The organism is Chryseobacterium sp. MDT2-18 (genome assembly GCF_030815285.1).
Classification (GTDB): domain Bacteria; phylum Bacteroidota; class Bacteroidia; order Flavobacteriales; family Weeksellaceae; genus Kaistella; species Kaistella salivictor.
Genome location: NZ_JAUSWQ010000002.1, coordinates 1 through 115,343, shown reverse-complemented (window position 1 = coordinate 115,343; position 115,343 = coordinate 1). Strand labels below are relative to the sequence as shown.

General features: G+C 37.6%; 109 protein-coding genes and 3 tRNA genes (1 of these 112 running past the window's edge). 51 read left to right on the top strand and 61 right to left on the bottom strand.

Going from position 1 to position 115,343, the window contains the following annotated elements; all coding sequences use genetic code 11:
- The 4 genes in view from hemA to hemE are tightly spaced (at most 48 nt apart) and all read left to right on the top strand, a layout consistent with a single transcriptional unit that may run on beyond the window.
- Window positions 1-564: the 3' portion of a glutamyl-tRNA reductase gene (hemA, locus tag QF004_RS02475; RefSeq protein WP_133439167.1), read on the top strand. The gene continues 711 nt to the left of window position 1, outside the view; 564 of the gene's 1,275 nt are visible here — the last part of the coding sequence; the start codon falls outside the window, past its left edge; its stop codon occupies window positions 562-564.
- Window positions 551-1,465 carry a hydroxymethylbilane synthase gene (gene hemC / locus QF004_RS02470; protein ID WP_307422334.1) on the top strand — a complete coding sequence of 305 codons (915 nt, stop codon included), beginning with the start codon at window positions 551-553 and terminating at the stop codon, window positions 1,463-1,465. Before hemA ends, hemC begins: the two co-directional genes overlap by 14 nt.
- A 48-nt stretch (window positions 1,466-1,513) precedes the next feature.
- Window positions 1,514-2,203 carry a uroporphyrinogen-III synthase gene (locus QF004_RS02465; protein WP_133439169.1) on the top strand — a complete coding sequence of 230 codons (690 nt, stop codon included), beginning with the start codon at window positions 1,514-1,516 and terminating at the stop codon, window positions 2,201-2,203.
- A 32-nt stretch (window positions 2,204-2,235) separates the two neighbouring features.
- The gene (gene hemE / locus QF004_RS02460; protein ID WP_307422331.1) at window positions 2,236-3,264 is read left to right on the top strand and encodes a uroporphyrinogen decarboxylase; all 1,029 of its coding nucleotides are present in this window, start codon (window positions 2,236-2,238) and stop codon (window positions 3,262-3,264) included.
- A gap of 64 nt (window positions 3,265-3,328) precedes the next feature.
- Here the strand turns inward: hemE and QF004_RS02455 are convergent, their stop codons facing one another.
- Window positions 3,329-3,832, bottom strand: coding sequence for a GNAT family N-acetyltransferase (locus tag QF004_RS02455; RefSeq protein WP_307422329.1), 504 nt, complete (start codon window positions 3,830-3,832; stop codon window positions 3,329-3,331).
- 11 nt (window positions 3,833-3,843) lie between these two features.
- Window positions 3,844-4,317, bottom strand: a complete 474-nt coding sequence (locus tag QF004_RS02450) for a YdeI/OmpD-associated family protein (protein WP_307422328.1) — start codon at window positions 4,315-4,317, stop codon at window positions 3,844-3,846.
- Between the two features lie 71 nt (window positions 4,318-4,388).
- Here QF004_RS02450 and QF004_RS02445 point away from each other — a divergent pair, with 71 nt between their 5' ends.
- From QF004_RS02445 to QF004_RS02420, 6 genes are all read left to right on the top strand, one after another.
- Complete coding sequence (locus tag QF004_RS02445) at window positions 4,389-4,820, top strand: META domain-containing protein (protein ID WP_307422326.1); 432 nt, start codon at window positions 4,389-4,391, stop codon at window positions 4,818-4,820.
- Window positions 4,821-4,921: 101 nt separating this feature from the next.
- Entirely contained in the window at window positions 4,922-6,142 is a 1,221-nt protein-coding gene (hflX, locus tag QF004_RS02440) for a GTPase HflX (protein ID WP_133439174.1), read from the top strand.
- Between the two features lie 98 nt (window positions 6,143-6,240).
- Window positions 6,241-7,161: a glutaminase gene (locus QF004_RS02435; protein ID WP_307422323.1), complete on the top strand. Its 921-nt coding sequence runs from the start codon at window positions 6,241-6,243 to the stop codon at window positions 7,159-7,161.
- A gap of 1 nt (window position 7,162) precedes the next feature.
- Window positions 7,163-7,873 (top strand): DNA alkylation repair protein, encoded by a 711-nt coding sequence (locus QF004_RS02430; protein WP_307422321.1) that lies wholly within the window; start codon window positions 7,163-7,165, stop codon window positions 7,871-7,873.
- Window positions 7,873-8,208: a DUF6122 family protein gene (locus tag QF004_RS02425; protein ID WP_307422319.1), complete on the top strand. Its 336-nt coding sequence runs from the start codon at window positions 7,873-7,875 to the stop codon at window positions 8,206-8,208. Before QF004_RS02430 ends, QF004_RS02425 begins: the two co-directional genes overlap by 1 nt.
- Window positions 8,209-8,348: 140 nt before the next feature.
- The gene (locus tag QF004_RS02420; RefSeq protein ID WP_133439178.1) at window positions 8,349-9,425 is read left to right on the top strand and encodes a calcium:proton antiporter; all 1,077 of its coding nucleotides are present in this window, start codon (window positions 8,349-8,351) and stop codon (window positions 9,423-9,425) included.
- Here QF004_RS02420 and QF004_RS02415 read toward each other — a convergent pair whose 3' ends face one another.
- Window positions 9,426-9,809 (bottom strand): group III truncated hemoglobin, encoded by a 384-nt coding sequence (locus QF004_RS02415; RefSeq protein WP_307422316.1) that lies wholly within the window; start codon window positions 9,807-9,809, stop codon window positions 9,426-9,428.
- Between the two features lie 212 nt (window positions 9,810-10,021).
- On the opposite strand from QF004_RS02415, the gene QF004_RS02410 reads away from it, so the two are divergent.
- Both QF004_RS02410 and QF004_RS02405 read left to right on the top strand, forming a co-directional pair.
- Complete coding sequence (locus QF004_RS02410; RefSeq protein WP_133439180.1) at window positions 10,022-10,990, top strand: ion channel; 969 nt, start codon at window positions 10,022-10,024, stop codon at window positions 10,988-10,990.
- 5 nt (window positions 10,991-10,995) lie between these two features.
- Window positions 10,996-11,487 (top strand): YkgJ family cysteine cluster protein, encoded by a 492-nt coding sequence (locus QF004_RS02405; RefSeq protein WP_133439181.1) that lies wholly within the window; start codon window positions 10,996-10,998, stop codon window positions 11,485-11,487.
- Window positions 11,488-11,713: 226 nt separating this feature from the next.
- Here the strand turns inward: QF004_RS02405 and gdhA are convergent, their stop codons facing one another.
- From gdhA to QF004_RS02390, 3 genes are all read right to left on the bottom strand, one after another.
- Window positions 11,714-13,072 carry an NADP-specific glutamate dehydrogenase gene (gene gdhA / locus QF004_RS02400; protein WP_133439182.1) on the bottom strand — a complete coding sequence of 453 codons (1,359 nt, stop codon included), beginning with the start codon at window positions 13,070-13,072 and terminating at the stop codon, window positions 11,714-11,716.
- Window positions 13,073-13,258: 186 nt separating this feature from the next.
- Window positions 13,259-14,368, bottom strand: a complete 1,110-nt coding sequence (gene dprA / locus QF004_RS02395) for a DNA-processing protein DprA (protein WP_307422312.1) — start codon at window positions 14,366-14,368, stop codon at window positions 13,259-13,261.
- Between the two features lie 28 nt (window positions 14,369-14,396).
- Entirely contained in the window at window positions 14,397-15,167 is a 771-nt protein-coding gene (locus tag QF004_RS02390) for a rhomboid family intramembrane serine protease (RefSeq protein ID WP_307422310.1), read from the bottom strand.
- A 150-nt stretch (window positions 15,168-15,317) separates the two neighbouring features.
- Here QF004_RS02390 and QF004_RS02385 point away from each other — a divergent pair, with 150 nt between their 5' ends.
- Window positions 15,318-16,427 carry a DUF3078 domain-containing protein gene (locus tag QF004_RS02385; protein ID WP_307422308.1) on the top strand — a complete coding sequence of 370 codons (1,110 nt, stop codon included), beginning with the start codon at window positions 15,318-15,320 and terminating at the stop codon, window positions 16,425-16,427.
- A gap of 64 nt (window positions 16,428-16,491) precedes the next feature.
- On the opposite strand, the gene QF004_RS02380 is transcribed toward QF004_RS02385, so the two are convergent.
- The 9 genes from QF004_RS02380 to QF004_RS02340 all read right to left on the bottom strand — a co-directional run bounded on the left by QF004_RS02380 (window position 16,492) and on the right by QF004_RS02340 (window position 22,966).
- On the bottom strand, window positions 16,492-18,027 hold the full coding sequence (locus tag QF004_RS02380; RefSeq protein WP_307422306.1) for a YifB family Mg chelatase-like AAA ATPase: 1,536 nt from the start codon (window positions 18,025-18,027) through the stop codon (window positions 16,492-16,494).
- 133 nt (window positions 18,028-18,160) lie between these two features.
- Window positions 18,161-18,235: transfer RNA gene (locus QF004_RS02375), tRNA-Val, on the bottom strand.
- 42 nt (window positions 18,236-18,277) lie between these two features.
- Window positions 18,278-18,352 (bottom strand) — tRNA-Val (locus QF004_RS02370).
- 520 nt (window positions 18,353-18,872) lie between these two features.
- Window positions 18,873-18,947 (bottom strand) — tRNA-Val (locus QF004_RS02365).
- 52 nt (window positions 18,948-18,999) lie between these two features.
- A complete protein-coding gene (locus QF004_RS02360) occupies window positions 19,000-20,238 on the bottom strand; it encodes a folylpolyglutamate synthase/dihydrofolate synthase family protein (RefSeq protein ID WP_307422304.1) in 1,239 nt (412 codons plus the stop codon).
- A 205-nt stretch (window positions 20,239-20,443) separates the two neighbouring features.
- Window positions 20,444-21,298, bottom strand: a complete 855-nt coding sequence (locus QF004_RS02355) for a ferric siderophore ABC transporter substrate-binding protein (protein ID WP_307422302.1) — start codon at window positions 21,296-21,298, stop codon at window positions 20,444-20,446.
- Between the two features lie 34 nt (window positions 21,299-21,332).
- Window positions 21,333-21,731, bottom strand: coding sequence for a biopolymer transporter ExbD (locus QF004_RS02350; protein WP_307422300.1), 399 nt, complete (start codon window positions 21,729-21,731; stop codon window positions 21,333-21,335).
- Window positions 21,731-22,411 carry a MotA/TolQ/ExbB proton channel family protein gene (locus tag QF004_RS02345; protein WP_307422299.1) on the bottom strand — a complete coding sequence of 227 codons (681 nt, stop codon included), beginning with the start codon at window positions 22,409-22,411 and terminating at the stop codon, window positions 21,731-21,733. The genes QF004_RS02350 and QF004_RS02345 overlap by 1 nt, the downstream gene beginning before the upstream one ends.
- 93 nt (window positions 22,412-22,504) lie before the next feature.
- Window positions 22,505-22,966, bottom strand: a complete 462-nt coding sequence (locus tag QF004_RS02340) for a hypothetical protein (protein ID WP_133439190.1) — start codon at window positions 22,964-22,966, stop codon at window positions 22,505-22,507.
- Between the two features lie 349 nt (window positions 22,967-23,315).
- Between QF004_RS02340 and QF004_RS02335 the strand changes: the two genes are divergently transcribed.
- The 3 genes from QF004_RS02335 (at window position 23,316) to QF004_RS02325 (ending at window position 27,913) form a co-directional block, all read left to right on the top strand.
- Window positions 23,316-25,109, top strand: a complete 1,794-nt coding sequence (locus tag QF004_RS02335) for a DUF885 family protein (protein ID WP_307422297.1) — start codon at window positions 23,316-23,318, stop codon at window positions 25,107-25,109.
- Window positions 25,110-25,311: 202 nt separating this feature from the next.
- Window positions 25,312-27,552 carry a PAS domain-containing sensor histidine kinase gene (locus QF004_RS02330; RefSeq protein WP_307422295.1) on the top strand — a complete coding sequence of 747 codons (2,241 nt, stop codon included), beginning with the start codon at window positions 25,312-25,314 and terminating at the stop codon, window positions 27,550-27,552.
- A gap of 7 nt (window positions 27,553-27,559) precedes the next feature.
- A complete protein-coding gene (locus QF004_RS02325; protein WP_307422293.1) occupies window positions 27,560-27,913 on the top strand; it encodes a PleD family two-component system response regulator in 354 nt (117 codons plus the stop codon).
- Between the two features lie 39 nt (window positions 27,914-27,952).
- Here QF004_RS02325 and nth read toward each other — a convergent pair whose 3' ends face one another.
- Complete coding sequence (nth, locus tag QF004_RS02320; RefSeq protein ID WP_307422291.1) at window positions 27,953-28,570, bottom strand: endonuclease III; 618 nt, start codon at window positions 28,568-28,570, stop codon at window positions 27,953-27,955.
- Between the two features lie 32 nt (window positions 28,571-28,602).
- Between nth and bcp the strand changes: the two genes are divergently transcribed.
- Window positions 28,603-29,055 (top strand): thioredoxin-dependent thiol peroxidase, encoded by a 453-nt coding sequence (gene bcp / locus QF004_RS02315; RefSeq protein WP_307422289.1) that lies wholly within the window; start codon window positions 28,603-28,605, stop codon window positions 29,053-29,055.
- 64 nt (window positions 29,056-29,119) lie between these two features.
- On the opposite strand, the gene QF004_RS02310 is transcribed toward bcp, so the two are convergent.
- The 4 genes from QF004_RS02310 to QF004_RS02295 all read right to left on the bottom strand — a co-directional run bounded on the left by QF004_RS02310 (window position 29,120) and on the right by QF004_RS02295 (window position 34,036).
- Window positions 29,120-30,340, bottom strand: coding sequence for an aminotransferase class V-fold PLP-dependent enzyme (locus QF004_RS02310; RefSeq protein ID WP_307422287.1), 1,221 nt, complete (start codon window positions 30,338-30,340; stop codon window positions 29,120-29,122).
- Window positions 30,341-30,658: 318 nt separating this feature from the next.
- Window positions 30,659-31,798 (bottom strand): serine hydrolase, encoded by a 1,140-nt coding sequence (locus QF004_RS02305; protein ID WP_307422285.1) that lies wholly within the window; start codon window positions 31,796-31,798, stop codon window positions 30,659-30,661.
- Between the two features lie 96 nt (window positions 31,799-31,894).
- On the bottom strand, window positions 31,895-33,436 hold the full coding sequence (locus tag QF004_RS02300) for a glycine--tRNA ligase (RefSeq protein WP_133439198.1): 1,542 nt from the start codon (window positions 33,434-33,436) through the stop codon (window positions 31,895-31,897).
- A gap of 105 nt (window positions 33,437-33,541) precedes the next feature.
- Window positions 33,542-34,036 (bottom strand): hypothetical protein, encoded by a 495-nt coding sequence (locus tag QF004_RS02295; RefSeq protein ID WP_133439199.1) that lies wholly within the window; start codon window positions 34,034-34,036, stop codon window positions 33,542-33,544.
- A gap of 91 nt (window positions 34,037-34,127) precedes the next feature.
- Here QF004_RS02295 and QF004_RS02290 point away from each other — a divergent pair, with 91 nt between their 5' ends.
- Window positions 34,128-35,135, top strand: coding sequence for a quinone-dependent dihydroorotate dehydrogenase (locus QF004_RS02290; RefSeq protein ID WP_307422283.1), 1,008 nt, complete (start codon window positions 34,128-34,130; stop codon window positions 35,133-35,135).
- A 37-nt stretch (window positions 35,136-35,172) separates the two neighbouring features.
- Here QF004_RS02290 and QF004_RS02285 read toward each other — a convergent pair whose 3' ends face one another.
- Window positions 35,173-36,417, bottom strand: a complete 1,245-nt coding sequence (locus QF004_RS02285; protein ID WP_307422281.1) for a DUF445 domain-containing protein — start codon at window positions 36,415-36,417, stop codon at window positions 35,173-35,175.
- A gap of 116 nt (window positions 36,418-36,533) precedes the next feature.
- Between QF004_RS02285 and msrB the strand changes: the two genes are divergently transcribed.
- Window positions 36,534-37,028, top strand: a complete 495-nt coding sequence (gene msrB, locus QF004_RS02280; protein ID WP_373456875.1) for a peptide-methionine (R)-S-oxide reductase MsrB — start codon at window positions 36,534-36,536, stop codon at window positions 37,026-37,028.
- Window positions 37,029-37,052: 24 nt separating this feature from the next.
- Entirely contained in the window at window positions 37,053-37,235 is a 183-nt protein-coding gene (locus QF004_RS02275) for a CPXCG motif-containing cysteine-rich protein (RefSeq protein ID WP_307422277.1), read from the top strand.
- Window positions 37,236-37,345: 110 nt separating this feature from the next.
- On the opposite strand, the gene QF004_RS02270 is transcribed toward QF004_RS02275, so the two are convergent.
- From QF004_RS02270 to QF004_RS02260, 3 genes are all read right to left on the bottom strand, one after another.
- On the bottom strand, window positions 37,346-38,722 hold the full coding sequence (locus tag QF004_RS02270) for a tryptophanase (protein ID WP_307422275.1): 1,377 nt from the start codon (window positions 38,720-38,722) through the stop codon (window positions 37,346-37,348).
- Between the two features lie 88 nt (window positions 38,723-38,810).
- On the bottom strand, window positions 38,811-39,434 hold the full coding sequence (locus tag QF004_RS02265; RefSeq protein ID WP_133439204.1) for a DUF502 domain-containing protein: 624 nt from the start codon (window positions 39,432-39,434) through the stop codon (window positions 38,811-38,813).
- Between the two features lie 73 nt (window positions 39,435-39,507).
- Window positions 39,508-40,086 carry a tRNA-(ms[2]io[6]A)-hydroxylase gene (locus QF004_RS02260; RefSeq protein ID WP_307422272.1) on the bottom strand — a complete coding sequence of 193 codons (579 nt, stop codon included), beginning with the start codon at window positions 40,084-40,086 and terminating at the stop codon, window positions 39,508-39,510.
- A gap of 157 nt (window positions 40,087-40,243) precedes the next feature.
- On the opposite strand from QF004_RS02260, the gene QF004_RS02255 reads away from it, so the two are divergent.
- On the top strand, window positions 40,244-40,489 hold the full coding sequence (locus tag QF004_RS02255) for a hypothetical protein (RefSeq protein WP_133439206.1): 246 nt from the start codon (window positions 40,244-40,246) through the stop codon (window positions 40,487-40,489).
- Between the two features lie 37 nt (window positions 40,490-40,526).
- Here the strand turns inward: QF004_RS02255 and QF004_RS02250 are convergent, their stop codons facing one another.
- Window positions 40,527-41,618: an acyltransferase family protein gene (locus QF004_RS02250; protein ID WP_307422269.1), complete on the bottom strand. Its 1,092-nt coding sequence runs from the start codon at window positions 41,616-41,618 to the stop codon at window positions 40,527-40,529.
- A 202-nt stretch (window positions 41,619-41,820) separates the two neighbouring features.
- On the opposite strand from QF004_RS02250, the gene rplU reads away from it, so the two are divergent.
- The gene (gene rplU / locus QF004_RS02245; RefSeq protein WP_133439209.1) at window positions 41,821-42,249 is read left to right on the top strand and encodes a 50S ribosomal protein L21; all 429 of its coding nucleotides are present in this window, start codon (window positions 41,821-41,823) and stop codon (window positions 42,247-42,249) included.
- Between the two features lie 26 nt (window positions 42,250-42,275).
- A complete protein-coding gene (gene rpmA, locus QF004_RS02240) occupies window positions 42,276-42,533 on the top strand; it encodes a 50S ribosomal protein L27 (protein WP_133439210.1) in 258 nt (85 codons plus the stop codon).
- A gap of 246 nt (window positions 42,534-42,779) precedes the next feature.
- Here the strand turns inward: rpmA and thiL are convergent, their stop codons facing one another.
- Both thiL and QF004_RS02230 read right to left on the bottom strand, forming a co-directional pair.
- Window positions 42,780-43,838 (bottom strand): thiamine-phosphate kinase, encoded by a 1,059-nt coding sequence (gene thiL, locus QF004_RS02235; protein ID WP_307422265.1) that lies wholly within the window; start codon window positions 43,836-43,838, stop codon window positions 42,780-42,782.
- Between the two features lie 31 nt (window positions 43,839-43,869).
- Entirely contained in the window at window positions 43,870-44,409 is a 540-nt protein-coding gene (locus tag QF004_RS02230) for a thioesterase family protein (protein WP_307422263.1), read from the bottom strand.
- Window positions 44,410-44,611: 202 nt separating this feature from the next.
- On the opposite strand from QF004_RS02230, the gene QF004_RS02225 reads away from it, so the two are divergent.
- Both QF004_RS02225 and QF004_RS02220 read left to right on the top strand, forming a co-directional pair.
- Window positions 44,612-45,826 carry an aminoacetone oxidase family FAD-binding enzyme gene (locus tag QF004_RS02225; RefSeq protein WP_307422262.1) on the top strand — a complete coding sequence of 405 codons (1,215 nt, stop codon included), beginning with the start codon at window positions 44,612-44,614 and terminating at the stop codon, window positions 45,824-45,826.
- A 65-nt stretch (window positions 45,827-45,891) separates the two neighbouring features.
- A complete protein-coding gene (locus QF004_RS02220; protein ID WP_133439213.1) occupies window positions 45,892-46,209 on the top strand; it encodes a bacteriophage spanin2 family protein in 318 nt (105 codons plus the stop codon).
- Between the two features lie 59 nt (window positions 46,210-46,268).
- Here the strand turns inward: QF004_RS02220 and uvrB are convergent, their stop codons facing one another.
- From uvrB to QF004_RS02195, 5 genes are all read right to left on the bottom strand, one after another.
- The gene (gene uvrB, locus QF004_RS02215) at window positions 46,269-48,260 is read right to left on the bottom strand and encodes an excinuclease ABC subunit UvrB (RefSeq protein WP_307422260.1); all 1,992 of its coding nucleotides are present in this window, start codon (window positions 48,258-48,260) and stop codon (window positions 46,269-46,271) included.
- A gap of 118 nt (window positions 48,261-48,378) precedes the next feature.
- The gene (locus QF004_RS02210; RefSeq protein WP_307422258.1) at window positions 48,379-48,516 is read right to left on the bottom strand and encodes a type II toxin-antitoxin system YafQ family toxin; all 138 of its coding nucleotides are present in this window, start codon (window positions 48,514-48,516) and stop codon (window positions 48,379-48,381) included.
- A gap of 89 nt (window positions 48,517-48,605) precedes the next feature.
- Window positions 48,606-48,836, bottom strand: a complete 231-nt coding sequence (locus tag QF004_RS02205) for a hypothetical protein (protein ID WP_307422256.1) — start codon at window positions 48,834-48,836, stop codon at window positions 48,606-48,608.
- Between the two features lie 100 nt (window positions 48,837-48,936).
- Window positions 48,937-50,310 carry a M56 family metallopeptidase gene (locus QF004_RS02200; protein WP_307422255.1) on the bottom strand — a complete coding sequence of 458 codons (1,374 nt, stop codon included), beginning with the start codon at window positions 50,308-50,310 and terminating at the stop codon, window positions 48,937-48,939.
- Between the two features lie 3 nt (window positions 50,311-50,313).
- Window positions 50,314-50,682, bottom strand: a complete 369-nt coding sequence (locus QF004_RS02195) for a BlaI/MecI/CopY family transcriptional regulator (protein ID WP_307422253.1) — start codon at window positions 50,680-50,682, stop codon at window positions 50,314-50,316.
- Window positions 50,683-50,815: 133 nt separating this feature from the next.
- Between QF004_RS02195 and QF004_RS02190 the strand changes: the two genes are divergently transcribed.
- Entirely contained in the window at window positions 50,816-52,057 is a 1,242-nt protein-coding gene (locus QF004_RS02190; RefSeq protein WP_307422251.1) for a PQQ-dependent sugar dehydrogenase, read from the top strand.
- 53 nt (window positions 52,058-52,110) lie between these two features.
- A complete protein-coding gene (locus QF004_RS02185) occupies window positions 52,111-52,623 on the top strand; it encodes a DUF6646 family protein (RefSeq protein ID WP_307422249.1) in 513 nt (170 codons plus the stop codon).
- Window positions 52,624-52,735: 112 nt separating this feature from the next.
- On the opposite strand, the gene QF004_RS02180 is transcribed toward QF004_RS02185, so the two are convergent.
- From QF004_RS02180 to QF004_RS02160, 5 genes are all read right to left on the bottom strand, one after another.
- The gene (locus tag QF004_RS02180) at window positions 52,736-54,859 is read right to left on the bottom strand and encodes a translation factor GTPase family protein (RefSeq protein WP_307422247.1); all 2,124 of its coding nucleotides are present in this window, start codon (window positions 54,857-54,859) and stop codon (window positions 52,736-52,738) included.
- Between the two features lie 400 nt (window positions 54,860-55,259).
- Window positions 55,260-55,412, bottom strand: coding sequence for a hypothetical protein (locus QF004_RS02175; protein ID WP_307422245.1), 153 nt, complete (start codon window positions 55,410-55,412; stop codon window positions 55,260-55,262).
- Complete coding sequence (gene feoB / locus QF004_RS02170) at window positions 55,412-57,445, bottom strand: ferrous iron transport protein B (RefSeq protein WP_307422243.1); 2,034 nt, start codon at window positions 57,443-57,445, stop codon at window positions 55,412-55,414. The genes QF004_RS02175 and feoB overlap by 1 nt, the downstream gene beginning before the upstream one ends.
- A gap of 37 nt (window positions 57,446-57,482) precedes the next feature.
- A complete protein-coding gene (locus tag QF004_RS02165) occupies window positions 57,483-57,737 on the bottom strand; it encodes a FeoA family protein (RefSeq protein WP_133441057.1) in 255 nt (84 codons plus the stop codon).
- Between the two features lie 141 nt (window positions 57,738-57,878).
- Entirely contained in the window at window positions 57,879-58,769 is an 891-nt protein-coding gene (locus tag QF004_RS02160) for a GLPGLI family protein (RefSeq protein ID WP_307422240.1), read from the bottom strand.
- 130 nt (window positions 58,770-58,899) lie between these two features.
- Between QF004_RS02160 and QF004_RS02155 the strand changes: the two genes are divergently transcribed.
- On the top strand, window positions 58,900-59,397 hold the full coding sequence (locus QF004_RS02155) for a DinB family protein (protein WP_282904199.1): 498 nt from the start codon (window positions 58,900-58,902) through the stop codon (window positions 59,395-59,397).
- Window positions 59,398-59,455: 58 nt separating this feature from the next.
- Here QF004_RS02155 and QF004_RS02150 read toward each other — a convergent pair whose 3' ends face one another.
- The gene (locus QF004_RS02150; protein ID WP_133439223.1) at window positions 59,456-60,328 is read right to left on the bottom strand and encodes a GLPGLI family protein; all 873 of its coding nucleotides are present in this window, start codon (window positions 60,326-60,328) and stop codon (window positions 59,456-59,458) included.
- 8 nt (window positions 60,329-60,336) lie between these two features.
- Window positions 60,337-63,063 carry a TonB-dependent receptor gene (locus QF004_RS02145; RefSeq protein ID WP_307422237.1) on the bottom strand — a complete coding sequence of 909 codons (2,727 nt, stop codon included), beginning with the start codon at window positions 63,061-63,063 and terminating at the stop codon, window positions 60,337-60,339.
- 163 nt (window positions 63,064-63,226) lie between these two features.
- Between QF004_RS02145 and QF004_RS02140 the strand changes: the two genes are divergently transcribed.
- Window positions 63,227-64,108, top strand: a complete 882-nt coding sequence (locus QF004_RS02140) for a cupin-like domain-containing protein (RefSeq protein ID WP_133439225.1) — start codon at window positions 63,227-63,229, stop codon at window positions 64,106-64,108.
- Window positions 64,109-64,283: 175 nt separating this feature from the next.
- Here the strand turns inward: QF004_RS02140 and QF004_RS02135 are convergent, their stop codons facing one another.
- The 5 genes from QF004_RS02135 to QF004_RS02115 all read right to left on the bottom strand — a co-directional run bounded on the left by QF004_RS02135 (window position 64,284) and on the right by QF004_RS02115 (window position 69,846).
- Window positions 64,284-65,981, bottom strand: coding sequence for a M14 family zinc carboxypeptidase (locus QF004_RS02135; protein WP_307422234.1), 1,698 nt, complete (start codon window positions 65,979-65,981; stop codon window positions 64,284-64,286).
- 191 nt (window positions 65,982-66,172) lie between these two features.
- Window positions 66,173-67,969, bottom strand: a complete 1,797-nt coding sequence (gene lepA / locus QF004_RS02130; protein ID WP_307422233.1) for a translation elongation factor 4 — start codon at window positions 67,967-67,969, stop codon at window positions 66,173-66,175.
- A gap of 248 nt (window positions 67,970-68,217) precedes the next feature.
- Complete coding sequence (locus tag QF004_RS02125) at window positions 68,218-68,727, bottom strand: hypothetical protein (protein WP_307422231.1); 510 nt, start codon at window positions 68,725-68,727, stop codon at window positions 68,218-68,220.
- A gap of 9 nt (window positions 68,728-68,736) precedes the next feature.
- Window positions 68,737-69,282 (bottom strand): hypothetical protein, encoded by a 546-nt coding sequence (locus tag QF004_RS02120; RefSeq protein ID WP_307422229.1) that lies wholly within the window; start codon window positions 69,280-69,282, stop codon window positions 68,737-68,739.
- A 12-nt stretch (window positions 69,283-69,294) separates the two neighbouring features.
- Window positions 69,295-69,846: an RNA polymerase sigma factor gene (locus QF004_RS02115; protein WP_307422889.1), complete on the bottom strand. Its 552-nt coding sequence runs from the start codon at window positions 69,844-69,846 to the stop codon at window positions 69,295-69,297.
- 103 nt (window positions 69,847-69,949) lie between these two features.
- Between QF004_RS02115 and QF004_RS02110 the strand changes: the two genes are divergently transcribed.
- The 4 genes from QF004_RS02110 to QF004_RS02095 all read left to right on the top strand — a co-directional run bounded on the left by QF004_RS02110 (window position 69,950) and on the right by QF004_RS02095 (window position 74,439).
- Window positions 69,950-70,702, top strand: a complete 753-nt coding sequence (locus QF004_RS02110; protein ID WP_307422227.1) for a Rossmann-like and DUF2520 domain-containing protein — start codon at window positions 69,950-69,952, stop codon at window positions 70,700-70,702.
- Window positions 70,692-71,210: an HAD family hydrolase gene (locus tag QF004_RS02105; RefSeq protein WP_307422225.1), complete on the top strand. Its 519-nt coding sequence runs from the start codon at window positions 70,692-70,694 to the stop codon at window positions 71,208-71,210. The genes QF004_RS02110 and QF004_RS02105 overlap by 11 nt, the downstream gene beginning before the upstream one ends.
- 21 nt (window positions 71,211-71,231) lie before the next feature.
- A complete protein-coding gene (locus tag QF004_RS02100; protein WP_307422223.1) occupies window positions 71,232-71,801 on the top strand; it encodes a nucleoside triphosphate pyrophosphatase in 570 nt (189 codons plus the stop codon).
- Window positions 71,802-71,877: 76 nt separating this feature from the next.
- Window positions 71,878-74,439 carry a lipopolysaccharide assembly protein LapB gene (locus tag QF004_RS02095; protein ID WP_307422221.1) on the top strand — a complete coding sequence of 854 codons (2,562 nt, stop codon included), beginning with the start codon at window positions 71,878-71,880 and terminating at the stop codon, window positions 74,437-74,439.
- Between the two features lie 14 nt (window positions 74,440-74,453).
- Here QF004_RS02095 and tsaB read toward each other — a convergent pair whose 3' ends face one another.
- The 7 genes from tsaB to rpiB all read right to left on the bottom strand — a co-directional run bounded on the left by tsaB (window position 74,454) and on the right by rpiB (window position 80,744).
- Entirely contained in the window at window positions 74,454-75,149 is a 696-nt protein-coding gene (gene tsaB / locus QF004_RS02090) for a tRNA (adenosine(37)-N6)-threonylcarbamoyltransferase complex dimerization subunit type 1 TsaB (RefSeq protein WP_307422220.1), read from the bottom strand.
- Between the two features lie 48 nt (window positions 75,150-75,197).
- Window positions 75,198-75,947 (bottom strand): SDR family NAD(P)-dependent oxidoreductase, encoded by a 750-nt coding sequence (locus QF004_RS02085; RefSeq protein ID WP_307422218.1) that lies wholly within the window; start codon window positions 75,945-75,947, stop codon window positions 75,198-75,200.
- 111 nt (window positions 75,948-76,058) lie between these two features.
- Window positions 76,059-76,430 carry a YraN family protein gene (locus tag QF004_RS02080; RefSeq protein WP_282904187.1) on the bottom strand — a complete coding sequence of 124 codons (372 nt, stop codon included), beginning with the start codon at window positions 76,428-76,430 and terminating at the stop codon, window positions 76,059-76,061.
- 14 nt (window positions 76,431-76,444) lie between these two features.
- The gene (locus tag QF004_RS02075) at window positions 76,445-77,377 is read right to left on the bottom strand and encodes an LD-carboxypeptidase (protein ID WP_307422216.1); all 933 of its coding nucleotides are present in this window, start codon (window positions 77,375-77,377) and stop codon (window positions 76,445-76,447) included.
- Complete coding sequence (locus tag QF004_RS02070) at window positions 77,365-78,057, bottom strand: LysE family translocator (protein WP_133439237.1); 693 nt, start codon at window positions 78,055-78,057, stop codon at window positions 77,365-77,367. The genes QF004_RS02075 and QF004_RS02070 overlap by 13 nt, the downstream gene beginning before the upstream one ends.
- A 68-nt stretch (window positions 78,058-78,125) precedes the next feature.
- Window positions 78,126-80,279 carry a ribonuclease R gene (gene rnr, locus QF004_RS02065; protein ID WP_307422214.1) on the bottom strand — a complete coding sequence of 718 codons (2,154 nt, stop codon included), beginning with the start codon at window positions 80,277-80,279 and terminating at the stop codon, window positions 78,126-78,128.
- A gap of 33 nt (window positions 80,280-80,312) precedes the next feature.
- The gene (rpiB, locus tag QF004_RS02060) at window positions 80,313-80,744 is read right to left on the bottom strand and encodes a ribose 5-phosphate isomerase B (protein WP_133439239.1); all 432 of its coding nucleotides are present in this window, start codon (window positions 80,742-80,744) and stop codon (window positions 80,313-80,315) included.
- A gap of 618 nt (window positions 80,745-81,362) precedes the next feature.
- Here rpiB and pgk point away from each other — a divergent pair.
- On the top strand, window positions 81,363-82,553 hold the full coding sequence (gene pgk, locus QF004_RS02055) for a phosphoglycerate kinase (protein ID WP_307422212.1): 1,191 nt from the start codon (window positions 81,363-81,365) through the stop codon (window positions 82,551-82,553).
- A 267-nt stretch (window positions 82,554-82,820) separates the two neighbouring features.
- Here pgk and QF004_RS02050 read toward each other — a convergent pair whose 3' ends face one another.
- The 6 genes from QF004_RS02050 to QF004_RS02025 all read right to left on the bottom strand — a co-directional run bounded on the left by QF004_RS02050 (window position 82,821) and on the right by QF004_RS02025 (window position 91,307).
- Window positions 82,821-83,639: a class I SAM-dependent methyltransferase gene (locus QF004_RS02050; protein ID WP_307422210.1), complete on the bottom strand. Its 819-nt coding sequence runs from the start codon at window positions 83,637-83,639 to the stop codon at window positions 82,821-82,823.
- A 45-nt stretch (window positions 83,640-83,684) separates the two neighbouring features.
- Window positions 83,685-85,544 (bottom strand): tRNA uridine-5-carboxymethylaminomethyl(34) synthesis enzyme MnmG, encoded by a 1,860-nt coding sequence (gene mnmG / locus QF004_RS02045; RefSeq protein ID WP_307422209.1) that lies wholly within the window; start codon window positions 85,542-85,544, stop codon window positions 83,685-83,687.
- Window positions 85,545-85,692: 148 nt separating this feature from the next.
- Complete coding sequence (gene ybeY, locus QF004_RS02040; RefSeq protein WP_307422207.1) at window positions 85,693-86,106, bottom strand: rRNA maturation RNase YbeY; 414 nt, start codon at window positions 86,104-86,106, stop codon at window positions 85,693-85,695.
- Window positions 86,107-86,109: 3 nt separating this feature from the next.
- The gene (locus QF004_RS02035; protein ID WP_133439244.1) at window positions 86,110-88,275 is read right to left on the bottom strand and encodes a patatin-like phospholipase family protein; all 2,166 of its coding nucleotides are present in this window, start codon (window positions 88,273-88,275) and stop codon (window positions 86,110-86,112) included.
- The gene (locus QF004_RS02030) at window positions 88,276-90,720 is read right to left on the bottom strand and encodes a bifunctional UDP-N-acetylmuramoyl-tripeptide:D-alanyl-D-alanine ligase/alanine racemase (RefSeq protein WP_307422206.1); all 2,445 of its coding nucleotides are present in this window, start codon (window positions 90,718-90,720) and stop codon (window positions 88,276-88,278) included.
- Window positions 90,717-91,307, bottom strand: coding sequence for a thymidine kinase (locus QF004_RS02025; protein ID WP_133439246.1), 591 nt, complete (start codon window positions 91,305-91,307; stop codon window positions 90,717-90,719). The genes QF004_RS02030 and QF004_RS02025 overlap by 4 nt, the downstream gene beginning before the upstream one ends.
- A gap of 61 nt (window positions 91,308-91,368) precedes the next feature.
- Here QF004_RS02025 and QF004_RS02020 point away from each other — a divergent pair, with 61 nt between their 5' ends.
- The 7 genes from QF004_RS02020 (at window position 91,369) to QF004_RS01990 (ending at window position 98,415) form a co-directional block, all read left to right on the top strand.
- Window positions 91,369-92,394, top strand: coding sequence for a hypothetical protein (locus QF004_RS02020; protein WP_307422203.1), 1,026 nt, complete (start codon window positions 91,369-91,371; stop codon window positions 92,392-92,394).
- Window positions 92,395-92,411: 17 nt separating this feature from the next.
- Window positions 92,412-93,788, top strand: a complete 1,377-nt coding sequence (murC, locus tag QF004_RS02015; protein ID WP_307422202.1) for a UDP-N-acetylmuramate--L-alanine ligase — start codon at window positions 92,412-92,414, stop codon at window positions 93,786-93,788.
- 99 nt (window positions 93,789-93,887) lie between these two features.
- Window positions 93,888-94,622 carry a 16S rRNA (cytidine(1402)-2'-O)-methyltransferase gene (rsmI, locus tag QF004_RS02010; RefSeq protein ID WP_307422200.1) on the top strand — a complete coding sequence of 245 codons (735 nt, stop codon included), beginning with the start codon at window positions 93,888-93,890 and terminating at the stop codon, window positions 94,620-94,622.
- 10 nt (window positions 94,623-94,632) lie between these two features.
- Complete coding sequence (gene fabG, locus QF004_RS02005; protein ID WP_133439250.1) at window positions 94,633-95,376, top strand: 3-oxoacyl-[acyl-carrier-protein] reductase; 744 nt, start codon at window positions 94,633-94,635, stop codon at window positions 95,374-95,376.
- Between the two features lie 278 nt (window positions 95,377-95,654).
- Window positions 95,655-96,806 (top strand): ergothioneine biosynthesis protein EgtB, encoded by a 1,152-nt coding sequence (gene egtB, locus QF004_RS02000; RefSeq protein WP_307422198.1) that lies wholly within the window; start codon window positions 95,655-95,657, stop codon window positions 96,804-96,806.
- On the top strand, window positions 96,803-97,756 hold the full coding sequence (gene egtD, locus QF004_RS01995) for an L-histidine N(alpha)-methyltransferase (RefSeq protein WP_307422197.1): 954 nt from the start codon (window positions 96,803-96,805) through the stop codon (window positions 97,754-97,756). The genes egtB and egtD overlap by 4 nt, the downstream gene beginning before the upstream one ends.
- Window positions 97,753-98,415: an aspartate/glutamate racemase family protein gene (locus QF004_RS01990; protein ID WP_307422195.1), complete on the top strand. Its 663-nt coding sequence runs from the start codon at window positions 97,753-97,755 to the stop codon at window positions 98,413-98,415. Before egtD ends, QF004_RS01990 begins: the two co-directional genes overlap by 4 nt.
- A 76-nt stretch (window positions 98,416-98,491) precedes the next feature.
- On the opposite strand, the gene QF004_RS01985 is transcribed toward QF004_RS01990, so the two are convergent.
- Both QF004_RS01985 and surE read right to left on the bottom strand, forming a co-directional pair.
- A complete protein-coding gene (locus QF004_RS01985; protein ID WP_133439254.1) occupies window positions 98,492-99,532 on the bottom strand; it encodes a GMP reductase in 1,041 nt (346 codons plus the stop codon).
- A gap of 58 nt (window positions 99,533-99,590) precedes the next feature.
- Window positions 99,591-100,355, bottom strand: a complete 765-nt coding sequence (gene surE / locus QF004_RS01980) for a 5'/3'-nucleotidase SurE (RefSeq protein ID WP_307422193.1) — start codon at window positions 100,353-100,355, stop codon at window positions 99,591-99,593.
- A 218-nt stretch (window positions 100,356-100,573) separates the two neighbouring features.
- Between surE and QF004_RS01975 the strand changes: the two genes are divergently transcribed.
- From QF004_RS01975 to QF004_RS01940, 8 genes are all read left to right on the top strand, one after another.
- The gene (locus QF004_RS01975) at window positions 100,574-102,856 is read left to right on the top strand and encodes a DUF5686 family protein (RefSeq protein WP_307422192.1); all 2,283 of its coding nucleotides are present in this window, start codon (window positions 100,574-100,576) and stop codon (window positions 102,854-102,856) included.
- Window positions 102,857-103,012: 156 nt separating this feature from the next.
- Entirely contained in the window at window positions 103,013-105,133 is a 2,121-nt protein-coding gene (locus QF004_RS01970) for a carboxy terminal-processing peptidase (protein ID WP_133439257.1), read from the top strand.
- Window positions 105,134-105,275: 142 nt separating this feature from the next.
- Entirely contained in the window at window positions 105,276-106,589 is a 1,314-nt protein-coding gene (locus QF004_RS01965) for a 2TM domain-containing protein (protein WP_307422189.1), read from the top strand.
- Complete coding sequence (locus QF004_RS01960) at window positions 106,589-106,870, top strand: 2TM domain-containing protein (protein ID WP_133439259.1); 282 nt, start codon at window positions 106,589-106,591, stop codon at window positions 106,868-106,870. Before QF004_RS01965 ends, QF004_RS01960 begins: the two co-directional genes overlap by 1 nt.
- Window positions 106,871-106,874: 4 nt before the next feature.
- Window positions 106,875-107,165, top strand: coding sequence for a 2TM domain-containing protein (locus tag QF004_RS01955; protein WP_307422187.1), 291 nt, complete (start codon window positions 106,875-106,877; stop codon window positions 107,163-107,165).
- 1 nt (window position 107,166) lies between these two features.
- Window positions 107,167-107,727 (top strand): isoprenylcysteine carboxylmethyltransferase family protein, encoded by a 561-nt coding sequence (locus QF004_RS01950; RefSeq protein ID WP_307422186.1) that lies wholly within the window; start codon window positions 107,167-107,169, stop codon window positions 107,725-107,727.
- Window positions 107,728-107,736: 9 nt separating this feature from the next.
- A complete protein-coding gene (locus tag QF004_RS01945) occupies window positions 107,737-108,480 on the top strand; it encodes a LytTR family DNA-binding domain-containing protein (protein WP_307422184.1) in 744 nt (247 codons plus the stop codon).
- Window positions 108,481-108,604: 124 nt separating this feature from the next.
- Window positions 108,605-109,900, top strand: a complete 1,296-nt coding sequence (locus tag QF004_RS01940) for a DEAD/DEAH box helicase (protein WP_307422182.1) — start codon at window positions 108,605-108,607, stop codon at window positions 109,898-109,900.
- 124 nt (window positions 109,901-110,024) lie between these two features.
- Here the strand turns inward: QF004_RS01940 and mnmA are convergent, their stop codons facing one another.
- Window positions 110,025-111,212: a tRNA 2-thiouridine(34) synthase MnmA gene (gene mnmA / locus QF004_RS01935; protein WP_307422180.1), complete on the bottom strand. Its 1,188-nt coding sequence runs from the start codon at window positions 111,210-111,212 to the stop codon at window positions 110,025-110,027.
- A gap of 305 nt (window positions 111,213-111,517) precedes the next feature.
- Here mnmA and QF004_RS01930 point away from each other — a divergent pair, with 305 nt between their 5' ends.
- A complete protein-coding gene (locus QF004_RS01930) occupies window positions 111,518-112,057 on the top strand; it encodes a hypothetical protein (RefSeq protein WP_307422178.1) in 540 nt (179 codons plus the stop codon).
- Between the two features lie 360 nt (window positions 112,058-112,417).
- On the opposite strand, the gene QF004_RS01925 is transcribed toward QF004_RS01930, so the two are convergent.
- A complete protein-coding gene (locus tag QF004_RS01925) occupies window positions 112,418-114,532 on the bottom strand; it encodes a prolyl oligopeptidase family protein (protein WP_307422176.1) in 2,115 nt (704 codons plus the stop codon).
- 322 nt (window positions 114,533-114,854) lie between these two features.
- Between QF004_RS01925 and QF004_RS01920 the strand changes: the two genes are divergently transcribed.
- Window positions 114,855-115,049 (top strand): hypothetical protein, encoded by a 195-nt coding sequence (locus tag QF004_RS01920; RefSeq protein ID WP_133439268.1) that lies wholly within the window; start codon window positions 114,855-114,857, stop codon window positions 115,047-115,049.
- Window positions 115,050-115,343 lie beyond the last annotated feature (294 nt).

Genomic DNA, 115,343 nt, shown 5'->3' with positions numbered 1-115,343 from the left:
ATCGAATTCGACCAGCTACAGGACGAGTTGACCAAAACAGACATTTTGATTGTCGCCACCGGAGCACAGCATCCGATTATTAATAAATCGCATTTCCCCAATGGTAAAGAAACTTTGATTATCGACCTTTCGATCCCAAACAATGTGGAGAAAAATGTTACAGAGAACGAAAATGTAAGTTTAGTCGATATCGATCAGCTGTCCCTTCATATTAATGAAACCATGGTTCAGCGTCAAAAAGAAATTCCAAAAGCGGAAGAAATCATCAAAGAAATGTCTAAGGATTTTCTGGAGTGGGAAAAGAAAAGAAAACTGGCGCCCAACATCCATCATTTCAAAGCCATGTTGAAGAATATGGAGCGGAATGAAATGCATAAAATTCACAAAAAACATCATTATGTGGAGGTAGATGATATGCAGCTTTCAGAAAAAATGATTCAGAAAATCACCAACCGTTTCGCAAAATACATCATCGATAATCCCTGGAAGGCCGATGAAATCAGTAAATTAATGCACGAGATTTTAGTAGAACAACCAAATAAAGAGTTCAATGAGAAGCATTAAAATAGGCACAAGAAACTCGCCGCTCGCATTGTGGCAAGCAAGAGAAGTTGCCAGAAATCTGCAAAATAACAATTACAAAACCGATATCACTCCGATTGTTTCGACCGGAGATAAAAACCTTACCGAACCTCTTTATGCAATGGGGATCACCGGAGTTTTTACTAAAGATTTGGATATTGCTTTATTAAATAATGAAGTGGACATTGCCGTGCACTCTCTGAAAGATATTCCGACTCAGCTTCCTCATAATATAGAGATTGTCGCTGTATTGAAACGCGATTTTCCACAAGACGTTCTGGTAAGAAAATCGACTTCCAAAAATAAAGAACTGCATGAGTTGAAAATTGCCACCAGCAGTTTAAGACGCCGCGCGTTCTGGGCAAAATATTTTCCGGAAACCGAGTTTTGTGATATCCGCGGAAATGTACAGACCCGTCTCCAGAAATTAGAAGATCAGGATTTCGATGCGACTTTGTTTTCATTAGCAGCAATTGAAAGAATGAATTTAGCAGTAGATTATGAGTTTCTTCCAATGATGATTTCTGCGCCGGCACAAGGTGTGGTTGCTGTAACCGCAAGAGCTGATGATCATGAAATAAAAGAATTATTCGAAAAAGTAAACCATCGGGAAACTCAGATTTGCATCGACATTGAAAGGAATTTCTTACGAACTCTGGAAGGAGGTTGTACCGCACCTATTGGCGCTTTTGCAGAAATCAATGACAAAAATGAAGTGAGATTTATCGGCAGACTGTGTTCATTAGACGGTAAAAAATGCATGGAAATCGATGAAATTTTCACCTGGAATGATCAGGAAAATTTTGGAGAAAAATTAGCTCATATCATTTTAAAAGACGGCGGAAGAGAATTGATGCAGGAGATTAAACTGCACCTTCAATAAAATCTGCAACAGTATTATATAATAGGAATTATTGATAATTTATTTGTAATGAATATTCTGTTTACAAAAATGCTCGATGAAAAAGAAGTTTCCGATATCCTTGGAAACCATTTTTCAAGTCATTTTTTAGAGGTGATTAAAATCAAACTTCTTCACCTTGCGCCATTCCCTCTCGGGAATAATTCGCTGATTTTCACCAGTGTAAATGGAGTAGAATCATTTTTTAAAAATGGTTTTAAACCTCATGAAAATTTCGCCGCAAAAAATTATAACAAGATTTACTGCGTCGGCAGGAAAACCAAAATGCACTTGCGGAAATATGGTTTTGGCGTATTTAAAACGAAAAAAAACGCAAAAGAACTTTCAGACTTTATTATTGAAAATTGCTCCAAAGAAAAATTCATTCATTTCTGCGGAAATTTAGCCTTGGATATTCTTCAGGAAAAATTACCCCTGCAAAATATCGCCTATAAAAAAGTAGTCGTGTACGAAACAGAATTGTTGTATCCTAAATATGAAGGAAGTCATGATGCCATTGCTTTTTTCTCGCCAAGTGGCGTGCGGAGTTTCATTAAAAACAACAGTTTAGACTTTCAGCAAATCTATGCAATTGGTGAAACTACTGGTGCAGAGGTTAAAAAATATACCACCCAAAAAATATTTACAGGCAAAGACAATGACCTGAATGCTTTGCTTAAATTAATTAAAAAAGAAGGAGAAAAGATAAGCTCCTGTTAAGAAACGTCGGTTTCTGATTTTATTTAAAGATTATGATTAAAAACGATTTATATTTAAAGGCATTAAGAGGAGAAACCGTTGAGCGGCCTCCGGTTTGGATGATGAGACAGGCGGGAAGGTTTTTACCCGAATTCCGTGCAATGCGTGATGAATATGATTTCTTCACCAGATGTCGCACGCCGGAACTGGCTTCAGAAATTACCATGATGCCGATTCGCAGATATCCATTGGATGCGGCGATTTTGTTCTCAGATATCTTGGTTGTTCCCCAGGCAATGGGAATGAATTTCGAGATGCGGGACGGAATTGGACCTTGGCTCGAAAAGCCGATCCGTACTTTAGAAGATGTGCAGAATGTTATTGTTCCTGATGTTGATGAAACTCTGGGATATGTTTTTGATGCCATCGAACTGACTTTGCATAAATTGGATAATAATATTCCATTAATCGGTTTTGCCGGTTCGCCATGGACGATTTTATGCTATTGTATCGAAGGAAAAGGCTCCAAAGCATGGGATGTTGCAAAGAGTTTCTGTTTCAGAAATCCTGAAGCCGCCCATTTATTATTACAGAAAATTACAGATACTACGATTGCTTATCTGAAAAGAAAAGTAGAGAAAGGTGTTTCGGCTGTTCAGGTTTTTGATTCCTGGGGCGGTGCCTTGTCCCCGGAAGATTATCAGATTTTCTCCTGGCCTTATATCAACCAGATTGTAGAAGCGTTAAGTCCGTTAACTCACGTGGTTGTTTTTGGCAAAGGATGCTGGTTTGCTTTAGAAGAAATGACTTTATCTAAAGTTTCTGCGTTGGGCGTTGACTGGACAATTACTCCGGAACTGGCACGAACGCTGACCAATCACACCATGACTTTGCAGGGAAATTTCGATCCTACAAGATTGCATTCGTCACCGGAAACGGTCACAAAAATGGTCACCGAAATGATTAACCGTTTCGGAAAAGACCGTTATATCGCGAATCTCGGTCACGGGATTTTACCGAATATTCCTCTGGAAAATGCAGAAGCATTCATCAGAGCAGTTGTGGACTGGAAACCAAACTAGAAATTTAGTTTAAAAATATTTGCCACGAATGCACGAATTTTTTATTTGTGAATTCGTGGCTTTATTATTTATCAAGTTCGTAATACAGCAATTCTACCTCATCATCAGGAAGGCGAACAGTAGATTGGTATTGAAGTCCCAGCTTTTCAATGAGTTTTTGAGAGGCTATATTTTCTTTTGAAGTAATGGCAGAAATCTTTTTTAAACCAAATTCTGAAAAGGCAGTTTCCAGTAACTGACGCGCAGCTTCAAAACCGTATCCTTTTCCTTCAAATTCGGGTAAAAATGAAAAACCGATATCGTGAACTTCCAATCCTTCTCTTTCAAAAATCCCGACGCTACCGATCTTCTGACCTGTAGCTTTCAACATGATGAGATAATTCCCATAGCCTAATCTTTCGGCCTGAGGAAGAAATTTAGCAATTATGTAATTTTCAGCATCTTTAACGGATTTAATATTCCGGTCCCCAATAAATTTTATAAAGTTCGGTGAGTTATACAGTTCGAAAATAAATTCGGAATCGTCTGTTGACATTGGCTTTAGCAACAATCTTTCTGTTTCTGTCATTTCTGTTTTTTTTAAATTCCTTTTTTTCCGTCAAGAATCATTTCTATCATTTTAATTTTTCTTTTTTCGCGGGTTTCCGGTTTTTTCGCTTCTACGATCCAGCGGATATATTCTTTTCGGTGCGTATAACTCATAGCGTCAAACAATTCTTTAGCCTTTACATTTTCATTAAAAACCATTTGAACATCTTCCGGAACAATCACGATTCTTTCCTCTTTGTCTTCCCAAATTCTGACCGAAACTTCATCACCGAAAGATTTCCCAAGTTGTTTCCGGACTTCCTGAGTTAAGCCCAAAATATGACCCTCGCTTTGCATCTTTACTAAACTGCCGCGATATTCAACTTTCTCATCAAACAGCGCTTTTATTTTCACTAACCCTTTTTTGCCAAAGCATTCTTCGGTCGGGAAAGGGAATTCAACATACGCCGCATTGATTTCTCCGCTTTGTAAAACAGGACCTTTAAACGAAATAAAATCTGTCATTTTTAAAAAATTAGATTCAAATTTATAAAAATTGATGGCACAGATATGGATTAAATAAAGAAAATTTTAAAATGAAAAAAACAGTATCAGGATTCATCGCCATTTTCGTCCTTTTATTCCTCGCAAATTGTACCGCTCAAACCAACTTTTCCGAAAATATAAAAAGAAACTGGATGTTGGTGGAATTTCAGGACTTCAGCAAAGATTTCATGGTGAGCAGCAAAGCGCATCTTAATTTAACTGATCAAAAAGAGCCGGGACGTTTCTCCGCAAATATGGGTTGCAACAATATGTTTGGTTCCGCAAATTTCAATGCAAACGGGACGGTGAAATTTTCAGAAATTGGGAGTACGATGATGTTTTGTGATAAAGCGATGGAGTTGGAATCTGCCTTTGGAAGAGAACTTCCGAGAATGACGAACTATAAAGTTAACGGGCATTACCTTACTTTAACCAATGCTGCGGGAAAGAAAATGAAATTTGTCGCTGCTGACTGGGATTAAGAATTATAAAATATTTCTAAAAAATCTCTGCTAATTTGAGCTGAGATTTTTTAATGGTTAACTCAAAGTATTATCTTTGTACAAATGCCGAAAGGAAATTTATGCTAGAAAAAAAAGAACATTTATACGAAAAAGCCGTTTTAGTCGGCTTAGTTACACAAAATCAAAGTGAAGAAAAGCTCGTAGAATATATGGATGAGCTGGAGTTTCTGGCTTTGACAGCAGGAGCGACTATTGACAAAAGATTCGTTCAGAAATTAACGCAAGCGGATTCCAAAACTTTTATTGGAAGCGGAAAAGCGCAGGAAATAAAAGAATACGTAAAAGAACACGGAATCGGAACGGTGATTTTCGATGACGAACTTTCGCCTTCACAACTGAAAAATCTCGAAAGAGAAATGGAAGTGAAAATTCTCGACCGAACCAATTTGATTCTCGATATTTTTGCTCAGAGAGCGCAAACTTCTTATGCAAGAACTCAGGTGGAACTTGCTCAGTATCAGTATTTACTCCCGCGACTGACCAGAATGTGGACTCACCTTGAAAGACAGAAAGGGGGAATCGGAATGCGCGGTCCCGGTGAAACAGAAATTGAAACCGACAGAAGGATTATCCGCGACAGAATATCATTATTAAAGGAGAAATTAAAAACCATTGATAAGCAAATGGCCACCCAAAGACAAAACCGTGGCAAAATGGTTCGTGTAGCGCTGGTTGGCTATACCAATGTCGGGAAATCTACACTGATGAACGCGATTTCTAAATCTGATGTTTTTGCGGAAAATAAGCTGTTTGCAACTTTAGATACAACTGTACGAAAAGTGGTCATTGGGAATTTACCTTTCTTATTAACGGATACTGTAGGGTTTATAAGAAAACTTCCAACCCAATTGGTAGAGAGTTTTAAATCAACTTTGGATGAAGTCCGTGAAGCCGATTTATTGATTCATGTGGTTGATATTTCCCACGAAAGTTTTGAAGATCACATCAATTCCGTCAACCAAACTTTAATGGAAATCAATGCGCATCAAAAGCCGATGATCATGGTTTTCAATAAAATAGATGCTTTTGCTTACGAGAAAAAAGACGAAGACGATCTGACTCCGGAAACCCGAAAAAATATTTCTCTTGATGAGTGGATGAAAACCTGGATGTCGAAATCTCAGTATCCAACCGTATTTATTTCTGCGCTGAACAAAGAAAACTTCCCGGAAATGAAAAAGTTAATTTACGACGAGGTTCTGAAAATTCATACCGCCAGATTCCCTTATAATGATTTCCTGTTTGAATATCATGATGATGACATGGAATTGGAAGACTAAAATCTAAAAGAGCGTGAGAGTTCGTTTCTTTAAAAATGCTTAATTTGTTTTAAGCATTTTTTTTAAACTTAAAATGTAAATAGTCCTATTTTTATTGAATGAAATTAGATTATCAGAAAATTACTTCAAAAGTGTATGCGGATATTATTGCCAAAGAAAATCATGGTAAAGTCCCAGACTATATTCCTGAACTCGCATGCATCGATGAAAATAAATTTGGCGTCAACTTTACCGATTTAAAACACAACAGTTTTGGCTGCGGTGATTTTGAAGAAAAATTTTCCATACAGAGTATTTCCAAAGTTTTTGCATTGTCTTTTGTTTATGAAAAACTGGAAGAAAAACTTTGGGAAAGAGTAGATGTAGAACCTTCAGGAAGTGCATTTAATTCTTTGATTCAGTTGGAAGCAGATAACGGAATCCCCCGAAATCCTTTTATCAATGCGGGCGCTTTGGTTATTTGCGATATATTATTGGAAATTTGCAACAATCCAAAAGAAGAATTACTTTCTTTTATTCGAAATCTCACAGAAGATGAAGAAATTTTCTTTAATGAAAAAGTAGCTTCGAGCGAGATGCAGAACAGTTTCAGAAATGCAGCGATGTGTAATTTCATGAAATCTTTTGGAAATATTAAAAATAAACCGGATTCGGTTATTGAACTTTATTGCCATCTTTGTTCGATAGAAATGACTTGCAAACAACTGAGCAAAAGCTTTTTATATTTGGCAAATGAAGGTAAGAAACCTTCCGGCGGAATGCAGATTTTATCTTCGAGTAAAGCCAAAAGAATTAATGCAATTTTGCTCACTTGTGGATTTTATGATGAGTCAGGCGAGTTTTCTTTTCTCGTAGGATTGCCAGGGAAAAGTGGCGTTGGAGGAGGAATTATAGCAATTTATCCTCAGCATTATTGCATCACCGTCTGGAGTCCGAAACTCAATGAAAAAGGGAATTCGTACCGCGGCATGAAATTCCTGGAAGAATTTACAACCCTAACCGGCGAAAGTATTTTTTAAAATGATTGAAGAAATTAAATCCGCGCTACAAGATCTTTCCATTCCCGAAAAGAAAGCGTTTTTACCCAGATTTTTCAAAGCCGGAAAAGGCGGATATGCAGAAGGAGACCAATTTATCGGCGTTACCGTGCCCGATCAAAGAAAAGTTGCCAAAGAATATTGGAACAGAATTTCATTAAATGAATTAGAACAGTTGCTGTCGTCAGAAATTCATGAACACCGCCTCTGCTCATTATTAATGCTGGTTTCTAAATTTGAAAAATCAAAGGATTCAAAAGAAAAAAAAGAAATCGTCGACTTTTATTTAAAAAATAAAGAGCATATCAACAATTGGGATTTGGTCGATACTTCCTGTTACAAAATTTTAGGCCGATATTGTTTTGAAAATCAAGAGGATTCAATTTTAATAAATTTGTCTGAAGAAGATAATTTGTGGAGCAAAAGAATCGCTGTGGTTTCAACGATGTTTCACGTGAAAAAAGATTCTTTTCAGCTGCTTAAGAAGCTGGTCATCACAAATCTAAACCATCCACACGACCTGATGCACAAGGCGAACGGCTGGCTTTTGCGGGAAATGGGCGGGAGAAATGAAGAGCAACTTTTGGATTTCCTCCAACTTCATTATCAAAAAATGCCACGGACAACGCTTCGGTATGCCATTGAAAAACTGGACGAAAATCTTCGTCAGGATTATTTAAAAGGAAGGATATAATGGAAAACGTTTTTTACATCAGAGAAATCATCCATTATTTGATGCACTTTATTGTGCCGCTTTTTATTGCAAAAATTTTCTTAAAAAATAATTGGAAACACGCCTATTTTCTGATGCTCGCAACGATGCTTGTCGATTTGGATCATGTCTTCGCCGATCCCCTTTTCGATCCCCATAGAAACAGTATTGGTTATCATCCGCTGCATTCTTACTGGGCAATCGCTGTGTATTTTCTGGGAAGTTTATTTCTTAAAGGGAATTACAGAGTCATCGCAATTGGTTTGCTTTTTCACATGTTCACCGATTTTCAGGATTATTGGCTGTGGAAAAATTGAGTTCGGCTAAGTTGAACTCCATTATCTATATCTCTAATAACGATATGAAATTTGAAAAAATAAAAAGGATAAGCATAAAATTTTTTCAATTTTATTATTTATTTTAAATTTAATTTTTCTATATTATGACAAATCGAAATATGAAATTAAAAAAGTTTATTCACTGGACGGTACTTGTACCGCTTTTATCTGCTGCTTTCTATCTTTTGGGCTTCTTAAATAACACTCCTCTTACCAATATTATAGGGGCTTTGTTATTATTTTCAAGTGTGATGGCAGCAGTGCATCATGCCGAAGTTATAGCGCATAAAGTAGGTGAACCTTACGGAACCGTCATTCTCGCAATTTGCATCACGATTTTAGAAGTGGGATTAATTATTTCCTTCATGCTTTCCGGTAGCGAAGGCGCGCTCACTTACGCCAGAGATACCGTTTTTGCAGCGGTAATGATTATTCTCAATGGTATTCTCGGTATTTGTATCTGGGTGGGGAGCAGAAAGTATAAAGAACAGTTTTTTATCGCTAATTCGGCAACAACTTATTTGGTAAGTTTGGTGGCGATTTTGGTGCTCACACTGATTTTACCGAACTATACCTCAACGAAACACGGTCCTTTTTACAGTAATGCGCAGTTGGTTTTTGTTTCCGTTGCCTGTCTTACTATTTACGGAACGTTTTTAATGTTCCAAAACGTTCGGCACCGCAATTATTTCGTTGTCGAAAAGGAAGATCAAACTCCTCACGAAGCAGATCCGCCATCAGTTCCAAAAGCTTTAGTCAGTCTGTTTTTATTGATTATCTGTCTGGCAGTCGTTATTTTTATGGCCAAAGGACTTTCGCCGGTGATCGAAGAATTTGTAGAAAGTATCGGCGCACCGCATGAATTGGTGGGAGTAATTATTGCATTTGTCGTTTTGCTTCCCGAGGGTTTAGCCGCAATACGTGCTGCCCGGAACAATCAAATTCAGTCTTCCATTAATTTAAGTTTAGGCTCGGCTCTGGCCAGTGTGGGTTTAACGATTCCTACCGTATCGGTCGTGTGTATTATTTACGACATTCCCTTTGTTTTGGGACTCGGCATGAAATCAATTATCCTCTTGGCGCTGTCCGTATTTATTGTGATGCTGTCGCTAAGTCGGGGGAAAACGAATCATTTGTACGGAACCGTACTTTTGGTCAATTTGGCAGCGTATATTTTTACGGTAATTGTACCTTAATTATTTGGTTTTTCGGGCAATTTCCATTTTGTTAGCCATGAGGTTTGCTATATTTTTTGCTTTGTAAACAGCCAATTCCGCCATTTCGCCGGAGAAATTTTCTTCGACCGTTGCAGTCCATAACGTAATCCAATGCTCGAAATGAAATTTTTCCATAGGAACTTCAGCATTGATGGGGAAATGCACTGCCATGGGATTTCCTTTGTAAGAAATCTGTCCAAATAAAAGCGTTTCCCAAAAAGAATACATCTTGGGTAAATGATGCGCCCAGTCGACTTTTGCCACGTCATTAAAGAAAAATCCTATCGTGTCGTCACTTTGAACTTTATCATAGAAACGATTCACCAAATCCTCAATATCCTGCCGTGTTTCCAATTTTTTCATAGTCCAAAATTAGGCAAAATTTTCAGGTAAATCTTATGACTGTAATCACTGTATCCGATTTGGGCGGACAATTCGTGCTATCCGCTCATACTCCTCAGTCGGCGTCTCCACTTCGTTCCGTCGCCTCCTTGTGGGGTAACCGCTTCTATCACGGCCGCAGATTTCGCAACAAAATCAACTTCAGTTTCCCGATTTTCGACTAATTTTGCAGTATGGCAACTCTAAAAAGTAAGTTTTCCCATTTACAGTCCCGTGACGACACTGGCTTCAGTTCCAATGCCAGCGGTAGATTCGTACATAAAAATGGAATGCCGAATGTTAGAAGAGCAGGTTTATCAAACCCATTACAGAAATACAGTTGGTACCATACCATGCTGGATTTACCTTCCTGGAAGTTTATTCTCCTTCTGATTTCAGGATATATTCTTGCCAATCTGTGTTTTGCTACGATTTATTACAGCATTGGTATCGAGCACCTTACCGGAATTGATGAAAGTACGCCTCTCAGTGAATTTACCGATGTTTTCTTTTTCAGTGCCCAAACATTTACCACGGTAGGATACGGTCGAATTGCGCCGGTCGGATTTTTAGCAAGCATGGTTGCTACTTTCGAAGCTTTTTTAGGATTGCTGGGTTTTGCCATTGCCACCGGTTTATTCTATGGAAGGTTTTCCCGGCCTCAGGCGTTTTTAAAATTCAGTAAAATTGCATTAATTGTTCCTTATGAGGGAAGTAGCGCTTTAATGTTCAGAATGGCACCTTATAAAAATAATCTTTTAACAGATGCTCAGGTCATCCTCACCTGCGCTATCGATGATACAGATGAACACGGGGAATTAAAAAGCAAGTTCTTTACTTTAAAGACGGTCATCAGTCAAATAAATATCCTTTCCCTAAACTGGACGGTGGTTCATAAGATCGATGAATATTCTCCCTTCTTTGAATTGACCAAAGAAAACTTTGAAACGATGGATGTTGAAGTATTTGTGCATCTTCGTGCATTTGATGAAGTATTTTGTAACACCGTAGTGCAGCGGACTTCTTATTCGTCTCACCATCAGGAAATTATCTTCGCTCAAAAATTCAACAAGATGTACGCGCCATCCAAACGACAAAAAACAACAGTCTTGAATCTGGACTTAATCGATTCTTACACTCCTTATTCTCCCTATTCCATTTAGTAATTATGAATTTAGATTTCTATAAAACCCAGGCTATTCAAAAACAGAAAGAACACAAAAAATTTCTGGACTGGATGAAGAAAAAACCACCCAAAAATCTCGATTATACCGTACAGGAAACTCATGATGAGGTTTTCGGAAAAATAGATTGCCTGCAATGTGCAAACTGTTGTAAAACGACAGGCCCCCTTTTCACTCCAAAAGACGTTGAAAGAATCGCCAAACATTTAAAAATGAAAACTGCGGATTTCGAAGATAAATTCCTCAGAACAGATGAAGACGGCGATCAGGTTTTACAAAATCTTCCGTGTTGGTTTTTAAATGAAGATAATACGTGTTCTATCTACGACGTCCGTCCCAAAGCCTGTCGGGAATTCCCACACACCGACCGCAAAAAAATCTATCAGATTAATAATTTAACGATACAGAACACCGTCGTTTGCCCCGCTGCTTTTGAATTTGTAGAGCGGTTACAAGAAAAATTAGAAAAGAAATAATCGTTATTAAATTCTCTTAAACTTTAAAAAAGCACATTATTATCGCGCAGAAATCCAGAAAAAAAAGTATAGAATAAAATAATGGAGTGCAGCTGTAAAAAGCACTTAATTAAAATAATAAAAAGCATTGAAAAATCAATGCTTTTTATCCTTTCACTTTACTTTTTTTCCCATTTTCCCGGGACAGGTTTAAGAAAAAAGCCGAAGTATAACTCCGGCTTCTGTTTTACACGACACCTTGCGCCAGCATTGCTTCGGCAACTTTCACAAAGCCCGCAATGTTCGCACCTTTCACATAATTTACGTAGCCATCTTCTTCGGTACCATAATCGCGACACGCTTTATGGATTCCGATCATAATTTCCTTTAATCTTGCATCAACTTCTTCAGAAGACCAGTTCAACCGAATTGAATTCTGAGTCATTTCTAAGCCTGATGTTGCTACGCCACCAGCATTGGAGGCTTTCCCCGGCGAGAACAAAACTTTGTTATCCAAGAAATAGTTGATTGCATCCAAGGTAGAAGGCATATTCGCCGCTTCGGTTACGCAGATTACACCGTTGGCAACTAATGTTTGTGCATCTTCCAGGAATAATTCATTCTGCGTTGCAGCCGGAATCGCAACATCACATTTTACACTCCATGGCCGTTTTCCTGCATAGAACTTAGCACTCGGGAATTTCTTTGCGAAATCTTCGGCCCGGTTATTTCCAGAAGCACGAAGCTGCAGTAAATAATCAACTTTTTCTCCGGAGATGCCGTCTTCATCATATACATAACCATCAGGTCCGGAAATCGTCACTACTTTTCCGCCTAACTCATTTACTTTTTTTACCACGCCCCAGGCAACATTTCCAAAACCGGAAACAGCGAAGGTTTTACCTTTAACTTCCTGCCCGATTGTTTTGAGCATTTGTTCGCAGAAATAAACAACACCATATCCTGTCGCTTCAGGACGGATTAATGATCCGCCGTACGCCAGTCCTTTCCCGGTTAATACACCGGTAAACTCATTTCTGATTTTTTTGTACTGGCCAAATAAATAACCAATTTCTCTTGCTCCCACTCCGATATCTCCCGCGGGGACATCAGTTTCAGGGCCGATATATTTGCACATTTCAGTCATAAATGCCTGACAAAAACGCATCACTTCCATATTGGATTTTCCTTGTGGATCAAAGTCCGAACCGCCTTTCCCTCCGCCCATTGGCAGGGTTGTCAGCGAGTTTTTAAAGGTTTGCTCAAAAGCAAGAAACTTAAGCACAGATAAATTCACGGTTGGATGGAAACGGATTCCTCCTTTGTACGGACCGATTGCAGAGTTCATTTGAATTCTGAACCCCCGATTCACCTGAATTTCACCAGCATCATCAACCCATGGAACGCGGAAAATAATGGTTCTTTCTGGCTCTGCCATTCTTTCCAGCAGTTTCATGCCATCATATTCTTTGTGCGTTGCAATGAAAGGAATCACTGTATTGGCAACTTCTTTTACGGCTTGTAAGAATTCCGGCTCGTTTGGATTTTTCGCTTCAATGTTTGCGATAAATTCCTGAATTTTTTGCTCTGTGTTATAATGTTCCATATGCTAGTGAGAATTATTACTAACAAATTTAATTTTTTTTTCAGAACATTCAATAAAAAATTTAAATATTAGGAAAATATCAATAATATTAATGTTTATTTTTATTAAATTCATAAAAACATCATTAATAATGTTAAAAATTTAAGGTTAATTGTTTTTTAGTATTTTTTTAAAAATGAAAAAAAGCTAAAGCGCAAGATATTGTCTACCCGAAAGTGCTTTTATTAAACCCAGAATTTCTAATTGTAATAAATCAGGCAAAATTTTATAGGTTGGTATTTCTAACCGTTGTGATATTTCGTCCAAGGAAAACGGAGTTTTTTTATCCAGTATAGCAAGGATATTTTCCTGCTGTTCAGGCAGTACAATCTTTATTTCAGAACTGGGAAAAAGTTCGCCGGTTTTTGCCGTTCCGTTTTGAAAACCAAGCTGATCGACGAGTGATGGAATCGTAGAAATCACCGCCGCCTTGTTTTGAAAAATAAGCTGATTGCAACCTTGGCTGTATTTCTCGTCGATTCTGCCGGGCAACGCATACACTTCTCTGTTGTAATTATTAGCAAAAGTTGCTGTGCTGATCGAGCCGCCACCAAAAGCAGTTTCTACAACAACCGTAGCAGGCGTTAATCCTGCAATGATGCGGTTTCGCTGTATGAAATTCTCCCGATCCGGCTTTTGAGAAGAATTGAATTCAGTAAACAAAACGCCGTTTTCTTCGAGAATTTTCTGCGAAAGTTTTCGGTTTCTGGAAGGATAAAGGGTGTGAAAGCCGTGCGCCAGAACGGCAACAGTCTGAATTTTATTTTTTATGGAAATATCGTGAACCTCAGCATCGGCTCCCAGGGCCAAACCACTGACGGTGGTGATGTTTTCATTTTTAACCGCATTTAAAAAGTCTTCAATAAATTGTTTTCCGTAGTTTGAAATATTCCTGGTACCAACGATGCTCACAGCTTTTTTTGAAGAGTCGAAATCTCCTTTTTGATAGAGAATAGCGGGCGCGTCGTCACATTCATTTAAAATTGCCGGTAAATCTCCGAGATGACGCAGGTTAATTTTAATATTGTTTTTGAGGCAAAATTCAATTTCTTTCTCTGCAAATTTTAAGTGGTCGGGATTTCCGATTTCAACTGCAATTTTTCTTCCGATACCAAAAATAGTTTGTAAACCTGATTTTGAAAGATCCCAAACCTCTTTCGCCGAACTAACCTCTGCCACTAATTTTCGGAAAATCACATCTCCGATTAAAGGGCAGCGCCGCAATGCGATAGCGTAAAGGGTTTCTTCGTGACGCATAATGAAGTTTTACCAAAATTATCAAAAATTATTCATTTTTACGGAGTTCATCTAAACGTTCCCATACATTTTCTTTCTTTTTATAAGGAAGCTCCATAAAATCTTCAGGATGATTTTCTTTGTATTCCTGCCATAGTTTATCGTCTTTTTCACTGTAATAGTTAGGAAATTCCCAAATGTATTTTACTTTTTTTTCACCTGATTTCCGGAAAATAAATGCCATTAATATCCCAATAGCTGCACCGGATAAATGGGATTGCCAAGACACCCTGCTCGGTTCTGGCAGCTGAGAAAATAACTCCTCTGGCAAAACGCCCCAAATTAAACTGCCGTAATACAACGCAACGAGCATCGAAACGGTTAAGAATTTCACATTCCATCGGAATATACCACTGAAAAACAAGAAAAAAGCCAGTACGTAAACAATTCCACTTGCACCGATGATACAGACATGGTTGAACTCTCCGTTGTAAATATCAATCGGAGGTAAAAGCCAAACTAAAAAACCTGTTAAAACCCAACCCAGAAATAATATTTGTTTTGCAATAAAAGGATAAAATTGAAATAACAGAAATATTAAAACAAAAACAGGAATGGAATTGCCAAAGATATGATCAAAGTTTCCATGAAGAAAAGGCGACAGGAAAATACCTTTCAGTCCGTATGGATTTAGCGGAATGATGGCGCCTGAACAACCACTGAACCAACCGATGTGTTGTAAAAAATATCCCAGCCACATCGCCGCAACCACGATGGCTGCGTAAAGTAAGGCTTTAAAATTAAGTTGGTTTCTGAGCATGGTTTATTTTTTGACAAAACGCTGACCAAAATTATTATTAAGTAATTATGGCTAAATCTTTTATAAATGTAATTAAAATCAGACAAAAAGTACGAAATAGTAAGAGAGTGCGTTTTTTAAATTTATTTGTTTGTCTTAAATTTGCCAACTATGAGAAAGTTGTATACTGTTATTATGTCATTGGGTTCATTGGCAGCTTATTCCCAGAAAGATAAAAATATCCTGATCGAGATTGATTCTATTTCACAAAGCAGATGGAAAGCTACTGCGCTGAATTTAGACAGTCTGGCTAATCCGAAGCTGGAAAAATTCACTCCTGTATTTAGGGATACAATTGTTATCCGCGACCGCGTCACTATTACCGGAAGCGAGAACGATATCCCCGTTACTCCTTATAATATTTTACAATTAAAAGATCCTATTAAATGGTTTTATTATGGCCAGAATAACCTGATATTCAACCAGTCTTCATTTTCCAACTGGAATTCCGGGGGCAACAATAATATCGGAATTATCGGGAAAATCAATTATACATTAAGTTATAAAAACAGAAAACATTTCTTAGACAACAATATACAATTGGGGTACGGTTTTGTATCTTCTCAGGGAGAATCATCGAGAAAAACAGAGGATTATATTAATATCATGACCAATTACGGCTACGATATCGGAAAGAATTTCTACTTATCCACCGGTTTTCAGTTTCTATCGCAATTCTCATCAGGATATAATTATGCAATGACGCCAAATCCTTCTTTCGGGGACCGGATTTCCCGCTTTATGTCACCGGGCTATATCTATACCGGGGTCGGGATTTTGTATAATCCAAACGAAAATTTCCAGATGATCGTCAGACCTGTAAATGGTAAGTTTACTTTTGTCACCGACCCTTTACTGCAGCAGGCGGGCAGATATGGTTTAGAGAAAGACGGCCAGTCGGTGAGAGCTGAAATTGGTGCTTTGGTGAATATTGTTTACCGATTAAAGATTTACAAAGACATTAATTTAGTGAATCAGCTTAATTTATTCAGCAATTACGCCTTTCACCCGGAGAGAGTTGATATTGCCTACAATGGTTCTCTCAATTTTAAATTCAATAAATTTATCAACACCACCATCGCCTTAGATCTGCTTTACGATCATGATCAAATCAAGAAACTTCAGTTAAAACAAACTTTGGGTGTTGGCTTTTCTTATAATTTTGGTTTCGAAGTTAAAGAAAAGAATAAAAAAATGATCAAGCCTTTCGTTGCGAATTAATCTGCGAATACTGTGATTTAAAATCATTAAAAGATAATTTACCGCTTCATTTGGAGCGGTATTTTTATACATTCCAAAACTCACGGTCTAAACTGCGGTACTGAATTGCTTCTGAAATATGAGTGGCATTTAATGCGTCTGCCTGTTCCAAATCTGCGATGGTACGGGAAACTTTTAGAATTCTGTCAAAAGCACGTGCAGACAAATTCAGTTTTTCCATCGCTGTTTTAATAAGCAATTGGGAATCTTCATCGAGTTCGCAAAACTTCTCAATTTCCCGCGGCCCCATTTGCGCATTATAGTGAATATCGCATTCTTTATAACGGTTGCTTTGAATTTCGCGCGCCATCAAAACCCGCCTTCTTATTTCATCACTCTGTTCTCCTCTTCTTTTATCGGCGAGTTGCTCAAATTCTACCTTCTGTACCTCGATATGAATGTCGATTCTGTCGAGCAACGGGCCGGAAAGCCTGTTCATATACCGCTGCATCTCGAACTGTGAAGAAGTATTATTGGGATCATCCGGAAAAAAACCACTGGGACTGGGATTCATGCTCGCTACCAGCATAAAACTTGCCGGATAATTCACCGTGAACTTCGCACGGGAAATAGTGACTTCCCGATCTTCTAAAGGTTGGCGCATCACCTCTAAGACCGTCCTTTTAAATTCCGGCATTTCATCCAGAAACAAAACACCGTTGTGCGCTAATGAAATCTCGCCAGGTTGCGGATAACTGCCGCCTCCAACCAAAGCGACATCTGAAATGGTGTGATGTGGACTTCTAAACGGGCGAACCGTCATTAATGAGGTTTCTGCTCCGATTTTCCCCGCGACAGAATGTATTTTAGTTGTTTCCAGAGCTTCCCTTAAAGTCAAAGGCGGAAGTATGGTAGGAACCCGCTTTGCCAGCATCGTTTTTCCACTTCCGGGCGGCCCGATTAAGATAATGTTGTGACCACCTGCCGCCGCCACCTCCATCGCGCGTTTTGCGGTTTCCTGGCCTTTTACTTCTGAAAAATCATTGGGGAAATGATGTACTTTTTCCTGAAACTCTTTCCGGATATCAATCGTCGTCCGCTCCAGTGGAATCCCTTCATTAAAGAAATCCACGACCTCTTTGATATTGTCAACGCCATAAACTTCCAGATCGCTCACGATGGCAGCTTCCCGAATATTAAGTTTGGGCAGTATGATTCCCTTAAACCCTTCTTCTTTTGCTTTGATGGCAATCGGAAGTACTCCTTTTATGGGCAACAGGCCCCCATCCAGCGACAACTCGCCCATGATGATGTATTTGCTGATTTCTTCGGCGTTAATTTGTTCAGAGGCGGCAAGTATTCCCAGAGCTATACTCAGGTCATAGGCCGAACCTTCTTTCCGTAAATCAGCGGGCGCCATATTGATCGTTATTTTCTTGCCGGGAATTTTAAATCCGATATTTTTTAATGCTGCCGATATCCGGTAACTGCTTTCCTTAATCGCATTATCCGGAAGACCGACCAAATGGTAACCAACGCCGCCGGTATCTACATTAACTTCAATGGTAATAGTCTGCGCAGAAACTCCGAAGATGGCACTCCCGTAAATTTTTACTAGCATGTTCTGTGTTTTGAGATTAAAATTAACAAATTAATCTCAATCTTTTGAAAAAGAATTGCGTTTGTAAAGTTTAAGTTTTTACAGGAAACGATTTAAAAGCAAAAAATCCCACAGATAGTGAGATTTTTTGAAGTGGGTGGTACTGGGTTCGAACCAGCGACCTCTGCGATGTCAACGCAACGCTCTAAACCAACTGAGCTAACCGCCCTTAATTAAAAATAAACCTCAGATAGTTCTGAGGTTTATTGGGTGGGCCCTGAGGGATTCGAACCCCCGACCCTCTCGGTGTAAACGAGATGCTCTGAACCAACTGAGCTAAGAGCCCGATACCATCTTATGATTTTTCAAATTTTGGTTTTGCAAATATACACTTTTTTTCTAATCTTCAAAATGATTAATTTAATGATCAAGTATAAAACTTGGAGAGAAAGATAGAAATATTTAATTTTGAAGAATGTTACTTCTTAAATTACTGCTGATCTAAACAACCAATAAAGAGGAGCCAGACCTTCAATTATTCTCCGAATACCAATATTCACATCCTTAAACAATGATAGGAGTCAGCATACAGTCAGCATAAGGTCAGCATAAGCCAGGGGTTGGTATAGGGATGAGTGCACTTTGGTTATCTGGAGAAATGGGTGCAAATGAACATAGCTTGCGGTGTCCCAATATCTTTTTAGCGCCTGCACAGAAATCCGATTGCTGACTAAGGATTGTATCATTTTCAGACTATCCAAAACTTTTTGCCTAGTCCCCAAGTTTTGAAACTGATCCGTTTTGATACTGATCCACCAACTGCTTTACATAAAAAAAAACCTCAGAATAAACTGAGGTTTCCTGGGTGGGCCCTGAGGGATTCGAACCCCCGACCCTCTCGGTGTAAACGAGATGCTCTGAACCAACTGAGCTAAGAGCCCGATACCGTTTTTGATGTCTCAAATTTTGGTTCGGCAAATGTACAAAAAAATTCTAATCATCCAAATTTTTTTCTAAAAATTCCCCGACCACAAAGTTGCTTCCGCCAATGAAAATCATTTCTTCTTTTTTAACTTCTTGTTTTGCAAAAAGATAAGCCTCCTGAACCGTGGTAAAAATTTTATAATTTATTTTTGATTTTTTCAATAAATCTTCATAATCCTCTGGGTGACGTCCCCGGTTGTTAGTCGGTTTTGCAAAATAGAAGGTGGAATGCTCCGGAAGAATCTGTAAAACTTCATTAATATTCTTTTCAGAAACAAATCCTAAAATGATATGTTTGAATTTCGGGATCGAATTAAGCTGTTCAAAAACCTGTTCCAAGCCAGCCTGATTGTGTGCAGTATCGCAAATAATGAGCGGATCGTTTGAAAATTCAAACCAGCGGCCGATAAAGTTGGTGTTTTTGTAAACGTTTAAAAGTCCGTTTTGAGTATTTTTATCTGAAATATCCAGTCCCAAATTTTTTAATTCTTTAATTAAAGCCAATACCACCTTAATATTTTTCTGTTGATAATTTCCTTTTAAATCAGATTTGATATTACTCCTAATCACGGTCGCATCTATGAATTGAGCGTTTTTTTCAATTGCTGTGTTTTCAATGATTTTTTCCACTACTGCATTTTCAGCACCTGAGACCACAGCAATGCCTGGTTTAATAATTCCGGCTTTTTCGAAGGCAATTTCTTCAATGGTGTTTCCCAGTAGATCCTGGTGATCCAGAGCGACATTGGTAATCGCAGTGATCATCGGTATAATGATATTGGTAGAATCCAATCTGCCGCCCAAGCCAACTTCGATAATGGCGTAATCTACTTTTTTCCGGTAAAAATATTCAAAGGCCATAACCGTAGTGAACTCAAAAAAAGAAGGCGTAATTTCCTGAGGTAAATTTCTCAGTTTTTGAATGAATTGGTACACGAATTCTTTGTCGCAGTTTTCACCATTAATTTTTATTCTTTCGGTAAAATCAATAAGGTGTGGTGAATTGTAAAGTCCAACTTTGTAGCCAGCTTCCTGCAATACCGATGCAAGCATATTGCTGGTCGAACCTTTCCCGTTGGTTCCACCGATATGAATCATTTTCAGTTTTTCCTGTGGATTACCGAACAGGTTACAGAGCTTTGTGATATTCTCCAGTCCCGGCTTGTAAGCCTTTTGACCGTCGGTTTGGTAGCTCGGCATCTGTACGAAAAGCCAGGCGATTGCTTCTTGATATTGCTGATTTGTCATGGTACAAAAATCCTGAATATTTTTGGTATTTCATTATTTTTGTTTTGATTCTGCTCTTTATTTTAGAATGGCGTTGTGGCCGACTTCTGCGGAGCTCTTCTTTTTAAAAAGTAAAAGAAAAAAACAGGTCATTATTTCATAAAAAGGCAGGAAATGGAAAATGAAAAATATACTTTCAACAAGGTTAAATTGTCGCCCAAAGATATTAAAAAGTAATGCTGTACACTCCTGTAGATGAGGTGTTGGATTTTTCTGCTTTCACATACTGCTTTACCCAACTCACAGAAGCTGAAACAACGCACGGATCAGAAATACCGCCCGAACGCCTTGCAGAACTTACATTTCCTGCTTTGTCGACCGTATAAGCGATACTGATGCTGCCACTTGCAGAACAGCTGTGAGAAGGTTGCGCACCGCCACGTCCCATGGTTCCGGGAATAAAACCGACCAGTTTTCTGTCGATGCCGATTTTACTGTCACCGTTACCTTCGCCGCCTAAAGGATCGCCAGAATTGCCTGGAGCAGTTGAGGTTCCCTGGGTGCCGGTTTTGGTTCCGCGACCTTTCAAAAGGTTTCCAATTGCCGCAGTTCCTTTGCCATCACCGGTTCCCGTATTTGCATTTGGAGTTGTTGCCTTTGCGGGATTTGTTTTTGCGGGAGTCACTTTCGCAGGAGTGTTTTTGGCAGGCATTTTTGCTTCCACTTTTACCACTTTCTCTACTTTTGGAGTTGAGATTTTCGTATTGGTTCCGGTAATTATTTTTTCTTTAACAATGGGCTTTGCCACTTCTTTCACCGGCTCTGGTTTTACTTCGGGAGTAACTTCGGTATTCGCTGCCAGGCTTCCTTCCTGGTTTGCAGGTTCCTCTACCTGAGCTCCTTCTTTATTGTCACCAAAATTGATGAGCATTGTCGTGATTTGTTCCGGTTTTTCGGTAATTTTAGTAAACTTATAGAAGAACATTCCCAAGAAAAGCAACAGCGAAATAAGAACCGTAATGACTGCGCTTCTTCTTCTGTCTTTTTCTTCGTTTTTTTTATGCTGAATGATATAATCCATTTTTTAAGGAATTCTTTTCGAAAGAATGAACCGCTTATTTTTCCTGAGTGGTTGCGATTGCTAAATTAAACTGATGATTTTCTGCAATTCCCATTACGAAAACAACATCTTTGTGTTTGGTGTTTTCATCTGCCCGGATGGTGAAAGATGGTCTCTCTTCCCCTTTCAAAGTGTTGACCAAATAGTTTTCCAGCTGTTCTTTTGGGATTTCCTTATCATTTACAAAATACCTGCCGTCTTCTTTAATCGTCACGACTGATGGATCCTGAGTGCTCGGATTGCTGGTATCGGCTGTTGGCAGTTTTACTTCAATAGCGCTTTGGCTGATAGCAGAACTGGTAATCATAAAGAAAATCAACAACAGGAAAATAATATCTGTCATCGACGCCATGCTGAACTCGGCATTGACTCTGTTTCTTCTTTTCAACTCCATTACAGCGGGGTATTTAAAGTATCCAGAAAGTCATTCACATGGGTTTGAATTTTTAAAACCAAACGGTCGACATTGGTTACTAAGATGTTATAGAAAAAGTAAGCAGGAATGCCGATAAACAAACCAACAGCTGTAGTTGCCATTGCTGTATAAATCCCGGATGCCAACAGTTTTGGACTTACCGCGCCGGTTACATTTGAGATTTCAAAAAACGCCATTATCATCCCGACTACCGTTCCCAGGAATCCCAACATCGGAGCTGCACCGGAAGCGGAGGCTAAAATATTGAGGTTTTTTTCCAGTTTCGAAACTTCTAACTGACCTTGGTTTTGCATCGCATTGGAAATATCGGAAATAGGTCTCCCGATTCTGGCTAACCCTTTTTCAATCATTCTTGCTTCCGGAGAATCGATGGTTTTACAGTAATCAATCGCGGTTGTGATTTTGCCTTCCTGCACGAAATCTTTAATATTTTCTAAAAAGTTAGGCGTTTGCTTGGACGCTCTTTTAATGAAAAAATATCTTTCCAGGAAGATATAAAGCGCCAAAATTCCCAACAGAAAAATAGAAATCATAATAATATTCCCGATGAATCCTCCTCCGAAAAGAATTTCCCAAAGTGAAAAAACATGTGTTTCTGTCGTGGTATTGATGATTGGCGTTGGAGTTTGTAAAAACATATGTTTGTTTTGATTTTAAAATTGAACGTCAAAATTACCTTAATATTACAGGATTTAAGGTAATTATTTTATTAGTGTGAAACAAAAAAAGAACTAATCTTCTTCTACAACGATTTCGTCCTGCTTGAAATTGCATTTCAATTTAAACGGAATTGGCTGCTGGGAACCGGTGTAGAAATCGGTAATTTTTCCTTCCCAGAAAAGCTCAAGTTCGTCAGATGAATTATTTTTAAAGGTGAGTTTACTGTCTCCAAGGAAAGCATCTTCATCGTCGAAGAGATCTACCGCTGTGAAATTATCTGCGTCTGAATCACTAATTTCGAAATATTTTTCAACGAGTTCTGCATCTTCTATCGGGAAGTCGAAAACATTCATTGAAACTTGCGGGAAATTATACTGCAAAGAATCATCGTCTACATGATCCAAAGAATCATCGGTAATGATTTCTACTTCCAAAAAATGTTGAGTATTGCTGTAAACCGCTTTGCAATAGGTGTTCTGGATGTGGTATTTAAGGGTTTCATCCGGATGATAGATTTTTAAAATCCCTTTCATTTCTATAAGGAAAAAATTGAGTTAAATAATTGATCAGCGAAACTGACAGAGCAAAGATAAAAAATAGATTGATTGCGCAAAATTATTTATTGTAAATTTCATTTTTCGGTTTGCGGTTGAAATCAGAGGAATCCTGTCCGGGTAAATGAATTGAACTTTTGCCACGCATTTTTAAATAAATCTAGGATTTCTAATTTTTAAAAGTAAAAGGGAATGCTTTCAACAACGCTTTTCGTGAATTGGTGGCTTTATTCACGTCATTAATTTCATTTCATTTGGTCTTGAGTTAAATTTATAATAGCTAAACTTTAAACAAAAAACTTAATTTAGCATCTTCAAAATATAAAAAATGAAAAACTTAATATACACTGCTTTTTTTGGCGCAGTTTTCCTGACCGGATTTACAGGTTGCAAGAAATCAGACTCTCCGTTAACCAAAGTCACTCCAATGGAAGTTGATTCTATTGCGGCCGATTATTATGAACAATATTTAAAACTTTACCCTTTAGAAGCTACTTCCCAAGGAGATTTGCGTTATAACGACCAGCTGCCGATCAATATTGACAAAGACTTTATTTCTGGTGAAATTTCTTTCTACAATTCGGTACAGAATCAATTAAAAAAACTGGATTACAAGTCGCTGAGTGATGATGATAAAACGGTTTATGATGTACTCGATTATACTTTAAAAGACAAAATCGAGCGGTATGCCTATCATCCGGAATACATTCCTTTTACTCAGTTTGGCGGATTGCCCCTCGACTTTCCATTATTAGGAAGTGGCGAAGGAAGTCAACCCTTTAAAACAGAAAAAGATTATGAGGACTGGCTGAAGAGAATGGAAAAATTCCCCGAATGGATGGACACTGCAGAAGGAAATTTCCGCGAAGGCATTAAAAACAGTTTCGTTTTACCGAAAAAACTTGTCGTGAAAATGATTCCCCAAATGAAAGCCGAAGAATTGACAAGTTCTGATTTCGATAAAAATATTTTCTTCGGACCTGTAAAAAATTTCCCGAAAAAATTCAGCAGTGCGCAAAAACAAAAACTAACTGCATTGTACAAAGACGTAATCTCTAAAAAAATAATTCCGGCCTATACCAAAATGGCAGCTTTTCTGGAAACCGAATATTTGCCCAAAGCAAGAAATACCGATGGGATAAATGCGTTGCCAAAAGGAAATGAGATTTACACCTACTACACCAAGAGTTGGACTACCACAACAAAAACACCGGAGGAAATCAATAAAATCGGTTTAGAACAAGTGGCAATGCTCCGCACAGAAATGGAGAAAGTAAAACAGGAACTGGGTTTTACCGGAACGTTGGAGGAATTCATCACTCACGTAAAATCTGATCCCAAAGCAATGCCTTACAAAACCGAAAAAGAAGTCATCGCTGCGTTCAACCACATTTTAGCTAAGATTACTCCAAAATTAAAAAACATGTTTGGGGTAACACCAGTAACGCCATTTGAAATTCGCCAAACCGAAAAATTCAGGGAAGCTACTGCAAGTGCAGAATATATTCAGGGAACCCCAGACGGAAAACGGCCGGGAATTTTTTATATCCCGATCCCCGATCCTACAAAATTCAATGTGACTTCCGGGATGGAATCCTTATTTCTTCACGAAGCAATTCCGGGACATCATTACCAGATTTCGTTACAGCAGGAAAACACCCATCTTCCAAAATTCATGCGGTTTGGTTGGTTCGGTGCTTATGGCGAAGGTTGGGCGCATTATTGTGAAACACTGGGACCAGAATTTGGGCTCTACACCGATCCTTATCAGAAAATGGGATATTTGAGCGATCAGATGTTGCGCGCTGTGCGGCTGGTAGTCGATACCGGAATCCATAGCGGAACCATGAACCGTGAAGAAGCTATTAAATATTTTCTGACGAACATCTCCTACGACGAAGCAGGTGCAACCGCAGAAGTAGAGCGATATATGGCCATGCCGGGACAGGCTTTAGGCTATAAAATTGGCTCGCTGAAAATCCGTGAACTGCGGGATTTATATCAGGAAAAATTGGGAAGTAAATTCAGTTTAGCCAAATTTCATGACGAGGTTTTAAATCAAGGTTGTCTGCCTTTGGATGTACTCGATCGGAAAATGCAAAACTGGGCAAAAAAACAGTAAAAATTTTTATTAAATAATCAGATTAAATCCGTTGAATTGTTCAACGGATTTGTTTTTATGCTGACAGTATCTGCAATTAGCACAGTGTTTTAAGTGAATTCTGAAATCGAAACAGAAAGGGTTTTATTCTATAAAGAAAGTTAAAATAGTTTAAGGCAATAGTAAATAAATGAGTATTTTTACCAGTTAAAATTCAACTTATATGAAAGCCAATTTTCCTCAAATTCCAATCTCGTTGAAAGAGAATGTTCTGGAGAATGTTCTGCAAAAAACACCTTTTGGATTTTCACTGGTAAATGAGGATTATGTCTTCGAATTTGCAAATGATGAATGGCTTAATATTGTTCAGAAAACGAGGCAGGAAGTATTGGGAAAGAAAATGTTCGATATTTTTCCTGAAACTGAAATTCAGCTGCTTTCCATCTTTGATCATGTAAAAAAAAACAAAGAGCCGTTTTACTCCCCTGAGCACAGTATAAAACTAAAGCGTGCGGGCGTTTTACAGGATGTTTTTTTCAATTTTGTCTATCAACCTATTTACAGCGAGTGCGGTGAATTGCAGTGCTTTGCAATAGTGGCGATAGAAGTAACAGGTTTGGTAGGCATCCGGAACAAAATAAAAGACGAGGAAGAAAGGCTGCGATTGGCAACCGAAAGCTCACATACAGCGACCTGGGATTTAAACTTGAAAAATTCCGAAATTATTCATTCATCTTACCTCTCTCAAATTTTCGGATATGAAAATGATGATGAAATCAGTCATCTTAAATTAAGAACACATCTTGTAGAATATGACCGGATAAATATTGTAGATAAAGCTTTTCAACGTGCTTTGAAAACGGGTAAATATCAATATGAAGCCAGAATAATCGATAAAAAAGGAAATTTAAAATGGGTTTTTACCAACGGTAAAATATTCCCGGACGAAAAAGGCCAACCGGCCAGAATGCTTGGCGTAATGCAGGATATTACCGAAAGAAAAAACAATGAAATACTGCTACAGGAAAGCCATCATCAATTAAATACCGCTCTGGATGCTACCAAATTAGGCAAATTCGATATGGATTATGAAACGCAGCAAAAATATAATTTTTCTCCCCGGTTTTTATCCATTTTAGGATATGATGCCGATACAGAAACAATTGATTCTAAAGTTTTTGAAAGTCATATTCACCCAAAATATCTGAAAATTCGTGCCGCAGCTTTGAAGCAGGCAAAAGAAACCGGCGACCTTTTTTATCAAACAAAAATAATTCTGCGGGAAGGACAGGTGAAATGGATCGAAATATACGGCAGGCTTTTAGAAAGTTACAAAGGCAGTAAACCTTATATTTCGGGCACCATGCGGGACATTACAGACCTTAAGGAGTTTGAAAGCAGCATTAAAGAAAGCGAGAAAAAATACCGTTTCCTCGCAGATGCCATTCCCCAAATTGTCTGGATTGGCGAAAGCGACGGCCGGCTCACTTATTTTAACCAGGCCACCATGGATTATTCCGGCAAAAACTACAATACCTTTCTGGAAGAAGACGGTTGGCTAAGTATTGTACATCCCGATGAAAGAGCTGAAAATCAGAGACTTTGGATGAAAAGCGTCACTACAAAAACGCCCTTTACCTATGAGCACCGATTTTTAGGTAAAAACGGTGAATACCGGTGGTTTTTAAGCAGGGCAACACCGCAGCTGGATGAAATGGGAAATGTAAAGAAATGGGTGGGAACCAGCACCGATATTGATGAAATGAAGCGGCTTGATCAGCATAAAAATGATTTCATTAAAATTGCCAATCACGAATTGAAAACGCCGGTCACCACCATAAAAGGCTACGTGCAACTGCTCAAGAAAATGCGCGGCGATTCCGAAGATAAATTTCTGGTCAACTCTTTAAATACCATCGAAAATCAAATCAACAAGCTTAATCAGTTAATGGGCGAGCTTTTGGATATTTCCCGTATCGAATCCGGGCAGCTTCCTTTACATAAAGGCGATTTTTCGCTGGTAAAACTGGTGACAGAAACCATAGAAGACATCAAGGCTGCCGACCAAAGTCATCAGATTAATTTTGAACTGAGCCATACGTCAGATGTCGAAGTATTTGCAGATAAAGACCGGATTACACAGGTTTTAAATAATCTTCTGACCAACGCAATCAAATATTCCCCTAATAAAAAAGAGGTACATGTGAAACTTTTCATTGATGGAAAGTGTGCGGTAGTTTCTGTCGAAGACTTTGGAATCGGCATGAACGAAGAGGAATTAAGTAAAATCTTCGAGCGTTTTTATCGCGTTTCCGGTAAGGATGAAGTTACTTTCCCGGGTTTTGGCATCGGATTATTCATTGTAAAAGATATTTTGGATCGCCACCACGGAAAAATCTGGGTCGAAAGTGAAAAAAACAAAGGCAGTAAATTTTACTTCTCATTGCCTCTTTTCAAAAATTAAATAAATTATGAAGATATTAATAGTTGATGACAATAAGGATATATGCCAGCTTATCGAAAGCATTTTGCTTGCTGATGGTTACGATATTCAATCATGCTGCAATCCTTCAGAGTTCCATGAAAAATTAAAACATGCTAAGCCTGAACTAATTATTACCGACATGCTCATGTCTGGTTTTGATGGGCGAACTTTAACCAAAGACATAAAAAACAATTCCGAAACTGCAGATATAAAAGTGATGCTAATGTCTGCTCATCCCGATGCAGCGCTGATCTCCAAAGAGATAGGCGCTGATGATTTTCTGGCTAAACCTTTTGAGATAGACGATTTGGTCGATAAAGTAGAGCGTCTTTTAAATTAAAACCACTCCCTGAATTTTAGAAATTCACGCTGAGAAAATTTATTCAAATAACATTTTCGTAATAAAATCATTTTCCTTATTTCCTCTTGCCGGTGAATATTCGCGGCCGTAGAAAATGATTTGCAGGTGCAATTTATTCCAGATTTCGCGGGGGAATAATTTTTTCGCGTCTTTCTCCGTTTCTATCACGTTTTTTCCGGAAGTTAATTTCCACTGAATCATCAACCGGTGAATATGCGTATCAACCGGAAAAGCAGGAACACCAAAAGCCTGACTCATCACCACAGACGCCGTTTTATGGCCGACGCCGGGAAGATTTTCCAGTTCTTCAAAAGTCTGCGGCACGATTCCATCATGTCTTTCCACCAGAAGTTCAGCCATTTTTTTTAAATTTTTAGCTTTTGTATTGGCTAAACCGATTTCTTTAATTAAATATTTAATTTCATCAACTTCTAATTCTTTCATTTTAAAAGGATCGCCCGCAACTTCGAAAAGTTTTGGCGAGATCTGATTCACTTTTTTATCCGTTGTCTGAGCGGAGAGCGCGACTGCAACCAATAAAGTAAACGGATCACTGTGGTCGAGCGGAATGGGAACGATGGGATATAATTTTTCCAGTTCTGTCATCACTATTTCTGCTCTTTGCTTTTTCGTCATTTTAATTCTAAATTTGAACAAAATTAAACATTATGTTGAAAGTAGGCGATCAATTACCAGAATTCGAAAGTATCAATCAGGACGGTGAAACGGTAAAGTCATCCGATTTTTCCGGAAAAAAACTTATCCTATTTTTTTACCCAAAAGCAAATACGCCTGGCTGTACCGCAGAAGCGTGTGATTTAAACGATAATTTTTCACAACTTAAAAAAGAAGGGTACCAATTATTAGGCGTTTCTGCAGATCCTGTAAAAGCCCAAAAGAAATTCCATGAAAAATTTGGATTTCAGTATCCATTACTCGCCGATGAAAATAAGGAAGTCATCGAGAAATTTGGTGTTTGGCAACTGAAGAAATTCATGGGCAAAGAATTCATGGGAATCGTCCGTACCACATTTATTTTTGATGAAAAAGGAATCTGCACGCTCGTTATCGAAAAGGTAAAAACCAAGGAAGCTGCGAAACAGATTCTTGAAACCGTTTAAATTAAAACAAAAACTTTCGCCACGAATGCACGAATTCTCTTTATCCGTGCATTCGTGGCAATTTTTACATCAACATTCGCTGTGCTTTTTTCACGCCTTCTGCCAAAATATCGATTTCTTCAAAAGTATTATAAACCGCGAAACTCGCACGAACCGTACCGGCAATATTGAAAAATTTCATAATCGGTTGTGTACAGTGGTGACCGGTTCTCACCGCGACGCCGAGTTTGTCCAGAATCATTCCGACGTCGGAAGCAATACCGATTCCTTCCAGATTGAAAGAAACCACGCCGGTTCTATTGGCTTTTTCGCCGTAAATTTTTAAACCTTCAATTTCCAGTAATTTTTTCTGAGCGTAATCCAGCAACGCATTTTCATGGGTCTGAATATGTTCATGACCGAGAGTTTCCATGAAGTCAATGGCCGCGCCTAAAGCGATATTCCCGCCAACATTCGGGGTTCCGGCTTCAAATTTAAAAGGCAGATCGGCGTAAGTCGTTTCTTCAAAAGAACACGTTGCAATCATTTCACCGCCACCATGAAAAGGTTGAATTTTTCTAAGGATTTCTTCTTTTCCGTACAGAATTCCCGTTCCCATCGGCGCATACATTTTATGTCCGGAGAACACAAAAAAATCACAGTCCATTTTTTGGACATCGATTTTAAAATGCGGAACAGATTGGGCGCCATCAATCACAACCATCGCGTTTGAATTTGCTCTGGTTTTTGCGATAATTTCTTCGATAGGATTGATCACGCCCAAAGCATTGGAAACCTGGTTAAGAGAAACAATCTTCGTTCTTTCACTCAAATTTTTATCTAAAAAATCGAGCTGAAGAATTCCGTTTTCGTCCATTGGAATTACTTTCAGTTTCGCGCCGGTTCTTTCACACAACATTTGCCACGGAACGATATTCGAGTGGTGTTCAAGATAAGAGATAATGATCTCGTCATCTTTCTTAACCAAATTCGTTAAAGCATAGGCGATAAGGTTGATTCCTTCGGTAGTTCCTTTGGTAAAAATAACTTCAAAATCATGTTTAGCATTAATGAATTTCTGAACTTTTCTTCGGGAAACCTCCATCTCTTCCGTCGCTAACTGGCTCAAAGTATGAATTCCGCGATGTACATTCGCGTTAATGGTAGAATAATACTTTTCCCAACTTTCGATAACGGAAACCGGCTTCTGAGAAGTAGCGCCGTTATCGAGATAAACCAAAGGTTTGCCGTTAACGGTTTGAGTGAGAATAGGAAACTGACTGCGAATATTTTGGATGTCGAACATGATGCTTATTTAGAATGCTTCAAATTTACGGAAATTTAATTTGAATAATCTTTATATTTAAGAGTAAAGAGAATAGAAAAAAGAATAAAGACGATAGCAAAATCCTAAAATTTCTGCCGCTTAAAAACGCAACTTTTTAAATAAATGATCTGCAAATCGCTTTAAAAAAATGCGACAGATAGTTTTGATCTTCCCCTTTGCTAAGTGAAATCGAAGATTCGACGAAGTCAAACGCCTTTGCGATGCTAAATTATTAAACAGAATGCTTGATAAAACTTTGCGTCTTTGCGTTAAAATATTCTCCCAGCATAAAAGTTATCAATCAAAGTTTTTTACCACTTCATTCACATAAAACTCAACTTGTACTGGTCTTCCTTTTTCATCAAAAGTTTCCCTTTTATCCATTCCTGTGCGTACAATTACCATTTGCTTTTCCGGAATCACAATGATATACTGGCCATATAATCCGCGGAAATAATAATGCTTAACCACAGCGTCATTGTTGATCCAAAGTCCTGAGCCATAAGCTTCACCGGATAATTTGGTCGGCGTCCGCATCTTTTCAATAAAGTCTGAATTAAGGATTTGTTTCCCACCAAATTCACCATCATTTAAAAATAACTGTCCAAGTTTTGCAAAGTCTCTCGCATTGGAATTGATGCAGCAGAACGTTTTTTCCATACCGAAATCATCGGTATTCCAGGTGGCGTTCTGTTCCATTCCGAGCGGTTGCCATAAATTTTCCGAAGCATATTGCGCAACAGTTTTATCGATCGATTTTCTCAGGGCAAAACCCAGAAGTTGCGTTGCACCAGACTGATATTCGAATTGTGTTCCGGGTTGATTTTTAAAGTCGCGAAGAAAAACGGCTTCTTCCAAAGACTTTCCATAATAGGCTTTTGCGTTGGGCAGAAAAGGATTGTTATAATCTTCTTTCCAGTTCAAACCGGCTTCCATTTCAGCTAAATTAGCGAGCGTTAACGATTTCCCGAATTTTATATTATTATAATTCTGAAAAAAATTGGAGAATTTTTCATCAAAACTTTTGATCTTTTTCTGTTCGATGGCTTTACCCACAAGCATCACCGTTATACCTTTCGCCATAGAAAAAGAATTAGTTTGTGAGTTTTGATTATAACCGTCCCAATATTCTTCGTGAACTAATTTCCCGTTTTTAATGATGAGAAAAGAAGCTGTTTTTGATTGTTTTAAATCTTCAACGAGACTTTTCGGTAAAGGCTTTTTATTGTAGAGCGAATCTTTCACCCAGGGAGCTGAATTTCCTTTTGCAATCGTGTGAGACTTGAAATAAGCTCCGTCATCAATGGAAGAACCGGTTTCACCGCGCAGATAAGTTTCACGGATACCTTTGAATAAATAATCGTATCCAAAAGTATAGGCAAGCGCAATCAAAACTGCAAAAAAGATAAGAATACCTTTCAGGATTTTTTGTAACATATCGGGAGTTTAATGACAAATTTAATGTTAATTATCTTTAAAATAAAAAAGTCCCGGATTGCTCCGGAACTTCTCATTAAAAATATTTTTAAAGACTTAAATCTTAGAAAGTAAATTTCTGAAATTCGTTTTCTCGTCAATGATTCTTCGCAAATCAGCAACAGCAACTCTTTCCTGTTTCATGGTATCTCTATCCCGCAAAGTCACGGTGTTGTCGGTTAAAGAATCGTGGTCGATTGTAATACAGAAAGGCGTTCCGATTGCATCTTGCCTTCTGTAACGTTTTCCGATGCTGTCTTTATCTTCGTAGATCATGTTGAAATCATATTTCAGATCATTGAAGATTTTTTCGCCGTATTCGCCTAAACCGTCTTTTTTCATTAAAGGTAAGATCGCTGCTTTTACCGGAGCCAAAGCCGGAGGAAGTGAAAGAACTGTTCTTTCTGAACCATCTTCTAAAACCTCATCTTTCAGACAGTTGGAGAAAATTGCCAGGAACAAACGGTCTAAACCTACCGAAGTTTCTACCACATAAGGAACGTAATTTTCATTTCTTTCCGCATCGAAATACTGTAATTTACGGCCAGAATGTTTTTCGTGCGCACTCAAATCGAAATCGGTTCTGGAGTGAATTCCTTCCAGTTCTTTAAATCCAAACGGAAATTTAAATTCGATATCTGAAGCAGCATTTGCGTAATGTGCCAGTTTTTCGTGATCGTGAAATTTATAATTCTCAGCGCCTAAACCTAATGCCAAATGCCAGTTCAAACGTTTCTGCTTCCATTCTTCATAGTAACCCAGTTCGGTTCCCGGCGGCACAAAAAACTGCATCTCCATCTGTTCGAATTCCCTCATTCTGAAAATAAACTGTCTCGCAACGATTTCATTTCTAAAGGCTTTCCCGATTTGGGCAATTCCGAAAGGCAATTTGTGTCGCGACGTTTTCTGAACATTTAGGAAGTTGACGAAAATCCCCTGTGCCGTTTCCGGTCTCAAATATAAATCGGTCGCAGAATCCGCAGATGCGCCTAATTTTGTTCCGAACATTAAGTTGAATTGCCGAACATCCGTCCAGTTTTTTGAACCGGTATCAGGATCAGCAATTTCTAATTCTTCGATTAAAGATTTTACGTCGGCAAGATCTTCTTTTTCAAGAGATTGTGCCATTCTCGAAAGAATAGTTTTTTGTTTTTCCCGATATTCTAAAACGCGTGGATTCGTGCTTTCAAATTCATTTTTATCAAAAGCTTCACCAAATCTTTTGGCCGCTTTATCGATTTCTTTTTGTGCTTTATCTTCCAGTTTTGCACAGTAATCCTCTATTAAAACATCAGCTCTGAAACGTTTTTTCGAATCTTTATTGTCAATCAAAGGATCATTAAAAGCATCAACGTGGCCAGAAGCTTTCCAAATCGTGGGATGCATAAAAATCGCGGTATCAATGCCCACAATATTATCATTTAACTGCACCATCGCTTTCCACCAGTACTGTTTGATGTTGTTTTTCAGTTCCACTCCATTTTGTCCGTAATCGTAAATCGCCGAAAGACCGTCATAAATTTCACTGGAAGGGAAAATAAAACCATATTCTTTCGCGTGCGAAATCAATTTTTTGAAAACATCTTCTTGTTTTGCCATCGTTTTTAGAATTTATGCAAAAATAGGGAATTTAATACGGATTATAAATGACAAAAGAGACAGAAGTTACATCTGTCTCTCTATCTATTTTTAAAGTGATTTTTTTTAGAAATTATAGCTCAAAGCCAAACCATTTCCGGCACTTTCTAATTTGAAATACGGTTGAAAAGCCGTTGTTCCGCCGTTTTCAAGTTCAATTGCTTTTTTAGCATTTTTATCCGCTGCAAGAGCGAACGGGATTCCTATCCCAATTAACCCAACTCCCGTACCAATGAGACTCCAGGCGGTTGAATAGTCCGGCTTTACCTTGTAAGGATCGCCAAACATATTATAAACTGTTTTTGTATTTGCCTGCGCAATCATCTCAGCGATACCCAAGCCGAGTGAAAATCCTCCGGTGTAAGCAAAAATTTCACCGGCCGTTTTATTGGTTCGTGCTTTTTTGAAATAATCTCTGGCTTCAGAATTTTGAAAAACCTGCTCATACTGAGAGAACTTGTATTTTGTTCCGTCTTTGACTAATCGGTTTTTCTCCATACTTACCTGAGAAAATGCAGTTTGAAAACAAATTGATAAACCCAACAATAGAATTTTTTTCATGAAATTTTTTTGCTAAAATAGAAATTATTTTCATTGTGGTCAATTACTTTCAATCCTTTTAATTTGATTAAATTTGTCAAACTTTTCTCCCATGTACAAATCTTTTATCCGTCCGGTTCTCTTCAAATTCGATCCTGAAAAAGTTCATTATTTTACTTTTTCATTATTAAAGAATTTCCCTTTTCTCACCAAAATATTTCTTCCAAAACCTATCGAGGACAAAAGACTTGAACGGGAAGTTTTCGGTTTGAAGTTTAAAAATCCAGTTGGGTTGGCCGCCGGTTTTGATAAGGATGCGAAAATGTTCAACGAACTTTCCGATCTTGGATTTGGTTTTGTAGAAATCGGAACATTAACGCCGAAACCACAGGAGGGAAATCCAAAAAAAAGACTGTTCCGACTGAAAGAAGATTCTGCGATCATCAACCGGATGGGTTTTAATAACGGCGGAGTAGATGCAGCGGTGGAACGTTTAAAAAAAAATAAAAACGTGCTCATCGGCGGAAATATCGGTAAAAATAAAGTTACGCCCAATGAAGATGCCGCAAATGATTATATCATTTGTTTCGAAAAATTATTTCCGGTTGTCGATTATTTCGTGGTGAATGTGAGTTCGCCGAATACGCCCAATCTTCGGGAACTTCAGGATAAAGAACCTTTAACAAAGTTACTCGGCACGCTGCAGGCATTAAATTCAAAAAAGGAAAAACCGAAACCGATTCTTTTGAAAATCGCACCGGATTTAAGCGATGACCAACTTTTAGATATTATCGATATCGTGAAAGAAACTCAGATCGCCGGAGTCATTGCGACGAACACGACCCTTTCGCGCGAGAATTTAATTTCAGAAAATAAGAAAGAAAACGGGGGCCTTTCCGGAAAACCTTTAACAAAACGCTCGACTGAAGTCATCAGGTTTCTCTCTGAAAAAAGTGAAAAAGCTTTTCCCATTATCGGAGTTGGAGGAATTCATTCTGCGGAAGATGCTTTAGAGAAATTAGAAGCCGGCGCCAGTTTGGTGCAATTGTATACAGGATTTATTTATGAAGGACCGGAATTGATTCATGAAATTAATCAAAAGATTTTGGAGAAAATGTAAGCACTGTTAGAGCTTTAAGCTCTAACAGCGCTCTCCATCAAATGAAAAAATTCACCACCGTATAAATAATCAAACCGACTAAACCGCCGACTAAAGTTCCATTTACGCGGATAAACTGCAGATCTTTCCCCACTTCCAGTTCCAGTTTTTTACTCAAGTCTTTTCCTTCCCATTTTCCGACGGTAGAACTGATTAATGCGCCGAACTGATGCGTATTTTTCAGGATGTATTTGTAAGCGGTCACGCGAATCCAATGGTCAATTTTATTTTGAAAAACTTCATCAGTCTGTAGATTTTGGGAAAGTTCAGTCAGGTTTTTTCTGATGTAATTTTTCAAAGCCGAATTTTCTTCTTCCAGCTCTTTCATTAAAGATTTTTTGATGGAATTCCAAATGTCGGTGGAATACTGCAAGATTTTTTCATCTTTTAGAAAGTCATTTTTAACGTTTCGGAATTCTGAAACCCATTTGTCTTCCGTTTTAATTTCTTTGGAAAAAGAATAGAGTTTCTGCGTGATTTCGTGTCGTAGAGAATGATTTTGGTCGAGTTCAACTTCTTCGAAAAATTTTGAAAGTCCACTGGTAATTTTGTCGGCAATATTATTATCAACAAACTTCGGAATCAAAAAATAACTCTCACTTTTTACCCGTTCTTTCACCATTTCCTGGTTATTCAGGACATATTCTTTGATTTGTTTGGATAAATTGGTGATGAATCTTTGATGGTCTTTTTTGTCGAGAATATATTCAAGTCCGTTGCCGATGATTTCATTGATCTTTAAATCCTCAGCCATTTCTTTCGCCTTTTTGCCAATGAAATTGACGACTTCGGTATCGTCGAGTTTATTTAAAATATTCAGAATGATACCCGAAACTTCCTTCATTAAATTTTCCTGATTGCGCTCCTTGGAAAGCCAGTCTCCCACAAAATGTGAAACCTTGATTTTCTGAATATAAGGGCGGATATTTTGGGGTGAAAGAAAATTATCAACCACGAAATTTCCGAGATTATCGCCAATTCTTTCTTTGCTGTTTTCAATTAAATTGGTGTGCGGAATTTTAATCCCAAGTGGATAGTTAAAAAGTGCGGTAACCGCGAACCAATCAGCCAAAGCTCCCACCATTGCCGCTTCTGAGAACGCACGGATATAGCCGATCCAATGGTCAGGATTTTTCTTTTCCAAAATCGTCATCATCACAAAAATAATGGCCATCAAAACGAAGAGTCCGGTGGCAAACATTTTGTACTTTCTTAGCTGTATCTTTTTTTCTGTATCATTCATTGTTTCAAATGTACTAAATTTGACTCGCAAAACTTAAATTGATTCAGTTTCACAAAAAATTTATTGTAAAATTTATGAAAATTATATTGTCGATATTAGTTTGCCTTTCGCTGCAAATGTGTTCTCAAGTTAAACAACCCGAAAAATCTACCTCAATGGAAAATTCAACTACAAAAAACAATCCATACTATTCCCGGACAGACCGTACCAAACTGAACGTCCCCAATTCTGAGTGGAAAAAAATACTGCCGGCTGATGTATATGCTGTTGCCCGCGAAGCTGCGACCGAAAGACCCGGCACAGGAAAATATAATGTGTATGATGAAAAAGGCGACTATTACTGCGCAGTTTGCGGAAATCATCTGTTTCGTTCAGATGCCAAATTTGCGTCTACTTGCGGCTGGCCAAGTTTCTTCGAAGCCGATAAAGAAGGCACGGCTTACAAAAGAGATTCCAGCTACGGAATGGAAAGAACTGAAGTTTTATGCAAAAGGTGCGATTCTCATTTAGGTCATGTTTTCAATGACGGCCCGGCCCCGACAGGAACGCGGTACTGCATGAATTCTGTCAGTTTGGAATTTGTGGGAGATAGTGAAAAAGCAGCAAAGTAAGAATCACGTTATTTACCACAGATCATGTTAGAATATTTTTATACTTGCCCATACTGTTGGGAAGAAATTTCTGCGCTTTTGGATCCCTCGGTTTCCAATCAAACCTATATCGAAGATTGTGAAGTTTGCTGTAATCCGATAGAATTGCACGTGCGTTTTGAAAACGATGAATTGGTAGGCTTTGATGCTGTGAATATTGAGCAGTAAATTCTGAGCAAAAAGCATGAATTGATATGATCTATTCTGAAAAGAAATAAATCTTAGAAAGCAAAAACCCCGACGAAAGCCGAGGTTTTTTATTTAAAAAAAGCGAAAATTTAAGCTTTTTCTAATTCTACGGTAAAGTGTCTTAGGATTTCAGATTCCCAAACAATGTTGTATCCTTTTTTAATTTCATCTCTTCGGTCGTAAACGTTTTTGATCGCCACCGCAATATAATCCATATGGTTATTAGTATATGTTCTACGAGGAATTGCCAGCCGAACCAACTCTAATTTTGGATAACGGTTTTCACGTGTTTCCGGATCGCGGTCGGCCAATAAAGTCCCGATTTCTACGGTTCTGATTCCGGCTTCTTTGTAAATTTCGTTCGCTAATGTTTGTGCCGGATATTCTTCTCTCGGAACATCAGGTAAAAATCCGAGAGCATCGATGAAAACTGCATGGCCGCCAATTGGTTTCTGCACCGGAATCCCGAATTCTATTAATTTATTTCCCAGATATTCTACTTGCGAAATACGGCTTTCCAGATATTCAAATTCAGTGGCTTCATTCAAACCAACGGCCAGAGCGGCCATGTCTCTTCCTGCCATTCCGCCATAGGTAATAAACCCTTCAAAAATAATGGTGAAATTCGATGCTTTCTTGAAAATCTCAGCATCATTCAAAGCGATAAATCCACCAATGTTTACCAGGCCATCTTTTTTAGAGCTCATGGTCATTCCCACTCCGTAAGAAAATGCTTCTTTTGCAATTTCTTTAATGGTTCTGTTTTCCTGCCCTTTTTCTCTCATTTTAATGAAATAAGCATTCTCCGCAAATCTCGCAGAATCGAAATAGATTGGAATTCCATAACGGTCTGAAAGTTCTTTTACGGCTTTCATGTTTTCTAAGGAAACCGGTTGTCCGCCTGAAGAATTACACGTAATGGTAATTAAACAAAATGGAATTTTTTCTTTTGGATACCTTTTATAAACGTTTTCTAATTTCTGCAAATCAATATTTCCTTTGAAAGGATGAGGATTTTCAATGTCAAAAGCTTCGTCAATGGTACAATCAACAGCGTGTGCTTTTCTGATTTCAATATGCCCTTTTGTGGTGTCGAAATGGGAATTTCCTGGGACAATATCACCATCTTTTACCAAAACAGAAAACAAAACATTTTCTGCGGCCCGTCCCTGATGTGTCGGAAGTAAATATTGATAACCTGTGATATTCTGAACGGTTTCGTGCAGTTTGTCAAAACTTCGGGAGCCTGCATAACTTTCGTCACCGGTCATCATTGCTCCCCATTGCTGGTCGCTCATTGCGCCAGTTCCGGAGTCGGTTAACAGGTCGATAAAAACCTGGGAAGATTTTAAATTAAATAAATTGAAGTTGGCTTTCTTTAGCCATTCTTCTCTTTCTTGTTTTGTTGATTGGCGAATTTCTTCAACCATTTTTATTCTAAAGGGTTCTGCGTAAGGAAGTTTCATAAAGTTGTAAACAATTGGTAATGAGTAATTTAAAATAAATCTAATCAAAGAACGAAAAGTCGGTTCATTGATTATTACTGATTACCAATCATTCCGGCGCTTTAAAAACATTATCATCAGAATGGAAACCGGCCACTCCCCCACTCACGGCAAACTTCATTGCCTGCGCGGCAGTTACATTTTCTAAAGTAACAATATTGCTTGCCAAAACGAAAACTACCCAGCCAGAAACTGCGTAAGAATGCGGCAGATACACCGAAACATAATTAGGAAAGCCTACGGATGAAAGATCACTTTGGGTCAAAAAACCGATGCGCCAAACATCAGGATTATCTGAGGTTTTGATGAGCACGGGTTGATTGAATTTTTTTTTATCGCCTACGAAAGAGGTCATCACGTCTTTCAGGGAAGTGTAGATGAATTTAATTCCGGGCGTATGTTCCAGGATATAATCGAATGTATCGACCACAACACGACCGATTATAAATTTGCTTCCCAGATAACCGATTAAAGTGGTCGAGAAAATAACGATCAGAAAAGTGATTCCCGGATAAAACTGTTGGGATATTGCCGGGATGATATTATCAATACTTGAAACGATATACCAAATGATCCAAATCGTTAAGGCAAACGGTCCTATAATTAATAAACCCTGAAAAAAGGATTTTGCGAAAGTATTCAGTATCTGTTCAAATCGTTGTTTGGGTATCATGCGCGGTGCTGGTAATCATTAGAAAATTATGATGTAAAAATAGGTAAATTTTTAATGGGTTTTCCTAAAAATATTAACCGTGAATGGTTTCTTTTTTACCATAAGATTTAATGATTTCTGCTTCATAATCGAGCCATTCTTCCCAACGCTGATTTACCTTTTCAACGTCCCCCAACTGTCTTGCAAAACCAATAAAGGTAGTATAATGTCCGGCTTCAGAAATCATCAGATCTTTATAGAATGTTTTGAGTTCTTCATCTTTAATATTCTCTGTCAAAACCCTAAACCGTTCACAACTTCTGGCTTCAATCATGGCAGCAAAAAGCATTCTGTCGATAATATATTCCTTGCGGGTTCCCTGAACAATGAATTTGAACAGCTGTCCTACATAATCATCTTTGCGTTCCCGGCCGAATTCATAACCGCGCTTTTTAATAATCTCATGAACCATTTGAAAATGTTCCAATTCTTCCTGTGCAATTTTCAAAAGCTCCGTAACGATTTCAGGGTATTCCGGGCACATGGTGATGATTGTAATCGCATTCGTAGTGGCTTTCTGCTCACACCAGGCATGATCGGTAAGGATCTCCTCTAAATTTCCTTCTGCAATATTTGCCCATCGGGGATCAGTCAAGAGTCTCAGTTTAAACATGGATTGAATTTTTGCGTAAATTTAATGAATAAAAAATAGTGCATTAAATTATTTATAATTATTAAAAAATAAACTTAATTAAATTTTAACTGAAGTTAATTCTTAAATATGGCACAAATGTTGAATTATCAACAATAACATTAAAAAACAAACTATTATGAACACCGTATCTTTAAAAAACCAACTCAACAAATTCGGAATTCTGATGCTTACTTTCTTCTTTAGTGCATTAGCTTTTGCACAGGAAGCTACAAAAACGCCTAATATGGACGTGAATGTCACCACCACTAAAACAACCACAACTGAACAATGGTATACCAATCCGATCTATTGGATTATCGGAGGACTGTTCGTTATTATCCTTATAGCGATCATTGCAAGAGGCAACGGTAGAAGAGATTAGTTTTCCTTATCTGTAAAATCAATTGACTGTTTCGGTGTTAGACCGAAGCAGTTTTTTTTCGTAAAAATTCAAGAATTCTCCAGCCAACAGTGTCCAGTTTTTTTAATCCTTTGGCAATAACAACGGCCAACAAAATATTGACCCCAAATATGACGGCTACCAAAATCCACCATGGCAAATATTCTTTCAGCGGAACAACCAGAAAATAAATAAGTGAGGAGCTCATTCCCTGTGCGAAATAAAAGAAAATAGCGTTTTGTCCGATATAAGTCAGGAAGTTGTTTTTTTCAATTTTCAGTCGGTTGTATAAAACAAACAGGGTTAATAACGAAAAACTGGCCCAGAAAACATACAGTAATTTCGGTGGAAATTTCGCTTTATTCATTTTCAAAAATAATTCTTCACCATAATTCCAAAATAGAAAAGCCAAAATAAGAAGTAAAATTCCATATAAAAAAGGAAACACTTTGGATGGGATTTTCTTTCCTTTGAATTGATGAGCAATTAAGAATATTCCTAAATATAATGCCACATAGCCAACTTGTCCCGATGGATAATAGTGCGGAAATACATTAAAAATTAAAGTTAAGCCCAAACAAATTCCAATAAACCAATTGATATGTTTTGGAAAAAATCTCAGAATTAAAACACCAAGTACCGTTAAAATAAAATATACTTTTAAATACCAAAAACTGCCCATCACCACCGGAAAAGTATCCGCATTGGTATATTGATGAAGATACCAGTTGCCAAGATTTTGCCATTGCGGAACATCAGAAATACTTTGCGGAACATATTTGGAGCCGAATGTGGAATAAAAATCTTTCATCCAATCTAAACCGAAGACATTTAAACCAAAAACTTTAAATAAATAGTCGAGAAAGAAAAGAAAAGTCACGAAAATCATATAGGTGATCTGCAGTTTCAGCAACCGATACAGCGTTTTTTCGATATTCGCCCCGGAAGTTAAACCACTTAATGCGTAAAATAAAGGAACATCTATGAGCAAAGACAGAACACGCACTTCTGTAGGGACATAGTATTGACCGGACCAAAATACGGTATGGATGAAAATGATGGCGAGCGTGGCGAAACCTTTCGCAAAATCAATGTATAAATCTCTTTTCATAGTTTATTTGAAAATCAAATTTAAATAAAAATAAGATCAAAAAATCTTTCTTATTTTAAAGGAAAGCGTTTAAGAAAGTTAAAAATTTAATTATCTGAATGTTATCTGTCAAAAATAAATGAAAATTGTTATTTTGATTGTGGATAACTCAGAAATATTTATTACTTTTGCACCTCGAATTAACTAACAAAATTTATAAACAATGTTTGCAATTGTAGAAATAGCAGGGCTTCAATATAAAGTTGAGCAAGACCAGAAGTTGTTTGTAAACCGTTTGAAAGGCGATAAAGGAGGAAAAGTTTCTTTCGATAAAGTTCTTTTAACTGTAAACGGTTCTACAACAATCGGCGCCCCAGCTGTAAGCGGTATCACTGTTGATGCTGTAATCCTGGACCACTTAAAAGCTGATAAAGTAATCATCTTCAAAAAGAAAAGAAGAAAAGGATACGAAAAGAAAAACGGTCACAGACAGTCTTTAACTCAAATTCAAATTACTGGAATCACTGGTTTCGACAGTAAGAAAGAAGAGAAAAAAGCTGCACCGAAAGCTAAAAAAGAAGCAGCAGTTTCAGAAGAAGCTCCCGTTGCTAAAAAAACAACGAAAAAATCAGACAGCGAAACCGCTGAATAATTTTAACCAAAAAACCTTAAAATAAAATGGCACATAAGAAAGGAGTTGGTAGTTCCAAGAATGGTAGAGAATCGCATTCCAAGAGATTGGGAGTTAAGATTTTCGGAGGACAAGAAGCTATCGCCGGTAACATCATCGTAAGACAAAGAGGTACTACTCACCACCCAGGTGAAAACGTAGGAATGGGTAAAGACCATACTTTGCACGCTTTGGTAGCAGGAAAAGTAGTTTTCAGAAAGAAACAAAACAACAGATCATTCGTATCTATTGAACCAAACGCTTAATTATAAAGTGTTTTAAAATATAAAAAGTCCCAGTCAAAAGATTGGGACTTTTTTGTGATCTGTTATTTAGAAATTATTTTCGGAATAGATTATACAACTTAAAAAGCCTAAATGCTTTTAAACAAATAGGCTTTTTTTTCACACTTCAATTTCCGCAGAAAAACCTGAACATTCTTAATTCCTTAACTAAAAACTTAATGGTAAAAATGGATTTTCAAATCCTTTCATTTAAGTTTTATCTGCGATTTACTGGCCTTTATTCAGGAAAGCATCCCAACCTTGCGCGTTCAAAGCAACCAGTTCGCCACTTCCTCTCACTACCAAATAATTTCCCTGCTCTAAATCTACTGCGTGACCGATAATCGTAAAGTCCGGATGGTTTCTTATTTTTTCGAAATCAGCCGGCGCGATTGTAAATAACAATTCGTAATCTTCGCCGCCGTTCAATGCACACATTACAGGATTTAAGTTTAATTCTTCTGCCGTAGAAACCGTTAAAGAATCCATCGGGATTTTTTCTTCGTAGATTCGGAAGCCCACTTTACTTTGATCCGATAAATGTAATGTTTCAGAAGACAAACCATCAGAAACATCAATCATAGAAGTGGGCTGGATATCCAGTTCTTTCAGTGCTTTCTTAATGTCCGTCCGCGCTTCCGGCTTGAGTTGTCTTTCGAGAATATAATCATATCCTTCCATTTCGGGCTGCATATTTGGATTGGCCAGAAATACAGAATGTTCTCTTTCCAAAATCTGCAATCCCATATAAGCGCCGCCCAGATCGCCTGTTACGACCAACAGATCATTAGGTTTTGCGCCGCTTCTTTTTATTAAGTTTTCAGAATTTTCCAGCCCAATTGCTGTAATTGTAATCACCAGTCCGGATGTAGAACTCGTGGTGTCGCCGCCGACCAAATCAACTTTGTAATGTTTGCAGGCCATATAAATTCCGGCATAGATTTCTTCCAATGCTTCCACGGGAAAGCGGCTGGAAACCGCCAGAGAAACCAGGATTTGAGTGGGCGTAGCGTTCATCGCGGCAATATCACTCAAATTGACAACAACTGCCTTGTAACCCAAATGTTTCAACGGAACATAGCCCAAGTTGAAATGAACGCCTTCGGCCAAAACATCAGTGGTTACGACTACTTTTTTACCGTCAGGATTGATGACTGCGCAATCGTCCCCTACAGAAACTTCTGTGGAAGGATTTTCAAAACTAAAGTTTTCGGTAAGATGTTTTATGAGCCCAAATTCTCCATATTTGGAAATCGGAGTTAATTCAGGGTTTTTATCTTCTAACATTATATTTATAGATTTAATGAGGTTTTAGAAATTATTGCTCGTTCTGTTGCTCTTTATCTTTTTTCCAGATAAAGGTATTTCTTTTATGAAAAGGCTCTACATTTTCCGGTTTGAAAGGCAAATCTTTTAAGTCCTGTCTTGTCAAAGTTTTTACGTGTTCGCTTTTGAATTCATTCATCACTTCCAGCACGTCATCGGGTGGCGTTGTCGATTTTCTCAACATCGTATCAATCCAGACTCCTGTGGCTTCAGCTGTTGCACAATGCGTTCCGTCGGGTAGATAAAACTTGTGAACAAATTGGTAAATACTTGCATCGTCAGACATTCCGGCGATTTCCAAGGAAACAAACACCGTTTGATCCGCATAGATTTCTTTAAAAAAAGAATACCGCTCATGCAAAATTACAGGTCCAATTCCCCATCGGGTCAATTCTTTCAAGCCCATTTTATGCGAATTCATGAACGCCATTCTGGTTTGCGCACAATACATGACGTAAGAAGAATTTGCCAAGTGACGGTTCGCGTCGATATCGCTCCAGCGAACTTCGAATTTATAATGATAATCAGACATTTTTACTTTTTTTTAATTTGGGATCCCGTCCTTAAAAGGCGAGAGAGAGGGCGCAGATTTCGCCTCCATTTAAGCATAATTTATAATTAACAAAAATAAGCATTAATGATGGTTTAGAAAAATGGTATTTTTGCAACTCATCAGTAAAAGCCGGTAAAAAACGTTTCTTATCCCCAAATTCAATTGACTTATTCCTTCCATTATGACAAAAAAGAAAATCATCATTATCGGCGGCGGCGCAGCAGGATTTTTCTGTGCAGCGAATCTCGACGAAACCCAGTTTGATGTAATCATCCTCGAACAAAATTCTGATGTTTTGCAAAAAGTGAAGATTTCCGGTGGCGGAAGATGCAATGTTTCGCATGCCTGTTTCGATCCAAAAGAACTGGTACAGTTTTACCCGAGAGGAAATAAAGAACTGTTAAGTGTCTTTCATAAATTTCAACCAGGCGATACGATGGAATGGTTTGAACAACGAAATGCTTCGTTAAAGATTGAAAATGACAACAGAATTTTTCCTGAAAGCAATTCATCGCAAACGGTTATCGATACCTTAGTGGACGAAGTTTCCCATAAAAATTTTCAGATTCATTCGAAATCGGTGGTTTTGGAAATTGCACAGAAAGAAAATCAATATTTAATCACAACCAGCACCAATAGCTATCTTGCTGATTTTGTTATTTATACAACCGGAAGTTCTCCGAAGTCTTTAAAAATGATTCAGAAGCTCGGTCATAAAATTGTAGAGCCGGTTCCGTCTTTATTTACTTTTAATATTAAAAATGAAACATTGAAAGATTTAATGGGAACGAGTTTTCCTCATGCAGAAGTCGCTATTCCCCAATTAAAAATGGATGAATCCGGCCCGATGTTAATTACTCATTGGGGACTTTCCGGTCCGGCCATTTTAAAACTTTCGGCGTGGAAGGCGCGAGAACTTGCCAATTTAAAATATCAGTTTGAAATCGTTGTCAATTTTTTAGGAATCGATTTAGAATCTGCCGGGGAAACTTTTAAAAACTTTCGCCAGGAACATCCTAAAAAAACCGTTGGAAGTTCGAAAATATTTGATATTACCACCCGTTTTTGGCATCGTATTCTTTGGTTGTCGAAAGTAGATTTAGATAAAAATATTTCTAACATTTCTGGGCAGGAACTGCTGAAAATCCTGCAAAATCTTTGTGAGAATAAAATGAAAGTCAATGGAAAGTCAACATACAAAGATGAATTCGTGACAGCAGGTGGAATTGATTTAAAAGAAATCGATTTTAAAACCATGAAATCTAAACTGCTTCCTCACTTTTATATCGCCGGAGAAGTTTTAAATATCGATGCAGTTACCGGCGGATTTAACTTTCAGGCGTGCTGGAGTGAGGCTTGGCTGATCGCCCAAGATTTAAACTCCCAGCCATTTTAAAATCGGATAAAATCAGGTGTCTGTAAACATTAATTTTATTAAATTTGAACAAATTAAAATATAGAATGAAAAACATATTTGCTTTTGTCTTATTTCTTATCATGTTGACTTCCTGCCAAACCCGCGTGGTAAGTATGCAGAAGCCGCTGAAAAACAACTCGCTGGAACTCTACCAGAAATATACCGTTCAAACGAATGACGCCAAAGTGATTAAACTTGAAGTTTTAAAATTAGACGATGAAAATATCTACGGAAAATTAAAATCCGGCGAAGATGTTATTATAAAAAAGAGCGATGTTCGCGAAGCTAAAAAATTGGATTTATTTTCTTCGATAGCGCTTGCGGTAGCTGCGATTGTGGCCGTTATTATTGTACCGATCTAACCGGTAAATTAATAGATAAAAAAGGAGTGAATTTAATTGGTTCACTCCTTTTTTTTTCATTAAGCTTTCAGCGCATTGATCTCATCTCTCAATTTGGCCGCTTTGATAAAGTCCAAATTCTTGGCGGCGGCTTCCATGGCTTTTTGTTTTTCCGCCACTAATTTTCCGATGTCATCGCTGCCGTATTTCGCTTTCTGTTCAGCAACCTCCTGCAAAATTTGTTTTTGGGTATATTTTTCATCGGGAAAATCTTTACTTCTTCCCACCAAAATCTCGGATATTTTTTTATTCAAAGCAGTCGGAACCTGGCCGTGCTTTTCATTGTATTCAATTTGTTTGCGCCTTCTATAAAGCGTTTCGTCGATGGTTGCCTGCATTGATTTCGTCATCTTATCTGCGTACAGAATCGCCTTTCCGTTTAGATTTCTGGCGGCTCTTCCGACGGTTTGCGTCATTGATCTTCTGGAACGAAGCATGCCTTCTTTATCGGCATCTAAAATAGCAACCAAAGAAACTTCCGGTAAATCCAAACCTTCTCTTAATAAATTGACGCCCACCAAAACATCAAACAAACCAACACGCAGATCCTGCATAATCTGAATACGGTCCAAAGTTTCCACATCCGAGTGAATATATCTCGTTCTGATGCCGAACTTGGTGAAATACTTGGTTAATTCCTCTGCCATTTTTTTGGTCAACGTTGTAACCAAAGTCCGCTCGTCAACTTCCGCCCGTTTTTGAATTTCTTCCATCAAATCATCAATTTGATTTAAAGAAGGCCGGATTTCAATCACAGGATCGAGCAATCCGGTCGGACGGATAATTTGTTCAATATATTCTCCGCCACTTTTTTCAAGTTCATAATCGGCAGGCGTTGCAGAAACGTAAATCACCTGATTCTGAATTGCTTCAAATTCTTCAAATTTCAACGGACGGTTATCCATCGCCGCCGGAAGACGGAAGCCGTGCTCCACCAAAACTTCTTTTCGACTCCGGTCGCCGCCATACATCGCATGAACCTGCGGAATCGTAACGTGGCTTTCATCGATTACCATTAAATAATCTTTAGGAAAATAATCCAACAGGCAGAATGGTCTGGACCCCGGTAATCTGCCGTCAAAATAGCGGGAATAATTCTCGATTCCGCTGCAGTAACCTAATTCCTTCATCATTTCTAAATCGAGTTCTGTGCGCTCCTGCAGGCGTTTTGCTTCGTACGGTTTTTCGATATCATTAAAGAAATCCACCTGTTTTACCATGTCATCCTGGATTTCCCGAATGGCACTTACTTGCGTTTCTTTCGAGGTTACAAAAAGGTTTGCAGGATAGATTTGGATCTCATCGAAATTGTCCATTACATTTCCGGACAGGGGATCAAAACTTTGAATAGTCTCGATCTCGTCACCGAAAAACTGAATCCGTATTGCATTATCCGCATACGCCGGAAATACATCGACAACGTCACCTTTCACCCGGAATGTTCCGCGTGTAAATTCATTTAGGGTTCTGGCGTATAATGCATTAACTAAAGAATGCAGAAGATTGGTTCTTGTAATTTTCTGATTTTTCTCAATTGAAATAAGCGATTTATGAAATTCAGCCGGGTTTCCAATACCGTAAATACAGGAGACGGAAGCGACAATGATAACGTCTCTTCTACCGGAAAGCAAACTCGCTGTCGCAGAAAGCCGTAGTTTTTCTACTTCTTCATTGATGGATAAATCTTTTTCAATATAGGTATTGGTGGAAGCAATAAATGCTTCCGGCTGGTAATAATCGTAATAGGAAACAAAATATTCCACGGCATTATCCGGGAAAAACTCTTTGAATTCTACAAATAATTGAGCAGCCAACGTTTTGTTATGCGCAAGCACCAATGTGGGTTTCTGCGTATTGTTTACTACATTGGCAATGGTGAAGGTTTTCCCGGAACCGGTAACTCCTAGAAGGGTTTGGTATTTCTCACCGATTTCCAGACCTTCAGTCAGTTTTTTGATGGCAGTTGGCTGATCGCCTGTAGGTTTATATTCCGATTGAAGTTTAAATTCCATGGTGCAAAAATACGGAAAAGAAAGGAAGCAATACTTATTTTACATTTTTAGAATTTCGGCATGTGAGCTAATTCTGATGAGATGAATTTGCTTATTTCCTCATCAAACTGCAGCCAAATCAAAGCAAATCTGGAAGAATATGACATTCCCAGTGATTTTTATAATTGCCTTTCAATGGATGAGGTTTCATTTTTTCTGGAATCCCGTTCGTCCCGTCATTCATTAAATATTGGAAACCTTTTTGGGTTTCATCCAATTTTTTGGATCTCTTTTTATTTTTTTGAAATCTTTTTTAAACTGCGTCGTAAATTTTATTTTTAACATACTCATTCAGTAAATCTTTCATTAAATCATCAACATCAGAATATGCTTTTCCAGAACTATTTTTATCATTTCTCCCGTTTCTTCTATCGCCGCGACGGTTTCTTCATTCGGTTCGAAATATTCTGAACTTTCGAACAAAAGAGTTTCGATATAATTATTTACACTGCGGTTTTCTTCTTTTGCTTTTTTTTGCAAATGGGCGTATAAATTCTTACTTAATCTTATCGATGTTAATTTCTTTTCTTTTATCATAATTGTATTTTTATGTATTTGAATTGTAATACATAAAAACACTAACCAAATTTTTCACATAATAAAAGGAGCAAATTAACTTCGCTCCTTTTTCAATTATTTATTTTGCAAACTGCATTGTTAAAGGAAGTTTAAATCTGTATTTTACCGCCTTCCCGTCTTCTGTCGCTGGAGTCCAGATATGTTCCGCACTAATTAATTTTACCACTCTTTCTGCTTCGCGATTGAATAACTCGTTTGACCCTTCTGCAACAATGTCAGTCATTTTTCCATTTTCATCGATGTTCGTATAAATTGTTGTTTTCTGTATGCCGATTTCTCCTTTGAATATAAAAGTATCAAAATTACTCTGAATTAAGGTTCTAAAAGCATTAATGCCATCCGGAAATTGTGGTAGAATTCCTTTAAATTTACTTGGTGCCGAAACTGGAGCGGCTGCATCTTGAGATTGTGTTTTTTTAATAGTGTCCTTTTTCATTTCATATTCTTTTCTGACTTCATCAAAAGCTTGTATCAATTTTTTTTCTGTAACTGTAGCATTTTCTTCTGTTATTGGAATTGCAACATCGTGCTTTTCAGTTTGAAGAGGATCGGGTTGTACTAAGAATTGGGTGTCAGTTTTTGCATCGACTTTCTTTGCAAAAAGAACAAATAAAACGGCGAGCATCGGGAGAAGAATAATTCTCTTCAACCCCACAAATTTGGAATTTTTAGAAGTCATCATAATAAATCGTTTTTTAGTGTTATTAAAATTAAATTGTTGTGTTAGATTATAATTTTGTGAAACTGTGATTTCTTTTAAAATTAAATGCTGATAATTTTGAAGATCATAATTGTTTTGTAAAACATATTGGTCGGCTAAAAATTCATGGTTGGTCATCATCGCTTTTTTGTAAAAGAACAATGCGGGATTGAACCATGAGCATATTTTTAAAAACTCCACAAACAGAATATCAATGCTGTGCTTTTCAATCACATGGCATTTTTCATGTAAAAATATTCTTTCATCAATTTGCTGATCAACTAGATATTTTCTGCTTAAATAAATAGTTTCAAGAAAACTGAAAGGCGCATAATTTTGATTGATAATGAGTATTTTCTGATTTTTATAGTTTCGCTTTTCACCTTTTAACAATAAAAGTCGAAAGATTGAGTAAATGAATTTCATCAAAAAGAAAAGGGAAATAACCAAGTAACCAATCAGCAAAAATTGAATCCAATTAACTTCCGTTGCAGGATCATTTACTGTAGAAGGCTGAAATTCTAAAACAGCATCACCGATTAATAAATTTGGTTTTCCAATAGTTTTAAAAGGAGAGTTGAATGGTATAAACGGAATAATATAGGCGAAGATTAAAGTTGACAGAAGAAAAATTCGGTTGAATTTAAATGTTCGCTCTTTTTCTAAAAACAAGTGATAGAAAACAATTAGTAAACCAGAAGAAATCAATATTTTAAAAATTAGGGTCTCCATTTTTTACTCTTTTATTTGATGATCGATAATATCCCGAAGGTCTTTCAGTTGGTCTTGGGAAAGTTTTTTACTACTGGCGAAAAAAGAGGCAAACTGGGAAACTGAACTGTTGAAAAAACGATCAATCATAACATTCATCTCGTGATTGAAATAGGTTTCCTTATCTACTTTCGGGAAATACTCTCTAGAATTACCAAAGATTTTGTAACCCACTAAATTTTTAGTTTGCATTCTTTTTAAAAGTGTTGCAATGGTTGTAGATGCGGGTTTTGGTTCAGGATATATTTCTAAAATATCTTTCATGAATGCCGCTTTCTGCTCCCATAATATATCCATGATCTGCTTTTCTGCTTCCGTTAACTTCTGTTTCATTTCTACAAGTTTATATTCTATTCTACAAATGTAGAATAATATTTTAATTCATCAAACTTTTTCCAAATAATTTAATGATTATTAACCTAGAACATTTTTTGTAACTTTAAAAAACAATTAAATACGCTTTATTATGAAACATCTAATCATTAAAAGTTATGCAGTTTTAATGCTTCTACAAATAACATCCTGCAATGGAAATTCGAAAAGGAATTCTATTGTAAATGATACAATAACTCAAAATAGAACACTCCAAAATCCCGAAACGGCAAAAAAGAATTCTCCGGGATATCGACCGGCTTTTGCGGGACAAACCAGAACTGCAGGCGTGAAAACTTCAACTCCCTTCCAGGTCGAAATCATTAATAAAGATTTAGGAAAGCCCTGGGGAATAACTAATCTTCCAGACGGCAGATTCTTAATTACAGAAAAATCAGGTTTTATGAATATTGTTTCCGCAGATGGAAAAACTACTGCTAAAGTTGAAGGTTTTCCTGCTGTTGATTCAAGAGGGCAAGGCGGTTTATTGGATGTCGCTCTTGATCCCGATTTTAAAATTAACAGAATGATTTACTGGACGTTTTCTGAACCGGCTGCCGGAGGAAATCACACTGCTGTCGCAAAAGGAAAACTTTCTGCTGATGAAAAAATGATTGAAAAAGCAGATGTTATTTTTAGAGCAACCCCAACCTACGATGGAAAACTGCATTACGGCAGCCGCCTGGTTTTTGATAAAGACGGGAATCTTTTCGTGAGCACCGGCGAACGTTCAGATTTGGCAACAAGACCTTTAGCCCAAAATACCATGGCTTATTTAGGCAAAATTTTAAAAATCACAAAAGACGGAAAACCCGCACCGAGAAATCCATTTGTTGGAAATCCAAAATATCAACCTGAAATCTATTCTTATGGCCACCGGAATCCGCAAGGTTTAGCTTTGGATCAAAATGGACAGCTTTGGGAATCAGAAATGGGACCGAAAGGAGGTGACGAAGTCAATCTGATTCGACCCGGAAAAAATTACGGCTGGGGAGATGTCACCTACGGAATCGAATACAGCGGCAAAAAAGTGGGCGCCGGAATTCAGCAGAAACCGGGAACGGAACAGCCCGCTTATTATTGGGATCCATCGGTATCCATGAGTGGAATTACCTTCTATACGGGAAATATCGGTGAGTGGAAAAATGATATGATGCTCGGCTGTTTGGGTGGCGAGAAAATTATACGGTTAGTTATAAAAAATAATAAAGTTGTGGGCGAAGAATGGCTGTTGGAAGATCAGAATGAGCGTTTTCGCGATGTGCTTAACGGACAGGACGGAAACCTCTATTCCATTACCGACAGCGGGAAACTGTACAGGATTTCAAAGAAATAAAATAAAAACGGAAAAGCCTACCTTTGCACCCGTTAAAATCTAACAAAGAAATTATGAAAAAAATATTTTTGGCTGTAATGACAACAGTTTTTGGAATGGCAAATGCACAAACGGATGCGTTCAGAGGAGCAGGTGACACGCGTTACCAAATTGGGATGAATATTCAGGATGGAGGAACAGGAGTGATGACATCGCTGGATTATGGTTTAGGCGAAAGTTTCTCGATTGGTGCACAGGCAGGATATTTATTGGGAGCTAAAGTAGCTGACGGTTTTAGCAAACCTTCTTTTGGCGACCGCTTCGACATTAAAGCCAGATTCAACGCCAATCTTGGCGGTGTTTTAGGATTGCCGCAAAATATAGATGTTTACCCGGGGCTTAATTTAGGTCTAAAAAACTTTGGAGGTCATTTAGGAGCGAGAGTTTTCTTTGATAAAGGTTTTGGCCTTTTCGCAGAAGCGCAGGTTCCTTTTGCTAAATACAACGACAATGATAAAGTGTATAAAAATTTGAACAACCAGTTTCAAATGAATGTTGGAGTATCTTTTGATCTTTCAAAAAAATAATATCGGAAGACTGATATTGCAAAAACCTCGGCTTTCGTCGAGGTTTTTCTTTAAAAATAATTTTATTCATCAGTTCACTTGGCTCTTTTTACTTTTTGCCTTGGTTCTTAACTTAGGCTTCTTCCAGTTGAGAATGTTTTTTAATTAAATTCTGCTGAACATTTGGTGGAACCAATTGGTATTCTGAAAACTTCATGGTGAATTTCGCTCTTCCTCCTGTAATGGAGCGCAAGGTAGAACCGTAATCATGAAGTTCTGCCAGAGGTACTTCTGCCAATATTTTTTGATAATGACCTTCCGAATCCATTCCTGAGATAATGGCGCGTCTGGTTTGCAAATCTCCCATGACATCGCCGGTATCTTCATCCGGACAAAGGATTTCTACGGCATACATGGGTTCCAGAAGTTGAGGATTCGCCTGATGAAACGCCTTTTTAAAAGCACCCGCAGCGGCCAGTTGGAAAGAAATATCATTGGAATCTACGCTGTGCATTTTTCCGTCATAAACAATGACCCGAATGTTTTGAGAACGGGATCCTGTCAAGGGTCCTTCGCTCATCTGCTGCATAATTCCTTTTTTAATGGCTCCGATATATCGGTTATCGATGGTACCGCCAACGATACACCAATAAAAAGCCAGTTTTCCGCCCCAGGGTAAATCTTCAATTTCTTTTTGTCGGATATTAAAGCCGGTTGGTTCATCCATTCCGTCATAGAAATTTTCAACTCTCATGTGGATTTCACCGAACTGACCGTTACCGCCAGATTGCTTTTTGTGGCGATAGTCGGCATCTGCTTTTCCGGTAATGGTTTCCCGGTAGGAAATTTTAGGTTCTGCAAAATTCATCTTCACGCCGAAATCATCCTGTAGCCGTTCTTTCACCAAATCGAGATGCAATTGGCCCTGACCGTGAAGAATCGTCTGTTTCAGTTCAGCGGACTGTTCTACTTTCAAAGTTGGATCTTCTTCCTGAATCTTATGCAAAGCCGTCACCAGTTTTTCCATATCGGCTGCGGCATCGGTGTATATTGCTTTTCTGATCCGGCTTTCCGGAAATTCCATCGGACGGACTTTTCGGTTTAAACCTTTTGTATTTAAAGTATGGTTAGAACGTGCGAATTTTAATTTCACGGTCACGCCTAAATCGCCCGCTACCAAATCATCAACAGGAATCCGGTCTTTTCCTTCAGCGACAAATAATTGCGAGATCCGTTCTGTTTCGCCATTCTCCGCATTAACCAATTCATCGCCGGGTTTTAATCTGCCACTTAATACTTTAAAATAAGAAATCATCCCAACTTGTGGTTCAGAAATCGTTTTATAAATAAAAACCGTTGTTTTATCATCAGAGTTATAAGAAACTTCGTCGCCATTTTCCAGTTTTCTGGCAGGTCTTTCAGCGGGTGAAGGAGCGATGTCATCTAAGAATCCCATCAGCCGGCCACTTCCCATATCTTTTAAACCGCTCGTTACAAATACCGGAAAGAACTGCTGTTTTGCTAAAGCCAACGTAATCCCTTTTGCTAATTCTTTTTCAGAAAGATAACCTTCTTCAAAATATTTTTCCATTAAACCTTCTTCATTTTCAGCTGCGATTTCAACCAAAGCATTGTGCATTTCGTTGACCCGGTCGATTTCACTGTCGGGAATTGGTTTTTTCTCTGGTTTTCCGCCGTCTGCAGGAAATTCGTACATCACCATTCTTAAGGCATCAATAATTGAATTGAAATTAGAGCCGGAGTTATAAGGATATTGAATGGGTAAAAGTTTGTTTCCAAATCTTTCTTTTGCCTGTTCTAAAGTTTTCTCGAAATCGGCTTTTGGATGATCCATTTGATTGATGACGAATATGGCGGGAGTCTGGTATTTCTCTACATATTCCCAAACGAGTTCGGTTCCTACTTCAACACCGTTGGCTGCATTCAGCACGATAATCGCGGTGTCTGCAACTTTTAAAGAAGATACTACTTCGCCGATAAAATCATCGAATCCCGGCGTATCAATCATGTTGATTTTGTTATTCCTCCAGTTGACGAACATTTGATGAGAAAAAAGTGTTTTTCCTTTTTCATGTTCCAAATCAGTATTGTCGCTCACCGTGTTTTGCCCTTCTACACTACCACGGCGCTTAATCGCCCCGCCTTCGTACAACATGGTTTCAATCAATGTAGTTTTGCCACTGTCGGAATGCCCGAGCAAGACCACATTTCGTAGATTTTTGGTATTAGCACTCATAATATTTGATTTTAATAATTTAAGGATAATACTAAAAAGGAAATGTCCAGCACTTGATTTTTAGGAAGATAAAGTTACGAAAGATTTAGATTGATTGTACCGAAACTTAGTTTTTAAAGAGGTGATAAATAACATGGTAAGAATTTTTTAAACAAAAAGAACGGACAAATTGCCGATCCTGTAAAAGTATAAGAAATCATTTTTTATTGGATAAAAGTTTATCATCAAGCTTCTATCCTCTCTAAATTTCTAAATTAAAATTTTTGTGTAGTAAATCAAAACAGTCGAAAGTGTCAATTTTTGGTGCTTATTCTAAATTAAAATCAATTTTATTGGCATTTAATTAATTTTTTATCGTGTTATAAGTTACTGAAAATTCGTTCGGAAGCAGGGTGATTTATCAACAACCACAATCCGAGTCACAACCCGGTTTTCCTTTCTTTTTGAATTTCCTGGAACTGAAATTTTTAGCAACGATTTTAAACAAAGAATAACCCGCTGCCAAAACAATTACAGCGATAATGACATATTGAAAAACAAGAGAATTGTCCATTATTTTAAAATTTGATAAACAATCAGCGAGGCAATATAAGCCAGACCCGACATGCCGAAAAGCTGCGCCACCGTCCATTTCCAGGATTTGGTTTCTCGATATACCACGGCCAAAGTTGAAACACACTGCATCGCAAAAGCGTAAAAGAAAAGAATCGAAATTCCTGTTGCAAAGCTATAAATTTTCTCTCCGTTTGGTTTCACGTCTGCCCGCATTTTATCGATGATTTTTCCTTCCGGTGCTTCATCATCTAAACTGTAGAGCGTCGACATAGTTCCTACAAATACTTCTCTCGCCACGAAACTTGTTAGAATCCCGACGCCCATTTTCCAGTCATAACCGAGCGGTGCGATGACCGGTTCTATTGATTTCCCCATTTTGGCGAGGTAAGACTGTTCTAATCTTACATCGGTAGCGACAAAATCTTTCTTATTTTGCGTTGGTCCGATATAAGAGAAAAACCAAATCACGATACTGAATAAGAAAATAATCTTTCCTGCACCGGTAATAAATTCCCAAACTTTACCCAGGACAATTTTAAAATCATAACCGAAAAGCGGCATTTTATAGGAAGGCAAATCCATCACTAAAAAAGATTTCGCGTTGCTTTTAATAATTTTCTTTAGAATTAAAGAGGCCATTAATGAGGTGAAAAATCCAAGAAAATACATCGCCATCAAGGCAATAGCTTTATAACTGATTCCGATAAAGAATTTGCTGGGAATAATCAGCCCGATGATGATACTGTACACCGGAAGCCTTGCCGAACACGTCATAAAAGGAGTTACCAAAATCGTGATCAACCGTTCTTTCACATTCTCGATATTCCGTGTAGACATAATTGCCGGAATGGCGCAGGCGGTTCCTGAAACCAACGGTACAATACTTTTCCCATTCAAACCAAACGGCCGCAGAAACCGATCCATCAGGAAAATAACTCTTGCCATATAACCCGAATCTTCCAACAAATAAAGGAAATAAAGCAGAATCCCAATCTGTGGTGCAAAAACCATAATGCCGCCCACTCCCGGAATAATTCCGTTTGCGATGAGCGAATTAATAGGTCCAGCAGGCAGATGTTCATTAGCAAAACCGGACAGCCAAAGGAAAAAATCTGAAATCCAGTTCATCGGATATTCTGCCAAAAAGAAAACGCTTTGAAAAATAACCAATAAAATCAGTCCGAAAATCACATATCCCCAGAATTTGTGAACCAAAACCCTGTCTAATTTTTCGGTCAATAATTCTTTGAACTGTGGTTTTTTGGAGAGTACTTTAGAAATGATCTTATCGATTTCCTGATACCGTCTGATGGTTTCCTGCGTTTGTAATCTTTTCGGAATCAAACATTTAACCTCATCATTATTCAACTGATCATGAACGGTTTCTAGCTTTCCCAAATAGGTGTCGGACGAAAGCAAAGTCCAGACTTTATATTGATTTTCTTCTTTTGTTTCTGCTAATATTTTAAAAACCAATCCTTTATGTTCGGTTGGAATATCGAAAGAAACAGTATCGGATTTGGTAAAATTTCCTTTGTGAATTTCGGTTCTTAATTCTTCAATTCCCTGATTTTCTTTGGCGTTGGCCTGTAAAACAGTAACGTTTAATTCTTTGGAAAGTTGGTCGACATCGATATTGATCCCGCGTCTTTCAGCCTGGTCGATTTGGTTAACCACCAATAAAACGGGAATTCCCAAATCCTGAATCTGCTGGAAAAGAAGCAATCCTCTTTTGATACTTAAGGCTTCTAAAATATAAACGACGCCCGAATAATTCTTTTGTTCCTCCACTAGAAACTTTGATAAAATGGCTTCATCTTCAGAGCTCGGATAAATGCTGTAGGAACCGGGTAAATCGATGACTTCTACATTTTCGCCCTGATAATCGTAATCTCCAGAATGGCTGGCCACGGTAACTCCGGCGTAGTTTCCTGTTTTTTGCTTTTTGTTACAAAGTAAATTAAAAACGGTAGATTTTCCCACATTGGGATTTCCCACCAAAAGGATTTGTTTTTTGTTTGAAGTGTTCATTCTCCGCTCGATCTAATTTGAGATTTACCGTGATTGTTTAAGATAAAGTTTCCACGATGATAAACTGCGCTTCTTCTTCGCGAAGTGCAATTCTGCTTTTTTCGTCACCAAACTCTATATACAGTGGTCCTTTGAACGGCGCCTGATACAGGATTTTGAAAACGGTTTCGGGGAGCAGACCCATTTCAATAATTTTATTGGGCATTCTGAGGTCGTCGTTTTCATAGCCCAGAATTTTCCCCGATTTATTTCTGGGAAAACAGCATAATTTATTTGATTTATCTCCTTTCAACACTAAAATTTTGATGCGCAAATATACGTTATTTAAATTTAATCTAAATAAGGAATTATCGTAGAAATGACCACAATCATAAAAAACCTCAAAACAAAATATGTTTTGAGGTTAAAAAATATAATTTAGTGATAAAAGTGCTTATTTTTTAGCTTTTGCAGCAGGAATTTCGATAGGATTATCATTGGCATGGAAAAAATCATTTAACATTTTTTCCTGTTGTTTCACCATTTGGCCAATAGTTAAATCACTTCCCGGAATCTTTTGTGACATCACTTCAGAAGTCAGATATGGTCTTGCGGTTGCCATAGGATCTTTCTTGAAATCTCCGAAAGTTTTATCAAATTTTTCACGGGAAACCTCGACTACTTTTCCGCCATCCCCACCTGGAGAAACAGTTTCCAAATAGGTAGCTTCTTTAAAATCCGGAACTTTCTTATTTCCTTTCAATTCCCAGGAATAGTTATTTCCATCATCGTTAACTTTAACAATCAAGCCCGGTAAACCATAGAATTTATAAGGTCCATCCTGCAATGGAATATCGGTGGTGAACCATGCCGTCCATTTTCTTCCTCCATATTCTGTGGTTGCTTTCTGCGTATTATAGGCTCCGATTTTTTCTTTTTGATTTTCAATTTTCCAGTTGAATTTTAGCTCTTCATTATATCCGATATTCATTGGTGTAAAACCATTGGCAACACGATCGCTGTACTGTACTTTCATTCCCGGATAAAATTTGTAAACTTTCTCTGAAAACTTCGGCATGGTTACACTTTTGGAAATGTCTTTGAATGTTCCCGCTTTCTGCATTGCTTCAACCTGAATTTTCAGAATTGAATCCTGTGCCAGTAAAGTATAATCTCTGTAAATAGATCTGTCTTTTACAACATCTAAAACAGTCATCACTTTATCTAATTTCGCTGAATCTTTCTTCGGTTTAAAGGTGAGTTCGTAAAAGAACCGGTTGGCAGTTTCCTGAGCATTAAGTGCAAAAAATGCAGTAAAGGCTATGAAGGCAAATATCTTTTTCATGATTTTTATTTTCCTTATTAGTATCCAGGCTCAAACATTTGTTACAAAAATTTTAAGAATAATTTATCCTTTTTTATGACTTGCAGGTCAGAATTTCAGTTTAACTTTATTCTCTAAAAATGAATAACCTATGAACACTTTACCGATTTTAAAAAAAGAACTGCAGCAGGAATACGAAACGACCAAAAAATTTATCGACCGTTTCCCGGAAGGAAAAAATGATTTTGCTCCTCACGAAAAAAGCATGAAAATGATGCCACTGGCCACGCATATTGTAGAAGTTTTTGGCTGGCCGGATTATATCTTGAAAACCGACAAACTTGATTTTGCTGCAGGTGATTATCAACCAACCGTTCTCAACACAAAAGCTGAACTGCAACAAAAACTGAATGACGATTATACTACTTCGAAAAATGCGTTAGAGAATTTAACAGAAGAAGCGCTCGACGGAAGATGGACGATGAATATGGGAGACCAGGTGCTGGCGGATTATAACAAATATGAAGCAATTCGGCATGCACTGAACCAAATCACCCATCACCGTGCGCAATTGGGTGTTTATTACAGGTTGAACGATATTCCGGTGCCGGGAAGTTATGGGCCGACTGCTGACGAAAAAACTTCTTAGTGTTGAAATGATAAATAATAAAACCCGCCTTAGGAATAAAGCGGGTTTTCAATTTTAATTAGGGAATCAGTTCGATTTTATTGTTGTTTCTTTTCATTTCCTCTTTTGCGTTTTTCTCGAGTTCGCGGAGGACTTCTTTCGGCTCCGATATTTCTTTGCCATTCACTTTGATCATCACTTTCGAATTAGGCCTGGAAAGAATTTCCCGCATTCCCTGAACGGGATCATTTTCATGCTGACTCAGCTGTTTCACATATTGTTTGCGATTAACTTCAATCGGCTTTTTCCTGGTAAACGGAATATCTTTTCCCTGGGTATTGAGTTCTTCCGGTGCGATTTCAGGGATTTTTTTAATTCCTTTCAGTTCCATCTGGTGGCTTCCAGTTTGGTCGGACATTTCGACAATTAATCCCGGAAGGCCGGAAAACTTATACGGTCCGTCCTGAACCGGGACATCGGTTGTGAACCATGCCGTCCACTTTCTTCCGGCAAAATCGGTGGTTGCTTTTTGAACGCTGAAGGTTCCCAGCTGTTTTTTTGCGGATGAAATTTGCCAGATGGGTTTTCGGTCCTCTAATACTTTATAGGAATCGTTGCCTACATTCACGATCAGATAAGTTTTGTATTCCGGATAGATTTTCTCTACTTCGCCATTTACTTCACCGCCAAAACTTTGTCTTGAAACTGAAATACTCTTCATTCCTGAAGCCATCTGTTTCTTGATACTTTCGTTTATGATAGAATCGTTATCAAATGTTTTTTTACTATAATATTTGGATCCATTTTTATTGATATCCAGATACATCCATTCGGTTTTCAAACTGTCGGTTTTGGTAGAATCCGGACGGAATTTATATTCATAAATCACCCGGTTGTTTTGTGCTGAAACCATTAAACCCAATAAAAGAAATAAAGCTGCTAATTTTTTCATGGTTGATTTTATTTAAAATTAAATTTAACGGTAAACATTACCTGACTTGGGCGAATTTCAATGCTATTTCGTGTTGTTGAGAAATAAGTTGTGTTGTAGCTTATGGTTTCATACAGTTTTCTGTTAGCGATATTCAACCACTTGATTTCGAAATCAATTTTCTTCTTTGCCCAAGTATATTGGTAAGAAAGGTCGTAGAAAGAATTCCGAAGATTGGTCGCACCCTGCGAAGTCGTAACATCGTCCCAAACAAAACCGACGGTGTGGTTTTCTATTGGATAAAAGAATAGGTTCATATTATGATTCCAGCCAGAATTTCTGTTCACATTATTTCGGTAATCATCGCTGTTTTTATTCCAGTTCAATGAAACATTATAATCCAGGCTCATCCATGAAAAGTATGTGTTATTGAATTTCAGCGCTAAACTCTGCCCATTGCTTTTGTTTTCAATATAATTATCAACATTATTCTCATCCACCAAAATACTGTAAGAATTAGAATCTCTGTTGCTAAAGTTTACTGATGCATTGGTTTTGAATTTCGGGAAATATTTACCCACTTCAGCGCTTTCACTTTGTGAATAAGAACTGTTATCATTATATGCTAAAGTCACAGCAGACGCTCCGGAAAGGAAAGGTGTTGATTTGGTAATAATATTTTTCTTCATATCATTATAGCTGTACCGAACATTGAAAAATAAATTATTCAATGGATTTCTATACTCCAACCGGGCTGAAGAATTGATATTTCTGTTTTCCGGTAAAAGATTACTGTTTCTAACATTTAAAGATTTAGGACTCGTTAAAATCGAGCCGTCATAAACCGATCCGAAATTTCCGTAACTGTAGTTGATTCCACCAAAAGCAGAAACTTTATAAAAGGACGCAAAATCATAACTCCCATAAAAAGTTGGTTCGAAAACAGTTTTACTGATTTCAGAATCTTTGGCTCTAAGTTCATCTTTGTAATCCATGTTATACATGTTCAAAGGCAAGGTTAAATTCAGGTTAAAGGCAGATCCTTTATAGTTCAGCCCGACCTGGGTATAAGGATTGATTTCATTCCAGATCATACGGTTTTGGAAACGGTCATCTAATAAATTCCGGTCACCATACAATTGCGAATTCATGTCATTAAAAGATAAATTCAAACCAACCTCTGGAGTGATGGTCCATTTTTTATGAGAAAACCCAACCGAGGCCGAATGATTTGCCATAAATGTTTTCAAAGCAATACTTTGATCTAATCTGCCATAATGAACACTCTCAGAATCGCGACCAAACTGTTTGTCAAGGTCAAAGAAATTTTCATTGGTAGCAGACAAATTCTGACGGTCGGTCTGATAAGAAATATAACTCATGAAATTCACCAGTTTTTCTTTCCATGGAATAATCGTACTGAGTGAGTTCTTAAAAACGCCCGTTGGCGCACTCAGCGCTTCATCCAGAGAAATGTTTTTTAATGAAGGATCCGCAACAGCCATATCATATCTCGTTCCTGAAAATCCACGATCTTCATTCCAGAAACCATTCCAGGTGGTGGTATTCTTAAAAAATCCTTTTTTTGCATTTTTAGTAAAAATGATTTCACCTTTAGCAGCGTTGCTATAAAGATTATTGGATTCTTCATTCGTAATTTTTCCGGCTTTAAAGAAACCCGTGTCCTGTTCATAAACAGTTTCCCGCTTAGAATCCCTGCTAATTGCATTGTTGGTATAACTCGTACTTGCTTTTAATTCCCACTCTTTACTTTTAAAAGGATTGGTCAAAACATTGGCAGAGAAAAAATGCACATTATTCATTAAATATCTTTTTTCCGGAAGATTCGGCGTACTTGCTTTATCAACACTTAACCAATAGTTTCCGGCAGATTGTCCTCTTCTGCCTTCCCACCGGCTTCCGAAAGCCAACATATTCCCTTCCTTCTCCACACTTTCGCCGTTATTATTCGCTTTGTAATTCACCACCCACTGGTTTTTCTGACCGAAAAACATGGGAGTTAATTTCACATTCCACAACAAAGGATCCAGTCCTGCTCCCACTTCTCCGCGGCCGGTCATGGTTACAGATTTCTTTAATTTTATATTAATGGCAGCGTTTTCAGAAGGTACTTTATCCTGTAGAATTTTTACCGGCTGATGATTTTCCATCACCTCCACTTTTGATACCGCTCCGGTTGGCAAAGAATTGTTAATGGTTCCGTAACCGCCTTCCATCAAATCTTTTCCGTTGACATAGAATTTATTGATCGGTTCGCCCTGATAAAGAACGGTTCCATCTTTATTCACGTCGATTCCCGGGATTTTTTTCAAAACATCGGAAAGCGTACGGTCTGACTTGCTTTCAAAAGCTTTAATATCATAAGAAATAGTATCTCCTCTTTTGGTAATCATTTTCGCCTTCAGCTTCACCTCTTTGATTTCCGTAGCGTCGTCTTGCAAAGTAAAATTCTGCGTTTGATTTTCATTTTTAACCACTTTCTGCAAAGGTTTTTGATTAAAGGCTTTGACCTTCACATCCACATTTTGCTCTGCCGAAGTAAAAGTTACCTTAAACTCCCCTTTAGAATTGGTAATCGAATAAGCGATAATTGCATCTTTCCCCGGTTCTTCTACAGTGACGCTTGCACTGGGAATCGGCTGACCGTCAGTATCTAAAATTTTTCCACTGATGGAAGACTGCGCCCAGGTCAATACAGAAATAAACAAAATAAAAAGAGTCGAAATTTTTTTCATGAAAACATTTATTAATGAGTACTTTAATCACACTGTTTGTTACACACAAGTGATAAGATGCCAGATTCAGCAGAAAGTTAAAGAATGTTCTTATTTACAGTTTTAACATAAATTGATGGCGAAATCTTTTTTTTAGTAATTTTGCCCTCTAACATTGCTCAATATGGGACTTCACTTACAACCGATTGATATTCTGGAATCGATCACCAAAGAAGAATTTCGCGAAAAATATCTGCTGCCAAGAAAACCGGTGGTTATTAAGAATATGGCGAAAAACTGGCCTGCGTACGAAAAATGGACCATGGAATATATGAAAGAAAAGGTGGGAGATGTTGAAGTTCCGCTTTATGATTCTTCGAAAGCTGATCCGGCCGCGCCCATTAATTCATCGGCACAGAAGATGAAGTTTACAGATTATATCGATTTAATTAATGAAAAACCAACCGATCTGCGCATTTTTCTTTTCGATCCCATAAAAGAGGCTCCGAAACTTTTAGAGGATTATATTTCTCCAAAAGATTTAATGGGTGGTTTTCTCGACAAATACCCCAACATGTTTTTCGGCGGCAAGGGATCCGAAACTTTCCTCCACTTCGATATTGATTTGGCGCATATTTTCCACACCCATTTTAATGGCAGAAAACATATTTTGCTTTTCGATTACAAATGGAAAGACCGGCTTTATAAAATTCCGTACGCGACTTACGCATTAGAAGATTACGATATTGCCCATCCGGATTTCGAAAAATTTCCCGCGTTAAACGGCGTAGAAGGAATCGAATGTTTCCTGGAGCACGGCGACACGCTGTTTATGCCGACCGGCTGGTGGCATTATATGAAATACCTCGACGGCAGTTTTTCGATCTCTCAAAGAGCCTGGGACAAATCCTGGGCGGTAAAAGCGCATTCGTTGTGGAATCTTACCATACAAAGGAATTTCGACAATTTTATGAAAAGCAGATTCAAGAAAAAATACATGGACTGGAAAGAGAAAAAAGCCATCGAACGGGCGAATTACGCCTTGAAAAAAGGTTTACCGAAATAAGTAGTTTCTAAGTCACAAAAATATTGATTTTCAATAATCTAAAATTAGCGTTTTAAAGAAAAAATAAGAAGAATGCTTAATCTTATTTTTCCTTTAAGCTGTTATTAAAAATACTTTAATTGTAAACTTTTGTGACTTTTGTGGTTAAGAAATATCGAAAATGGCTTTTTTGTTTCTATTGAATTCTGTAGATCGGGTAAGTTCCAACACTTCCTTCGTAATATTCAGAATGTTTGTAAACCCATTCTAATTGGGCTTTTCCATCTTTTGCAAAGTCGGGATTTGCTATTTTTTCCATTTCAAAAGCTGTTCTTAAAACCTGATTGTTTTTCACCAAATCTGCGGCGGTATCTTCGAAAACGTAATCGGAGTAATATTCTTTCTGTCCCAGAATTCCATCAAAGAAATTCCAGTTGAAGAAAGAATCAGTCGCTTCCGGTTCTAAAGTTTCGAGTAAATATTTTACACCATTTTGCCTGGTAGAAACCAATAAATCGCCTTTTCTGAATTTAAAATTTTTCGTGTCAGATTTCACTTGCGTGTCGTAATGAAGATAATGTCCTTCGTACGGATTTTTCACCGTTTTGAAATCCGAAACCCTGTATTGTTGGGCAAAAATGATGGAATCCTGCTTGATTTCTTTGAGGATAATATTATTCCGTTTCAAATATTCCACCACTTTTTTCTCCGATTTTGGAATTACGTAATAGTTGGGAACCGCAATTTCTTTTGTCGCGATATATTGGTCGTAAAACTTTACTTTTCTGGTAAATGGTTTGTCTCTGTCATAGAAAAGTCTGGGTTTCCCGGAAACTTCGCTCATTTTTTTTCCGGCTTCAAAACCTTTAAAATCGATCATTTTAAATTTCGTGCTATCCACTTTCCACTGAATGGGATATTTCATTTTTGGCTGATAATTTTTCAAACTTTCAACCATTAATTTTTGAATTTCCCGGGCGTTTTTTGAAGTATAATCAATGGAACTCAACATATTTTCATAAGTCGCACGAACACGATCTTTATAAGATTTCAACATGTGCGTTTCGGCAACCGTTCCCATCGTGTTAAAAAGCGTGGTATAACCTGTCGCATATCTCGGCGAATCCATAAAAGTTGGAAAACCTTCATCCGGAGAATCGCCATGAATATTGACGTAAGGCGTGGATAAAATCCCTTTTTTTTCTAAAGTCTTGATAATCTCCGGCTGCATTTTTTCATTGAAATAAGTTCCCAAAGTTTTTCCCAACCTTTCTTTATTCGTAGAAATATAGGTGAATAAATACTGATAATCTGCTCCGTTACTTACATGATTATCAATAAAATAAATCGGTTTGAAATATTGAAAAATTTGTTGAAAAGCTTTGGCATTTTCGGTATCATTTTTAATGAAATCACGGTTTAAATCATAATTTCTCGCATTCCCACGAAACCCATATTCTTCCGGCCCGTTTTGGTTGGCGCGGCTGAATTTTCCTCTCCGCAACATTCCGGAAATATTGTAAGCCTGGATGGCCACAACTTTTAAATTTTTGACCGAAATTTTCCCGGTGGCGAAATCCCTCATCATCATCATGGCGGCATCAATTCCGTCGGGTTCGCCGGGATGGATTCCGTTGTTGATAAGGATTGTGGGGACCTCTTTATTTTTTGACGGATTAAAAATAACGACTTTTATCGGTTCGCCATTATCATCCGTTCCGAAAGACTCTACGGAAATGGTTTTGAAATTTTGGGCCAAATCATCATAGAATTTCACCATTTCACCATAAGTGGTGGTTTGGTTTCCGTTTCCTTTTTCGTAAGGGGTTTGGAATTGGGATTGGGAGAAAAGAATTGATGAAATAAAAAGGAAAAGAGTTGGTAAAAATTTCATAGAAACAAATTTAAAATAGGTGGTACGAATTTAAATAAAAAATTCCTGAACGGATTCAGGAATTATATATATTAATCAAAATTTTGATCGAGTGAAAATCCGCGCCCCGACTTGAACGGAGCTCTTTTTCTGACGAAGAATGAGGAAGAAAAAAGCGGGAGTGGAAGGCGGATTAAGGCGCCCAAATAATTTTAATCATTCAGTTTCAAAACCGCCATAAATGCCGATTGCGGAACCTCTACTCTACCGATTTGCTTCATTTTCTTTTTCCCTTCTTTTTGTTTTTCCAACAATTTTCGTTTTCGTGAAATATCTCCACCATAACATTTTGCGGTAACGTCTTTTCTTAATGCTTTGATGGTTTCTCTGGCGATCACTTTCGCTCCCAAAGCTGCCTGAATCGCAATATCAAACTGTTGTCTCGGGATGAGTTCGCGCAATTTTTCGCACATTCTTTTTCCGATATAATATGCATTGCTGTCGTGGATCAAAGAAGAAAGTGCGTCGACCATATCGCCATTGATCAGAATATCCATCTTCACCAATTTGGAAGCGCGGAAACCGATCGGATGATAATCGAAGGAAGCGTACCCTTTGGAAACCGATTTCAAACGGTCATAAAAGTCGAAAACAACTTCTGCCAAAGGCATATTGAAAACCAGCTCTACTCTGTCTGAAGTCAAATAACTTTGGTTCACAATTTCGCCTCTTTTTTCGATACACAAAGTCATTACCGCGCCCACATAATCAGATTTGGTAATGATGGATGCTTTGATAAAAGGCTCCTCCACACGATCCATGGTCATAGGATCCGTCATCTCAGATGGGTTGTTGATCAAGATCATGGTGTCCGGATCTCTTTTGGTATAACCGTGGTAAGAAACGTTGGGAACAGTTGTAATAACATCCATGTTGAACTCCCGATCGAGTCTTTCCTGTACGATCTCCATGTGAAGCATTCCTAGGAATCCACAACGGAAACCAAATCCAAGTGCCGCAGAACTTTCCGGTTCGAAAACCAAAGAGGCATCATTCAAACGGAGTTTTTCTAAAGAGAAACGCAGTTCTTCAAAATCCTCTGATTCTATGGGATAAATTCCGGCGAAAACCATTGGTTTCACTTCTTCAAAACCGTCGATGGGTTCAGCTGCTCCCTTTTCAAAAGTGGTGATGGTATCTCCTACTTTTACTTCGCGGGCATCTTTAATACCCGAAATGATGTAACCAACATCTCCGGTTTTAATTTCAGCTTTTGGCGTTTGTTTTAATTTCAAAGTTCCTACTTCATCGGCTTCGTACATTTTGTTGGTCGCCATGAATTTAATCCGCTGACCTTTTTTAATGCTTCCGTTTACGACTTTAAAATAAGCTTCAATTCCCCGGAAAGGATTGTAAACGGAATCAAAAATCAATGCTTGAAGCGGCCCGTCTTCATTACCTACCGGTGCAGGAATTCTTTTGACAATATGCTCCAACAGTTCGTGAACACCTTCGCCTGTTTTTCCGGAAACGCGCAAAACGTCTTCGTATTCGCAACCGATCAGGTTCATAATTTCATCGGTTACTTCTTCCGGATTTGCAGAAGGTAAATCGATTTTATTCAAAATAGGAATGATCGTCAAATCATTTTCCAACGCCAGATATAAATTACTTATCGTCTGTGCCTGAATACTTTGTGCAGCATCAACGATCAGAAGCGCACCTTCACAGGCCGCAATGGAACGGGAAACTTCGTAAGAAAAATCTACGTGTCCCGGAGTGTCAATCAAATTAAGAATATATTTCTCACCATTTAATTCATAATCCATTTGAATGGCGTGTGATTTAATGGTAATTCCACGCTCTTTTTCAATATCCATATCATCAAGTGTTTGGGACTGGAGTTCTCTTTGGGTTACCGTATGGGTATATTCCAAAAGTCGGTCTGCCAAAGTGGATTTACCGTGGTCAATATGTGCAATGATGCAAAAGTTCCTTATGTTCTTCATCTATAATTATCGTAAGGTGCAAATTTAATCTTTTTTGGCGGATTTTATAATAGTTTCGTAAGGTTGCTGTCGCGTCAGGGATTGAACGGGAAAACCCTGCAGTTCGCGAAGGGAAATTAAGACAAGAAGAATTGCGGTGAAAACAACATCTGCGGATTGGCTTCACAGTGGAAGGGATCACACAAAAAAGAACGACCTCTACAAAAAAATTATAGAGGTCGCTCAAACATTAAAAAAATAAACTATTACTATCGCCTGCGCTGCGGACCCGGATTATTGGGGCCGGCTTGTTTTTTATCTAATATTTTATTGCGCATTTTCCCTTCAGTTTGATACATTTTTAAAACCTGTTGCGGGGAAATTACTTTCATGAATTTTTGCGCGTAATTTTTTCTGTTGTCGAGAAGTTGCTGACCAACCTCAAAACTTTGATTAAGTTGCCTGGTTGCTTCCTCATCAGTCATATTTTCGTAATCTTCACTGGGGGTAAACTTCGATTTTATATCGTTTTGTCTGTCCTGATATTGGGTATACAGATGGATAAATTCCGGCTGATTATTTTGTGGAACTGCTAATTCGGCGACAATCATTTTCTCGCGAAACTCTTTCAAAAGCGACATCCTTTCACTGGGATTCATCTTCTGAATCACTTCTTTTCTTTGTTCGGGCTTCATACTTTTCCAGTCGTAGTTTAATTGTTGTGCAAAACTAAACTGTATTGCTAAAATGAGAATTAACGCTGCTGCTATTTTTTTCATGCTGTTATTTTAATTATACAAATCCAGATAAATGTCTTGTTCTGTATTTCTCCCTACATCTGCCAATTCTGCAGAAGTGAAACTTGCAAGTATCTGATCTACCTGAACTTCAGGATTTGGTGAGCTCTTCTGTCTACTTTGATTGGCAAAACCTGCATTTCCTTTTGCTGAAATAGTGATTTGCTGCTCTTTATTTTCTTTTTGATGAGCCTGCGCCACAGAAGTTAAATCTTTTTCCAAAATATGCAATGCAACTGCTTCTTCAGTTTGAGGCTTATTCTCTGATACTGTTAAAGTTGCAGAATTACTTCCTTTCGAAGCATTTTGGCTGATCAACTGAGATTCTCCTCCAGTCTCTGAATTGATAAAAACAGTTACTCCAACTAAAAGTGCAACTGCAGCCGCCGCTCCGTATGCCCAATCTAAACTTATAATCCTACTGCGTGAAACAGGAACAGTTTCCTGCAACACTTTGTTTTGCATGTCTTCAAAAAAACCATCAGGTGTTCTGAAAACATTTTCCCGTTTTAATTTTTCGATATCAAATTCTTTCATTTCTAAAGGCTCTTATTCTGTGTAATTCTGTTTTATAAAGTCTTCTACTTTCTGCTTGGCGTAGTGATAATTGGTTTTCAATGTGCCCACCGACATCTCCAAAATCTGAGATATTTCTTCGTAGGGCAAATCGTCGTAATACCTCATATTGAAAACTAATTTTTGCTTTTCGGGCAGGGTATTAATCGCCTTTTGCAGCAAAACCTGAATTTCATCTGCATCAGGCTGTACATTTTCTGCTACTAAATTTTGCAAATGATTCGTAGAATCCTCATCGGATTTCTGCATTTTTCTTATTTTGTTCAGTTGCTGCAAAGATTCATTGGTTGCAATCCGATAAAGCCAGGTGTATAACTGACTTTCCTGCTTGAACTGGTGAAAATTCTGATAGGCTTTAATAAAAGTGTCCTGCAAAATATCCTGTGCCAAATCGTGATCCACTACAAACCTCCGGATATGCCAATACAACCTGCTCTGATAAGCATCCATCATCAGGCGAACTCCTTTTTCACGGGATTTGTCGCTGGACATCAACTGGATAATTTCGGTTTCCTGGATCTTCATGGAGATGCTTACGTGGTTTGGATGGTAAATATATTTAAAAGTTAAATAACACTTCAATTTTTAGTCCAAACCAAAATAAGTATCTTTGTTCATATTCCTTTTTATGAAGATTGTCATCATCGGCTCTGGAAATGTCGCCTGCCATTTGGCCAGAGCATTTCAAGAAAATAAAATTCCGGTTTCCCAGATTTTTGGACGAAACGAAAGCGATTTAAAATCTATTTCCCACCAATTACAAATTCCCTTTTCTACCGACTATTTAGCAGATGCCGATTTATACTTTATCTGCGTAAGCGATGCTGCTATCGGAGAAGTTTCAAAATTAATAACGAATGAAAAGTGCTTGGTAGCGCATACTTCAGGATCTTTACCCAAAGAAATTTTAGAAGGAAATTACCGGAAAGCCAGTTTTTATCCGCTGCAGACTTTTTCCAAATCGAAGAATATCACCTATTCTGAAATTCCCTTTTTTGTTGAAGCGGAAAATAATCAGGATTTAGAACTTTTGAAAAAACTTGCGTTAAATATTTCAAAAAAAGTAATGGCTTCAACTTATGAAAAGAGAAAATATATCCACCTGACTGCGGTTTTTGCCTGTAATTTTGTGAATCATCTTTTTGCAAGAGCTAAGGAAATTTCGGATTCACAGGAAATTCCGTTTGACTATTTTTTACCTTTAATTAAAGAAACGACGGAGAAAATAGAAATCTTAGAACCTAAACTGGCACAAACAGGGCCGGCGGTGAGAAATGACCAACGGGTTTTGAAACTTCATGAAGAACTGATCACCAATGAAGAGCAGTTGAAAATTTATAAAATAATGAATGAATCGATAAAGAAAATGTATGAGTTATAAATCGAATTTAAAAAATATAAAAGCCTTTGTATTTGATGTTGACGGCGTTTTTACGGATGGAAGCGTTTATCTGATGCCCGATGGAAGCATGTGCCGCGTGATGAATGTACTCGATGGTTATGCCGTAGTGAAAGCCAGAAAATACAATTATCCGATTTGTGTAATTACCGGTGGCGATGATCCCATGGTGAGAAACAGAATTAACTATTTGGGAATTACCGACTATTATGCAAAAATTGGCGATAAACTGGAAAAATTTGAAGAATTCAAAAAGAAATATAATTTACAAAACCATGAAATTCTTACCATGGGCGACGATTTACCCGATCTCGAAATGATGAAAATTTCAGGAATTTCAGCGTGTCCCGAAAATTCGGTGGCTGAAATAAAATTGATGTCCCATTATATATCGCCGGTTCAGGGTGGAAAAGGAGCAGTAAGAGATGTCATCGAGCAGGTCATGAAAGTTCAGGGAAAATGGCTGGATGACGATACAAGAAGTACTTAATTAATTGATTTTAAATTTTATATGAAAATATTATTAGCCTCAAATTCACCGCGCAGAAAAGAATTATTAAAAGAATTAGGTTTCGGTTTTGAAACCGTTTCTGTGGATTGCGACGAAATTTATCCTGCCGGTTTAGAAGTCGATAAAATCGCTGCTTATCTTTCAGAATTAAAATCAGATGCATTTCGGTCTTTAAAAGAAGGCGAGTTATTAATCACCGCAGACACCATTGTTGCGCTCGATGAAGAAATTTTGGGGAAACCAAAAGATGAATTTCACGCCAAAGAAATGTTGCAGAAGCTTTCCGGGAAAACGCATCAGGTTTATACCGGAATAACGTTGAAAACTTTAACGAAAACAGTTACCAGAACCGATGTTGCTCATGTAGAATTTGATAACATTAATAATGAAGAGTTAGATTTCTATATTGAAAAATACAAGCCATTTGACAAGGCAGGAAGTTATGGAATCCAGGAATGGTTGGGGATGACAAAAATCAAAAACATCCAGGGAAGTTTCTACACCATTATGGGACTGCCAACCCATTTGATCTATTCTCTTTTAAAAGATTTCCAACAAGCTTCTTCCTAAAACAAAAATCATTATTTTTACAAAATTAACGGGTATTTTAATAATAAAATACTGATTTGAAAGTTATTATCTGATAATGAAAAAAACGATACTTTTCCTTTTAACAGTCACGGTTTTTAATTCGTGTTCCACCCGAAAGAAGACGAACGATTCTGTATTTATGAAAGGATTTTTCTCTTATTACAATACGCTCTTTAACAGTAAAGATGCGCTGGAAACGGAATTGAAAAACAGAGACAAAGCCCATAAAGACAATTTCTATGCGCCGTATATTCAGTTATTGACTTATGATGAGCAACCTCTGGGAACCAATTTCCAGTCGAATTCAGGTGGAATGTTTGGGAATGATCCAATGAGTTCAGAATTATCAGCAGTAAGCAGAAACCGAAATTCAGTAGGTCCACCTTCTCCTCCGGGAGGTTCGTCATCATTGGGTTCGCCAGGATCTTACGCCATGAATGGCCATAATTCGGGAGCGAGAAAAGGTGCTTCTATTCTGGAAATCTCGGAAGCAAAAGCACTGAAAGCTATCGCCAACTATTCCGTGATGAAAGGCGGTGAGGAGAAAAACAAAAAAATGTTCGATGCTTATATGCTGTTGGCTCAATCGAGATTATACAGAAATAAACCATTGGAAGCTTTAGACGGGCTGAACTTTGTTTTTGCCAATATGAGAAAAGATAAAAGAATTCCGCTAGCCCGGATTTATCAGGCACAGGCCTATTCTAAAATGGAAGATTATCACCGTGCAGAAGAGGTTTTCGCGGATTTGAAAAAAAGCAAAATCAAAAAAGAATACCGTAAACTTTTAGAGATATATTATTCTGAAATGTTATTGCAATCCGGTAAAAAACAGGATGCTGTGAATGAACTTGATGATGCATTCGCTGTTAATAAAAACCGAAAATTACGAAGCAGAATCGCTTTTTTGCGCGGACAGATTTTATCAGAACTTGGCAGAAATGAAGAAGCCAGAGAAAGCTTCGCATTGGCTTACAAAAACGCCAATGACTTCGAATTTGAAGTGAAATCGCAAATTGAAACCGCAAAGACCTTTAACGGAAAGGATGATGATTACCAAGGCGCCAGATCTTATTTGGAAAAAATAAGTAAAAAAGGAACCTACGCTTCCCGTAAAAATGAGTTCTATTACGCGTTGGGTTTAATGGCAAAAAAAGCCGGAAAAAAAGAAGAAGCCAAAGAATTTTTCACCCAGTCTCTCAAAGAGAAAGTTTCTGATCCGCAAATTCGCGGTCTGACTTATTACGAAATAGGAAAAGCCTATTTTGAAGACTCCGACTATCTTTCTGCCGGTGCTTTTTTCGATTCTTCATTGGCGGTAATGACTTATCAGCCTGCAAAAATTCTTTTAGAAGAACAATCAGGGAACATTAAAAAAGTTTCTGCGAATTATTATTTAATCAAAAGAAACGACAGTATTTTAGCTTTAACTAAAATGCCTGATGAAGAAAGAATTGCATACTTTAACAAATATATAGAAGGCATAAAAACGAAGGAAGCGCACGAAGAATTAGAGCGAAAGAAGGAGGAGAGAGGCAAAGGTTTTGATACCGGAGATTATTCTGCAACTTCACTTTTCGCCGGAAAGACAGGCGGCTTTGAAGACTTTGGTTCAAACAAAGGCGGTTTTTATTTTGCCAATCTCGGTACGGTTGCAAAAGGAGAATCTTCCTTTAAACAAATCTGGGGAAACCGTTCTCTGAATGATAACTGGCGCACTTCCGCCAGAAGTGCTTCCATAGAAGATCTGAAAAATGAAGCGATGGGAATTACGGCTGCACCTGATCCCAGAAGACTGGAACCCGGTTTTTATATCGAGAAAATCCCGACAAAAACGGCAGATATTTTGGCCTTGAAAAAAGCCAGAGACACTGCCAGTTTAGGAATAGGAAGAATGTATGAAACTTACTTTTCTGATACGCCTCTTGCGACAAAAACCCTCTATGATCTGGTCGATACCCGGCCGGAAGAAGATCTTAAACTTCAGGCCCTGTATCAGATTTTCGCCTTTAATTACGAGAAAAATCCGCCTGCTGCAGAACGGGCAAAGCAGATGATTTTAGATGAATATCCTTATACTTCTTATGCGGAATTTGTTCGGAATCCTAAAAATAATTCGTTCTCACAATCGGCAGAAGAAGTAGAAAAGTTATACGCTCAGGCATTCGATCTTTATGATAAAGAAAAGTATAACGAAAGCAGAACTTTGATTGATGCTGCCTTGGAGAAATATCCGAAAGATGCTCTGGTTCCAAAGTTTTCTTTGTTAAATGCGTTCAACAGCGGAAAAACTGCCGGCAAAGAAATCATGATTTTACAGTTAGAACAAATTGCGCTGAACTACGCCAAAACTTCTGAAGGCGAAAAAGCCAAAGAAATGCTGAAGTATCTGAAAAGTGATTTAGAAGTAGAAGCGACAGATGACTCAGGAAATGTAATTAATCCTAAACAGCCGGCCGCTCCGGTGGAAAGCCAGAAGGGCATACCTGCAATCGAAAGCGATGATCCCCCAAGTGTACCAAGCTTCAACGGTAGAAATGCTAAACCAAGATCTAAAAATTCACCTGAAACAAATGCGGTACAAGCAACTGCAGTTGAAAAACTACAATTAAAATAAACAAAAAGCGAAGATTATTCTTCGCTTTTTTTCTTTTTAACTCCTTGAAAATCTTTCAGATAAAAGGGTTCGAAATAAGCGACATCTTCAAAATCTTTCCGGTTAAATTTATCGACTGCTTTTTTAACTAAATATTTCGCTGACGGATAAACGGTTTCATTAAAATCGGCGTTTGGCAGCCGTCCACCAAATAAAGAGAGCAGTTCTTTGAGTTTCTTAGCGCCGTCTCCTGCGAACAAAATCTTTTTATCCTGATATTCCTGATAAGAGTTTTCATCTAAAACCTTCGCTTCCGTCCCGGCAATCATCTTGCCGGATTTTCCGTCAAAAACGGCGGAATAAACCTCCATTCTTCTGGCGTCGATCACTGGAATGATCACCTCATAATTCCCGTTTAAAAACGGCTCTATCATCGTTTCTAAAGAATTGACGGCAATCAAAGGAATGTTTAATCCAAAACAAAAACCTTTTGCGGAAGAAGCGCCAATCCGCAAACCCGTATAAGAACCTGGACCTTTTCCCAGGGAAACAGCATCAATATCTTTCAAAGAAAGTTTGGCTCCTTCTAAAGCCCATTCAACAAAGGTGTGTAAACTTTCAGACTGTTTATAATTTTCGGAAACTTCTTCACACAGACACAGCAATTCTTCGCCGTCAGAAATAGCAACAGAACAGTTTTTAGAGGAAGTTTCAAGGTGGAGAATTTTCATATTTTAAATCTAAAATTTAGGAATATCGCAATTTAAGAAAAAATACAGTTATTTTCGGTGAATGGTTCGTGGCTCACTTTGCGCACTCGGATAAATTGTTAAATCTGAAATCATAACGTGTTTCGGTGCGTTGATACAATACGAAATAGCGTCGGCAATGTCCTCAGCTTTTAAAGCTTCGTAACCCTGATAAACTGTTTTTGCGCGGTCCTCGTCGCCCTTAAATCTCACTTTTGAAAAATCAGTTTCTACAGCGCCAGGCTGAATATTGGTTACTTTAATTCCAAATTCGGTCAATTCCAAACGCATTCCTTCAGAAATGACATCGACGGCTTTTTTCGAAGCGCAGTAAACGACCCCGTTCGCATAAGTCTGTCTCGCCGCAACAGAAGAAATATTCACAATATGTCCGGCATTTCTTTCTTTCATGCCCGGCATCACCATTTTCGACACATATAATAATCCCTTGACATTACCATCGATCATCATGTCCCAATCATTAATATCGGCCTCGATCAGTGATTCTAAACCATGTGCGTTTCCTGCGTTGTTAATGAGAATATCAATATTTTTCCAATCAACAGGAACGGAATTAAAGGCGGTTTCCACTTCATTATAATTGCGCTGATCAAAGTTTAAACTAAAAATTTCGGTATGAGCTGAAAGTTCTTTTTCCAATTGGTCTAAAACTTCAGTTCTGCGGCCACAAAGAATCAATCTAAATCCCTGTTTTGCCAGAAGTTGCGCGGTAGCTTTTCCGATTCCGGAAGTTGCTCCAGTAATGAGTGCTGTTTTCATAAAAATTAAAATTTTTAAAATGTAACAATCTATCAATAAAACAAGGTAACAGTCATTGATAGCTTATTTGAAAATCCTTTAAATTGGTACTTTAATATTAATACATTGCTCTTAATTGGCATCGAAACTCTGAAAAGCATCTTCGAGATGTGTAATCTGTAATCTTCCTCTATCGTCGGGCAACACAGCGATGATATCAAACCGAACTTCCTGATCAAGGTTTCTGTCTTTCATGAAGAAATCGGCAACCATCACCAATGATTTTATTTTCTTTTTCGTCACCGCTTCCTGCGGTTCCATGAAAATATCGCTTCCTCTGGCTTTCACTTCCACAATGATTATTTGCGTCTGAAATTCTGCAATAATGTCGATTTCTGCTTTTTGATAGCGGAAATTTTTAACCAAAATCTTATATCCTTTTTCTTCTAAAAAAGAGGTGGCCAATTCTTCGGCCAGATTTCCAAATTCGTTGTGTTCTGCCATAATGATTGGCTTTATTATTTAAACTGAACTTTTACCTGATCTTCAATTTGCATTTTTATATCTGCACCGATAATCAAAGGTTTATTGTCAAAAATATGACCGTTTGGAAAACCAAACAGAGTAGGGAAGCCGTATTTTTTTAACCGGTCTGAAATGAGCTGATAAGCAAAACCGTCAAAACTTTCTGCGTAGTTTTTATTATCTTTTTCGTCGCCCATATAGGTCATTCCACCGATAATTAAACCTTTAATTTTCCTGAAAACTCCTGCCAGTTCCAAACTCATCATCATGCGGTCTAATGCATAATAATTCTCGCCAATATCTTCTATAAAAAGGATTTTATCTTTAAAATTAAAAGAGTAGGGCGTTCCTAAAAGTGCATAAATCAGGGCTAGATTTCCGCCAATTAATTGACCTTCAGCCGTTCCTTTTTTATTTAATGGATTACTTTCTACTTTATAATCCGGTTTTTCACCTTTTAAAATATCAAAAATCAAATCATAGCTTTCATCGGAAACTCCAAAATTTGAGGTTTTAATGGTTTGTCCGTGAATAGAGACAAAATTGTTTTTCAACAAAAAACTCTGAATCACAGTGTTATCTGAATATCCAATGTACCATTTCGGGTTTTTCTTCAATTTTGAAAGCTGCAGATGTCCTAATAAATGCTGGCAACCGTAACCTCCTCTGGAAGCCCAGACAGCAGAAATTCCATCATTATTAAAAGCCCAGTTCAGATCAGAAATTCTCTCTTTTTCAGTTCCGGCGTAGGAATAACCGTTCGAAAATTCAGTATAAACATGTTTCCCTAAAACCGGTTCAAAGCCTTTTTGCCTGATTATTTCCAAACCCTTTTCCAATTGCTTTTCTTCTACCGCGCCTGCAGGAGAGATAATGGCAATCTCATCACCCTTTTTCAAGGATTTTGGGAATATCATTTCGTCCATTTCTGAATGTGTTTTTGACCGGTTTTTTCAGCCTCCTCTAATTTTTTATCAAATTGATTGAATTTTTTGAAGCTTTGTAAGAAAATAAAAATACTGAAAGCAACCAGAATATAACCAACTCCTTTTCTGATTCTGTTGGCCACCGTTTGGGTAAGTTTATCATGAAATATTTTAGCCAAATAAATTTTAAAGAAATCAATCACAAGATAAGTTCCTACGACAAGTCCCATGTATAAAAGAAAATCCTCAGTTTTAGGATATGCATTTCTGACTGAAATTACCGTCACCAACCAAAAAAGAACAACACCAATATTTAAAATATTAAAGAAAAAACCATTCAGAAAAGTTTTAATATAATTCTGATTGATCAGTTTATCTTCACCCGGTAAATGCATTTTCGTTTTCGAAACGACCATATAAAGAGCATAAATAAAGACAATAAAGGCGGTAATTCTATAAAATCCCGGATGTTTATCGATAATTTCTACCAAATCGCCACTGGCAAAATATGCAGCTGTAATGCATAAAATATCAGCCAATACGACGCCACAATCCAAGGTGAACGCATGTTTGGGACCACGTGAAAAACTTGTTTCGATCAGCAGAAAAAAAATCGGCCCGATGAAGACAATACTCAACATAATTCCTAACCCGACGGCTGAAAGTATAAGTTCTATCATTAATAATGTTTTGAAAAAGAATTAAATTTTACTCAAATTCATTTTACAGTGAGGTGCAAAAATACGGTTTACGATTCAATGATTTTAAAATCCAGCTGTTTTTGGATTAAATTCGCTTTCATTACCCTAATGGTAACTTCGTCACCCAATTGATATTTATTGCCTGTGCGGCTTCCGTAGACGGCGTGATTTTTCGCATCATAAGAATAAGAATCATCCATTAAATCGCGTAATTTAATAAGACCTTCCGCACCGTTTTCAGGAATCTGCACCCAGAATCCAAAATCGGCAACTCCGGAAATAACACCGGTGAAATCTTCGCCCAAATGTTTTTCCATAAACTTAACCTGCATGAATTTAATGGAATCGCGTTCGGCATCAGAAGCCAGTTTTTCCATTGAACTGCAGTGTTTGCATTTATCGTCGTATTCCTGTTTTTGTGGTGATTTACCGCCGTCTAAATAATGCTGTAATAACCGGTGCGCAATTAAATCGGGATAACGGCGGATAGGAGAGGTGAAGTGGGAATAATAGTCGAAGCCCAAACCATAATGTCCGATAGGATCGGTAGAATAAATCGCTTTACTCATCGAGCGCATCGCCAGGGTTTCGATCATATTTTCTTCGCCTTTTCCTCTGATATCACTTAATAATTTATTGAGAGATTCCGCTACTTTTTTAGTATTCGCCAGATTCATGGTATAACCAAAAGTTCCTACAAAATCACGTAATGCTTCCAATTTAGCCGGATCCGGATCGTCGTGAATTCTGTAGATAAATGTATTATTGGTTGGGACGCCTTTTTTATTTAAAGAGATATATTCCGAAACTTTTTTATTAGCAAGCAACATAAATTCTTCAATCAAGTGATTTGAATCTTTACTTACTTTAAAATAAACCCCTATAGGTTCGCCTTTTTCATCTAAATTAAACCTGACTTCGCTACGGTCAAAGGTAATGGCACCGTTTTCAATACGGGCTTTTCTCATGATTTTTGCAAGCCGGTCCAAGGTTAAAATTTCTTCTGCTAAATCTCCTTCCTGGGTTTCAATTCTTTCCTGCGCTTCTTCGTAAGCAAATTTACGGTCAGAATATATGATGGTTCTTCCAAACCATTGGTTTTGAATTTCTGCTTTGTCATTTAATTCAAAGACGGCAGAAAAAGTGTATTTTTCTTCATTCGGGCGAAGGGAGCAAACATCGTTGCTTAAAACCTCTGGTAACATCGGAACCACACGGTCAACTAAATATACCGAAGTAGCGCGTTTATACGCTTCTGCATCCAGAACTGTTCCCGGAACTACATAATGCGAAACATCGGCGATATGAACTCCAATTTCCCAGTTTCCGTTATCTAATTTTTGTATAGAAAGTGCGTCATCGAAGTCTTTTGCATCTTTGGGGTCAATGGTAAAAGTACAGATTCCACGCATATCGCGGCGTTTTGCAACTTCATGATCATGAATTCTACGGTCGATATCCTGGGCTTCTTTTTCAACATCTTCCGGAAATTCATAAGGCAATCCGTATTCAGCTAAAATAGAGTGAATTTCTGTTTCATGTTCACCCGGAGCACCGAGTACTTTGATAATTTCACCTTCTGGATTTTTTTCTCCGGCTTTCCAGGCAATCATTTTAACAATGACTTTATCACCATCTTTTGCACCACCAATTTTACCCTGCGGAACAAAAATATCAGTATTGATGTGTTTTTTATCGCCTACTACAAAACCGAAATCTTTATATTTAATAAATTGAAACGTTCCCACGAACTGATCGCGTTTTCTTTCAATAACTTCCAACACAGAACCTTCTACTTTTTTCCCTTTAAAATGATAGGTGACAATAAGAACGGTATCTCCCTGTAGTGCGTCTTTTACGTTTTTAGAATGTACGAAAATATCATCCTCTAACCCAGCAACTTTTACATAAGCGTTTCCGGTTTGGTTAAAATCGATGGTACCGGTTAAAGTTCCTTCAATCTTAATATTGATGATGAATTTTCCTTTTTCGACTTCCTTAATTCTTTGATCTGAAAGTAGTTTATGCAACGACTGAATTACCAGTTCGCGCTGTCTGGGATTTTTATAATCAATACCGTCTGCAATCTGCTTGTAGTTATAGATTTTTCCAGATTTTTCGTTCATAAAACGCAAAATCAGTCGCCCGATTTCCTGCAATTTATGATTATTTTTATCTGAGAAATATTTTCCTTTTGCCATAAAGTATGGGTTGTATTTATATATAAGAAAGTTTTAGCAGGTCGAAATCTTTTCAACTCTGTTCTGATGTCTGCCTCCTTCGAAAGGAGTATTGAGGAAGGTATCTACAATGTCTATAGCCAAATGACTTCCGATAAAGCGGGAGGGAAGCGCAATCATGTTCGCATTATTATGTTGACGGGCAAGAGCGGCAAGTTCGGGCATCCAACACAAGGCACATCTAATTTTCTGATGTTTATTGGCGGTGATAGAAACTCCCTGACCACTTCCGCAAATAAGAATTCCTAATTCATTTCTTCCCTGCTCGATAGAATCCGCCGCAGGATGCACAAAATCGGGATAATCCACAGAGTCTGGGGAATAAGTGCCGAAATCTTCCACTTCAAACCGGCCTTCCAAATGTTTTTTTATGATTTCTTTGTATTCGAAACCTGCATGATCGCATGCTATTGCTATTTTTTTCATGACTATTTTTTAAACCTCAATTTTCAGTTCATACAAATTTAAGATTATTAATATAAAAAGCATTCGATTAGTGATTAAATCTTTGTATTCCATCTATATTAACATAAAACAAAAGCTGATTCCGGTGGTTTTTAAGTAAAATAAGGTTTTGGAATAACTTGGGGAGAACTTACAGAATGCATGTGGATAAGTTCCTAGAACATTGTCTTTCACATTCAGATATAAATTCATAATGGACTATATTTTCGGTTAAGCCCAAATAATCTTTTATAAAATTGTCGGACTTCAATTCCGAAGTTATTAAGATTTGGGTTATAAATATATCTCCCAAATTATAATTACTCACAAATATGGATAAGTCGTTAAAACACCTATTAATCAACTAATTAAAATGTTAACAAAACCTGATTAATTTAACTGATAAATGTGGTCAATTAATAAAGTTTATTTCTCCACATACTACCGAACTACAACAACACTACTCAATTTCTTTATTTATAAAAAAAAGATAATGTAGATAAGATGAGTATTTGTGAATTGTGGAATTTTAAATCGAAATTAATTTTTAATCGGGGGAATAAATAGTAAATTTGTGAAACTTAAAACGGAGAAAATTTTATGAAAACAATTAACGATTTTAACTTCAAAGACAAAAAAGCACTGGTGCGAGTAGATTTCAATGTTCCGCAGGATGCTGATTTGAAGGTAACCGACAGCACAAGAATTCAGGCGGTAAAACCTACGGTAGAAAAGATTTTGAATGATGGAGGATCGGTAATTCTGATGACGCATTTGGGGCGGCCAAAAGGTAAAGTATCAGGAGAATTTTCTTTAAAAAATATCCTTCCCGAAATTGAAAAAGTTTTAGGAAAACCGGTGAAATTCTGTGCAGATTGTATCGGTGACGAAGCAAAAAAGATGAGTGCTGACTTACAACCGGGAGAGATTCTTTTGTTAGAAAATCTTCGTTTTCATAAAGAAGAAGAAGAGGGTGATATTGACTTTGCCAAACAATTATCTGAGCTGGGAGATGCGTATGTAAATGATGCTTTTGGAACTGCGCATCGAGCGCATGCTTCGACTGCAGTTATTGCTCAGTTTTTTTCTTCAACTAAGTTTTTCGGTTTATTGATGGCGAAAGAATTGGAAGCGATTGAAAAAGTATTGAAAAGTGGTGAAAAACCTGTTACTGCGATTTTGGGAGGTTCTAAAGTTTCCAGTAAAATTACGATTATAGAAAATATTTTGCCGGCAATTGATAATTTAATTATTGGTGGAGGAATGGCTTTTACGTTCATTAGAGCATTAGGAGGCGAAATTGGGAATTCCCTCGTAGAAGTCGATAAACAGACGTTGGCTTTAGAAATACTGGAGAAAGCCAAAACGCAGAATGTAGCTGTTTATTTGCCGGTTGATTCGGTTATTGCTGATGAATTTAATAATGATGCAGAAAGAAAAGAAGTTGATATTTTTGAAATTCCAGATGGCTGGATGGGCTTGGATGCAGGAGTTAGATCAAGAAAAATATTTCATGATGTCATTATGAATTCCAGAACTATTTTATGGAATGGCCCAATCGGCGTTTTTGAAATGGCTCATTTTGCTGCAGGAACGGTTGCTTTAGGTGACAGTATCGCGGAAGCGACGAAACTCGGTGCATTTTCACTTGTCGGTGGTGGTGACAGTGTGGCTTTCGTTAAGCAGTTCGGCTATGATGATCAGGTAAGTTATGTTTCGACCGGAGGAGGAGCGATGCTTGAAAGTTTAGAGGGTATGGAACTCCCTGGAGTAAAAGCAATCAACAGTTAGTTTTCAAATTTAAAGTTACCATAAAAAAAGTTTCCTGTAAAAAGGAAACTTTTTTTGTTAGAGTTTATTTTTTTTATCGATTCAAATTACTGCGATATTTTAATTTATAATAATTTTTAAATGTTCCTTTCTCAATATTTTTTGACTTTTAAATTTTAAAAAATAGACTTGTTAAATTTATAAATGGGAAGAGAAAACAGTAAAATTAAGTTTTTTGTTCAAATCAGCTCAAAATTGACTTTCATAAATACATCAAAAATCGAATAACTATTTTTTTTCGATAATGTATATCAAACTCGAATATTCGCCTGTTTTTGATGCTTTTATGTTAGAAATCAGTCCATGGATCATTCCTTTTAACCAATAAAGTGGAGATTTTTTATATTTTTCACTTAACATTGAAATATAGAACGAGTCGAGTAGGAGAGGTTTTATTTTTTTGATTTTCCAGTATTTGTTGTTCATCAATTTTTGCATGCCCGATTTTGAAAAATGATAAAGATGTCTGGGTACATCATAGGCGGCCCAAAATTCTTTATATTTCAAAGCATCATAAGAAGCTACATTAGGAACTGCAATAATCAAGACGCCGTTTTCTTTTAATTTGCTGTAAAATGCTTTTAGTATTTCGTCTTGATTTTCAATATGTTCGAATACATGCCAAAGCGTAATTGCATCTAAAGATTCTTCTTTAATAAAATCAATATTATTGATAATCTTAGTTTTACGTACCTTTTGAATCGTATATTCACTGGCGGATTCGCTGGGTTCAAAACCAAATGTTTCGAAATCATCTTCAATATATTTGAGGAATTCGCCGGCACCGCAGCCGTAATCTAAAACTTTTTTATGTTTTCCTACAAAGTCAATCATTATGTTACGTTTGTAATTTAGATTGAAATTCTGTAGAAATTTATAAGCGGTTTCTTTGAGAGATCCGGAATCCTGATGGTGGGAAATATATTCTGCACTGTCATAATAGTCAGAAATATTTTGAGGTACGGGTGATGTTTTCAGAACTCCGGGAATGGCAGTTTCTTTAATTTCAAATTGTTCTTGAGTCAGAAAAAGGTCTTTAACTTTCATAGATGAGAGAGCAAGTATAATTTATAAAATGTTTCACGTGAAACATTACTTTAAATAGATTAATAAAATATTAATATCAGCAGGGGAAACACCGCTAATTCTTGCTGCCTGTGCAATCGTTTTTGGCCTTATTTTATTGAACTTTTGTTTCGCTTCTGCAGAGAGTGATTTTAGATTATCATAATTAAAATTATCTGCAATTTTGATAGTTTCCAGACGTGATAATTTGGCAACGTTATCTCTTTCTTTCTCAATGTATCCTTTATATTTAATGTTGATTTCAGCCTGTTCCTTTACTTCGGTAGAGTAATGCTGAGTCGCTTCTTTAATAAAATCAATTTCTTCTAATTTTGCTAAAGTCATATTTGGTCTCGTTAAAATCTGAGCCGAGCGGTAACCCTGATCAACTGCTGCGGAAGAAATACTTTCAAGGATAGGATTAATAATCCCTGGTTTTAAAGAAGTATCTCTCAAAAAGCTCTCTAACTGATTGCTTTTTGCAATTTTGTCTTGTACTTTTATAAGTCTTTCTTCTTTTGCTAAACCTAAATGATAAGATTTTTCGGTGAGTCGGATATCAGCATTATCTTGTCGTAGCAGCAGTCTGTATTCTGCTCTTGAAGTGAACATGCGGTAGGGTTCATCAGTACCTTTTGTGATGAGATCGTCGATTAAGACACCGATATAGGCCTCGTCTCTGCTTAAAGTAAAAGCTTCTTTTTCATGGACTTTATTATGAGCGTTGATTCCTGCAATTAATCCTTGTCCTGCTGCTTCTTCATAGCCCGTTGTTCCATTAATCTGACCAGCAAAGTAAAGATTTTCGATGAGCTTTGTTTCTAAAGTATGGTTTAATTGAGTAGGAGGGAAGTAATCGTATTCAATAGCATAGCCTGGGCGAAATACTTTTGCATTTGCAAAGCCGGGAATGTGCCGCATTGCTTTAATTTGAACGTCTTCGGGGAGTGAAGAACTGAAACCGTTCACGTAAATTTCAACTGTTCTCCATCCTTCCGGTTCTACAAATAACTGATGGCGTTCCCGTTCAGCAAAGCGATTGATTTTATCTTCAATACTGGGACAGTATCTTGGACCTATACTTTGAATGGTACCGTTGAACATGGGACTTCTGTCGAATCCTTCGCGTAGTATTTCATGAACGGTTTCATTGGTGTAAACGATATGGCAGCTCATCTGTTTGGTTAGTTTTGGACTTTCCAGATAAGAGAAGTTTTTAGGATTTTCGTCTCCTTTTTGTTCTTCCATCTTAGAATAATCCAGTGATCTTCCGTCTACTCTGGGAGGAGTTCCTGTTTTCATACGGCCTGATTCAAAACCGAGAGTAACCAACTGTTCTGTGATGCCGAAGGCGCGAGGTTCTCCCATTCTGCCACCACCCAATTGCTTATCGCCAACATGAATTATTCCGTTTAGAAATGTTCCGTTGGTTAAGACAACAGATTTTCCTCTTATTTCAAGTCCTAAAGAAGTGATTACTCCTGCAACTCTGTTGTTTTCGATGATTAAGCTTTTTACCATGTCCTGGAAAAAATCCAGATTAGGGGTCTTTTCAAGAGCAATTCTCCATTCTTCTGCAAATAACATCCGGTCATTTTGTGTTCTCGGAGACCACATTGCCGGACCTTTAGAAAGGTTGAGCATTTTGAACTGGATTGCAGATTTATCTGCAATGATCCCAGAATAACCACCCATCGCATCTATTTCCCGTACAATCTGTCCTTTTGCAATTCCGCCCATTGCAGGATTACAGGACATTTGCCCGATGGTCTGCATATTCATTGTTATCAACAAGGTTTTGGAACCAAGGTTGGCAGCAGCAGCAGCAGCTTCTGAACCAGCGTGGCCAGCGCCTACTACAATAACGTCGTATATTTCGTTTATCATTTTGATGTATTGATATGTTCCACGTGAAACATTACTAAAAATTAGGTTAAAATTTCTAAACTTTAGCCCCGATAGAAGTGGTATCTATTGTTTTCCTGAGATGCCTGAAACAGGCAAAAGAGGGACGATAAGATATTTAACAGCGGGATTAAAATCCTAAAATATTTAGATAGAAATCTTCTTTATTCCGCATTTCAGATTTTTCTTCGTCTGTTTTATCTTTATACCCACACAGATGAAGAAGGCCGTGGGCTAAAACTCTGTGTAATTCTGAATTGAAATCTTTTGCATGCGATATCGCATTGTCGGAAATGCGGGGCAAAGATACAAAAATATCTGCCGAAATAATTTTCCCTTTCACATAGTCGAAGGTGATGATGTCGGTATAATAATCGTGTTGGAGGAAATCACGGTTTATTTTAAGCAGTCCTTCATCCGATAAAAAAATGTAGTTTATTTTACCCACTTTCTTTTCTTCTAAAGTAATAAGTTTTTTTAACCACTCACTCGTTTTGGTGGTGATTTCTATTGGATCGACGTCTTCAAAGAAATACTGTATCATATTTTAAAACCAATGTCCCAGAATTATACTGAGAATCCCGTTTTTATTTTTTAATGGTTGACTGTAATTAATTTTTATCTGTCCGAAAGGTGATCTATAACCTGCCGTAAGTCCTGCCGAGGATTCTGATATATGTAAAATATTATCAACCTTGTGATCATCAAAAAGGTTAGCAAATGAAATATTGGTGTCTATAAAATAGCTTTTTGCCACTCTGAATTGAAGTGTATTTGATGAACTTAGGATGTTTCTGCCAATAACCTCACCGAATTGATAGCCCTGAAAGCTTACTAGATTACCTAAATTTTGTTCAAAAATACCTCCTAAACGATAATTGTAATAGGGACTTAAATTATCACCAATTGTAAATCCACCAACTAACCCAAGACGGTAAGTAAGCCAGGAATTGATGGGAAAATTCAGCTGTGTAGTTATTTTTGCCTGTAACGTCTTCCCATCATCATATTTGTGCAGGATATCTAAAACTTTCCCTTCTACATTCAATAAAAAACCTTTAGTAGGAAAATTTCGGTCATCCTGAGTATCACTTTTAATGAAAGCGTAGGCATTGATGTAATTTTCAGATGCGGTAAAGGTTGAACTTCCAAAGGGTTTAGATTCAAAATAATCATTACTTAGACCTGCACCCACTGCGTATTTATCGCGCCAAATCGATTGAAGAAATATTTCGTTCCGAAACCAGTTCCACTTGTCATAAACATTACCAGTTTCATCGTTTAGATCCATTGATATCCCTGATGCATAAACACCCAATCCCGGAATGTAACCATTGTCAATAAAATAATTAAAATAATACCGCGGCCGGTCACCCACTACAACATCAAGGGAAACGGTTGAATTGCGAAATAGAAGTCTTTTGGCTGTAGCATTAAGCATTAATCCGGTTTTGAAAATTTCATCGTAATGCAGTCCAAAACGTAAAAAGAAGCGTGTGTCATCTTCTGTAACATTTAATTTCAGGAAATTTTTATTATCCTGCTCAACGATATCATAATTGATTAAACGGTAGTTATTTGTCGCATATAATTTATCAATCATTTTGTTGATTCCGCCGTAGGTTTGAAGAGAAGGGACCTTCAGATTCATTTTACCTAAGACATAGTTCTCTTTAAAAATATAACCGTTAAAAAGAATGAGACTATCGATTTTATAGACATTAGAATAGACGGTACTCATGGGTGCGCGCAGCAATTTTTGATCTTTTTTTGGCAGTAATGAAAGGGTCTGCATGTATTTCTGGGCCTCTACGTAACCCGAATCAAGAATGGCTTTTTTGGCATCGTAACTTGTTGCTCCCATCCCTTCCAAATTTGGATGGATATTGATGTCTGTATAATTGTACTGTATTTTTGTTTCTTTCTGAATTCCAAAATCAATCACTTGGTTTAAAATGGATATTGCCGACTGTAAATCTTTTCTACTGGCTAAACCTTGGCTCAAATCTACTCCAATGACGATATCAATCCCTTTCTCTTTTAATGGTTGAGATGGATAATTTATGGTCATTGCTCCATCGATGTAGAGCGAGTCGCCAATTTTTACCGGATCCATTAAAGACGGAAAAGCAGAACTTGCCATAATAGCACTTACCAGATCGCCACTTTCAAAGAGTTTCATATCCCCACTTTCAAGATTCGTGGCCACACACATAAAAGGAATAGGTAACTTAGAGAAATCGGTGATGGTAGAAACGTTTTTAAAGAGTTCTTTTAACAAATAGATATTCTTTTGACCGGTAGAGATCGCCTTTGGCAAAACGTTGATTTTCCCATTTTTTATAGGTACCGTAAGAATGTAATTATCAACCGATTTATTAAAAAAGGTAGTTTCCTGTCTCGTCTTTTCGTTAGCAAGAATCGAGTAAAAGTCTGTGTCCATCACGATTTTTTCTATTTCTTTTCCGGTATAGCCGGAAGCGTATAATCCCCCAACAATTGCGCCCATACTCGTTCCGGAGATGTAATCGACCTTCACGCCTAAAGAATCAAGAACCTTTAAAACACCGATGTGTGCAAATCCTTTAGCTCCTCCACCAGAAAGAGATAAGCCAATCTTGGGGTGCTTAGGGATGGTAAAACCTTCCTTAATCTGTGCATTTAAAGTAATAGCGAGTAATAAAAACAGAAAACAGATACTACATTTTTTCATTTAATCTTTGATATAAATACGTTTAACTCGTCGGGATATAGACGTTAATACTTCATAAGAAATTGTTTTACAATAGGAGGCAAACTCTTCAAGCGATGGACTGGAGTTAAAGATAATAACTTCTTCACCTTCTTTCGCTACAAAATCTCCTAAATCAATCATCATCATATCCATACAGACATTCCCGACAATCGGGAAAAGATTCTTTCTAATTCCTACAAAACCGGCATTATTTCCTACCAATCTTGGGATTCCATCTGCATAACCAACGGGAATTGTAGCGATATTGGTATTCTCCAATGCTTTAAATTTTCGGTTATAACCGACCGATTCACCTTTATTTACAGTTGATATTTGTGAAATTACCGTCTTAAAGGTAACTGCACTTTTCAGTTGTTTTTTAATTTCAGGATGGGCGGAAACTCCCACCATTCCAATACCGATCCTAACCATATCAAATTGATAATCAGAGAAATTGACGATTCCTGAAGTGTTAAGAATATGTCTAATTGGCTGATCATTAATCCCTTGAATAAGTGCCAGTGAATTTTCATTAAAGATATGAATTTGTGCTAAAGTATATTCCTTTTCCTGATCATCATCAGATGAAGATAAATGACTGAAAATAGATTTTACTTTAACGTTCATAGAGTTCAACTTTTCAATGAGCATACTCAGTTCATCTTTCTTAAAACCAAGACGGTGCATTCCAGTTTCTAACTTGATATGAATAGGATATCGATGTTGAATTCCTTTCTGAATCAGTTTCTCATTAAACAGTTCGAGCACCCGAAAACTATAAATTTCCGGTTCCAGTTTATAATCGATGATGATATTGTAACTGTGCTGTTCCGGATTCATTACCATAATCGGCGTTGTAATACCGTTTTTCCGTAAATCTACGCCTTCATCTGCATAAGCCACGCCTAAATAATCGATGTGATGATGCTGCAGGAATTCCGCAATTTCGTAACCTCCTAAACCGTAAGAATACGCTTTTACCATCGCCATCATTTTGGTTTCAGGTTTTAGTAATGCTTTATGAACATTAATGTTGTGCAGGATAGAATTTAAATTTACTTCTAAAACGGTATCGTGTTTCTGTAGTTCGAGGTAAGATTTTACTTTATCGATTTCAAACTTCCGTGCACCTTTCAGTAAAATTAAATGATCTTCTATTTGGTTAAGATATACGTTGTCAATAAGTTCTGCCGTGTTACTGAAAGTAAAAGTTTTAGCATCAAACAATCTTTCCAGTTTAGTGATTTCGTTTCCGATGAGAAAGACGGACTTAAAATGTTGCTCATTGGTTAGAGCAGCGACTTCCTGATATAGCTGGTCTGCATTTTTACCTTCCACAAAATCGGTCAGGATTAAAACTTTATTCGGTTTATTATATTCGTTAATATGCTGAAATGCAATTTTTAAAGAATCTAAATCAAGATTGAATGAATCATTGATAATGAGATTATTCCTTATTCCATTCACGCTTTCCAGGCGCATTTCAACCGATTTCAAAGAATTCAGTTTCTCTACAATTTTGGAGTTATCAAAACCAAATTCTTTCAAAACTGAAATCACACACAAAACATTGCTTATCGTAGCTTCATCTCTTTGGTTAACAGGAACAGAAAATTCTTCTTCAAAATATTGAATGAAGACCTCTTGCGATCTGTTTTTCCAATCATTTTTGATAAAGACCTTATTGCGGTTTTTAAAACCAAATGATATTAATTTTTTACTTGAATACCGCTCAGTTATTTTATTATAAACCAATTCATTATCTCCATTAAAAATGATCGTTTCTGAATTTTCAAATAATCTAATTTTTTCATCAATAAGATCTTCAGCAGAGTCAAAATTTGAAGAATGTGCAGAACCGATATGGGTAAGAACGCCGATTTGTGGCGGGAAAATATCTTCAAGAATTTTCATCTCCGCAGGTTTTGAAATTCCAACTTCGAAAATTCCTAACTGATGTTTTTTATTAATTTCAAGCAAAGAGAGCGGAAGACCCAGCTGTGAATTGAAACTCTTCGGACTTTTTACGGTCGCATAATCATGAAATAACGATTGATATAGCCATTCTTTAACAATAGTTTTACCGTTACTACCCGTAATTCCGATTGTTTTTAGGTAAAATTGTTTCAGATGATATTTCGCAATTTTTTGGAGAAATTGTATGGAGTTATCAACAATGATCCAGGTGATATTTTTATAGTCGGAATAATAATGTTCAGAGATGATGATGTCGATTCCTTTTTCAATGGCTGACTGAATATATTTTTCACCGGAATTTTTTGAAGTATTGATCGCAAGAAAAGCAGTATCATTCACGGAAAATAATGTTCTGCTGTCGTAGGCTATATTTTTGAGGTGTAGATTTTCATCACCAATTAATTGGGATCCTGTAATTTCTGCAATTTGTTTGGTCGTGTAATTCATTTTTTTTCGTTGTTCAGAAACTCTTCATTGAAAACTTTTCTGCTGACGGCTTCATAACTTTCAGTTTCACCCAACTGCACCAGATCTGTATTGGTGGAGGTTCTCATAGAATGGTTGGCGAGATTTCCGGTTCGTTTACAGATGGCGTGTACTTTCGTAACATATTCTGCGGTCGCCATTAAGTTCGGTATAGGACCAAATGGTCTGCCCATAAAATCCATATCCAAACCGGCGATAACAACACGTATTCCGCTGTTCGCCAGTTTGTTGGCAACTTCTACAATACTTTCATCGAAGAATTGTGCTTCATCAATTCCCACCACATCGCAGTTAGAACCTAGTAATAAAATCTCGCTCGGACTTTCTACAGGAGTGCTGCGGATTTTATTCTGATTATGAGAAACCACGTCTTCATCTGCATATCTTGTGTCCAGCTTTGGTTTAAAGATTTCCACGTTTTGTCCTGCCATTTCTGCACGTCGCAACCGCCGGATTAACTCTTCAGTTTTTCCCGAAAACATCGAGCCGCAGATAACTTCCATCCAGCCGCTTTGTTTTGCGTGATTTATTGTATTTTCTAAAAACATTTGTTAATTTAGCCGTAAGATTTAAAAGCCCAAAATTACGGAAATTTAATAAGATTCTGATATGCAAAGTCTCCAAGATATATACGATAAAATTTTTTTTGAAACCAAAACAATCCTCGAAACACTCTGTAAAATTAATTCAAAAGATGAACTTCTGGCAAAACAGGATTTATTTACCGAAGTGACAGACAGAATTGCTTTTTTAAGAATTTTAGAAAAAAATGAAGACAGCTTTGCCCGCATTTTATCTGGTGAAAATACCGATAATCAATTTATTAATGATCATGTAACGATCGATGAATCACCTGAACACACCGGATTTAATGAAAATGATTTTGCAGACGATCATATTGAAGAAGAAGTAAAATTCACCAATGAGTTGAATGATTTTGAAGATGAAATTGAGACTGAAGAAAAAACGGTCCATAATTCTTGGGATACTGAAGGTTGGGAAAAACCAAATGATGGAATTCAAACAGATTTTATTTCTGAACTGGATTTAGGACATAATGAAGAAATCCCTTTAATTATTGAACAGCAGGAAGCTCATTATGCAGAAAGAGTTGCGCAGAAAGAAAGAGAGTTGGAAGAATTGGAGGAGCGGAGAAGAAAAATCGTGAAGTTCAGTAAACACGAATCTTTGGTTGAAAACACCACTGAAATTCCTGAAGATAAAGGAGAAAGTGCACACCAACAAGCTGAGAAAAAATTTAAGCTCGCAAATATCAAAGGCCTGAAAATGGTGCAGCAATTATTTGATATCGATTCTTTGGAAGAGCAAATGCCAGCGAAAGAGCGCAAGGATGAAGGCAGTTTATTGAAATCTAATATTAAAACAGATTTTATGCAGGCGGAAAGAAAAAAAACTGAATTCAAACTCGACCTTAATGATAAAGTAGCATTCGCCAAGAGTTTATTTGCCGGAAATGAGGAGGAACTAAAGGAAACCATCGAAAAACTAAACAGCTTCAATACTTTGGAAGAAGCTAAACAATATCTGAGCGAAATTTATTACCGAAAAGACTGGAGTAAAGTTGACGAATACGCACAACGACTTTGGAATCTGGTAGAAAATAAATTTATGTAAGCCCTGAAACTTTGAATATGATAAGAAATATAGCAGATTTCCAAAATGTCTTTTTCATAGGCGTTGCGGGAGTCGGAATGAGCGCCATTGCTCAATATCTAAAAGGAATTGGAAAAGAAGTTTCCGGAAGCGACCGCTATTTTCATCCCGGCGAATACAACAAAACCAAGGAACAGTTAGAAGCCGAAGGAATAAGATGTTATTTTCAGGACGGAACCGGAATCACTGAAAAAACCGATTTAATCGTAGTTTCCACCGCCATTGAAGATACCGTTTACGAAGTTCAGAAAGCCAGAGAACTCGGAATTCAAATTATTAAAAGAAGCGAACTGTTATCGGTTATAGCTGAAAGTAAAAAAACAATTGCTGTTGCCGGAACTTCAGGGAAATCGACCACTTCGGCGATGTTATACCAAATCTTATTAGATGCTGATTTTGAACCGAGTATTATTTCCGGTGCAGGATTGACAAGCATTATCAAAGAAGGAAAAATAGGAAATGCTGCGGTTGGAAAAGGAGAATGGTTAATCATCGAAGCCGATGAAAGCGACGGATCTGTTGTTCAATATGAACCGGAAATCGGACTGCTTTTAAACATTGATAAAGATCATCAGGAAATCGGTGAATTGATTGAATTATTTACCATTTTTAAAAGGAATACAAAAGGTTTATTCGTTGTAAATCAATCCAATACATTGGGTAGATCATTGTCGGCGAATTCGGAAAATGACTTTGGATTTCAAAATAAAGAGGCTGGTTATTCTGCTGAGAATTTTAACCAGGAGGGTTTTTCTTTAACCTTTGAAGTTCTGACCCAGAAATTTCAGATGAATTCTATAGGACAACATTCCGTGGAAAATGCAGCGGCTGCAATTGCTGTGGCTCATCAGATCGGCATTGATTTGAGAACCTGTGCCGAAAGTTTAGCAAAATATGAGGGAATTTACCGGCGCCATCAAATCCTCGGACAGAAAAATGGAGTTTGGGTCATTGATGATTATGCCCACAATCCTGCGAAATGTGCCGCTTCGATTAAAGCCTGTCAACCTTTGGCGGAGAAAGTGATTGCGTGGTTTCAGCCTCATGGTTACGGACCGACACGGTTTTTGAAAGACGATTTCATTCAGGAAATTTCCGAGGCATTAAGACCACAGGATGAAATTTGGATGAGCGAAATTTTCTACGCAGGAGGAACCGCTGTGAAAGATATTTCAGCCAATGATTTAATCGAAGGAATTAAAGCAAAAGGCAAAAACGCCCATTTTATAGAAGACAGAAACCAACTGCTGGAAGCTCTAAAACCGGAATTAAAACCCGGAACAGTTTTATTGTTAATGGGTGCGAGAGATCCTGGCTTAGAGCATTTTTGCAAAGAACTGTATGATCATCTGTAATGCGTTGCAATTTATCCCAATGAAAATGAGCGTCGGAATTTATTCCAACGCAAATCAATATAATATGTTGGAATTCATTCCCATAGAAAAAAATAAAAAATGAGCGGACTCCTATATTTTGTTCCAACACCGATTGGGAATTTAGAAGACATGACTTTCAGAGCGGTAAAAATTCTGAAAGAAGTCGATTATATTTTATGTGAAGATACCCGGACTTCGGGTTTTCTTTTGAAGTATTATGAAATATCTAAACCATTAAAATCGTATCATTTACATAACGAGCATCAGACGACGCAGAAAGTAATTGACGATTTAAAAAACGGACAAAACATTGCCATTATTACCGATGCAGGAACACCGGGAATTTCAGATCCAGGTTATTTGTTGGCAAAAGCAGTTTCCGATGAAAAATTAGAAATGCAGTGTTTACCGGGAGCAACAGCTTTTGTTCCGGCTTTGGTGGTTTCGGGATTACCGAATAATGAGTTTTTATTTGCAGGATTTTTACCCCAGAAAAAAGGAAGGCAAACCAAACTTAAACAGTTGGCAGAAGAGAAAAAAACCATCATTCTTTATGAAAGTCCACATAAGATAAATACCACTTTAGAACAGATCAGAGAATTCTTTGGTGAAGAGACAAAAGTGAGTTTAAGCCGCGAAATATCAAAGAAATTTGAAGAAACTAAAAGAGGGAATATCAATGAGTTAATTGACTTTTCCAAAAGTAAAACTTTAAAAGGGGAAATCGTTTTAATTATCAATAATGTTGACACGAAAGAAGATGAAGACGAGAAACCTTTGTCTAAAAATAAATACAAAAACCTAGAAAAATAAACGAAAGAATATGGGATTATTAGAAGGAAAAGTTGCCCTGATCACAGGAGCAACACGCGGAATCGGAAAAGGAATCGCAGAAGTTTTTGCGAAAGAAGGAGCAGAGGTTGCTTTTACCTACGCCGGTTCTGTCGATAAAGCAAAAGCTTTGGAGCAAGAATTAGGAAAGATAACCAAGGTAAAATCTTATCAGTCAGATGCTTCCGATTACGATGCGGCTCAGCAGTTAGCTGCGGATGTGCTTGCAGATTTTGGTAAAATCGATATTTTGATCAATAATGCCGGAATTACGCGCGATAATTTAATGCTCAGAATGTCAAAAGACGATTGGGACACCATCATAAAAGTGAATTTGGATTCGGTATTCAACCTGACCAAAGCGGTAATCAAGCCAATGATGAAAGCAAAATCGGGGTCAATTATCAATATGACGTCGGTCGTTGGAGTAAAAGGTAACGCTGGACAGGCCAATTATGCGGCGTCAAAAGCCGGTGTAATTGGTTTTTCAAAATCGATCGCACTAGAACTGGGTTCCCGGAATATCCGTTGCAATGCGGTGGCTCCAGGATTTATTGAAACTGAAATGACGGCTGCTTTAGACGAAAAAACCGTGCAGGGATGGAGAGATGCAATTCCTTTGAAACGAGGCGGTCAGCCGGAAGATGTGGCGAATGCCTGTGTTTTCCTAGCGAGCGATAGGTCCAATTATATCACAGGACAGGTTTTAAATGTTGATGGTGGAATGTTGACTTAATTCTGTAAATTTCTTTTAAAGGAGCTACAAAATTTTCGCTTCTTATAAAATGCAGTCCAGCTCTCCGCTATATCTTTTTCTTTTTCGGGAAAAAAGAAAAAGGATGCCGCTTCGATCTGGGCTAGATTCCAATGATGTTTTTCTTACTAAAAATTTATCGTACGCCACTTTAGATTTTTAGTAAGAATTTTTTTGTTATTTATTAGTAATCAGTTGATTATTTTTCGTTGCGGAATATTTTTTGTATTTCAAACACTTATAATTTTTAGTCAAAATTTATGAGTGTTCTATTTCAAATATTTCAAAACACGCGGGCACAAACCGTTTCCCTTTGTGAGCCTCTAGAAATTGAGGATTACATTCCTCAGCCTGTTGATTTTGCAAGTCCTCCAAAGTGGCATCTCAGTCACACCACGTGGTTTTTTGAGGAGCTAATTCTTAAAAAATTTCTAGCCGGTTACAGGGTTTTCAATCCTCATTTTGGTTTTTTGTTCAACAGTTATTACCACACTTTGGGCGATCGAGCCATTCGCACCGAACGGGGAACAATCACGCGCCCGACGGTGAAAGAAGTTTACGAATACCGGAAATATGTCGATGCCCATATCGGAAAATTGTTACAGACCAATTCCAGTTCCGAATTAGAGGAACTTCTTATTTTAGGAATTAATCATGAGCAGCAACATCAGGAACTCCTGATTACGGATCTGAAACATACCTTTTCTTACAATCCTGTTTTCCCTGTGTATAAAGAGAAGTTCAACCTTACCGCTCAGGAAAATAGCGATACCGGTTGGATCAAAATTCCTGAAGGAATCTACGAAATTGGTTATAAAGGAGATGGTTTTCATTTCGATAATGAAAAAGGAAGACACAAAGTCTTTTTACATGAATTTCAAATTTCAAAAGCTTTCGTTACCAACGCAGAATTTCTTGAATTCATGGAAGCCGGCGGCTATGAAAACTTTAGATTCTGGCTCGATGAAGGTTGGTCTTGGATAAATGAAAATCAAGTAAAATCGCCGCTTTACTGGAAACAAATCGAAGGAAAATGGTTTTCGTACACGTTAGAAGGACTAAAACCCATTGAGCCCAATCATATTTTAACCCATATTTCTTTCTACGAAGCTCAGGCTTTCGCAACCTGGAAAGGCCTCAGATTACCTACTGAATTTGAATGGGAAGCCGCCGAAGACCAACTGGATTGGGGAAAACGCTGGGAATGGACGTACTCTGCCTACCTTCCTTATCCTGGTTTTCGGATTGCAGAAGGAGCGGCCGGAGAATACAACGGAAAATTTATGGTCAGTCAAATGGTTTTGCGGGGAGCTTCAACTGCAACACCCAAAGGCCATGAAAGAAAAACCTACAGAAACTTTTTTCACCCAAAACACCGCTGGCAAGTCACCGGCATAAGATTAGCAAGATGACAGAAAACGACCCATTTTTAAGAGATGTTAAGGCTGGCCTCAGCCAAAACCCCAAATGTATTTCATCGCATTATTTCTACGATAAAGCAGGAGATGAGCTTTTCCAGCAAATTATGGAAATGCCCGAATATTATCTGACCAATGCCGAACTGGAGATTTTCAGCCAACAAAGCGAAGCCATCATCCAGTCTTTTGAGATCAGCAATACTGAAGAATTTGAATTGATCGAACTGGGAGCCGGCGACGGAAAGAAAACGCAATACCTGTTGCAAACTTTACTGGAAAAGAACTTTAAATTTAAATATATTCCGGTCGATATTTCAAAAAACAGCCTTTCTGTAATTACCGAAAGAATGCAGAACTTATTTCCCAACTTAAAATGTGATCCGAAACAGGGAGATTATTTTCAGGTTTTAGACCAGCTTTTTTCTTCGGATAAACCGAAAGTTATTTTATTCATCGGCTCCAGTTTAGGGAATATGCCGGACGGAATTGCAGCTCAATTTTTACATAAGATTGCAGCTCATTTAAAAAAGAATGAAAAACTGCTTCTGGGATTAGATCTTTTAAAATCAAAAGACATCGTTCTTCCGGCATATGATGACGCTTCCGGAATTACCAGCGCCTTTAATTTAAATCTATTAAGAAGAATTAATAGAGAACTGGGTGCCGATTTTGACCTTGAAAATTTTGAACATGCACCCGAATATACTGAAAAAGAAGGCATTGCAAAAAGCTATTTGAGAAGCAAAAAAAAGCATTCCGTCTTCATCAAAGAATTGGAGCAGTATTTTGACTTTGAAGAAAATGAAACAATTCACACCGAGATTTCCAGAAAATACACCGATGAAATTTTACAGAATTTACTCAAGGATTCCCAGTTGGAAATCACCCGCAAATTTTTGGATTCAAAGAATTTTTTTGCGGATTATATTCTTACTAAAAAATGAAAGCAGATCTGGCCCGTCGTGGAATTTTAGGATTAGGTTCAGCTTCCACCAAATATTATCTTAACCAAATACACCGGAAATACCAAGAATGTCATTCTGAGTTTTCAACATGTCCGTTGCTGTTATATCAAATTGATTTTCAGGAGATAAACCCATTTTTACCCAATAATTTTAAAGTCCTGATTCCGAAACTGAAAATTATTCTCGAAGAGATGGCAAATCTTGGAATTACAAAATTACTTATTCCCAATATCACGCTGCACGAAACCCTGGATCAGATAAAAATCCCTTTTGAAATCTGTCATCCTGTGCAGTTAACTTTGGATTATTTAACGCAAAACCGAATTTCGAAGATTTTCCTTTTTGGAACCTTATATACCATGAATTCTGAATATTTAGCAAAGAAATTTTCTGAAAAAGGAATTGTTATTTTAAAACCGGCCTCAGAAGATCAAATTTGGGTGGATAATTTCAGAAAAGAAGTTTACCAAAATACAGCATCTTCTGCACAGCAATCATTTTTTAAAAATTTAATTAAAAAATATTCGGTACAAAATCCTGTTGTAATCGGATGTACAGAGCTATCCATTTTTGCTTTAAAAAATGAAAAAGCTTGCATCGATATGGCTGAACTGCAGATTGAAAAATGGTTGGAATAAAAAACCGCTCTTCTTTCGGAAAAAAAATAATGCTCCGAAAAATCAGAGCATTATTGATGATATTCGGATGAAGATTTTAACTTCCAAAAACCTGGTTTTCCTGTTCCGCTACCCGAATAAAAGTCGTTCTTTTTGAAAGTTCCCGCAATTGAGAAGCGCCAACATAAGTACAGGTTGACCGCACGCCGCCCAAAATATCTTTCACGGTTTCAGCAACGGCGCCTTTGTAAACCACTCTCACGGTTTTTCCTTCTGAAGCGCGGTATTCTGCAACGCCGCCCGAATGTTTTTCCATGGCAGTTTGCGAACTCATCCCGTAAAAAAGCCGGTATTTTCTGCCGTTTTCTTCTACGATTTCTCCGCCACTTTCGTCGTGTCCGGCAAACATTCCACCCAACATCACGAAATCTGCGCCGCCGCCAAAGGCTTTTGCCACATCGCCCGGAACTTTACAGCCGCCATCCGAAATGATATGGCCGCCAAGTCCATGCGCGGCATCTGCACATTCTACAATCGCAGAAAGTTGCGGATAGCCGACACCGGTTTTTATTCTCGTCGTACAAACCGAACCGGGCCCGATCCCGACTTTGATGATATCGGCACCCGCCAGAATTAATTCTTCTACCATTTCGCCGGTCACTACATTTCCTGCGATAATCGTTTTATCAGGAAAAATCTGACGCATTTTTTTTACAAAGCCCACGAAATATTCAGAGTAGCCATTGGCAACATCAATGCATAAAAAATTAATCTTTGGATGCGCATGCACTATTTGCTGAATTTTTTCCTCATCCGCTTTGCTAATTCCTGTACTCAAAGCGATATAATCGTAAATGGAATCTTCTTGATTTTTAAGAAAATCCGACCATTCACTTAAAGTATAATGTTTGTGAATGGCAGTGATAATTTGATCTTTTGCCAAAGCCTCTGCCATCTCAAAAGTTCCCACGGTATCCATATTGGCTGCAATTATGGGAACACCGGTCCATATTTTCTGGGAGTTTCTGAAAGTGAATGTTCTTTCTAAACTTACTTGTGAACGCGATTTAAGAGTCGACCTTTTCGGACGGATCATCACGTCTTTGAATCCTAATTTGAGTTCGTTTTCTATGCGCATTTTTTAAATTTTAAAAATTAAAGAAAGGATAAGAGTTTAAGAATCAGTAGGGCTGTTATTACTCCAATATAGCCCGAAGATGCAGTAAATGTTCGTGAGCCGTCATATCAAATTTTACCGGAACGATCGAGATATAACCATCAGCAAGTGCTGTTTCATCAGCATCGTGACCGTCATCCATATTATTGAAATAACCGGTGAGCCAGAAATATTTTTTACCGTGTGGATTAATTCTTTCATCGAAATTTTCTTCCCATTTGGCATTGGCCTGCCGGCAGACTTTTACGCCTTTTATTTCTTGTTCTGCTAATTTAGGAATATTGACGTTGAGAACAATTCCTTTCGGCAAAGGATTTTCTAATACTTTTTTCACAATATTCTGAATGTGTTCTTTGGCATGGGAGAAATCTGCATCCCAGGAAAAATCCAGGAGAGAGAAACCGATGGCCTGCAAACCTTCTACACCTGCTTCTACCGCGGCACTCATCGTCCCGGAATAGATCACATTGATGGAAGAGTTCGCGCCGTGATTAATTCCTGAGACCACCAGATCGGGTCTTCTGGTCAAAATTTTATCCAGGGCAAACTTTACACAGTCCACCGGTGTTCCGCTAAGGGAATAATCTTTCTGCGGACCTTCTAAATTGATTTCTTCAAAAGTTAAAGTGGAATCAATGGTGATGGCATGACCTTTTCCGGATTGTGGCGAATTGGGAGCAACCACGATGACCTCGCCAATTTCGTTCATAAATTTCACAAGATTTCTAATTCCGGGAGCGGTAATTCCGTCGTCATTGGTGACTAATATTAATGGTTTTTCCATGAATGTAAAATGATTTTTCACAAAAATAATTCTTTAAAAAGACAATCCGGGCATTCTTAATAAAGTTTAATGTTTTTTGGCACTGTAATAGAAGTAAAGCTTTGAATACTACTTTTTTTATTAAGAAGCTGGAGATTACAGGACGACGTGAATTTTTATATTACTTTTGCCAGTTGTCTGAGACGTAAATTTTAAACGATTTTTGACCGCATTTATTTATGAAATATTTTAGAATTATTTTTCTGCTTCTTATTTTAACTTCTGTATTTGCATTTTCTCAGGTGAGAGAAACCAATATCGATGAAGTGCAAATTAAAGTTTCTAAGAAAACTAAAAAGAAAGATAATCCGGCATATGCTATTTTACAGGAAGTCTGGAAACGGAAGAAAAGCAACGGGCTGTCTCAGTTCCATGATTATCAGTACGAAGAATACGAGAAAATCGAGCTGGATCTCGCCAATCTGGATTCTACTTTTACCCGGAAAAAGATTTTTAACAAGGTGGGTTTTATATTTAAATACGCAGATACTTTAGACCAGGCCAATCATTTGTCACTGCCGGTTTACTTTAATGAAACCCTTTATAAAAATTACGGAAGAAACGAACCTGACAGAAAAGAGAAGCGGGAAATTTTGGCCAATAAAACATCGGGACTTTCGAGCAGTGATGCGATGGCCAATACGGCGAAAAATCTTTATAAAGAAATCGATATTTATGATAATGTCCTCAATTTCTTCAACATCGGATTTACCAGCCCCATTGCCACAGATGGTTTTTCGGCGTACGATTATCAGCTTTTAGGCGAAGAAAGTATCAATGGTAATGATTGTTACCGAATTACCTATTCACCAAAAAGAAAAGATGTATTGTCGATGTACGGCGTACTATATATTTCAAAAGAAAATTATGCGGTCGTAAAAGCGACTTTAAAATCAACAAAAAGCATTAATGTAAACTTTGTAAATAGTTTTTATTACGATTTAGAATTTGACAATCCGAATGATGCTGTTTTTTTACCAAAGAAAAAGTACCAGGAAATTCAAATGTCGGTTTTCGGCAAGAAAGAAAATTCGAAAAGTATTACTGCTAAGAAAACCGTGATTTTCTCTGATTACCTTTTTGATCAAAAATTAAGCGACACGGTTTTTGAAACTAAAGTAACTTCTTTAACGGATGCGGAATATATCAAAGACGAAGCTTATTGGAAGGAAAACAGGAAAGAAGAATTATCAAAGTCTGAAGCGAATGTTTATGTGATGATGGATGAACTTCAGGAGGTTCCTCAGTTTAAAAAAGCAGTCAAAATATACGAAGTCGTTTCATCCGGTTATTACAATGCTTTTAAAGCCATCGATTTTGGGGATCTTTATTCCGTCATCGGATTCAATGAAGTGGAAGGTTTCCGGTTACGGGTAGGTGCAAGAACTTATTTTTCTGCGAATGACACTTGGCGGGCGGCTTTTTATACCGCGTATGGATTCAAAGATCATCAGCTGAAATATGGACTCGAATTCCGGAAAATGTTTAACCGTGACAATAGATTTACTTTAGGCATCGGAACGAGGCGGGATATTCTACAGTTGGGTGCGCAACTTACAGGAGACGAGGGGATCATGACGCGCTCTTTCGCTTCGTCGGGAGTTTTGAGTTCCGGTACTAATTTTTATTTGAGTTCTGTGAATCAGGTAAGTGCGTTTGCAGCAATCGATCCTTTTAAAAATTTTACAGTAAGGCTGGATGCTACCAACCAAACCACTAAATCGGCACTTCCGGAAAAGTTTTCTCTAGATTTTTATAAAAACAATCAGCGGTATTCTGAGCTGAATGATTCGAAGTTGGTGCTAAGTCTTACGGCGAGACCAGGAGCCGTTTTTTCGCAATATGGCGTAGACCGTTATGAACACAGCACTTTGGCACCAACGGTTATGTTGAAATATACCCAGGGATTAGAGGGCGTTTTCGGGTCAGATTTTAATTACAGTAAACTGCAGCTTTATTATTATCAGCCGATTCTTTTAAAAAGCTTCGGACGACTGATGCTGAATGTGGAGGCCGGTAAAAACTTCAATAAACTGCCGTTGGCTCTTCAAAATATTATTCCGGGAAATCAGTCTTATAACCTTATGCCCAATACTTTTGCTTTGCTGAATTACTACGAGTTTGTGGCGGATCAGTATGTAACTTTTCAGGCAGAACATCATTTTAACGGAAAAATCCTGTCTTATATTCCTTTGATTAAAAAATTAAAATTAAGAGAAGTCGCTTTTTACAGAACTGCGATGGGAAGCTTAATGGAACGTTCTGCTTTAATGAATGCGGGAAATCAGAATCTCTCGGCGCCGGAAAAGAAACCGTATTATGAATATGGTTTTGGAATCGAAAATATCGGCTTTGGCAATGTGAGAATTCTTAGAGTAGATTTCAACTGGCGGGGAAACTATCTTGAAAATCCCAACGCTAAAAAATTCGGAATTAAGTTTGGCTTACAGTTTTATTTCTAAGAAGATGATTTTGTATAAAATTGAAATGAATTCTGTAAAATTTTTTAAAAATCTTACTTTATTCTAAATAAGGTACTAATTTTGATACATTGAAAAATCCTGTAACATTTATGGATTAGTTTCAACAAATTATATATTACATTATTTAACAACTATATGTTCAAAAAATTTAACCTCAATAGATTATTGCTTTTCATTCCGTTGACGAGTTTGGTGTTTTGTTTTAACACCCCAAAAAATGACGACGAGAAAATGTCGACCATCATGATCAGCGTGAAAAATACGCTCAGTTATTTGCACTATTCGCCAAAACCTATTAACGATGCTTATTCACAGGAAGTTTACAAGCATTATTTTGAAATGGTAGATAACTCAAAAAGATACTTTCTGCAGTCCGATATGGCAGAATTTGCGCAGCATTACAGTAAACTCGATGATTATCTTAATCAGGGGGATTTAAGATTTTATAAATTAACCGTTGATAGGCTGTATCAGAGAGTTGATGAAATAGATAAAATCACCCAGGATATTTTAAACAAACCGATCAATTTAGATGAAGATGAAACGCTTGTTTTAGAACCGAAGAAAAAGAATAATCCCGCCAATCAGGCCGAACTTGCCGCAGAGTGGAAGAAATATATCAAGTATAATATTCTGCAGGAAATGGAATCTTTGACGGCGAAAGAAGAAATGCAGAAAGAGAAAAAAGATTCTGTACAGAAATTTAATTTAAAAGATACCATCAAACTTGAAATTCTAACTCCCGAAGCTAAAAGAATTAAAGCAACAGAAGAGGTGAAAGATCTGGTAACAGACACTTTCCGAAGGTTCAAGAAAAGAAATAAAATGGATTGGTTTACCGTTTATATGAACGCGTACACCGAAGTTTTTGATCCGCACACCAATTATTATTCGCCGAAAAACAAAGAAGATTTCGATACCCAGTTTAAAGGAAAAATCATCGGAATCGGTGCGGTGATCCAGGAGAGAAAAGGCTATCTTTATTTGGGTGAACTGACCATCGGTGCACCAGCCTGGAAATCGAAACAGCTTTCAGCGGGTGATAAAATCTTAAAAGTGAGATCCAGCCCGGATCAGGATGCCGTGAGTGTCGTAGGAATGCTGGTAGATGAAGCGGTAAGGCTGATTCGCGGTAAAGAAGGAACGAAGGTGGTTTTGACCGTGGAAAAGAAAGATAAATCAATCAAGGAAGTAACCATGACCCGCGAAGAAGTAGCCATTGAGGATACTTTTGCCAGAAGTATTGTCGTGGATGCGCCGGATGGTAAAAAATATGGCTTTATAAGTCTGCCAAGTTTCAATGCCGATTTTGAAGACCCGAAAGGGAGAAATGCTTCTGATGACATTAAAAATGAACTTGTTAAATTAAAAGCCCAAAACGTTCAGGGAATCGTGCTTGACCTTAGAAATAACGGCGGCGGAAGTTTAACGGAAGTCGGTGATATCATGGGCTTGTTTATGAATGCCGGAGCTTATGTTCAGGTGAAAGACGGTAACGGAAAAATTCAAACGCTTAAAAATAAAACGAATGCCCCGGTTTGGACCGGTCCACTGGTGATTATGCAAAATGAACTTTCTGCGTCAGCATCGGAGATTTTGGCGGGAGCAATGCAGGATTACGGCCGTGGACTGATCCTCGGTTCGCCGCAGTCTTTCGGAAAAGGAACGGTTCAGACTTTTGTTGATCTGAACAGATTCCTGAATTCGACCGATGATTTCGGATCTTTAAAACTGACCATTCAAAAATTCTATAGAATTTCTGGAGAATCCAACCAGAGAAAAGGGATCGTTTCTGATATTCAAATGAAAGACTTCTATACGTATGCCGAGATTGGTGAGCGCTACGACGAATATGCGTTGGCTTGGGATAAAATTCCGGCCGCAGAATACCAGCCTGTCAATTATTTCTCAGCAGCAGCTTTACAAAAAGGAGTGGAAGGAAGATTGAAAAACAACAAAACCTACCAACTGATACAGGAATCAGCGCAGTGGAAAGAAAATCTTGATAAAGAGGAAACGATTTCACTCAATCAAAAGAAATTCAATGAAGTTATGCAGACCAGAAAATCACAGATCAAGAAATTTAAAGGTCTGGAAAAATTCAATAACGGTTTGAAATTTACCTTGAACCCAGATGAAGCAATCCGGGAAAAAACGGATGAAGCTTTCACCAAAAAAACAGAGAACTGGACTAAGAATCTTCAACGGGATTTATACCTTCAGGAAGCCATCAATGTGATTTCAGAAATGAAATAGATTGCTGAACTTAATGATAAAGCAACCATCGGATTATCCGGTGGTTGTTTTTTTTGCCCTTTAGTGACCAAAATTTACCGTTCAGTAAAAAAATATTTTATTTACCTTTAATCACGCATACATTTGTACCAATCAATAGATTATGAACAGAAAGAGTTTAATCACGATATCATGGATAACGTTTTTTATCGGAACGCTCACTTTTGTGTTTTTTACCGATGAAAAAACACCGGAGCTCTATCTTTTAAACATGGTGATTGCAGGTTTGTACAGCTTTACAATCTCCATCGGAAACGGCTTGGTTAATGATTTTCTGAACAGAAAATACTCTTGGGTGGAAGATACCCGCACGAGAACTGTTCTGGGGATTTTAGGAACGCTGCTGGTGAATATTGTTTTGGTTCTTTTCTGTAATTACGTCAATTTTATTATTTATCAGAAACAGGACTTCGCTGAATTCTTTTCCGGCACGATGGGTTTTGTGAATTGGTTTACCATTAATATCTCCTTGCTGATTTCTGCCGTTTTACATGCAAAAGGATTTATAGAAGCCTTGAAAAGTTCGACCAGACAGGAAGTCGTACAGCAGAAACTCATCGCAAAATCTGCCAATGCTCAGTTTGAAAGTTTAAAGAATCAGCTTGATCCTCATTTTTTATTTAATTCTTTAAATGTATTAAGCGCTTTAATTGATGAGAATTCCGAGCAGGCACAGCGGTTTACATTGTCGATGTCGAAGATTTACCGCTACGTTTTGGAACAGAAAGACAAAGAGTTAGTGACCGTAGAAGAAGAAATAGAATTTGCAGGAACCTATTGTGATTTATTAAAAACGAGGTTCGAAGACAGCGTAACTTTCGACTTTAATGTTAATGAAAAAGATCTGAAATCGTACGTCGTTCCATTATCGCTGCAGCTGCTTTTAGAAAACAGCATCAAACATAATTTTGCCACCTCCGGCAAACCATTGAACATTGAAATCTATTCTGAGAACGGTTATCTTTTTATCGAAAATAATTTACAGCAAAGAGAGCAGATGAAAGAAAGCGCCGGAATTGGGCTTTCAAATATTGTTCAGCGTTACGCTTTACTTACAAAACAAAATGTTTTCATCGAAAAATCAAGTGATTTCTTCAGAGTGAAAATTCCAATTCTTACCCAAAAAAAAACAGCAATGAATATACCGCTTTCGCAAGAGTCGATTGCCTATCAGAGAGCATCGAAAAGAGTAAAAGAATTGAAAGGATTCTACGGAAATCTCCTCTCGTATTGTTTGGTCATTCCTTTCCTGATTTTTATAAACGTGCGGACTTCGCCGGACTACCACTGGTTTTGGTGGCCGATGTTCGGTTGGGGGCTTGGTTTGAGTTTAAACGCAGTCAAGGTGTTTGGAATTAGCAGCAACTGGGAAGAAAAACAGATCCAGAAAATTTTAGATAAAGAAAATTCAAAATAATGGAAAATTTAACCAAGCAAGAAATAGATTATTCTATCGCCAAAGAACGAGTCAGTCAACTCAAAAAATTCTATGTAAGTTTTACTGTTTTTGCCATTGTGTTGGCGATCCATAGTTTTAGGAATTATTATTTAACAGGAGAAATTACATTTTTAAGTTTTAATAAATTTTCGGGTATTTTTTGGATTTGGGGACTTATTTTAGCGATTCGGGCAGTGAAGATATTCCTCTTTAATTCAAGCTGGGAGAAGAAAATGATGGACAAACAATTTAATAGATAATACCATGGAAAATTATAACGAAAACGACCTTCGGTATATCAGAGCGAAAGAACGTGTGAAAAAGATTAAGGGATTTTATATCCACGCTACTGTTTTTGTATTGGTGAATTTATTTATCATCGCCGGCAACAGGCAGTCTGGTGAAACGCTTACTGATATGGATAATTACTGGACAGCGATCATCTGGGGAATCGTCCTCGCCGCTCATGGAATCACGGTTTTTTTTCCCAATATCTTTCTCGGCAAAGATTGGGAAGAAAAAAAAATTAAAGAATTAATGGATCAATTCAAATAGCATGAATACAATAATAAATATCATTATGGTTCTGTGGGGGCTTTCAGAAATTTATCTTCTCCTGAGAATGAGATCAGGAAGTGCTGATGCAAAAGGGAAAGACCAAAAGTCGCTTTCACGTTTATGGCTGGTCATCGGTTTCAGTATTTTTTTCGGGATTTTTGTTGCTAAGGCAACGGGTTTTCCTTTTTATCAAAGGGAAGGAATACAGTTGGTCGGTGTGGTTTTTCTTTTCCTGGGCGTTGTATTTAGGTTAATGGTCATTAATAATTTGGGGAAATATTTCACGGTAGATGTCACGATCAGAGAAGACCATCAGTTAATAACCAACGGCTTTTATAAATATGTGAGGCATCCTTCGTATTTTTTTTCCCTGCTCACTTTTCTTGGTTTGGCGATCGTTTTAAACAATTATATTTCTGCAGTTATTCTGGTGGTTCCTGTTTTTCTGATGTTTCTCTACCGGATAAAAATCGAAGAAAGGGTTTTGACAGAACGGTTTGGGAAAGAGTATACCGATTATATGAAGAAAACTAAAAAACTTATTCCTTTTATTTATTAATTTTAAAATATGATAAAAACCGTCATCATTGAAGATGAAAAACCTGCTGCCCGAAAACTTGAAAGATTAATCAGTTTATTCACTGATTTAGAATTAGTTGCAACGCTTAATTCTGTGGAAGAAGGTTTGGATTGGTTTCAGAATAATCAACATCCGGATTTGATATTTTCAGACATTGTTTTAGGCGACGGATTATCTTTTGATATTTTTGAAAGAGTTCCCACCAGAAGTTTTATGATTTATACAACGGCTTTTGACCAATATACTCTGAAAGCTTTCAAGCTGAATTCCATTGATTACCTTTTGAAACCGATTATGGAAGAAGATCTGGAAAAAGCCATCAATAAATTTAAAAGTTTCCTACCTTCAGAATCGTCTAATAATTCATTGGAAATCAAATCTTTAATTAAAGAAGAGAAACAGAAATTATCCCGTGTTTTAGTCAAGATCGGTTATAATTTAAAGATTGTTCAAACCGATGAGGTTTCCTGTTTTTATAGCGAAAACAAAATCGTTTACCTTCAGACCAAAGAGAGAACTTATCCCACCGATTTTACTTTAGATGAGTTACAGGAAGTTTTGGAGGAAAAGAAATTTTTCAGAGTAAACCGACAGTTCATCATCAATTCCAATTTCATTAAAAATATTCATATTTCGCCTTATTATAAAGTGGAAATGGAGTTTCAGCCGGAAGAAGAAATCACGGTGAGCCGCGATCGGGTAAAGGATTTTAAAGATTGGTTGACTAATTAAAATAGGGAATATGAAAGTGATTTCACTTTATAAATTAGCTGCGGAATATTCATTTTCGGAGTTTTTATAATACAAGACCAGCTAATTCACGAAAACTGTGGTTATCTTTGTAAAAAAAATAAGCATGTCCACACTGATATCCGACTTAGGAATTATTCATCCACTTCAAAAAGCCTTAACCGATTTAGAAATAACGGTTGCGACTGATATTCAGGATCAGGTTATTCCCGTGATTCTCAATCAGAATGAAGATTTGGTTGCACTGGCAAAAACCGGAACAGGTAAAACTGCCGCTTTCGGACTGCCGTTGATACAGTTGGTCGATGTTGATAATAAGAATATTCAAACGGTTATTTTATCGCCTACCAGAGAACTGAGCCAGCAGATTTTTAATAATCTTAAAGATTTTGCCAAATATATTCCTGAGGTTTCATTCGTCTTGCTGACGGGAGGAAATACGGTGAAATCACAAATAGAAGAGTTGAAATCTCCGACGCATATCATCGTGGCAACCCCGGGCCGTTTTTTAGATCTGTTGGAAAAAGGAGCACTGGACATTAAATCCCTGAAAAACTTGGTTTTGGACGAAGCTGATGAAATGTTTCAGGCTTTAAAAGATGATTTGATGCCGATTTTGAAAGCGATGCCTAAAAACCGCCGCACTTATTTATTCAGTGCGACAATGCCGGGTGAACTAAAAGATATCGTTCATAATTATATGTCGAAAAATGCGGTTTCCATTAACTCTGAAATGGCGACCGTCGGACATCAAGGTATTGATCACCAGTATATTGTCGTAGAGCCGATTGAGAAATTAGATGTGCTTTTACACTTTTTAAACTCGCAGGAAGGAGGCAGAGGAATTATTTTCTGTAAAACCAAAGCAGCCGTTAATAAACTGGCGAAAAATCTTGCGATCCGTAAAATCTCCTCTGGCGCTTTGCACGGAAGTTTAACGCAGGGAATCCGGGACCGTATTATGGATCAGTTCCGCGAAGGATATATCGATATTTTGGTGGCTACCGATTTGGTCGCAAGAGGTATCGATGTCAAAGAATTAGCCTATGTGGTGAATTATCATTTGCCGGACACGCATGAAGCTTATGTGCACCGCAGCGGAAGAACGGGCAGAGCAGGAGCAAACGGACTTTCGATGACGATTATTCAGCAGGAGGAAGTGAAAGAAATTGCCGGTTTTGAACAAGAATTGGGTATTAAATTCAAAGAGATAAAAAAAGCCGATGCCGAAGCGATCGAATGGAACAATACTTTGGTTTGGGCGAAAAAAGTCTTCAAAACAAAACCCAACCGCGAGATTCCTGATGAGGTAAGACAGCAGGTTAAAACCATTTTTCATCATTTGACAAAAGAAGAATTGATGGATAAAGTGCTTTCAAATTATCTGGCAGAAAACAATTAAAAAATCAGCAGAAATCGGCTGATTTAAGCCGGTAATTTCATTGAGGATTTGTGCGGGGGCTCGAAATTTGTAAACTTTCTACAATCTATAAATAAACGAATTTGAAAATCCTGCACTAAGCTTACTAAGCGATTACACCGCTTCCCACCAATTCATCGTCCAGATACCACGCTGCAAACTGCCCCTCTGCAATGGCAGATTGTGGGTGTTCAAATTCAATATAAAATCCATCTTCAAACTGGTAAAGCGTCGCTTCTTCCAAAGGCTGTCGGTACCGGATTCTGGCCTGTACTTTCATGGATTCTCCATTTTGCAAACGCAGATCGTCACGAACCCAGTGAACTTCAGAGTTTTCGATTTTTAGAGCTTTACGGAATAATCCCGGAAAGTTTCTGCCTTCACCCACAAAAATAGTATTGGTCTCCATATCGCGGGAAATGATGAAACAGGATTCCACATGGCCGCCGATGCCCAGACCTTTGCTTTGCCCGATCGTGAAATAATGTGCACCCTGGTGTTTGCCAATCACTTTTCCGTCTGATTTTTCGTATTTTATTTTCTTGGAAAGAAACTGTAATTCCGCTAATTTTGATGAAAACGCGGGTGTTTCTTGATGAAAATCACCGAAATTTTTAAAAATTTCTACAATTTCACCTTGTTTTGGTTCCAGCTGCTGTTGTAGAAATATGGGTAAACTCACTTTTCCGATGAAGCACAATCCTTGTGAATCTTTCTTATCTGCCGTCACCAAACCCATTTCTCTGGCGATTTCCCGGACTTCAGGTTTCGTCAATCCACCGATCGGAAACAGCGATTTCGACAGCTGATCCTGACTCAATTGACACAGGAAATACGACTGATCCTTGTTGTTATCTGCTCCGGCTAAAAGATGAAAAATCTCCTTGCCGTTTTCATCAAAGGTAGAGTTCACCTGTGCGTAATGTCCCGTTGCAACTTTCTCAGCACCAATAGATAAGGCTGTTTTCATGAACACATCAAACTTCACTTCTCGGTTACACAGAACATCGGGATTCGGCGTTCGACCCATTTTGTATTCATCGAACATATAATCCACGATTTTCTCCTTATACAGTTCGCTCATATCGATGACCTGATAAGGAATCCCAAGTTTTTGCGCCACCATGAGAGCATCGTTACTGTCCTCAATCCACGGACATTCATCTTCCAAAGTGACTGAAGCGTCATTCCAGTTCCGCATAAAAAGCGCCACCACTTCATGACCTTGTTTTTGCAACAGATAGGCTGCAACACTCGAATCCACACCTCCGGAAAGGCCAACTACAATTTTCATATTTTAAGGAAATAAATTTTTGATGATAGGCATCAAAAGTTTTGCAAATTTACGACAATAATTGCACAGTTTTTCACGAGCTACAAGACCCGTAATCGTTCGGGAAACCCGTCCCGCTGTCCGCTGTATCTTTATCTTTTCTAACGAAAAAGATAAAGGATGCCGCTTCCATCGGGGCTAAGAGAAAGTCTTTTCATTATTTTGAAATTTTCAAGGGATCAATTCTTCACCAACAAAGTAATTATAGAAATTTTCGATTGTAAAAAAAGACTTATTTTTGATTATTAATTCTTTAAAATTGTTCAATGAAAAAACTCCTTCTTCTTTCGCTGTTGTCCGTCGCCTTTTCCGTAAAGGCGCAAATAGGATCAACTAAAAATTTCGGTGACCCCGATTCCAAATGGACTTTCGGCGGTTCGGCGGGATTAGGCGGAAGTTTTGGCAGCAATAATGGTGGAACATCTGTCTATATTTCTCCCAGAATCGGGTATATGCTTACCGAAAGTTTAGAAACGGGTCTCGCTTCTAACTTCACCTGGACTAACGCGAAATATTATTCGTCCAGCACCGTCGGTGTTGGTCCTTTTGTGAATTACTACATTGGCAGAAATTTCTTTTTAAGCGGAATGTTTCAGGAATATTTTTTCAACCAGAAAAATAAACTGACCAATGTGAAATATTCGGGTGACGAAGCTGCCCTTTACCTTGGTGGCGGCTATATGCAGAAAATTGGCGACCGCGCCTATATGCAGATTGGCGGGATGTATAACGTTTTATACAAAGAAGACAAATCCGTTTTCGGCAGCGGATTTATTCCAAGTATCGGAGTTGTTTTCGGCTTGTAGTCATAAATAATCTGAGATACTCCGTAGATACTCCGTAGATGCTTCATGGATGCTTCATGGATACTTCATGGATAGTTCATGAGGAGTTCATGACAAGGATTCTACCAAAAAAGAGATGAAATGTATATTTTGAAAAATTCACAGAAGATATTTTGAAAAATAAAATAACTATTTTTAAATGATACTTGAATGTTTTTACAACCTCTGAGCAGATTTTAAAAATGAAATAAATCTGCATAATCTGTTAAATCAGCGGGCGCATATTTAATATTTCTATCCGTATGTTCTCGTACAAATCACTAAAAACAAAACTTCCCGGAAAATCATTTCCCGGGAAGTCTTTATTACAATAAGTTTAATTTATTTCTTCAAAGTCTTAAAGCCCATTTCATAAAGTGCAAAACTCAAAATATCAGCGTTTTCGCCAATAACCTGTTCTGTACTTCTTCCTGCTCCGTGTCCCGCATTGGTTTCGATTCTCACCAAAACAGGATTACTGCACGATTGTTTTTCCTGCAATTCCGCACCGAATTTAAACGAGTGTGCCGGCACAACGCGGTCATCGTGATCGCTTGTGATAATCATGGTTGACGGGTAGCAAACTCCTTTTTTAACCTGATGAACCGGTGAATAAGATTTTAAATAATCGAACATTTCTTTGCTGTCTTCGGCAGTTCCGTAATCGTAACTCCAGCCCGCTCCAGCTGTAAATTTGTTATAACGCAACATGTCCAGTACACCAACACCAGGGAAAGCTACTTTCGCCAGATCAGGTCTCATGGTCATGGTGGCACCAACGAGAAGTCCACCGTTTGAACGGCCGGAAAGTGCCATGTGATCTTTGGAAGTATATCCGTTTTTCTGCAAATATTCGCCGGCTGCGATGAAATCTTCGAATACATTTTTCTTCTGCATTTTCGTTCCTGCATCGTGCCATTTTTTGCCGTACTCGCCGCCACCACGGATATTCGGAACCGCGTAAATTCCGCCGTTTTCCATCCAGATCGCATTCACTACCGAGAAGGAAGGTTGCAAACTGATGTTGAATCCGCCGTAAGAATAAAGAATGGTCGGATTTTTTCCGTCGCGTTTCAATCCTTTTTTATAATTGATCATCATCGGAATTTTCGTTCCGTCTTTTGAAGTATAAAATATTTGTTCTGAAACGTAATCTTCCGGGTTAAATTTCACCTTTGGTTTTTGATAAACTTCAGATTTTCCGCTATCCGCATTGAATTTGTAAATGGTTGGCGGCGTAATATAGTTGGTGAAAGAAAAATACAGATCTTTCTCTTTTTCTTTTCCGCTGAAACCTCCTGCTGTTCCGATTCCCGGTAAGTCGATGGTGCGGATTAATTTACCGTTGTAATCAAATTGCTTCACCGAAGTTACCGCATCCAGCATATATTTTGCGAAGATAAATCCTCCGCCTGTTGAAACGCTGAGCACGTTTTGGGTTTCAGGAATCACATCAGTCCAAACAGTTGGCTGATTGATGTTGAATTTCACCAAACGCATATTCGGCGCATTTTTATCGGTCAAGGCGTAAATGAAATCGCCTTTCGAATCGACCACATTGGTATTAAAATCATAGCCCTTCTGAACAGGAATAAAATCGGTTTTATTTTTTAAGTCTTTAATATACAGTTCATTGCCGTTTGTTGCTTCAGATGCTCTTAAAAATTCAAAGCGTTCATCATCAGAAACCCCAACGCTCATATAGCGCCTTTTGAAATTTTCGCCGCCGATAATTAATTGATCGGCACTTTGTTTCGTTCCTAATTGATGGAAATAAACTTTGTGCGTATCGGTTTTAGCAGAGAGTTCACTCCCTTTCGGTTTGTCGTAACTTGAATAAAAGAAACCTTCATCGCCCCGCCAGGAAGCTCCGGAAAATTTAACATCAATAATCGTTTCATCAATTTTTTCTTTAGTTAAAGCATTGATAATGATTATTTTATTCCAGTCACTTCCGCCTTCGGAAATAGAGTAGGCAACCAGATTTCCTTTTTTATTAAAGGAAACGCCTGCTAAAGAAGTGGTTCCTTTTTCCGAGAATTTATTAGGATCCAGAAAAACTTCGGTCTTGCCGTTTTTATCAGTCCGGTACAAAATGGATTGCGCTTGAAGTCCGTCATTTTTATAAAAATAAGTAAAATCTCCTTCTTTAAACGGTGCGCCGATTTTCTCATAATTCCAGATATCTTTCAGCTGTGCACGGATCTCTTCACGGAAAGGAATTTTTGCCAGATAATCATTTGTAAAAGCGACTTCTCTCTGAACCCAGTCTTTGGTATCTTCGGCGCGGTCATCTTCTAACCAGCGGTATGGATCCTGGACTTTGGTCCCAAAATATTCATCGGTATGTTCTACTTTTTTCGTTTCCGGATAGTTCAAATTTTTGGTCATTTTCTGCGGTGCGCAAGAGGCAATCATTAATCCAGCTGCACCAAGAGCCAATGTTTTTACATTCATATATTAAGAATTTTCTCAAAAATAAGATTTTTTACCGGAAGAAAAAAAACAGGAAACACGAAAAACCTATATCCGATGCTCATTTTGGCAATGAAAAGCCTGTTTTTTTATTACCTGTTTAATCTTTAATCCTTTTTGGTTTTTAATACACAAATGTATTTTTATAGACAGGAATCCCCAATAAATAGCTGCGAAATAAAAGGCTCGTTTAGTGATTGTTAAACTTTTTTAATATTCGTGCCCCCAACTTTAACAAACTTTAAAACAATTCATGATCTGAAAGGAATACAATTTGCTTAATTTTATACTCATAATTAAAGATATGCGAAAAGAAACAGGAATTATATTAGCGGGAAGTGTAGGCGTTCTTATTGGCCTTACCTTATTTGGTGTCAGAAAATTTTTATTAAAAAAAAGTAAAGAATATGATGAATATTATGCAGATTTTCATCGCCATTTCGAACGTAAAAACAAAGACGAAGCAAACGACGGTGTTGAGTTTTTAGCCGTACGGTAAGTTATTTAAAAGTGTAAAAAATTCTGTTTTCATTGAAAGCAGAATTTTTTTATGCCTGTTTTTGAAGTCCTTCCATAACATTTCTGATAAATAATTTCGTGCTTAGAATTATTTTGCCACTAATGCACGAATTGAATGAGAACATTTTATTAGGAATGAAAATCTGTATATTTGACTGAGTTTTTGTTATAATCCAGACAGAAAAATTAGTGTATTTGTGGCATGGATATGTGCCACTAATGCACGAATTCAATTAACTCAAAGAGAATACCTCTTTTTTTATGAATGAATATC

Coding starts and splice junctions, on each gene's coding strand:
- bcp (WP_307422289.1), top strand. CDS start 28,603: ATGTTGAAAGTAGGCGATCAATTACCAGAATTCGAAAGTATCAATCAG.
- QF004_RS02270 (WP_307422275.1), bottom strand. CDS start 38,722: ATGAAACTTCCTTACGCAGAACCCTTTAGAATAAAAATGGTTGAAGAA.
- QF004_RS02255 (WP_133439206.1), top strand. CDS start 40,244: ATGAACACCGTATCTTTAAAAAACCAACTCAACAAATTCGGAATTCTG.
- QF004_RS02025 (WP_133439246.1), bottom strand. CDS start 91,307: ATGTTTTTAGAAAATACAATAAATCACGCAAAACAAAGCGGCTGGATG.
- hemC (WP_307422334.1), top strand. CDS start 551: ATGAGAAGCATTAAAATAGGCACAAGAAACTCGCCGCTCGCATTGTGG.
- QF004_RS02260 (WP_307422272.1), bottom strand. CDS start 40,086: ATGTTTAAACTGAGACTCTTGACTGATCCCCGATGGGCAAATATTGCA.
- QF004_RS02185 (WP_307422249.1), top strand. CDS start 52,111: ATGAAAAAAATATTTTTGGCTGTAATGACAACAGTTTTTGGAATGGCA.
- QF004_RS02350 (WP_307422300.1), bottom strand. CDS start 21,731: ATGGAGTTGAAAAGAAGAAACAGAGTCAATGCCGAGTTCAGCATGGCG.
- QF004_RS02135 (WP_307422234.1), bottom strand. CDS start 65,981: ATGAAATTTTTACCAACTCTTTTCCTTTTTATTTCATCAATTCTTTTC.
- QF004_RS02360 (WP_307422304.1), bottom strand. CDS start 20,238: ATGACAAATCAGCAATATCAAGAAGCAATCGCCTGGCTTTTCGTACAG.
- QF004_RS02100 (WP_307422223.1), top strand. CDS start 71,232: ATGAAAATATTATTAGCCTCAAATTCACCGCGCAGAAAAGAATTATTA.
- QF004_RS02050 (WP_307422210.1), bottom strand. CDS start 83,639: ATGAAAGTTAAAGACCTTTTTCTGACTCAAGAACAATTTGAAATTAAA.
- hemE (WP_307422331.1), top strand. CDS start 2,236: ATGATTAAAAACGATTTATATTTAAAGGCATTAAGAGGAGAAACCGTT.
- QF004_RS02445 (WP_307422326.1), top strand. CDS start 4,389: ATGAAAAAAACAGTATCAGGATTCATCGCCATTTTCGTCCTTTTATTC.
- mnmA (WP_307422180.1), bottom strand. CDS start 111,212: ATGAAAATTGTAGTTGGCCTTTCCGGAGGTGTGGATTCGAGTGTTGCA.
- QF004_RS02190 (WP_307422251.1), top strand. CDS start 50,816: ATGAAACATCTAATCATTAAAAGTTATGCAGTTTTAATGCTTCTACAA.
- rpiB (WP_133439239.1), bottom strand. CDS start 80,744: ATGAAAAAAATAGCAATAGCATGCGATCATGCAGGTTTCGAATACAAA.
- QF004_RS02345 (WP_307422299.1), bottom strand. CDS start 22,411: ATGTTTTTACAAACTCCAACGCCAATCATCAATACCACGACAGAAACA.
- QF004_RS02300 (WP_133439198.1), bottom strand. CDS start 33,436: ATGGCAAAACAAGAAGATGTTTTCAAAAAATTGATTTCGCACGCGAAA.
- QF004_RS02120 (WP_307422229.1), bottom strand. CDS start 69,282: ATGAAAGAATTTGATATCGAAAAATTAAAACGGGAAAATGTTTTCAGA.
- QF004_RS02205 (WP_307422256.1), bottom strand. CDS start 48,836: ATGATAAAAGAAAAGAAATTAACATCGATAAGATTAAGTAAGAATTTA.
- QF004_RS02175 (WP_307422245.1), bottom strand. CDS start 55,412: ATGGACAATTCTCTTGTTTTTCAATATGTCATTATCGCTGTAATTGTT.
- QF004_RS02355 (WP_307422302.1), bottom strand. CDS start 21,298: ATGGATTATATCATTCAGCATAAAAAAAACGAAGAAAAAGACAGAAGA.
- QF004_RS02195 (WP_307422253.1), bottom strand. CDS start 50,682: ATGAAACAGAAGTTAACGGAAGCAGAAAAGCAGATCATGGATATATTA.
- lepA (WP_307422233.1), bottom strand. CDS start 67,969: ATGAAGAACATAAGGAACTTTTGCATCATTGCACATATTGACCACGGT.
- QF004_RS02145 (WP_307422237.1), bottom strand. CDS start 63,063: ATGAAAAAAATTTCGACTCTTTTTATTTTGTTTATTTCTGTATTGACC.
- QF004_RS02295 (WP_133439199.1), bottom strand. CDS start 34,036: ATGAAAAAAATTCTATTGTTGGGTTTATCAATTTGTTTTCAAACTGCA.
- QF004_RS01950 (WP_307422186.1), top strand. CDS start 107,167: ATGAATACAATAATAAATATCATTATGGTTCTGTGGGGGCTTTCAGAA.
- uvrB (WP_307422260.1), bottom strand. CDS start 48,260: ATGGAATTTAAACTTCAATCGGAATATAAACCTACAGGCGATCAGCCA.
- QF004_RS02430 (WP_307422321.1), top strand. CDS start 7,163: ATGATTGAAGAAATTAAATCCGCGCTACAAGATCTTTCCATTCCCGAA.
- QF004_RS02310 (WP_307422287.1), bottom strand. CDS start 30,340: ATGTTCGACATCCAAAATATTCGCAGTCAGTTTCCTATTCTCACTCAA.
- QF004_RS02140 (WP_133439225.1), top strand. CDS start 63,227: ATGGGACTTCACTTACAACCGATTGATATTCTGGAATCGATCACCAAA.
- QF004_RS02305 (WP_307422285.1), bottom strand. CDS start 31,798: ATGTTACAAAAAATCCTGAAAGGTATTCTTATCTTTTTTGCAGTTTTG.
- QF004_RS01970 (WP_133439257.1), top strand. CDS start 103,013: ATGTTCAAAAAATTTAACCTCAATAGATTATTGCTTTTCATTCCGTTG.
- fabG (WP_133439250.1), top strand. CDS start 94,633: ATGGGATTATTAGAAGGAAAAGTTGCCCTGATCACAGGAGCAACACGC.
- rpmA (WP_133439210.1), top strand. CDS start 42,276: ATGGCACATAAGAAAGGAGTTGGTAGTTCCAAGAATGGTAGAGAATCG.
- QF004_RS02225 (WP_307422262.1), top strand. CDS start 44,612: ATGACAAAAAAGAAAATCATCATTATCGGCGGCGGCGCAGCAGGATTT.
- QF004_RS02035 (WP_133439244.1), bottom strand. CDS start 88,275: ATGAAAAAATGTAGTATCTGTTTTCTGTTTTTATTACTCGCTATTACT.
- QF004_RS02125 (WP_307422231.1), bottom strand. CDS start 68,727: ATGAAAAAAATAGCAGCAGCGTTAATTCTCATTTTAGCAATACAGTTT.
- rplU (WP_133439209.1), top strand. CDS start 41,821: ATGTTTGCAATTGTAGAAATAGCAGGGCTTCAATATAAAGTTGAGCAA.
- ybeY (WP_307422207.1), bottom strand. CDS start 86,106: ATGATACAGTATTTCTTTGAAGACGTCGATCCAATAGAAATCACCACC.
- QF004_RS02275 (WP_307422277.1), top strand. CDS start 37,053: ATGTTAGAATATTTTTATACTTGCCCATACTGTTGGGAAGAAATTTCT.
- QF004_RS02250 (WP_307422269.1), bottom strand. CDS start 41,618: ATGAAAAGAGATTTATACATTGATTTTGCGAAAGGTTTCGCCACGCTC.
- murC (WP_307422202.1), top strand. CDS start 92,412: ATGATAAGAAATATAGCAGATTTCCAAAATGTCTTTTTCATAGGCGTT.
- QF004_RS02450 (WP_307422328.1), bottom strand. CDS start 4,317: ATGACAGATTTTATTTCGTTTAAAGGTCCTGTTTTACAAAGCGGAGAA.
- QF004_RS01955 (WP_307422187.1), top strand. CDS start 106,875: ATGGAAAATTATAACGAAAACGACCTTCGGTATATCAGAGCGAAAGAA.
- QF004_RS02335 (WP_307422297.1), top strand. CDS start 23,316: ATGAAAAACTTAATATACACTGCTTTTTTTGGCGCAGTTTTCCTGACC.
- QF004_RS02420 (WP_133439178.1), top strand. CDS start 8,349: ATGAAATTAAAAAAGTTTATTCACTGGACGGTACTTGTACCGCTTTTA.
- dprA (WP_307422312.1), bottom strand. CDS start 14,368: ATGCGTCACGAAGAAACCCTTTACGCTATCGCATTGCGGCGCTGCCCT.
- QF004_RS02465 (WP_133439169.1), top strand. CDS start 1,514: ATGAATATTCTGTTTACAAAAATGCTCGATGAAAAAGAAGTTTCCGAT.
- QF004_RS02115 (WP_307422889.1), bottom strand. CDS start 69,846: ATGAAGATCCAGGAAACCGAAATTATCCAGTTGATGTCCAGCGACAAA.
- QF004_RS02435 (WP_307422323.1), top strand. CDS start 6,241: ATGAAATTAGATTATCAGAAAATTACTTCAAAAGTGTATGCGGATATT.
- QF004_RS02220 (WP_133439213.1), top strand. CDS start 45,892: ATGAAAAACATATTTGCTTTTGTCTTATTTCTTATCATGTTGACTTCC.
- QF004_RS02455 (WP_307422329.1), bottom strand. CDS start 3,832: ATGACAGAAACAGAAAGATTGTTGCTAAAGCCAATGTCAACAGACGAT.
- QF004_RS01960 (WP_133439259.1), top strand. CDS start 106,589: ATGGAAAATTTAACCAAGCAAGAAATAGATTATTCTATCGCCAAAGAA.
- QF004_RS02075 (WP_307422216.1), bottom strand. CDS start 77,377: ATGGACGAAATGATATTCCCAAAATCCTTGAAAAAGGGTGATGAGATT.
- thiL (WP_307422265.1), bottom strand. CDS start 43,838: ATGTTAGAAGATAAAAACCCTGAATTAACTCCGATTTCCAAATATGGA.
- QF004_RS01925 (WP_307422176.1), bottom strand. CDS start 114,532: ATGAATGTAAAAACATTGGCTCTTGGTGCAGCTGGATTAATGATTGCC.
- QF004_RS01965 (WP_307422189.1), top strand. CDS start 105,276: ATGAACAGAAAGAGTTTAATCACGATATCATGGATAACGTTTTTTATC.
- rnr (WP_307422214.1), bottom strand. CDS start 80,279: ATGGCAAAAGGAAAATATTTCTCAGATAAAAATAATCATAAATTGCAG.
- QF004_RS01985 (WP_133439254.1), bottom strand. CDS start 99,532: ATGCGCATAGAAAACGAACTCAAATTAGGATTCAAAGACGTGATGATC.
- egtD (WP_307422197.1), top strand. CDS start 96,803: ATGACAGAAAACGACCCATTTTTAAGAGATGTTAAGGCTGGCCTCAGC.
- surE (WP_307422193.1), bottom strand. CDS start 100,355: ATGGAAAAACCATTAATATTAGTCACCAATGACGACGGAATTACCGCT.
- QF004_RS02155 (WP_282904199.1), top strand. CDS start 58,900: ATGAACACTTTACCGATTTTAAAAAAAGAACTGCAGCAGGAATACGAA.
- QF004_RS02095 (WP_307422221.1), top strand. CDS start 71,878: ATGAAAAAAACGATACTTTTCCTTTTAACAGTCACGGTTTTTAATTCG.
- QF004_RS02390 (WP_307422310.1), bottom strand. CDS start 15,167: ATGCTCAGAAACCAACTTAATTTTAAAGCCTTACTTTACGCAGCCATC.
- QF004_RS02030 (WP_307422206.1), bottom strand. CDS start 90,720: ATGAATTACACGACCAAACAAATTGCAGAAATTACAGGATCCCAATTA.
- QF004_RS01940 (WP_307422182.1), top strand. CDS start 108,605: ATGTCCACACTGATATCCGACTTAGGAATTATTCATCCACTTCAAAAA.
- feoB (WP_307422243.1), bottom strand. CDS start 57,445: ATGAACACTTCAAACAAAAAACAAATCCTTTTGGTGGGAAATCCCAAT.
- QF004_RS02200 (WP_307422255.1), bottom strand. CDS start 50,310: ATGGAGACCCTAATTTTTAAAATATTGATTTCTTCTGGTTTACTAATT.
- QF004_RS01945 (WP_307422184.1), top strand. CDS start 107,737: ATGATAAAAACCGTCATCATTGAAGATGAAAAACCTGCTGCCCGAAAA.
- QF004_RS01930 (WP_307422178.1), top strand. CDS start 111,518: ATGAAAAAACTCCTTCTTCTTTCGCTGTTGTCCGTCGCCTTTTCCGTA.
- QF004_RS02425 (WP_307422319.1), top strand. CDS start 7,873: ATGGAAAACGTTTTTTACATCAGAGAAATCATCCATTATTTGATGCAC.
- QF004_RS02340 (WP_133439190.1), bottom strand. CDS start 22,966: ATGAAAGGGATTTTAAAAATCTATCATCCGGATGAAACCCTTAAATAC.
- QF004_RS02180 (WP_307422247.1), bottom strand. CDS start 54,859: ATGAGTGCTAATACCAAAAATCTACGAAATGTGGTCTTGCTCGGGCAT.
- msrB (WP_373456875.1), top strand. CDS start 36,534: ATGTGTTCTCAAGTTAAACAACCCGAAAAATCTACCTCAATGGAAAAT.
- QF004_RS02415 (WP_307422316.1), bottom strand. CDS start 9,809: ATGAAAAAATTGGAAACACGGCAGGATATTGAGGATTTGGTGAATCGT.
- QF004_RS02380 (WP_307422306.1), bottom strand. CDS start 18,027: ATGCTAGTAAAAATTTACGGGAGTGCCATCTTCGGAGTTTCTGCGCAG.
- QF004_RS02325 (WP_307422293.1), top strand. CDS start 27,560: ATGAAGATATTAATAGTTGATGACAATAAGGATATATGCCAGCTTATC.
- QF004_RS02290 (WP_307422283.1), top strand. CDS start 34,128: ATGTACAAATCTTTTATCCGTCCGGTTCTCTTCAAATTCGATCCTGAA.
- egtB (WP_307422198.1), top strand. CDS start 95,655: ATGAGTGTTCTATTTCAAATATTTCAAAACACGCGGGCACAAACCGTT.
- QF004_RS02085 (WP_307422218.1), bottom strand. CDS start 75,947: ATGAAAACAGCACTCATTACTGGAGCAACTTCCGGAATCGGAAAAGCT.
- tsaB (WP_307422220.1), bottom strand. CDS start 75,149: ATGAAAATTCTCCACCTTGAAACTTCCTCTAAAAACTGTTCTGTTGCT.
- QF004_RS02020 (WP_307422203.1), top strand. CDS start 91,369: ATGCAAAGTCTCCAAGATATATACGATAAAATTTTTTTTGAAACCAAA.
- pgk (WP_307422212.1), top strand. CDS start 81,363: ATGAAAACAATTAACGATTTTAACTTCAAAGACAAAAAAGCACTGGTG.
- gdhA (WP_133439182.1), bottom strand. CDS start 13,072: ATGGAACATTATAACACAGAGCAAAAAATTCAGGAATTTATCGCAAAC.
- QF004_RS02110 (WP_307422227.1), top strand. CDS start 69,950: ATGAAGATTGTCATCATCGGCTCTGGAAATGTCGCCTGCCATTTGGCC.
- nth (WP_307422291.1), bottom strand. CDS start 28,570: ATGACGAAAAAGCAAAGAGCAGAAATAGTGATGACAGAACTGGAAAAA.
- QF004_RS02385 (WP_307422308.1), top strand. CDS start 15,318: ATGAGAAAGTTGTATACTGTTATTATGTCATTGGGTTCATTGGCAGCT.
- QF004_RS01990 (WP_307422195.1), top strand. CDS start 97,753: ATGAAAGCAGATCTGGCCCGTCGTGGAATTTTAGGATTAGGTTCAGCT.
- QF004_RS02410 (WP_133439180.1), top strand. CDS start 10,022: ATGGCAACTCTAAAAAGTAAGTTTTCCCATTTACAGTCCCGTGACGAC.
- QF004_RS01920 (WP_133439268.1), top strand. CDS start 114,855: ATGCGAAAAGAAACAGGAATTATATTAGCGGGAAGTGTAGGCGTTCTT.
- QF004_RS02405 (WP_133439181.1), top strand. CDS start 10,996: ATGAATTTAGATTTCTATAAAACCCAGGCTATTCAAAAACAGAAAGAA.
- hflX (WP_133439174.1), top strand. CDS start 4,922: ATGCTAGAAAAAAAAGAACATTTATACGAAAAAGCCGTTTTAGTCGGC.
- mnmG (WP_307422209.1), bottom strand. CDS start 85,544: ATGATAAACGAAATATACGACGTTATTGTAGTAGGCGCTGGCCACGCT.
- QF004_RS02160 (WP_307422240.1), bottom strand. CDS start 58,769: ATGAAAAAGATATTTGCCTTCATAGCCTTTACTGCATTTTTTGCACTT.
- rsmI (WP_307422200.1), top strand. CDS start 93,888: ATGAGCGGACTCCTATATTTTGTTCCAACACCGATTGGGAATTTAGAA.
- QF004_RS02150 (WP_133439223.1), bottom strand. CDS start 60,328: ATGAAAAAATTAGCAGCTTTATTTCTTTTATTGGGTTTAATGGTTTCA.
- QF004_RS02105 (WP_307422225.1), top strand. CDS start 70,692: ATGAGTTATAAATCGAATTTAAAAAATATAAAAGCCTTTGTATTTGAT.
- QF004_RS02330 (WP_307422295.1), top strand. CDS start 25,312: ATGAAAGCCAATTTTCCTCAAATTCCAATCTCGTTGAAAGAGAATGTT.
- QF004_RS02230 (WP_307422263.1), bottom strand. CDS start 44,409: ATGTCTGATTATCATTATAAATTCGAAGTTCGCTGGAGCGATATCGAC.
- QF004_RS02265 (WP_133439204.1), bottom strand. CDS start 39,434: ATGATACCCAAACAACGATTTGAACAGATACTGAATACTTTCGCAAAA.
- QF004_RS02070 (WP_133439237.1), bottom strand. CDS start 78,057: ATGATAGAACTTATACTTTCAGCCGTCGGGTTAGGAATTATGTTGAGT.
- QF004_RS02285 (WP_307422281.1), bottom strand. CDS start 36,417: ATGAATGATACAGAAAAAAAGATACAGCTAAGAAAGTACAAAATGTTT.
- QF004_RS01975 (WP_307422192.1), top strand. CDS start 100,574: ATGAAATATTTTAGAATTATTTTTCTGCTTCTTATTTTAACTTCTGTA.
- QF004_RS02080 (WP_282904187.1), bottom strand. CDS start 76,430: ATGGCAGAACACAACGAATTTGGAAATCTGGCCGAAGAATTGGCCACC.